General features: G+C 66.0%; 97 protein-coding genes, 1 other RNA gene and 1 pseudogene (1 of these 99 only partly in view). 54 read left to right on the top strand and 45 right to left on the bottom strand.

Annotation, left to right across the window (positions count from 1 at the left end; genetic code table 11):
• From BLW02_RS02280 to BLW02_RS02225, 11 genes are all read left to right on the top strand, one after another.
• Positions 1-583 carry the 3' end of a 4Fe-4S binding protein gene (locus BLW02_RS02280; protein ID WP_092696825.1) on the top strand. Its footprint begins 1,487 nt before the window's first position, so only the last 583 of its 2,070 coding nucleotides appear in the window; its start codon lies off the left edge, out of view; it ends in the stop codon at positions 581-583.
• Positions 580-1,209, top strand: a complete 630-nt coding sequence (locus BLW02_RS02275) for a TorD/DmsD family molecular chaperone (protein WP_092696824.1) — start codon at positions 580-582, stop codon at positions 1,207-1,209. Before BLW02_RS02280 ends, BLW02_RS02275 begins: the two co-directional genes overlap by 4 nt.
• A 148-nt stretch (positions 1,210-1,357) precedes the next feature.
• Positions 1,358-1,567 (top strand): formate dehydrogenase, encoded by a 210-nt coding sequence (locus tag BLW02_RS02270; protein ID WP_092696823.1) that lies wholly within the window; start codon positions 1,358-1,360, stop codon positions 1,565-1,567.
• Between the two features lie 14 nt (positions 1,568-1,581).
• The gene (locus tag BLW02_RS02265; RefSeq protein ID WP_092696822.1) at positions 1,582-4,551 is read left to right on the top strand and encodes a formate dehydrogenase subunit alpha; all 2,970 of its coding nucleotides are present in this window, start codon (positions 1,582-1,584) and stop codon (positions 4,549-4,551) included.
• 29 nt (positions 4,552-4,580) lie between these two features.
• On the top strand, positions 4,581-5,201 hold the full coding sequence (gene fdh3B, locus BLW02_RS02260; RefSeq protein ID WP_086911539.1) for a formate dehydrogenase FDH3 subunit beta: 621 nt from the start codon (positions 4,581-4,583) through the stop codon (positions 5,199-5,201).
• Entirely contained in the window at positions 5,198-5,434 is a 237-nt protein-coding gene (locus BLW02_RS02255; protein WP_092696821.1) for a hypothetical protein, read from the top strand. The genes fdh3B and BLW02_RS02255 overlap by 4 nt, the downstream gene beginning before the upstream one ends.
• Positions 5,435-5,442: 8 nt before the next feature.
• Entirely contained in the window at positions 5,443-6,660 is a 1,218-nt protein-coding gene (locus BLW02_RS02250; protein ID WP_026434670.1) for a formate dehydrogenase subunit gamma, read from the top strand.
• A gap of 2 nt (positions 6,661-6,662) precedes the next feature.
• The gene (locus BLW02_RS02245; protein ID WP_244273595.1) at positions 6,663-7,034 is read left to right on the top strand and encodes a hypothetical protein; all 372 of its coding nucleotides are present in this window, start codon (positions 6,663-6,665) and stop codon (positions 7,032-7,034) included.
• Positions 7,035-7,097: 63 nt separating this feature from the next.
• Entirely contained in the window at positions 7,098-7,958 is an 861-nt protein-coding gene (locus BLW02_RS02240) for a formate dehydrogenase accessory sulfurtransferase FdhD (RefSeq protein ID WP_092696819.1), read from the top strand.
• Between the two features lie 39 nt (positions 7,959-7,997).
• Positions 7,998-10,517 (top strand): ABC transporter permease, encoded by a 2,520-nt coding sequence (locus tag BLW02_RS02235; protein ID WP_092696818.1) that lies wholly within the window; start codon positions 7,998-8,000, stop codon positions 10,515-10,517.
• 664 nt (positions 10,518-11,181) lie between these two features.
• Positions 11,182-11,598 (top strand): group II truncated hemoglobin, encoded by a 417-nt coding sequence (locus tag BLW02_RS02225; protein ID WP_026434666.1) that lies wholly within the window; start codon positions 11,182-11,184, stop codon positions 11,596-11,598.
• Between the two features lie 110 nt (positions 11,599-11,708).
• On the opposite strand, the gene BLW02_RS02220 is transcribed toward BLW02_RS02225, so the two are convergent.
• Together BLW02_RS02220 and BLW02_RS02215 are read right to left on the bottom strand one after the other, a co-directional pair.
• On the bottom strand, positions 11,709-12,689 hold the full coding sequence (locus BLW02_RS02220; RefSeq protein WP_026434665.1) for a Bug family tripartite tricarboxylate transporter substrate binding protein: 981 nt from the start codon (positions 12,687-12,689) through the stop codon (positions 11,709-11,711).
• A gap of 31 nt (positions 12,690-12,720) precedes the next feature.
• Complete coding sequence (locus BLW02_RS02215; protein WP_034711470.1) at positions 12,721-13,377, bottom strand: RraA family protein; 657 nt, start codon at positions 13,375-13,377, stop codon at positions 12,721-12,723.
• A 121-nt stretch (positions 13,378-13,498) separates the two neighbouring features.
• Here BLW02_RS02215 and BLW02_RS02210 point away from each other — a divergent pair, with 121 nt between their 5' ends.
• Positions 13,499-14,404: a LysR family transcriptional regulator gene (locus BLW02_RS02210; RefSeq protein ID WP_026434663.1), complete on the top strand. Its 906-nt coding sequence runs from the start codon at positions 13,499-13,501 to the stop codon at positions 14,402-14,404.
• Positions 14,405-14,670: 266 nt separating this feature from the next.
• Here the strand turns inward: BLW02_RS02210 and ureG are convergent, their stop codons facing one another.
• The 7 genes from ureG to BLW02_RS02175 all read right to left on the bottom strand — a co-directional run bounded on the left by ureG (position 14,671) and on the right by BLW02_RS02175 (position 19,787).
• Positions 14,671-15,345 carry an urease accessory protein UreG gene (gene ureG, locus BLW02_RS02205; RefSeq protein ID WP_092696817.1) on the bottom strand — a complete coding sequence of 225 codons (675 nt, stop codon included), beginning with the start codon at positions 15,343-15,345 and terminating at the stop codon, positions 14,671-14,673.
• Positions 15,342-16,052, bottom strand: coding sequence for an urease accessory protein UreF (locus BLW02_RS02200; RefSeq protein ID WP_092696816.1), 711 nt, complete (start codon positions 16,050-16,052; stop codon positions 15,342-15,344). The genes ureG and BLW02_RS02200 overlap by 4 nt, the downstream gene beginning before the upstream one ends.
• A 17-nt stretch (positions 16,053-16,069) precedes the next feature.
• The gene (gene ureE / locus BLW02_RS02195; RefSeq protein ID WP_092696815.1) at positions 16,070-16,684 is read right to left on the bottom strand and encodes an urease accessory protein UreE; all 615 of its coding nucleotides are present in this window, start codon (positions 16,682-16,684) and stop codon (positions 16,070-16,072) included.
• Positions 16,685-16,694: 10 nt separating this feature from the next.
• Entirely contained in the window at positions 16,695-18,413 is a 1,719-nt protein-coding gene (ureC, locus tag BLW02_RS02190) for an urease subunit alpha (RefSeq protein WP_092696814.1), read from the bottom strand.
• A gap of 92 nt (positions 18,414-18,505) precedes the next feature.
• Positions 18,506-18,811 (bottom strand): urease subunit beta, encoded by a 306-nt coding sequence (locus BLW02_RS02185; protein WP_092696813.1) that lies wholly within the window; start codon positions 18,809-18,811, stop codon positions 18,506-18,508.
• A 22-nt stretch (positions 18,812-18,833) separates the two neighbouring features.
• Complete coding sequence (locus BLW02_RS02180) at positions 18,834-19,448, bottom strand: HupE/UreJ family protein (RefSeq protein ID WP_092696812.1); 615 nt, start codon at positions 19,446-19,448, stop codon at positions 18,834-18,836.
• Between the two features lie 36 nt (positions 19,449-19,484).
• Positions 19,485-19,787, bottom strand: coding sequence for an urease subunit gamma (locus tag BLW02_RS02175; RefSeq protein ID WP_026434656.1), 303 nt, complete (start codon positions 19,785-19,787; stop codon positions 19,485-19,487).
• A gap of 314 nt (positions 19,788-20,101) precedes the next feature.
• On the opposite strand from BLW02_RS02175, the gene BLW02_RS02170 reads away from it, so the two are divergent.
• The 7 genes from BLW02_RS02170 (at position 20,102) to urtE (ending at position 31,606) form a co-directional block, all read left to right on the top strand.
• Positions 20,102-23,695, top strand: coding sequence for a hybrid sensor histidine kinase/response regulator (locus BLW02_RS02170; protein ID WP_092696811.1), 3,594 nt, complete (start codon positions 20,102-20,104; stop codon positions 23,693-23,695).
• Positions 23,696-23,712: 17 nt separating this feature from the next.
• Positions 23,713-24,771: a response regulator gene (locus BLW02_RS02165; RefSeq protein WP_092696991.1), complete on the top strand. Its 1,059-nt coding sequence runs from the start codon at positions 23,713-23,715 to the stop codon at positions 24,769-24,771.
• A gap of 159 nt (positions 24,772-24,930) precedes the next feature.
• Positions 24,931-26,193: an urea ABC transporter substrate-binding protein gene (gene urtA / locus BLW02_RS02160; protein ID WP_092696810.1), complete on the top strand. Its 1,263-nt coding sequence runs from the start codon at positions 24,931-24,933 to the stop codon at positions 26,191-26,193.
• A 155-nt stretch (positions 26,194-26,348) separates the two neighbouring features.
• Positions 26,349-27,929, top strand: coding sequence for an urea ABC transporter permease subunit UrtB (gene urtB, locus BLW02_RS02155; RefSeq protein ID WP_092696809.1), 1,581 nt, complete (start codon positions 26,349-26,351; stop codon positions 27,927-27,929).
• 20 nt (positions 27,930-27,949) lie between these two features.
• Positions 27,950-29,089, top strand: a complete 1,140-nt coding sequence (gene urtC, locus BLW02_RS02150) for an urea ABC transporter permease subunit UrtC (protein WP_092696808.1) — start codon at positions 27,950-27,952, stop codon at positions 29,087-29,089.
• Positions 29,086-29,961, top strand: coding sequence for an urea ABC transporter ATP-binding protein UrtD (gene urtD, locus BLW02_RS02145; protein WP_092696807.1), 876 nt, complete (start codon positions 29,086-29,088; stop codon positions 29,959-29,961). Before urtC ends, urtD begins: the two co-directional genes overlap by 4 nt.
• 952 nt (positions 29,962-30,913) lie before the next feature.
• Complete coding sequence (urtE, locus tag BLW02_RS02140; protein WP_092696806.1) at positions 30,914-31,606, top strand: urea ABC transporter ATP-binding subunit UrtE; 693 nt, start codon at positions 30,914-30,916, stop codon at positions 31,604-31,606.
• Between the two features lie 39 nt (positions 31,607-31,645).
• On the opposite strand, the gene BLW02_RS02135 is transcribed toward urtE, so the two are convergent.
• The 12 genes from BLW02_RS02135 to puuE form a co-directional block, all read right to left on the bottom strand.
• Entirely contained in the window at positions 31,646-32,476 is an 831-nt protein-coding gene (locus BLW02_RS02135; protein ID WP_092696805.1) for an urease accessory protein UreD, read from the bottom strand.
• A gap of 547 nt (positions 32,477-33,023) precedes the next feature.
• Complete coding sequence (gene otnI, locus BLW02_RS02125) at positions 33,024-33,821, bottom strand: 2-oxo-tetronate isomerase (protein WP_092696804.1); 798 nt, start codon at positions 33,819-33,821, stop codon at positions 33,024-33,026.
• A 36-nt stretch (positions 33,822-33,857) separates the two neighbouring features.
• Positions 33,858-34,547 carry a class II aldolase/adducin family protein gene (locus BLW02_RS02120; protein ID WP_092696989.1) on the bottom strand — a complete coding sequence of 230 codons (690 nt, stop codon included), beginning with the start codon at positions 34,545-34,547 and terminating at the stop codon, positions 33,858-33,860.
• A 17-nt stretch (positions 34,548-34,564) separates the two neighbouring features.
• Positions 34,565-35,836 carry a 3-oxo-tetronate kinase gene (gene otnK, locus BLW02_RS02115; RefSeq protein WP_092696803.1) on the bottom strand — a complete coding sequence of 424 codons (1,272 nt, stop codon included), beginning with the start codon at positions 35,834-35,836 and terminating at the stop codon, positions 34,565-34,567.
• Positions 35,833-36,744, bottom strand: coding sequence for an L-threonate dehydrogenase (ltnD, locus tag BLW02_RS02110; protein ID WP_092696802.1), 912 nt, complete (start codon positions 36,742-36,744; stop codon positions 35,833-35,835). Before ltnD ends, otnK begins: the two co-directional genes overlap by 4 nt.
• 36 nt (positions 36,745-36,780) lie before the next feature.
• On the bottom strand, positions 36,781-38,148 hold the full coding sequence (locus tag BLW02_RS02105; protein ID WP_026434643.1) for a GntP family transporter: 1,368 nt from the start codon (positions 38,146-38,148) through the stop codon (positions 36,781-36,783).
• A 127-nt stretch (positions 38,149-38,275) separates the two neighbouring features.
• The gene (locus BLW02_RS02100; RefSeq protein WP_092696801.1) at positions 38,276-39,055 is read right to left on the bottom strand and encodes a FadR/GntR family transcriptional regulator; all 780 of its coding nucleotides are present in this window, start codon (positions 39,053-39,055) and stop codon (positions 38,276-38,278) included.
• A gap of 150 nt (positions 39,056-39,205) precedes the next feature.
• Positions 39,206-40,258: a patatin-like phospholipase family protein gene (locus BLW02_RS02095; RefSeq protein WP_092696800.1), complete on the bottom strand. Its 1,053-nt coding sequence runs from the start codon at positions 40,256-40,258 to the stop codon at positions 39,206-39,208.
• Positions 40,259-40,463: 205 nt separating this feature from the next.
• Entirely contained in the window at positions 40,464-42,770 is a 2,307-nt protein-coding gene (locus BLW02_RS02090) for an NADP-dependent malic enzyme (protein WP_092696799.1), read from the bottom strand.
• Between the two features lie 338 nt (positions 42,771-43,108).
• Complete coding sequence (locus tag BLW02_RS02085) at positions 43,109-44,344, bottom strand: M20 family metallopeptidase (RefSeq protein WP_092696798.1); 1,236 nt, start codon at positions 44,342-44,344, stop codon at positions 43,109-43,111.
• Positions 44,341-46,119, bottom strand: coding sequence for a 2-oxo-4-hydroxy-4-carboxy-5-ureidoimidazoline decarboxylase (uraD, locus tag BLW02_RS02080; RefSeq protein ID WP_092696797.1), 1,779 nt, complete (start codon positions 46,117-46,119; stop codon positions 44,341-44,343). The genes BLW02_RS02085 and uraD overlap by 4 nt, the downstream gene beginning before the upstream one ends.
• 64 nt (positions 46,120-46,183) lie before the next feature.
• Positions 46,184-47,134 (bottom strand): allantoinase PuuE, encoded by a 951-nt coding sequence (puuE, locus tag BLW02_RS02075; protein ID WP_092696796.1) that lies wholly within the window; start codon positions 47,132-47,134, stop codon positions 46,184-46,186.
• A gap of 277 nt (positions 47,135-47,411) precedes the next feature.
• Between puuE and uraH the strand changes: the two genes are divergently transcribed.
• Positions 47,412-47,762, top strand: coding sequence for a hydroxyisourate hydrolase (gene uraH / locus BLW02_RS02070; protein ID WP_092696795.1), 351 nt, complete (start codon positions 47,412-47,414; stop codon positions 47,760-47,762).
• A gap of 89 nt (positions 47,763-47,851) precedes the next feature.
• Here the strand turns inward: uraH and BLW02_RS02065 are convergent, their stop codons facing one another.
• The gene (locus tag BLW02_RS02065; RefSeq protein WP_092696794.1) at positions 47,852-48,322 is read right to left on the bottom strand and encodes a hypothetical protein; all 471 of its coding nucleotides are present in this window, start codon (positions 48,320-48,322) and stop codon (positions 47,852-47,854) included.
• Between the two features lie 140 nt (positions 48,323-48,462).
• Between BLW02_RS02065 and xdhC the strand changes: the two genes are divergently transcribed.
• The gene (gene xdhC / locus BLW02_RS02060) at positions 48,463-49,302 is read left to right on the top strand and encodes a xanthine dehydrogenase accessory protein XdhC (RefSeq protein ID WP_092696793.1); all 840 of its coding nucleotides are present in this window, start codon (positions 48,463-48,465) and stop codon (positions 49,300-49,302) included.
• A gap of 185 nt (positions 49,303-49,487) precedes the next feature.
• Complete coding sequence (locus BLW02_RS02055; RefSeq protein WP_092696792.1) at positions 49,488-50,714, top strand: urate hydroxylase PuuD; 1,227 nt, start codon at positions 49,488-49,490, stop codon at positions 50,712-50,714.
• On the opposite strand, the gene BLW02_RS02050 is transcribed toward BLW02_RS02055, so the two are convergent.
• Positions 50,715-51,347 (bottom strand): TetR family transcriptional regulator, encoded by a 633-nt coding sequence (locus BLW02_RS02050; protein WP_092696791.1) that lies wholly within the window; start codon positions 51,345-51,347, stop codon positions 50,715-50,717.
• Between the two features lie 173 nt (positions 51,348-51,520).
• Between BLW02_RS02050 and BLW02_RS02045 the strand changes: the two genes are divergently transcribed.
• Genes BLW02_RS02045 through BLW02_RS02030 form a run of 4 tightly spaced genes read left to right on the top strand, consistent with a single transcriptional unit; the run spans position 51,521 to position 58,897 of the window.
• Positions 51,521-52,828, top strand: a complete 1,308-nt coding sequence (locus BLW02_RS02045) for an efflux RND transporter periplasmic adaptor subunit (RefSeq protein ID WP_092696790.1) — start codon at positions 51,521-51,523, stop codon at positions 52,826-52,828.
• Positions 52,829-52,840: 12 nt separating this feature from the next.
• Positions 52,841-55,999, top strand: coding sequence for an efflux RND transporter permease subunit (locus BLW02_RS02040; RefSeq protein ID WP_092696789.1), 3,159 nt, complete (start codon positions 52,841-52,843; stop codon positions 55,997-55,999).
• Positions 55,992-57,485 (top strand): efflux transporter outer membrane subunit, encoded by a 1,494-nt coding sequence (locus tag BLW02_RS02035; RefSeq protein ID WP_092696788.1) that lies wholly within the window; start codon positions 55,992-55,994, stop codon positions 57,483-57,485. The genes BLW02_RS02040 and BLW02_RS02035 overlap by 8 nt, the downstream gene beginning before the upstream one ends.
• 59 nt (positions 57,486-57,544) lie before the next feature.
• Complete coding sequence (locus BLW02_RS02030; protein WP_425285635.1) at positions 57,545-58,897, top strand: glycerate kinase type-2 family protein; 1,353 nt, start codon at positions 57,545-57,547, stop codon at positions 58,895-58,897.
• Between the two features lie 136 nt (positions 58,898-59,033).
• On the opposite strand, the gene BLW02_RS02025 is transcribed toward BLW02_RS02030, so the two are convergent.
• Positions 59,034-60,056 carry a porin gene (locus BLW02_RS02025; protein ID WP_092696787.1) on the bottom strand — a complete coding sequence of 341 codons (1,023 nt, stop codon included), beginning with the start codon at positions 60,054-60,056 and terminating at the stop codon, positions 59,034-59,036.
• Positions 60,057-60,311: 255 nt separating this feature from the next.
• On the opposite strand from BLW02_RS02025, the gene BLW02_RS02020 reads away from it, so the two are divergent.
• On the top strand, positions 60,312-60,935 hold the full coding sequence (locus BLW02_RS02020) for a Crp/Fnr family transcriptional regulator (protein WP_092696987.1): 624 nt from the start codon (positions 60,312-60,314) through the stop codon (positions 60,933-60,935).
• A gap of 174 nt (positions 60,936-61,109) precedes the next feature.
• The gene (locus BLW02_RS02015) at positions 61,110-63,218 is read left to right on the top strand and encodes a sensor domain-containing diguanylate cyclase (protein WP_092696786.1); all 2,109 of its coding nucleotides are present in this window, start codon (positions 61,110-61,112) and stop codon (positions 63,216-63,218) included.
• An 833-nt stretch (positions 63,219-64,051) separates the two neighbouring features.
• Here the strand turns inward: BLW02_RS02015 and xdhB are convergent.
• Entirely contained in the window at positions 64,052-66,388 is a 2,337-nt protein-coding gene (xdhB, locus tag BLW02_RS02005) for a xanthine dehydrogenase molybdopterin binding subunit (RefSeq protein ID WP_092696784.1), read from the bottom strand.
• On the bottom strand, positions 66,385-67,563 hold the full coding sequence (locus BLW02_RS02000) for a xanthine dehydrogenase small subunit (protein WP_244273604.1): 1,179 nt from the start codon (positions 67,561-67,563) through the stop codon (positions 66,385-66,387). Before BLW02_RS02000 ends, xdhB begins: the two co-directional genes overlap by 4 nt.
• Positions 67,564-67,611: 48 nt before the next feature.
• On the opposite strand from BLW02_RS02000, the gene BLW02_RS01995 reads away from it, so the two are divergent.
• Positions 67,612-67,687, top strand: a non-coding RNA gene (locus BLW02_RS01995) — sX9 sRNA.
• A gap of 182 nt (positions 67,688-67,869) precedes the next feature.
• On the opposite strand, the pseudogene BLW02_RS20140 reads toward BLW02_RS01995, so the two are convergent.
• Positions 67,870-67,986: pseudogene (locus tag BLW02_RS20140) on the bottom strand (hypothetical protein); the annotation flags it as partial.
• A gap of 244 nt (positions 67,987-68,230) precedes the next feature.
• On the opposite strand from BLW02_RS20140, the gene BLW02_RS01985 reads away from it, so the two are divergent.
• The 6 genes from BLW02_RS01985 to BLW02_RS01960 are packed head-to-tail and all read left to right on the top strand — an operon-like array spanning position 68,231 to position 74,591.
• Complete coding sequence (locus BLW02_RS01985; RefSeq protein WP_092696782.1) at positions 68,231-69,856, top strand: ABC transporter ATP-binding protein; 1,626 nt, start codon at positions 68,231-68,233, stop codon at positions 69,854-69,856.
• Positions 69,843-70,925: an ABC transporter permease gene (locus BLW02_RS01980; RefSeq protein ID WP_092696781.1), complete on the top strand. Its 1,083-nt coding sequence runs from the start codon at positions 69,843-69,845 to the stop codon at positions 70,923-70,925. Before BLW02_RS01985 ends, BLW02_RS01980 begins: the two co-directional genes overlap by 14 nt.
• Positions 70,925-71,845 carry an ABC transporter permease gene (locus BLW02_RS01975; protein WP_092696780.1) on the top strand — a complete coding sequence of 307 codons (921 nt, stop codon included), beginning with the start codon at positions 70,925-70,927 and terminating at the stop codon, positions 71,843-71,845. Before BLW02_RS01980 ends, BLW02_RS01975 begins: the two co-directional genes overlap by 1 nt.
• A 46-nt stretch (positions 71,846-71,891) precedes the next feature.
• Positions 71,892-73,058, top strand: a complete 1,167-nt coding sequence (locus tag BLW02_RS01970) for a BMP family ABC transporter substrate-binding protein (RefSeq protein WP_092696779.1) — start codon at positions 71,892-71,894, stop codon at positions 73,056-73,058.
• A 45-nt stretch (positions 73,059-73,103) separates the two neighbouring features.
• A complete protein-coding gene (locus tag BLW02_RS01965; protein ID WP_092696778.1) occupies positions 73,104-73,493 on the top strand; it encodes a DoxX family protein in 390 nt (129 codons plus the stop codon).
• Between the two features lie 48 nt (positions 73,494-73,541).
• A complete protein-coding gene (locus tag BLW02_RS01960; protein ID WP_092696777.1) occupies positions 73,542-74,591 on the top strand; it encodes an adenosine deaminase in 1,050 nt (349 codons plus the stop codon).
• Positions 74,592-74,635: 44 nt separating this feature from the next.
• Here BLW02_RS01960 and BLW02_RS01955 read toward each other — a convergent pair whose 3' ends face one another.
• On the bottom strand, positions 74,636-75,082 hold the full coding sequence (locus BLW02_RS01955; RefSeq protein ID WP_092696776.1) for an HIT family protein: 447 nt from the start codon (positions 75,080-75,082) through the stop codon (positions 74,636-74,638).
• A gap of 142 nt (positions 75,083-75,224) precedes the next feature.
• On the opposite strand from BLW02_RS01955, the gene BLW02_RS01950 reads away from it, so the two are divergent.
• The 5 genes from BLW02_RS01950 to BLW02_RS01930 all read left to right on the top strand — a co-directional run bounded on the left by BLW02_RS01950 (position 75,225) and on the right by BLW02_RS01930 (position 81,073).
• Complete coding sequence (locus BLW02_RS01950; protein WP_092696775.1) at positions 75,225-76,328, top strand: BMP family ABC transporter substrate-binding protein; 1,104 nt, start codon at positions 75,225-75,227, stop codon at positions 76,326-76,328.
• A 150-nt stretch (positions 76,329-76,478) separates the two neighbouring features.
• Positions 76,479-77,792 carry a guanine deaminase gene (gene guaD / locus BLW02_RS01945; RefSeq protein ID WP_092696774.1) on the top strand — a complete coding sequence of 438 codons (1,314 nt, stop codon included), beginning with the start codon at positions 76,479-76,481 and terminating at the stop codon, positions 77,790-77,792.
• Positions 77,793-77,843: 51 nt separating this feature from the next.
• Entirely contained in the window at positions 77,844-78,416 is a 573-nt protein-coding gene (gene dcd, locus BLW02_RS01940) for a dCTP deaminase (protein ID WP_026434615.1), read from the top strand.
• A 78-nt stretch (positions 78,417-78,494) separates the two neighbouring features.
• Positions 78,495-79,367, top strand: coding sequence for a KPN_02809 family neutral zinc metallopeptidase (gene ypfJ / locus BLW02_RS01935; protein ID WP_092696773.1), 873 nt, complete (start codon positions 78,495-78,497; stop codon positions 79,365-79,367).
• Between the two features lie 221 nt (positions 79,368-79,588).
• Positions 79,589-81,073, top strand: coding sequence for a DEAD/DEAH box helicase (locus BLW02_RS01930; RefSeq protein ID WP_092696772.1), 1,485 nt, complete (start codon positions 79,589-79,591; stop codon positions 81,071-81,073).
• 109 nt (positions 81,074-81,182) lie between these two features.
• On the opposite strand, the gene BLW02_RS01925 is transcribed toward BLW02_RS01930, so the two are convergent.
• The 8 genes from BLW02_RS01925 to BLW02_RS01890 all read right to left on the bottom strand — a co-directional run bounded on the left by BLW02_RS01925 (position 81,183) and on the right by BLW02_RS01890 (position 90,506).
• Positions 81,183-81,839, bottom strand: a complete 657-nt coding sequence (locus BLW02_RS01925) for a nitrous oxide reductase accessory protein NosL (RefSeq protein WP_244273594.1) — start codon at positions 81,837-81,839, stop codon at positions 81,183-81,185.
• A gap of 49 nt (positions 81,840-81,888) precedes the next feature.
• The gene (locus tag BLW02_RS01920) at positions 81,889-82,482 is read right to left on the bottom strand and encodes a nitrous oxide reductase accessory protein NosL (protein WP_092696771.1); all 594 of its coding nucleotides are present in this window, start codon (positions 82,480-82,482) and stop codon (positions 81,889-81,891) included.
• Positions 82,479-83,294, bottom strand: a complete 816-nt coding sequence (locus BLW02_RS01915) for an ABC transporter permease (protein ID WP_092696770.1) — start codon at positions 83,292-83,294, stop codon at positions 82,479-82,481. Before BLW02_RS01915 ends, BLW02_RS01920 begins: the two co-directional genes overlap by 4 nt.
• A 30-nt stretch (positions 83,295-83,324) precedes the next feature.
• The gene (locus BLW02_RS01910; protein WP_092696769.1) at positions 83,325-84,266 is read right to left on the bottom strand and encodes an ABC transporter ATP-binding protein; all 942 of its coding nucleotides are present in this window, start codon (positions 84,264-84,266) and stop codon (positions 83,325-83,327) included.
• Positions 84,241-85,509: a nitrous oxide reductase family maturation protein NosD gene (locus BLW02_RS01905; RefSeq protein WP_092696768.1), complete on the bottom strand. Its 1,269-nt coding sequence runs from the start codon at positions 85,507-85,509 to the stop codon at positions 84,241-84,243. Before BLW02_RS01905 ends, BLW02_RS01910 begins: the two co-directional genes overlap by 26 nt.
• The gene (locus BLW02_RS01900) at positions 85,506-88,127 is read right to left on the bottom strand and encodes a NosR/NirI family protein (RefSeq protein ID WP_092696767.1); all 2,622 of its coding nucleotides are present in this window, start codon (positions 88,125-88,127) and stop codon (positions 85,506-85,508) included. Before BLW02_RS01900 ends, BLW02_RS01905 begins: the two co-directional genes overlap by 4 nt.
• A gap of 118 nt (positions 88,128-88,245) precedes the next feature.
• The gene (gene nosZ / locus BLW02_RS01895) at positions 88,246-90,183 is read right to left on the bottom strand and encodes a TAT-dependent nitrous-oxide reductase (RefSeq protein WP_092696766.1); all 1,938 of its coding nucleotides are present in this window, start codon (positions 90,181-90,183) and stop codon (positions 88,246-88,248) included.
• 11 nt (positions 90,184-90,194) lie between these two features.
• A complete protein-coding gene (locus BLW02_RS01890) occupies positions 90,195-90,506 on the bottom strand; it encodes a DUF2946 family protein (RefSeq protein WP_425285638.1) in 312 nt (103 codons plus the stop codon).
• A 383-nt stretch (positions 90,507-90,889) separates the two neighbouring features.
• Between BLW02_RS01890 and BLW02_RS01885 the strand changes: the two genes are divergently transcribed.
• Both BLW02_RS01885 and BLW02_RS01880 read left to right on the top strand, forming a co-directional pair.
• On the top strand, positions 90,890-91,306 hold the full coding sequence (locus BLW02_RS01885; protein ID WP_092696765.1) for a c-type cytochrome: 417 nt from the start codon (positions 90,890-90,892) through the stop codon (positions 91,304-91,306).
• 12 nt (positions 91,307-91,318) lie between these two features.
• Positions 91,319-92,359 (top strand): FAD:protein FMN transferase, encoded by a 1,041-nt coding sequence (locus BLW02_RS01880; protein ID WP_092696764.1) that lies wholly within the window; start codon positions 91,319-91,321, stop codon positions 92,357-92,359.
• Between the two features lie 11 nt (positions 92,360-92,370).
• Here BLW02_RS01880 and BLW02_RS01875 read toward each other — a convergent pair whose 3' ends face one another.
• Positions 92,371-93,216, bottom strand: a complete 846-nt coding sequence (locus tag BLW02_RS01875; RefSeq protein ID WP_092696763.1) for a symmetrical bis(5'-nucleosyl)-tetraphosphatase — start codon at positions 93,214-93,216, stop codon at positions 92,371-92,373.
• A 24-nt stretch (positions 93,217-93,240) separates the two neighbouring features.
• On the opposite strand from BLW02_RS01875, the gene BLW02_RS01870 reads away from it, so the two are divergent.
• From BLW02_RS01870 to BLW02_RS01855, 4 genes are all read left to right on the top strand, one after another.
• Positions 93,241-94,545 (top strand): hemolysin family protein, encoded by a 1,305-nt coding sequence (locus tag BLW02_RS01870; protein WP_092696762.1) that lies wholly within the window; start codon positions 93,241-93,243, stop codon positions 94,543-94,545.
• Between the two features lie 126 nt (positions 94,546-94,671).
• A complete protein-coding gene (locus tag BLW02_RS01865) occupies positions 94,672-94,959 on the top strand; it encodes an H-NS histone family protein (protein ID WP_026434602.1) in 288 nt (95 codons plus the stop codon).
• Between the two features lie 589 nt (positions 94,960-95,548).
• Positions 95,549-98,485 carry an aconitate hydratase gene (locus tag BLW02_RS01860; RefSeq protein WP_092696761.1) on the top strand — a complete coding sequence of 979 codons (2,937 nt, stop codon included), beginning with the start codon at positions 95,549-95,551 and terminating at the stop codon, positions 98,483-98,485.
• A gap of 63 nt (positions 98,486-98,548) precedes the next feature.
• Positions 98,549-99,757 (top strand): FAD-dependent monooxygenase, encoded by a 1,209-nt coding sequence (locus tag BLW02_RS01855; RefSeq protein WP_092696760.1) that lies wholly within the window; start codon positions 98,549-98,551, stop codon positions 99,755-99,757.
• Between the two features lie 57 nt (positions 99,758-99,814).
• Here the strand turns inward: BLW02_RS01855 and BLW02_RS01850 are convergent, their stop codons facing one another.
• From BLW02_RS01850 to kynB, 4 genes are all read right to left on the bottom strand, one after another.
• On the bottom strand, positions 99,815-101,113 hold the full coding sequence (locus BLW02_RS01850; RefSeq protein ID WP_425285634.1) for an MFS transporter: 1,299 nt from the start codon (positions 101,111-101,113) through the stop codon (positions 99,815-99,817).
• A 165-nt stretch (positions 101,114-101,278) separates the two neighbouring features.
• Positions 101,279-102,175, bottom strand: coding sequence for a tryptophan 2,3-dioxygenase (gene kynA / locus BLW02_RS01845; protein ID WP_092696759.1), 897 nt, complete (start codon positions 102,173-102,175; stop codon positions 101,279-101,281).
• Between the two features lie 14 nt (positions 102,176-102,189).
• A complete protein-coding gene (kynU, locus tag BLW02_RS01840; RefSeq protein ID WP_092696758.1) occupies positions 102,190-103,527 on the bottom strand; it encodes a kynureninase in 1,338 nt (445 codons plus the stop codon).
• 86 nt (positions 103,528-103,613) lie between these two features.
• A complete protein-coding gene (gene kynB, locus BLW02_RS01835) occupies positions 103,614-104,240 on the bottom strand; it encodes an arylformamidase (RefSeq protein ID WP_092696757.1) in 627 nt (208 codons plus the stop codon).
• On the opposite strand from kynB, the gene BLW02_RS19880 reads away from it, so the two are divergent.
• The 5 genes from BLW02_RS19880 to BLW02_RS01815 all read left to right on the top strand — a co-directional run bounded on the left by BLW02_RS19880 (position 104,239) and on the right by BLW02_RS01815 (position 108,167).
• Positions 104,239-104,397 carry a hypothetical protein gene (locus BLW02_RS19880; RefSeq protein WP_159433760.1) on the top strand — a complete coding sequence of 53 codons (159 nt, stop codon included), beginning with the start codon at positions 104,239-104,241 and terminating at the stop codon, positions 104,395-104,397. The two genes, kynB and BLW02_RS19880, sit on opposite strands and share 2 nt — an antisense overlap.
• Positions 104,398-104,434: 37 nt before the next feature.
• Entirely contained in the window at positions 104,435-104,752 is a 318-nt protein-coding gene (locus BLW02_RS01830; RefSeq protein WP_425285633.1) for a FeoA family protein, read from the top strand.
• Positions 104,749-106,620 (top strand): ferrous iron transport protein B, encoded by a 1,872-nt coding sequence (feoB, locus tag BLW02_RS01825; protein ID WP_092696756.1) that lies wholly within the window; start codon positions 104,749-104,751, stop codon positions 106,618-106,620. The genes BLW02_RS01830 and feoB overlap by 4 nt, the downstream gene beginning before the upstream one ends.
• A 2-nt stretch (positions 106,621-106,622) precedes the next feature.
• Positions 106,623-106,859 (top strand): hypothetical protein, encoded by a 237-nt coding sequence (locus BLW02_RS01820; protein ID WP_092696755.1) that lies wholly within the window; start codon positions 106,623-106,625, stop codon positions 106,857-106,859.
• A 189-nt stretch (positions 106,860-107,048) separates the two neighbouring features.
• A complete protein-coding gene (locus BLW02_RS01815) occupies positions 107,049-108,167 on the top strand; it encodes a sensor domain-containing diguanylate cyclase (protein WP_244273593.1) in 1,119 nt (372 codons plus the stop codon).
• Between the two features lie 21 nt (positions 108,168-108,188).
• On the opposite strand, the gene BLW02_RS01810 is transcribed toward BLW02_RS01815, so the two are convergent.
• From BLW02_RS01810 to BLW02_RS01795, 4 genes are all read right to left on the bottom strand, one after another.
• Positions 108,189-108,515 carry a YkgJ family cysteine cluster protein gene (locus tag BLW02_RS01810; protein WP_092696754.1) on the bottom strand — a complete coding sequence of 109 codons (327 nt, stop codon included), beginning with the start codon at positions 108,513-108,515 and terminating at the stop codon, positions 108,189-108,191.
• Positions 108,516-108,528: 13 nt separating this feature from the next.
• The gene (gene argF, locus BLW02_RS01805; protein WP_092696753.1) at positions 108,529-109,449 is read right to left on the bottom strand and encodes an ornithine carbamoyltransferase; all 921 of its coding nucleotides are present in this window, start codon (positions 109,447-109,449) and stop codon (positions 108,529-108,531) included.
• Positions 109,450-109,471: 22 nt separating this feature from the next.
• Positions 109,472-110,668 (bottom strand): aspartate aminotransferase family protein, encoded by a 1,197-nt coding sequence (locus BLW02_RS01800; RefSeq protein WP_092696752.1) that lies wholly within the window; start codon positions 110,666-110,668, stop codon positions 109,472-109,474.
• A gap of 234 nt (positions 110,669-110,902) precedes the next feature.
• A complete protein-coding gene (locus BLW02_RS01795) occupies positions 110,903-111,583 on the bottom strand; it encodes a GntR family transcriptional regulator (protein WP_092696751.1) in 681 nt (226 codons plus the stop codon).
• Between the two features lie 105 nt (positions 111,584-111,688).
• On the opposite strand from BLW02_RS01795, the gene BLW02_RS01790 reads away from it, so the two are divergent.
• The 3 genes from BLW02_RS01790 to BLW02_RS01780 all read left to right on the top strand — a co-directional run bounded on the left by BLW02_RS01790 (position 111,689) and on the right by BLW02_RS01780 (position 114,634).
• Positions 111,689-112,675, top strand: coding sequence for a Bug family tripartite tricarboxylate transporter substrate binding protein (locus BLW02_RS01790; RefSeq protein ID WP_092696750.1), 987 nt, complete (start codon positions 111,689-111,691; stop codon positions 112,673-112,675).
• A gap of 145 nt (positions 112,676-112,820) precedes the next feature.
• The gene (locus BLW02_RS01785) at positions 112,821-114,095 is read left to right on the top strand and encodes a glucarate dehydratase family protein (protein WP_092696749.1); all 1,275 of its coding nucleotides are present in this window, start codon (positions 112,821-112,823) and stop codon (positions 114,093-114,095) included.
• 209 nt (positions 114,096-114,304) lie between these two features.
• Entirely contained in the window at positions 114,305-114,634 is a 330-nt protein-coding gene (locus tag BLW02_RS01780; RefSeq protein ID WP_026434589.1) for a DUF3579 domain-containing protein, read from the top strand.
• Positions 114,635-114,900 lie beyond the last annotated feature (266 nt).

The following is a 114,900-nucleotide window of genomic DNA, read 5'->3' as shown; positions in this document are numbered from 1 at the left end:
CCAGACGCGCCAGAAGATCCCGGCCGTGGCTGCACGTTTTGCGGTGGCGCAGGAAAAGCGCAGCACGCTGGAGATGGCGCTCGACCACCTCATCGAGCAGGCTCCGATGCCCGTGGCAGAGCGCCCAGAGGCCATCGCCTTGCCGGCCGTGGGATCGCTGCTGGGCACCATCGAAGTCAACAAGGGCCGCTGCACCTTGTGCCTGAGCTGCGTGAGCGCCTGCCCGGCGAGTGCGCTGCAGGACAACCCGCAGCTGCCGCAGCTGCGCTTCATTGAAAAGAACTGCGTGCAGTGTGGCCTGTGCGCCACCACCTGCCCCGAAAACGCCATCACCCTGCAGCCGCGCCTGCTGCTCACGCCCGAGCGCGCGCAGCTGCGCGTGCTCAACGAAGCCAAGCCCTGGGCCTGCGTGCGCTGCGGCAAGCCCTTTGGCACCGTCAAGGCCATCGAGGCCATGCTGGGCAAGCTGTCGGGCCACCCCATGTTCCAGGGCGAGGCGCTGGAGCGGCTGAAGATGTGCAGCGACTGCCGCGTGATCGATCTGTATTCCTCCCAAAGCGAAACGAAAGTGACCGATCTGTGAGCGATTCCCTTTCCCTGAACGCGGCCGGCAGCTCGGCGCTGGACGAAGAAACCGCGCGCGCCGAGGTGTATGGGCTGCTGGCGCAGCTCTACTACGCCAGGCCCACGCCGGAAACCCTGGCCGCGCTGCGCGTGGCCGTCACCGAAGCCCCCATGGAGGGCGGCTTTCTGCAGGAGCCCTGGCAGCAGCTGGTGGGTGCCGCGCGGGCCCACAGCGATGCGGACATTGCCGCAGAGTTCGATCGCCTGTTCGGCGGTGTGGGCAAGCCCGAGGTGTTCTTGTATGGTTCGCTCTACCTGAGCGGATTCTTGAACGAAAAGCCGCTGGTGCGCTTGCGCAGCGACCTGGCGGCGCTGGGCCTGGCGCGCACAGAAGCGATGCCGGAAACCGAAGACCATGTGGCCTACCTGTGCGAGGTGATGCGCTACCTGATCGCGGGCGACGACATGGCTGTCTGCAACCTGACGGCGCAACGTGATTTTTTTGCGACACATCTGCAACCCTGGATCCTGCAGTTGTGCGATGCCCTGCAGGGGCAGCCTGCGGCCCGGTTTTATGCCGCACTGGCCCAGTTCACGCGGGCTTTCGTGGCGGTGGAGGCCCAGGGCTTCGATATGCTGGAGTGAGTCTTGGAGTCCGCAGAAACCCTGATGCGGACGCTATAAAAGATGAGCGCATTAGTGGGGGGTGGAAAGCGCGATTGCAGGGTTTTACACACTGACATAGACTCGTATGAATTCCGTTTCATAGCTGCCAGCCATTCTGGAGACAAGCATGCAGAACCGCCAGCCCCATTCCTCACGCCGGAGTTTCTTTTCCGGTGCCGCCACCGTAGGGGCTGCAGCAGCAGCCGTCGTGGCGCTTCCCCAGGTGATTCCCTCTGACGCCACGGTGTCCGAGCCTGCCCGCGTGGCCCCTGAAAAGGGCGGTGGCTACCACCTGTCTGCCCACGTCAAGCAGTACTACAAAACCACCCAACTCTGACAGCGGGGCGCACCATGTTGCTTACCAAGAAGTCTTCCCACGCCGCGCAGGTCGCATCGTCCTCGGCGTCTCCTTTTGTGCACAGCCTGCGCCGTGGCCTGTCGCAGGCGCTGCCCACCATGGACCGCCGCTCGTTCCTGCGCCGCTCCGGTCTGGGGGTGGGCGTCGGCATTGCCGCGTCGCAGCTCACGCTGGTCAAGAAATCCAACGCCGCCGAAGGTGCCAAGGTCGGCATCGGCGACAGCAAGATCGAAGTGCGCCGCACTGTCTGCTCCCACTGTTCGGTGGGCTGTGCGGTCGACGCCGTGGTGGAAAACGGCGTGTGGGTACGCCAGGAGCCGGTGTTCGACTCGCCCATCAACCTGGGTGCGCACTGTGCCAAGGGTGCGGCCCTGCGCGAACACGGCCACGGCGAGTACCGCCTGCGTTACCCCATGAAGCTGGTCAACGGCAAGTACGAGCGCATCAGCTGGGACACGGCCCTGAACGAAATCACCGCCAAGATGCAGGAACTGCGCAAGGCCAGCGGCCCTGACAGCGTGTACTTCATCGGCTCGTCCAAGCACAACAACGAGCAGGCCTATCTGCTGCGCAAGTTCGTGAGCTTCTGGGGCACCAACAATTGCGACCACCAGGCCCGCATTTGCCACTCCACCACCGTGGCGGGCGTGGCCAACACATGGGGCTATGGCGCCATGACCAACTCGTACAACGACATGCAGAACAGCAAGGTCGCTCTGTACATCGGCTCCAACGCCGCCGAAGCCCACCCGGTGAGCATGCTGCACATGCTGCACGCCAAGGAAACCGGCTGCAAGATGATCGTGGTGGACCCGCGCTTCACCCGCACCGCGGCCAAGGCCGACGAGTATGTGCGCATCCGCTCGGGCACCGACATCCCCTTCCTGTTCGGCCTGCTGTACCACATCTTCAAGAACGGCTGGGAAGACAAGAAGTACATCAACGACCGTGTCTACGGCATGGACAAGGTGCGCGAGGATGTGCTGGCCAAGTGGTCGCCCGACAAGGTGGAAGAGGCCTGCGGCGTCAAGGAAGACCAGATGTTCAAGGTCGCCAAGATGCTGCACGACAACAACCCTGGCACCATCGTCTGGTGCATGGGCCAGACACAGCACAGCATCGGCAATGCCATGGTGCGCGCCTCGTGCATCCTGCAGCTGGCACTGGGCAACGTGGGCAAGAGCGGTGGTGGCACCAACATCTTCCGCGGCCACGACAACGTACAGGGCGCCACCGACGTGGGCCCCAACCCCGACTCACTGCCCGGCTACTACGGCCTGGCCGAAGGCTCGTGGAAGCACTTCGCGGCCGTGTGGGGTGTGGATTTCGAATGGATCAAGAAGCAGTACGCCTCGCCCGCGATGATGTCCAAGAACGGCATCACCGTGTCGCGCTGGATCGACGGCGTGCTGGAGAAAAATGAACTGATCGACCAGGACTCCAACCTGCGCGGCGTGTTCTATTGGGGCCATGCTCCCAATTCGCAGACCCGTGGTCTGGAGATGAAGCGGGCCATGGACAAGCTGGATCTGCTGGTGGTGGTGGACCCTTACCCATCGGCCACCGCTGCCATGGCGGCCATGCCCGGCAAAACCGAAGACCTCAACCCCAACCGCGCGGTGTACCTTCTGCCGGCGGCTACGCAGTTCGAGACGAGTGGCTCCTGCACGGCATCCAACCGCTCGTTGCAGTGGCGCGAGAAAGTGATCGAGCCGCTGTGGGAGAGTCGCAGCGACCACATGATCATGCACCAGTTCGCTGAAAAGCTCGGTTTTGCCAACGAGCTGTCCAAGAATTACAAGATGCAGAAGGTCAAGGGCATGGACGAGCCCATGCCCGAGGACATCCTGCGGGAGATCAACCGCAGTGTCTGGACCATTGGCTACACCGGCCAGAGCCCCGAGCGCCTGAAGGCCCACATGAAGAACATGCATGTGTTCGATGTGAAAACCCTCAAGGCCAAGGGCGGCAAGGACAAGGAGACCGGCTACGACTTCACCGGTGACTACTTTGGCTTGCCCTGGCCCTGCTATGGCACGCCCGAACTCAAGCACCCAGGCTCGTCCAATCTGTACGACACCTCCAAGCATGTGATGGATGGTGGCGGCAACTTCCGCGCCAATTTCGGTGTCGAAAAGGACGGCCAGAACCTGTTGGCCGAAGACGGATCGCATTCGCTGGGTGCGGAAATCACCACGGGCTACCCCGAGTTCGACCATGTGCTGCTCAAGAAGCTGGGTTGGTGGGACGACCTGTCTGACGCCGAGAAGGCCAAGGCCGAAGGCAAGAACTGGAAGACCGACCCTACGGGCGCCATCATCCGCGTGGCCATGAAGCATGGTTGCCATCCGTTTGGCAACGCCAAGGCCCGGGCCGTGGTGTGGAATTTCCCCGATGCGATTCCGCAGCACCGCGAGCCCATTTACGGCACGCGTCCCGACCTGGTGGCCAAGTACCCCACGCACGACGACAAGAAGGCTTTCTGGCGTCTGCCCACGCTCTACAAGTCCCTGCAGGACAAGAACGTGGCCGACAAGGTCTACGAGAAATTCCCGCTCATCCTGACTTCCGGCCGCCTGGTCGAATACGAAGGCGGCGGCGAGGAAACCCGCTCCAACCCCTGGTTGGCCGAGTTGCAGCAAGAGGCGTTTGTGGAAATCAACCCCAAGACGGCTGCCGACCGGGGTATCCGCAATGGTGAGCGCGTGTGGCTGAGTTCCCCTACGGGTGCGCGCCTGAATGTGCAGGCGCTGGTCACCGAGCGCGTTGCGCCCGACACGGTCTGGATGCCCTTTCACTTCTCTGGCCGGTGGCAAGGTGTCGACATGCTGGCGCACTACCCGAAGGGGGCCGCACCCGTCGTGCGGGGCGAGGCAGTGAACACGGCCACCACCTATGGCTATGACAGCGTGACCATGATGCAGGAAACCAAGACCACGATCTGCAACGTGGAACGGGCGTGAGCGCGCGGCACTGATCAGGAGACAGAACAATGGCACGAATGAAATTCATCTGCGATGCAGAGCGCTGCATCGAATGCAATGGCTGCGTCACCGCCTGCAAGAACGAGCATGAGGTACCGTGGGGCGTGAACCGCCGTCGCGTGGTCACGCTCAACGACGGCGTCCCCGGCGAAAAATCCATCTCGGTGGCCTGCATGCACTGCAGCGATGCACCCTGCATGGCTGTCTGCCCCGTGAACTGCTTCTACCGCACCGACGAAGGTGTGGTGCTGCACGACAAGGATGTCTGCATCGGTTGCGGTTACTGCAGCTATGCCTGCCCGTTTGGCGCCCCCCAGTTTCCGTCGCAAGGCACGTTCGGCGTGCGCGGCAAGATGGACAAATGCACTTTCTGCGCCGGCGGCCCCGAGGCCAATGGCAGCCAGGCAGAGTTCGAGAAATATGGGCGCAACCGCCTGGCAGAAGGCAAGCTGCCCGCCTGTGCCGAAATGTGCTCGACCAAGGCGCTGCTGGCCGGCGATGGCGATGTGGTGGCGGACATCTTCCGCAACCGCGTGGTGCAGCGCGGCAAGGGGGCCGAAGTGTGGGGCTGGGGCACAGCCTACGGCACGCAAAAGGGTGCACAGCCACCCGCAGGAGCCAAGTCATGAAGCGCATTTCCATCACTATGACGGCGGTGCTGGCCCTTGCCGGCCTGGCCGCCTGCACCGAAAAACCGCAGACCGGTGGCGGCATCAAGAGCGACGCTGTACCGTACGCCGGCACAGGCAGCAACTTCACCCAGCCGGGCTGGAAGGTGGGCGACAAGACCAGCTGGGAGCAGCAGCTGAAGGCGCGCCAGCAGTACGGCCAGAACGAATACACCCGCACCCCATCCAAGTGAGGCCCACCATGAAACACATCATGTGGTCCCTGGCCTTGGCGGCGGGCCTGGCATGGGTGCCTGCCCATGCGCAGGCACCGGCTGCCGCCACGGATGCGTCCGCGGCTCCAGCTGCGGTGGCGCCCGCGCCTGCTGCAGCGCCCGGTGGCATTCAGAGCCAGAACATTTTTGAAATCAAGCCAGACGCCAGCGCCGACCCCCAATACGCCGATCAGACGAACGGCGAGCGCGCCAAGGTACAGCCTGGCAACAACGCCCCCATGTGGCGCCAGGTGGGGCAGGGTGTGACGGGCTACAGCAGCCTGCCCCGGACCCAGGCGCCCGAGGCCGGCAACCTGATCCAGCCGATGGTGGCATACCCCGGGGCCCGGGTGACCAACGCGGGTGAGGGCTGGCGCCAGGTGCGCAACCAGTGGATCATTCCCTACGGTGCTGCCTTGCTGGGTCTGGTGTTGCTGGCCTTGGCGATTTTCTATTTCACCAAGGGCCCCATGGGGCACGAGCACCCCGAATCAGACCGCCGGATCGAGCGTTTCACGCCTTTTGAGCGGGCAGCGCACTGGGCCAATGCCGGTGCCTTCATCGCGCTGGCGATTTCGGGCATCGTCATGGCGTTTGGCAAGTTCTTTCTGCTGCCGGTCATCGGCAGCACGCTGTTTGGCTGGCTGGCCTATGCGCTCAAGAACGTGCACAACTTCATGGGTCCGCTGTTTGCGGTTTCGCTGCTGGTCATCATCCTCACCTTCGTGAAGGACAACATCGCCAACCGCGCTGATTTCATCTGGCTCAGCAAGGGCGGCGGCCTGCTCGGTGGCGGTGACCACCAGGTGCCTTCACACCGCTTCAACGCGGGTGAAAAGGGCTTGTTCTGGTGGGGTATCACCATCCCCGGCATCTTCGTGGTGGCCACGGGGCTGGTGCTGGACAAGCTGATCCCCGGCTTTGGCGACGTGCGCAGTGACATGCAGATCGCCCACATGGTCCATGCCGTGCTGGCGATCTGGATGATGGCCTTGATCTGCGGTCACATCTACATGGGAACCGTCGGCATGCGGGGCGCCTACAAGGCCATGAAAACCGGCTATGTCAGCGAGGGCTGGGCCCGCGAGCACCACGAGCTCTGGGCCGATGATGTCCGTGCCGGCAAGATTCCAGCGCAGCGCAGCGGCGTTGCCGTACCCACCGAAAGTGCCGCCCGTGCGGCGCAGGCAGCGAGGCCTACATGAAAATGAGCATGCACCATTCCCTGCTGGCCTTCCTGGTGGCCGGCGCATCTTCCATGGCACTTGCCAAGCTGCCAGCGCCCACGCCTGAAGCACAGGCCAAGGCCGCCGAGACTGCTGCCAAGGCCGCCTGGAGCGGCAAGGTGGACAGCTACAAGCTCTGCCAGTCGCAGGACAAGGTGGCTGCGCACTACCGGCGCACGGCCAAGGATGCCAAGCCCGCCGTGGCCACCAGCGGGTGCACCGATCCGGGTCCTTTTGCCTACACCCCGCCGGCCGCCAAACCGCTCGAAGCTTCGGGTGCCCATTCGCCACCCGGTACCGCCAGCAGCCCGCCCAGCACGCTCATGCCTGCAGCGTCGGCGCCCAAGCCCTGAGTTCGTGTCGATATTCCCCCAGTCCTGCGACGGACTGGCGAGGAATGCGTGCACGCTGATCGCATGACTGACGTACCCGATCTTGCGGCCCCCGCCTTGCCGCGCCTGACCCAGGCACAAGCCCCCCTGACCCACGCCGTGGAGGTGGTGAACGAGCGCGGTGAACGCGAGCAGGTGCATATTCCCGCCGAACGCCCGTTGACCGTGTATGTGGACAAGCGCGAGCTCGTCACGCTGATGACACTGGGTGCGCTGCCCGAGCTGCTGGTGCTGGGCTACCTGCGCAACCAGCGGCTGGTGCAATCGGTGCACGACATCGAATCCATCACCGTCGACTGGGAGGTCAACGCTGCAGCCGTCAAGACCCGCAGCGGCATCGAGCGCATCGAAGAACGCACGGCGGCCAGGGTGATCACCACCGGCTGTGGGCAGGGCAGCGTGTTCGGTGGGCTGATGGACGAGGTGGACCGTATCGCGCTGCCGGCAGCGCAGCTCACGCAGGCGCAGCTTTACGGCATCGTCAACGCGATTCGCCTCAAGGAAAGCACCTACAAGTCCGCCGGCTCGGTGCATGGCTGCGCGCTGTTTCGCGGCGAGGAACTGCTCACGTTCGTGGAAGACGTGGGCCGGCACAACGCCATCGACACCATCGCCGGCTGGATGTGGATGCAGGCAGGCGACATGGCGGGCGGCGACAAGGTCTTCTACACCACGGGCCGGCTGACCAGCGAGATGGTCATCAAGTCGGCGCAGATGGGCGTGCCCATCGTGGTCTCGCGCAGCGGCATGACGCAGATGGGCCATGCCGTGGCGCAGCAGCTCGGCCTGTGCACCATTGGCCGCGCAACCAACCGGCGCTTCGTCTGCTACAGCGGTGCCGACCGCCTGCTGCTGCAAACCGAACTGGCTGCGGCAAATCCCTAAAGCCGCTTCGGCAGCGCAATTGCGCTAAGGTCCGCTCCCATGAATCTGTCCTTCTTTCGCCTGGGGCTGCGCACCCTGGCACGTGATCTGCGGGCCGGAGAGTTGCGCCTGCTCATGGTGGCCGTCACGCTGGCGGTGGCCGCGCTGACGTCGGTGGGCTTTTTTGCAGACCGGCTGCAGGGGGGGCTGGAGCGCGACGCCCTGCAGTTGCTGGGTGGCGATGCCGTGGTGGCCAGCGACAACCCCACGCCCCCCGCCTTTGCCGAGCGCGCCCGGGCGCTGGGCCTGCAGGCCGTGACGACCATGGGCTTTCCCACCATGGGCCGGGCCAGTGATCTGCAGGGTGGTGCCACCAAGCTGGTGGCCCTCAAGAGCGTGGCGCCGGGCTATCCCTTGCGCGGCAATCTGCAGGTGGCCGACTCGCCCGATGCCCTGGCAGAGGTCACCCGCGATGTTCCTGCGCCGGGCGAGGTCTGGGTCGATGCGCCCTTGCTGGAAGCGCTGAACCTCGCCATGGGCGACATGCTGCTGCTGGGCGATGCACAGCTGCGCATTGCGCGCATCATCGTGGTGGAGCCCGACCGGGGTGCCGGCTTCATGAGCTTTGCGCCGCGCGCCATGATCAACCAGGCCGACGTGCCGGCCACCGGACTGGTGCAGCCGGCCAGCCGCCTGACCTACCGTTTTGCCGTGGCCGGTTCGCCCGCTGCCGTCAAGGCCTTCAGCGAATGGGCTGCCGCCGAGGCAAAGAAACCCGAGGTGCACGGCGTGCGCGTGGAGTCGCTCGAAAGCGGCCGCCCCGAGATGCGCCAGACGCTGGACCGCGCCCAGAAGTTCCTCAACCTGGTGGCCCTGCTGGCGGCCCTGCTGTCGGCCGTGGCCGTGGCGCTGGCGGCCAGGGGCTTTGCGGCCGACCATCTCGATGCCTCGGCCATGCTGCGCGTGCTCGGCCAGAGCCAGCGCGCCATCGCAGGCGCCTACACCACCGAGTTCGCGCTGGTCGGGCTGTTTGCCAGTGCCCTGGGCGTGGCGCTCGGTTACCTGGTGCACAACGTTTTCGTGCTGCTGCTGGCAGGGCTGGTGGAGTCGGCTTTGCCCGCGCCCAGCCTGTGGCCCGTGGCGTTTGGCCTGGGCATGGGCCTGACGCTGCTGCTGGCCTTCGGTCTGCCGCCGGTGCTGCAACTGGCCCAGGTGCCGCCGCTGCGCGTGATCCGGCGCGACATGGGCGGGCTCAAGCCTGTATCGCTGGCGGTGCTGGCGGTGGGCGTGGCAGGTTTTGCGGCATTGCTGCTGGCCGTCAGCAGCGATCTGGTGCTGGGCCTGATTGCCGTGGGCGGCTTTGCCGGCGCCGTGGCGCTGTTTGCGCTGCTGAGCTGGGTGGCGGTGAAGCTGCTGCGCCAAAGCGTCAATGAATCCACCGCGCCGCGCTGGCTGGTGCTGGCGACGCGGCAGATCTCGGCCCGCCCAGGCTATGCAGTGGTGCAGGTCAGCAGCCTGGCCGTGGGGCTGCTGGCGCTGGTGCTGCTGGTGCTGCTGCGCACCGACCTGATTGCCAGCTGGCGCAAGGCCACACCGCCCGATGCGCCCAACCGCTTCGTCATCAACGTCATGCCCGATCAGGCTGAGGCCTTCCAGCAGGTGCTGAAAGACGCGGGTGTGGCCCGCTACGACTGGTACCCGATGATTCGCGGCCGCCTGCTGGCCGTGAACGGCCAGTCCGTGGGCCCCGACAGCTACACCGAAGAGCGCGCCAAGCGCCTGGTGGACCGCGAGTTCAACCTTTCCACCGCGGTTGACCAGCCCGGCCACAACCAGGTGGTGGCCGGCCAATGGACGCCCGGCGAAGAGGGTGCCATCAGCGTGGAAGAGGGCATTGCACAAACCCTGGGCCTGAAGCTGGGCGACCGCCTGCGGTTCGACATGGGCGGTGTGCAGAACGAAGCCCGCATCACCAGCCTGCGCAAGGTGGACTGGGGTTCCATGCGCGCCAATTTCTTCGTGATGTATCCCGTGGCCAGCCTCCAGGATGTGCCGGTGACCTATCTTGCCGCCTACCGCGCGCCCGACAAGGCGGGCTTCGACAACGCTCTGGTGCGGCAGTTTCCCAACATCACCAACGTGGACATGGGCGCCACCATTGCCCAGGTGCAGCGCGTGCTGGAACAGGTGATCCAGGCGGTGGAGTTCCTGTTCGCCTTCACGCTGGCGGCCGGTCTGGTGGTGCTGTTTGCCGCCGTCACGGCCACGCGCGAGGAGCGTGCGCGCGAATTCGCCATCATGCGCGCCGTCGGGGCCCGCGCCGGCCTGCTGCGCCAGGTGCAGCGCGCCGAGCTGATGGGCGTGGGCCTGCTGGCAGGTCTTCTGGCCAGTTGCGTGGCCGTGGCCGTGGGCTGGGCCCTGGCGCGCTATGTGTTCGATTTCGCCTGGACCGCCGCACCCTGGGTGCCACTGGCGGGGGCCTTGGTCGGTGCCGTGCTGGCGCTGGCGGCTGGCTGGTGGGGGCTGCGCGATGTGCTGCTGCGGCCCGTCGTGGATACCTTGCGCCGAGCTGCTGAATGACAGGCCGTGCGCGCAGCGTGTGAGCGGTGTGCCGCGAGTGTCCCGGGTTGGAAGTTCGTTGATGAAATAAAGATGTCGAAATCGCTGTCAGGCAAGGCGCAAACCGCAGCGATAGCTGTAGTTATCGCGAGGATTTGCAACGCAGCATGGCGGCGATTTCGGCATCTTTATGAAACGAATTTCCAACTCGGAACACCGGGTCAGCGGCGTCCGCCGCCATGATGGCCACGGCCCCCGGGAGGCCCACCCCGGCCACCGCCACTCCAATAGCCCAGGCCAAAGTTCCAGAAAACCGGCGGCCCCATGTACGCGGGGCCGTAGTAATGCGGGACTGGGTAGGTGGGTGGGGGCGCATAGAAGGCTTGGCCATAGGCGTCCGTGCCATAGTAGGAATAAGGGTCGGGGGCAGGAGCGTAGACTGCGCAGCCACCCACCGCAGACACTGCCAGCAGTGAAAACGCCAGGCGAGTCGCCGTTCTTTTCAGGTTTTGCCGCATGGTGGGGCCTTTCGGTGGTGTTCAGAATGGTGGTTAGAGCGCAGCTTTGGCTCCACAGTTCTGTGCCGAGGGCCTTGTCGCAGGGGGCGCTGTGTAAAGTCTGGCCCCTTTCTCAGCGACAGCGGAAAACCGCTGAGGTAATTTTTCGTAAGTCCTTTGCCATCCCGATGCCTACCAACGACAAACCACCCGTCAGCACGCCCGCCGACACCCCCTATGCCTGGATTGGCGGGGAAGAGCGCGTCCACGCCCTGGTCGAGCGTTTCTATGACCTCATGGACCTGGAGCCTGCATATGCCGAACTGCGCGCGGCCCACGGCAGTCATCTGGCCAGCGCAAGAGAGAAGCTATTCTGGTTTCTCTGCGGCTGGCTGGGTGGCCCGGACCACTACCAAAGCCGGTTTGGCCATCCGCGCCTGCGCATGCGCCACATGCCGTTTTCCATCGGCATCAAGGAGCGTGACCAGTGGGTCGCTTGCATGGACCAGGCCATGGGAGAAACCGGCGTGCCCGAAGCCCTGCGCGCCCGGCTGCGCGAGAGTTTCATGGGCACGGCCGACTGGATGCGCAACCGGGGCGCCTGAGTCCGCTGGCTTCGCTCTGCGGGTGTGCCGCCGTGCCGGCGGAGTCCCGCCATGTGCCCATTCAACTGCATCTGATTGGTACTGCGCAGCGCGCAACATGACCATGATGTCTATTCGATCGCTGCGCCGGAGTCCTCCACAATTTTCTTGTAGCGTTGGATTTCACTGTGCATGAACTTTCCAAACGCCTGCGGCGATTCAGGGCGCACCACTGCGCCGAAGTCAGAGAGGCGCTGCAGCACATCGGGGCGCCTGAGGATCGCGTTGATTTCGGTGTTGAGCCGCTGCACGATTTCTTCCGGCGTCCCCGCGGGAGCCATGACGCCATACCAGGCAGATGCGTAAAAGCCTCTGACACCCGCCTCGTCAAAGGTCGGGACGTTCTGCAGCGCCGGCAGGCGCTCCGATGCTGCAACAGCCAGGGCACGCAGGTTGCCTCCCTTGATATGTGGCATGGAGCCCGTGTCGATCATCAAATCGAGGTGTTTGGCGATAAGGTCCGAGGCAGCCGGACCCGAACCCTTATAAGGCACGTGGATCAGTTGCAGGCCGGTTGCCTTGACGAACATTGAGCCGGCCAGATGCTGCGATGAACCATTGCCCGCGGAACCATAAGTGATCTTGCCCGGCGATGCCTTGGCCGTGGCGATGATGTCCTGCACATTTTTGAACTGCGATTGCGCCGGCACGACGAGCACATTCGGCACCGTCGCAATGAACGCGACCGCAGAGAAGTCTTTGACTGGATCGAACGGCAGTCGCTTGTACAGACTGGGGTTGACAGCGTTGGTGCTGCTGGTGCCCATCAGCAGGGTGTAGCCATCGGCGTGCTCGCGTGTCACCGCGGCGGTACCAATGTTGCCGCCAGCACCGGGTTTGTTGTCCACTACGACCGGCTGGCCCAGTGACTGACTCAGGTGCTGGCCAATCGTGCGTGCAATCACATCCGTTGCGCCGCCAGGCGACCAGGGCACGACGATGCGGATCGGCCTATCGGGGTACGCTGCCGCAGCACCAAGCGAAAAGCCCGTGCCAGCGAACAAAGTGAGGGCCGCGGCAATGCAGCGGCGTGTCATGCGAAGGGTTTTCATGGTACGTCTCCTTGATGTGTATTGTTTGAACTCAAAGGCCTGCGGGGATGAGCACCTTGTCTAGCCATGACTGCTCGACCTTGCCCGTCGCGATCTCGCGTTTGACGGCTTCCTCGTGTGCAGCGGTCTTGCGTGCGGCCTCAATCAGCGCTGCGGCTTGTGATTGGCTGAAGGAGACGACGCCGTCTTCATCCCCCACGACCAGGTCTCCCGGATGAATGACCTGCCCCCCTACGGTTACCGGCACATTGAGCGCGCCGGGGCCCTGCTTGTAGGGACCACGGTGGCTGACGCCGCGGGCGTAGCAGGGAAAGTCGGCTTCAGCGAAGGCCGCGCTGTCGCGCACGGCGCCATCGATCACAAATCCACTGAAGCCGCGCTGCCGTGCATACAGCAGGATCAGCTCGCCGACCAGGGCGTTGGTGAGGTCCCCCCCGCCATCGACCACCAGCACATGCCCGGGCTGTCCGAGCGTGAGTGCCTTGTAGATCAGCAGGTTGTCGCCGGGGCGGACCTTCACGGTCACCGCCGTGCCGACGAGTTTGCGCTGGCGGTGGATGCGCCGCAGTCCGGTGACTCCACTCAAGCGTGCCAAGTTATCGCTGAGGTGCGAGACCACGATGCCGTGCAGCGCGGAGACGACATCGCTCGGAGCGGGAGTGGGAAAAGGGTTCTGTATTGCGTTCATGTTCAAAGCGGAGCAAACACTGTGAGGCCGATTCTTTCTGTAGATATGAATGAAAAAAAGCGATATTTAATTTATGATTAAAATCGCTTTTAGTTATCAAAAGAGAGGGTTTTCCCACACCATGTTCTCGTTCAAGCAGCTCGAAGCGATTTATTGGATCGATCGCGAAGGCAGTTTCGGCGCCGCCGCTCTACGCTTGCACACCAGCCAGGCTGCGGTCTCCAAGCGGGTCAAGGAACTGGAATCGCTGCTCGGCGACGAGTTGTTTGACCGCAGCCTGCGCCATGCACGGCTGACGGAGAAAGGCCAGCAGGTGCTGTTGACGGCGCAGCGGCTGCTTGCGCAGCGCGATGCAGCGCTAGAGAGCCTGGTCAACCCCGAAGCGATGGTGCGGCGTGTCCGCATCGGCATTACCGAGCTGGTCGCCATGACCTGGCTACCCCGCTTGTTGGGCCGCGTGCGCGCCATGTATCCGCAGGTGACGATCGAGCCGGACGTGGATTCAGCCACCCGGCTGCGCGACAAGCTGCAGGCCGACGCGCTCGATCTGGTGATCGTCCCCGATGCGTTCAGCCATGATCGCCTGGCTTCCAAGCGCTTGCAAAGCGCCAGATTCACCTGGATGTGCAAGCCAGGGTTGGTGCGCAAGCAAGGGCCGCTGAGCGTTCAGGAACTGGCGTCGCACACTTTGTTGATGCAGGGCGACACTTCGGGGCTCGGCGTCATCATGGACCACTGGCTGAACGAAAACCTGGTCGCACGTATCGAGCCCCCCATCATCACCAACAGCCTGCTGCCTCTGATCGGCCTGACCGTCGCGGGCATGGGCGTGAGCTACATGCCACTGGAGTGCTTGCAGCCACTGGTCGATGCGGGAGCTCTGCAAACGGTCGATATCGACGTGCCCAACCCTGAGGTGCCTTACGCCGCTGTCTATAAGCCACAGCGCAAGAGCATCCTGGTTTCCTCCATTTGCCTGTTGGCCCAGGAGTGCGGGAACTTCTCAAGGATGTTCGACGGGATATGAGGAGGCATCTATGCCAAGCCCGTGGGCGAACTGCGCAAAGCGCTAAGGCAATGTTGATCAGTAGCGTCAACCCATCGTACGAACGGTTTTGAAGAAGCCGGTTCTTGAGCTCCAACCGGTCAACGAGCCGCCCGCGCCCCCCGCCGCGCGGGCACCGTGGCGCCCGGTGCCGTCACGCAGGCCTCGCTGGTCGATCCGTTCGCCCGTCTGTCAATCGCTGGGCATGGCGCGGCATCGCGGCCATTTCCGCCTTTTTATGGAGTCTGTTATTGCGCTGCGGGTGCCGGTTTCTGCAGCATGCCCCGTGTTTCGATGAACTTCACCACGTCGGCCACGCCCGCCAGGGTTTTGAGGTTGGTCATCACAAAGGGCTTGAGACCTTGGGCGTTGGTGCGCATGCGCACGGTATCGGCGCGCATCACCTCCAGGTCGGCACCCACATGCGGGGCCAGGTCGGTCTTGTTGATGACGAACAGGTCGCTCTTGGTGATGCCGGGGCCGCCCTTGCGGGGGATTTTCTCGCCAGCGGCCACGTCGATGACGTAGATGGTCAGATCGCTCAGCTCGGGGCTGAAGGTGGCTGCCAGGTTGTCGCCGCCGCTTTCGACGAACACGATATCGGCGTTGGGGAACTCGCCCAGCATGCGGTCGATGGCTTCGAGGTTGATGGAGCAGTCTTCGCGGATGGCAGTATGGGGGCAGCCGCCGGTCTCCACGCCCAGGATGCGCTCGGCGGGCAGGGCGCCGCTCACCGTGAGCAGGCGCTGGTCTTCCTTGGTGTAGATGTCGTTGGTGATGGCGATGAGGTCGTAGTCATCGCGCATGGTCTTGCACAGCATTTCCAGCAGTGTGGTTTTGCCTGAGCCAACGGGGCCGCCAATGCCCACGCGCAGGGGGGGCAGGTTCTTGGTGCGGTTCGGGATGTGGTGCAGGGTGCTCATGATCGGAAGAGGCGGGAGTATTGGGTTTCGTGCTGGGCCGACAGGATGGCCAGCATGGGCGAGAAGGCCTGCCGTTCGCTGTCCATCAGGCCGATCGCATGGTCTGCGGCATCGGGGATGGCGTCAGCCAGCCGGGCCAGGATGCGCTGGCCCGCGCTTTGGCCCAGCTGCATGGATTTGAGTGCGGCCTGCACCATGTTCTCGGCCCAGCCAAAGGCGTAGGCCAGCAGCACTGCGCGCACGGGCGCCTGGGTGGTGGATGCGGCCAGCGCAAAAGCCACGGGGTAAGTGGGTGGAAGTGCCGCCAGGTGGCGCACGGCCGGCATCAGGGCTTCGTCGTCCTGGTGCTGGTTGCGCAGCCAGTCGGCCATCGACCGGCCCATTTGCTCTGTCTGCAAGCGCAGCTCGCTGGTCTCGCGGGTGTGTTGTACCCAGTCGTTGAGCGCTTGCACTTGGGTCATGTCCCCACGGCGCCAGGCGCCTACGGCCTTGGCGATCAGGGCCATGTCGCCGCGCGACTGGGTGATGTGCAACTGGTCGAGCAGCCAGTTGGCCACTGCGGCTTCGGTGGAAAGGTTTGCGTTTTCAATGGCGCTTTCCAGCCCTTCGGAATACGAGAACCCGCCCACGGGCAGCGCGGGGGAGGCGAGCCACATGAGCTGCAGCAGGCTGGCCGCGGGCAGGGGGGCGGTGCGGTCTGTACGCATGCAGGCGCTCCGCTGGCTCAGTGGTTGCAGTGCGGGCCATGCACATGGCCTGGTGCGACCACCGGAATGGCCACAGCGCGGACGCGAGTGGGTGCAGCTGCCGGCCCCTGCCCGTGCGAATGGCCGTGCCCATGGTCATGCCCGTGTTCACTGTGGGCGTGGTGCCCGCCGCCATGCCCCGCCGCATACGCACCGCCTTCGGGCTCAAACGGCAGCTGCTGTTCGTTCACGATCAGATGCATGGCGCGCAGCATCTCGGCCAGCACATGGTCGGGCTCGATCTTGAGGTGGTCGGGCTGCAGTTCGATGGGCACGTGGCGGTTGCCCAGGTGGTAGGCGGCGCGGGTCAGATCGAAAGGGGCGCCATGGTTGGCGCAGTGCGTGATGACCAGCACCGGCTGCGGCGCAGCCAGCACGCGCACCAGCGAGCCGTCTTCGGCCACCAGCACATCGCCGCCGCGCACCACGGTGCCGCGTGGCAAAAAGATGCCCAGTTCTCGGCCTGCCGAATCGGTGGCCGCAAAGCGGCTTTTCTGGCGAATGTCCCAGTCCAGATCGACCGTGGTGGCGCGCTTGAGCAAAACGGGAGCAAGGCCTTGGCCCTGGGGGATGAGTTTGGAGACCTGGATCATGGACGGAGCGTCAGAAAAGGAAATAGCGCTGCGCCATCGGCAACACCGTGGCGGGTTCGCAGGTGAGCAATTGTCCATCTGCGCGCACGGTGTAGGTCTGCGCGTCCACTTCCATCCGGGGCGTGTAGCTGTTGTGCACCATGTGCTGCTTGCGCACGCCGCGGATGTTGCGCACGGCTGATAGTCGCTTGGCCAGGCCAAAGCGCTCGCCAATGCCCGCGTTCAGGCCGGCTTGCGAGACAAAGGTCAGCGAGGTCCTGGCGATGGCACCACCAAAGGCGCCGAACATGGGCCGGTAGTGCACGGGCTGCGGCGTGGGAATGGAAGCGTTTGGGTCGCCCATCGCAGCCATCGCGATCAGGCCGCCTTTCAGTATGAGCGCGGGCTTGACGCCGAAGAACGCGGGCTTCCAGATCACGATGTCGGCCCACTTGCCGACCTCGATGGAGCCCACCTCGTGGCTGATGCCATGGGCAATCGCGGGGTTGATGGTGTATTTGGCCACGTAGCGCTTGATGCGCGTGTTGTCCTTTCGCGCGCTGTCGCCTTGCAGGCTGCCGCGCTGCAGCTTCATCTTGTGCGCGGTCTGCCAGGTGCGCAGGATGACTTCGCCCACACGGCCCATGGCCTGGCTGTCGCTGCTCATCATGCTGATGGCGCCCAGGTCGTGCAGGATGTCCTCGGCTGCAATGGTTTCCTTGCGGATGCGGCTTTCGGCAAAGGCCAGGTCTTCGGCAATGCTGGCGTCGAGGTGGTGGCACACCATGAGCATGTCCACATGCTCGTCCAGCGTGTTCTGGGTGTAGGGCATGGTGGGGTTGGTGGACGATGGCAGAAAGTTCGCCTCGCCCACCACGCGCAGGATGTCGGGCGCGTGCCCGCCGCCCGCACCTTCGGTGTGGAAGGCGCAGATGCCGCGCCCGCCCACGGCGGCGATGGTGTTCTCCACAAAGCCCGATTCGTTGAGCGTGTCGCTGTGGATGGCGACCTGCGTGTCGGTTTCCTCTGCCACATCCAGGCAGTTGCTGATGGCCGATGGGGTGGTGCCCCAGTCTTCGTGCAGCTTGAGGCCAATGGCGCCTGCGTTGATCTGTTCGTGCAGCGCATCGGGCAGGCTGGCGTTGCCCTTGCCGAGGAAGCCCAGGTTCATGGGGAAGGCATCGGCGGCCTGCAGCATGCGCTCCATGTTGAAGGGGCCGGATGTGCAGGTGGTGGCCAGCGTACCCGTGGCAGGGCCGGTGCCGCCGCCCAGCATGGTGGTCACGCCGCTGGCCAGGGCTTCTTCCACCTGCTGGGGGCAGATGAAGTGGATGTGGCTGTCGATGCCGCCCGCGGTGACGAGGTTGCCTTCGCAGCTGATGACCTCGGTGCCGGGGCCGATGATGATGTCCACGCCGGGTTGCGTGTCGGGGTTGCCCGCCTTGCCGATGGCGGCGATGCGGCCCGCGCGCAGGCCGATGTCGGCCTTGAAGATGCCGGTGTGGTCGACAACGAGCGCATTGGTCAGCACGGTATCCACAGCCCCCTGAGCGTTGCTGCGCTGCGATTGCGCCATGCCGTCGCGGATGGTTTTTCCGCCGCCAAACTTCACCTCTTCGCCGTAGCTGCCCGCGCGCAGGGTGTAGTCGGCCTCCACTTCGAGGAGGAGTTCGGTGTCGGCCAGGCGCACGCGGTCGCCCACGGTGGGGCCGAACATCTCGGCGTAGGCGCGTCGTCCAATGGTTGCCATGGGTGGGGTGCTCCGTGAGAACGGTTACTATGTTTTTGATAGCTTCTTGGGCAATGAATACCTGCGCTATCTGCCAATTTGGCTTGAAATTGCTACAGCGCGCCCTGCGTCAGGCCCTGGAAGCCGAACACCCGGCGCTCGCCCGCGTAGTCCACCAGCTCCACGGTGCGCTCCTGGCCGGGCTCAAAGCGCACGGCGGTGCCCGACGCAATGTTCAGCCGCATGCCGCGCGCGGCGGCACGGTCAAAGCCCAGGGCGTTGTTCGTTTCGGCAAAGTGGTAGTGCGAGCCGACCTGGATGGGCCGGTCGCCGGTGTTGCGCACCACCAGCGTCAGGGTGCGGCGGCCGGTGTTGAGCAGGTGTTCGCCGGGTTCGGTGAAAAGTTCGCCGGGGATCATGAAGGCTCCTTCGAGGGAATGCTCAGGCCATTTGCGCCAGCAGCGCGCCACCCAGCATGGCCACGCTGGCACCTGCGGCGCGGGCCAGCCACACATGGCAGTGGCGCAGAGCCCAGCCAGCCGCCAGGCCCGCGCTGTGCAGCAGCACGGTGGCCGTCAGCATGCCTGCCAGGGTCAACCAGGCGCTGTCGCTGCCTGCCAGCTCGTAGCCGTGGGCCACTCCGTGGGAGACGGCGAACACGCCCACACCCAGCGCCGCCACCAGCCCGGGCACACGCAGGCGCGACACGACCAGCAGGCCCGTGACCAGCAGCGACGCCGCAATCATCGGCTCCACCGCTGGCAGCGCCACGCCCTGCAGGCCCAGCACGGCGCCCACCAGCAACATGGCGGCAAAGCCCACGGGGCCCCACAGCAGATCGCGCCCGGCGCTGCGCGCGGCCAGGGCGCTCCACAGGCCCACTGCGACCATGGCGGCCAGGTGGTCCAGCCCGAACAGGGGGTGGGCCAAGCCGCTCAGAAAGCTGTTGTGGATGTGGGATTCAGCACTGGTATGGGCGTTGGCGCTGTTACCGATTGCGCTGGCAGCTATGAAAAGAAGAGCGGCTGTGTGGCGGTGTGAGAGGGCGATGCGCATGGGTGCTCCACGGAGAGAAGAGGGGAATAGAAGGGATCAGACGATCGGCTGGTGCACCGTCACGAGCTTGGTGCCATCGGGGAAGGTGGCCTCCACCTGGATGTCCGGAATCATCTCGGGGATGCCTTCCATCACGTCCGCGCGGGTCAGCACGGTGCGGCCTGCGCTCATGAGCTGCGCCACGGTCTTGCCGTCGCGCGCGCCTTCCATCACGGCGGCGCTGATCAGGGCCACGGCCTCGGGGTAGTTGAGCTTCAGCCCCCGGGCCTTGCGGCGCTCGGCCAGCAGGGCGGCGGTGAAGATCAAGAGCTTGTCTTTTTCTCTGGGAGTGAGTTCCATGGTGTACCGGGTGATCTGGTGGAAGCGAGCCCATCATAGGTAGCAAGCCCCGTGCCCGCCATACGCCAGAGGGCGAAGGTGGGGATGACCTGCATAACTCCCTGCGGTCGGTGATAGCGCGGTCTCGGGCGGTCCACTGTGTTGCTTTTTTGGCCAATAGGCCCGCTATTGGCTGCAAAAAGACGCCTTGTGCCCCATCCCGATCCGCACTACCACCGCCTCGCGAGGGTTATGCAGGTCATCCCTGGGCTGGTCGTGCAGCCGGCCCGTGGCATGGAAACTGCACTTGCAAGGGCTGCCGCTGCCCTTCGCCCATGCCCTCCTCCACCGCCTCCCTTGCCCCGCCCGACGCCACTTCGGCCCCTGCACTGGGGCCGGACGCCGACGCGCAGGCGCCCCAGCAGGTGGTCAAGGTCCGGCGCGACTACAACAGCTGGGTGGCCACCGAGACCATGGAGGACTACGCGCTGCGCTACACGCCCCAGCGCTTTCGCAGGTGGTCCGAATGGCGCGTGGCCAACACGGCGTTCGGCGCCGCGTCGTTTTTGATCCTGGAGGCCGTGGGCGCCACGCTGCTGGTGCAGTACGGTTTCATCAATGCCTTCTGGGCCATCGTGGCCACGGGGCTCATCATCTTCCTGGCGGGCCTGCCCATCAGCATTTACGCCGCGCGCTATGGCGTGGACATGGATCTGCTCACGCGCGGCGCGGGTTTTGGCTACATCGGCTCCACGCTCACCTCGCTCATCTACGCCAGCTTCACCTTCATCTTCTTTGCGCTGGAGGCCGCCGTCATGGCCTACGCGCTGGAACTGGCGCTCGACATCCCGCCCACCTGGGGCTACCTGATCTGCGCCGTGGTGGTGATTCCGCTGGTCACGCACGGGGTATCCGTCATCAGCCGCCTGCAGGTGTGGACGCAGCCGCTGTGGCTGGTGATGCTGGTGGTGCCGTTTGTGTATGTGCTGGTGCGCGATCCTGGTGCATTTGTGGGGGTCGTGCACTACGGTGGGGAGTCAGGGCGCAATGCAAGTTTTCAGCTGCCCGTGTTTGGTGCGGCACTCACCGTCGGTATTGCGCTCATCACCCAGATGGGGGAACAGGCCGACTACCTGCGCTTCATGCCCGCCCGCACCGCCAGCACGCGCGGGCGCTGGTGGCTGGGCGTGCTGGTGGGCGGGCCGGGCTGGGTGGTGCTGGGCGTGCTCAAGATGCTGGGCGGGGCGCTGCTCGCCTACCTGGCACTCACCCACATGGTGCCTGCCGACCGCGCGGTGGACCCCAACCAGATGTACCTGGCCGCGTATGAATATGTGTTCCCCCACTACGGCTGGGCGGTGGCGGCCACGGCCTTGTTTGTGGTGATCTCTCAGCTCAAGATCAACGTGACCAACGCCTACGCGGGCTCGCTGGCTTGGTCCAACTTCTTCTCGCGCCTCACGCACAGCCACCCGGGGCGCGTGGTGTGGGTAGTGTTCAACACGCTGATCGCCTTCATGCTGATGGAGATGAATGTGTTCCGCGCCATGGGCGAGGTGCTGGGGCTGTACTCCAACATCGCCATCGCCTGGATCATGGCCGTGGTGGCCGACCTCGTCATCAACAAGCCGCTGGGCCTGTCGCCCAAGGGCATCGAGTTCAAGCGCGCGCACCTGTACGACATCAACCCGGTGGGCGTGGGCGCGATGGCGCTGGCGTCCCTCCTGTCCATCAGTGCGCACCTGGGCCTGTTCGGCCCGCTGCCACAGGCTTTCTCGGCCGTGATCGCCATGGCCGTGGCGTTTGTGGCCGCGCCGCTCATTGCCTGGACCACACGCGGCCGTTACTACATCGCGCGGCAGAGCGCACCCGTGGCCATGCCCATGGTGGGCCCCGTGCCGGGTACTCGGGCCGCCGACCTGGGGACTTTCCAGCGCCTGACCGTGCAGCGCTGCGTGATCTGCGAGCGCGAGTATGAAGCCCCCGACATGGCCCAGTGCCCCGCCTACCGAGGCGCCATCTGCTCCCTGTGCTGCACGCTCGATGTGCGCTGTGGCGACCTGTGCAAGCCGCATGCGAGCATGGCGGTGCAGTGGTCCGCCGCCCTGCGCTGGGTGTTGCCGCGCGCCATGTGGCGCTACCTGGACACGGGCCTGGGCCACTTCCTGCTGCTGATGCTGGTGATCGCACCGCTGCTGGCGTCGGTGATGGGCATGCTGTACCACCAGGAGCTCAACACCCTCGCACAGGCGGCGACCCATACCGAAGTGCTGGCTGCGCCCGAGGTCGCCTTGCGCTCCGGCCTGCTCAAGGCTTACCTCGCGCTGCTGGTCATCTCGGGCATCGTGGCCTGGTGGCTGGTGCTGGCGCACAAAAGCCGCCAGGTGGCGCAGGAGGAGTCGAATCGCCAGACGGGCCTGCTGGTGCGCGAAATCGAGCTGCACCGCCAGACCGACGAGGCGCTGCAGACCGCGCGCAGCGTGGCCGAGCAGGCGCAGCAGGCCGCGGAGCAGGCCAACCATGCCAAGAGCCGCTATATCAGTGCCATCAGCCACGAGATCCGCACGCCGCTCAACTCCATCCTGGGCTACGCCCAGCTCATGGGTGAGGACGCGGGCGTGCCGCCGCACCGCAAGCAGGCCGTGCATGTGATCCGCCGGGGCGGCGAGCATTTGCTGTCGCTCATCGAAGGCACGCTGGACATTGCGCGCATTGAATCCGGCAAGCTCACGCTGGATGTGGCGCCCATGCGCTTTGCCGACGGCCTGCACGAAATGGCTGCGCTGTTCGAGCTGCAGGCCGCCGCCAAGGGCCTGGCGTTCACGTTCGATGTGCAAGGGGTGATTCCGGAGGTGGTACGCGCCGACGACAAGCGCCTGCGCCAGATCCTCATCAACCTGCTGGGCAACGCGGTCAAGTTCACCGCGCAGGGCACCGTCACGCTGCGCGTGCGCTATGCGCGCGAGATGGCGCGCATCGAGGTGCAGGACACCGGGCCGGGCCTCACGGCCGAAGAGATCGAGCGCATCTTCGAGCCCTTTGCGCGCGGCGGATCGGGCGGCGGCAGCACCGCCGCCGCGCCGGGTGCGGGGCTGGGCCTGACCATTGCCAAGATGCTCACCGCGCTCATGGGCGGCGAGCTGACAGTGAGCAGCACCCCGGGTGTGGGTTCGGTGTTCCACGCCAAGCTGTTCCTGCCCGAGGTGCATGGGGATGCCCTGGGCAAGGCGGCAGCGCCTTCGGCTGTGCAAGCCCATCGTGCCCGCTGGGGTTATGCGGGCGAGCGCCGCCGCATCCTGGTCGTGGACAACGAGGAGCCCGACCGCGAGTTGCTGGTGCAGCTGCTCGAACCCCTGGGCTTCGAACTGCGCCAGGCCGCCAGCGGCCACGATGCATTGGACCTGCTGGCCACCGGCTACCGCCCGCACGCGATCTTCATGGACCTGGCCATGCCGGGCATTGACGGGTGGGAGACCTTGCGGCGGGTGCGGCAGATGCACCTGGCCAATGTGCAATGCGCCATCGTCTCAGCCAATGCCTTTGACAAAGCGCTGGACAACGATGTGGACATACGCCCGGAGGACTTCATCGTCAAGCCCGTGCGCCACACCGAGCTGCTGGACTGGCTGGAGCGCCGCCTGGGGCTGCAGTGGTTGTACGAGGGCGATGCGCTGGCACAGACCACGGCACCGCCGCCACCGTACCCGGCACCCGCCACGGCAGCGCCACTGAGCTACCCCGACGCTACCGCCCTCGCCGCGTTGGCCCAGGCCGTGGCGCTGGGCTACTACCGGGGCATTCTGAACACCCTGGACGAGATCGAGCGCAGCCAGCCCGCGCACCAGGCGTTTGTCCACACCATGCGCCAGATGGCGCGCGAATTCCAGTTCGACGCCATGGGCCAGATCCTGGAGCGGGCCCCCTCGTGACCATGCCTACCACCCCCATGACTGAGACGTCGCCACCTTCCACCTCCGCGCCGGCCGCGCTGGACCGCAGCGACAGCGACGTGGTCCTGATCGTGGACGACGTGCCCGACAATCTGGTCGTGCTGCACGACGCGCTCGATGAATCCGGCTACACCGTGCTGGTGGCCACGCACGGTGAAGCCGCATTGCAGCGCGCTGCGCAGGCCCTGCCGGACATCGTGCTGCTCGACGCCATGATGCCCGGCATGGACGGCTTTGAAGTGGCGCGGCGCCTGAAGGCCTCGCCCGCCACCGCGCATATCCCCATCATCTTCATGACCGGCCTGACCGAGACCGAGCACCTGGTGGCCGCGCTGGAGGCGGGCGGCGTGGACTACGTCACCAAGCCCCTCAAGCCGCGCGAGGTGATGGCCCGCATGGGCGTGCACCTGGGCGCGGCCCGCAAGGCCCGGCAGGACGCCCGCCAGGCGCGCGAGGCGCGCAACGCGCTCGATGCCTTTGGCTACGCCAGCATCACCGTGCGCGCCGCGGACGGGCGCATCGTGTGGCAGACCCCGCTGGCGCGCGAGCTGCTGCAAAGCTACTTTGGCGAGGTAGGCCCCGATGGCGCACCCACCCCGTTTGGCCAATGGGCGCCCGAGCCCGTGCAGGCCTGGCTGCGCCGCCATGTGCTGGCCGACAACGCGGCCGAGCGGCTGGAGGCTTCGCTGGCCGAGCCGCCGCGCCTGGCGGTGGAGCAGGGCGCACGCAGGCTCACCTTCCGGCTGCACCAGCAGGCGGGCGACAGCGCGGGCGGCGGCGACTGGCTCATCGTGATGCGCGAGGTGTCCGACGCCAAGATCATCGAATCCATGAGCCTGTCCTTCAAGCTCACCGCACGCGAGGCCGAGGTGCTGTACTGGGTGCTCAAGGGCAAGATCAACCGCGACATCGGCGACATCCTGGGGGCCAGCCCGGCCACGGTGAAGAAGCACCTGGAGCGCGTGTTCGCCAAGCTCGGCGTGGAAACACGCACGGCCGCAGCCGCCATGGCCATGAACCGCATCCGCCAGTTGCACCCGCAGTTCGAGGGCTGAGCGCGGACGGAACCCGTGCGGTGTACGCCACCCGGCGTATTTCCCAAGCCGGCCGCGCTCTCCAGAATCCATTCCATCGCCCGATCACACATGGCACCCCACCGGGGCCACCGTGTGAAGCGGTTCGATGGATTGCAACCACCCACTGGAGAAGCACACATGCAACGTCGTCATTCCCTCAAGGCCCTCGCGGCCGCCGCTGCGCTCGCTGGCCTGTCTGCACTGCCAGCCCACGCCCAGGACACGATCAAGGTCGGCATCCTGCACAGCCTGTCGGGCACCATGGCCATCTCCGAAACGGTGCTGAAAGACACCGTGCTCATGGCCATCGACGAGATCAACGCCAAGGGTGGCGTGCTGGGCAAGAAGCTGGAACCCGTGGTGGTGGACCCGGCCTCCAACTGGCCCCTGTTCGCCGAAAAGACCAAGCAGCTGCTGGGCCAGGACAAGGTCTCGGTCATCTTCGGCTGCTGGACCTCGGTGTCGCGCAAGTCGGTGCTGCCCGTGGTGGAAGAAATGAACGGCCTGCTGTTCTACCCCGTGCAGTACGAAGGTGAAGAACTGTCCAAGAACGTGTTCTACACCGGCGCCGCGCCCAACCAGCAAGCCATCCCTGCGGTGGACTACCTGATGAGCAAGGACGGCGGCGCTGCCCGCCGCTGGGTGCTGCTGGGCACCGACTATGTGTACCCCCGCACCACCAACAAGATCCTGCGCGCCTACCTCAAGTCCAAGGGCGTGAAGGATGCCGACATCGACGAGAAGTACACGCCGTTTGGTCACAGCGACTACCAGACCATCGTGGCCGACATCAAGAAGTTCAGCCAGGGGGGCAAGACGGCCGTGGTCTCCACCATCAATGGTGACTCCAACGTGCCTTTCTACAAGGAACTGGGCAACGCCGGCCTGAAGGCCAAGGACGTGCCTGTGGTGGCCTTCTCGGTGGGTGAAGAGGAACTGCGCGGCGTGGACACCAAGCCGCTGGTGGGCCACCTGGCCGCCTGGAACTACTTCCAGTCCATCAAGAGCCCTGAGAACACCGCCTTCATCAAGAAGTGGAGCGACTACGCCAAGGCCAAGGGCATTGCCGGCCACAAGGACAAGCCACTCACCAACGACCCGATGGAAGCCACCTACATCGGCGTGAACATGTGGAAGCAGGCCGTGGAAAAGGCCAAGAGCACCGACGTGGACAAGGTGATCGCCGCCATGGCCGGCCAGACCTTCAAGGCACCGTCGGGCATCGTGAGCAAGATGGACGAGAAGAACCACCACCTGCACAAGAGCGTGTTCATCGGCGAGATCAAGGCCGACGGCCAGTTCAACGTGGTGTGGAAGACCCCTGGCCCTGTGAAGGCCAAGCCGTGGAGCCCGTACATCGAAGGCAACGACAAGAAGAAGGACGAGCCGGAGAAGAAGTGATCTCCCCCTGAGCGGCTACGCCGCTTCCCCCTCTCTCACGCTGCGCGTGGGAGGGGGACGCCCCCAGCGCGGCGGGGCGGCCCTTGCGCGGGGGCGCTGGCATGGGCTGTGCTCACCGCAGAGGCTGGTCGTTTATTTCACCCACTGGCCCTTCCATGTTTTTCTCATTTTTTTCCCGTCTGATCGTCTGCGTTCTGTTGTGTGCCACTGTGCAGGCCCACGCACTCACTGCCGAGCAGGCCCTGGCCATGGCCGCAGGCGAAACCGACGACCGCGTGGCCGCTGTGCAGCAGGCCGTGGCGGAGCCCAGCGAGCGCACCGCCGCCTTCCTGCGGGCGCTGGCCGATGATGCAGTGAAGGTCGCCGGGGGGAAGGCCCTGATCGTGCAGGGCGACAAGGGCATCGACCCCGTCACCGGTGCCGAGGTGCCCGTGCCCGCGGACGCCGAGGACATCATCAACAACAACCGCATGCGCGGTGAGATCGACACGGCCCTGGCGGGCCTGGCGCTGTTTGGCAAGGACGAAGCCCAGCGCATGGCCGCAGCCAAGGCGCTGACCAAGGAGCCTGACGCAGGCCGTCTGCCTTTGCTGGACAAAGCCCTGGCGCAGGAAAGCAACGACAAGATCAAGGTCCAGCTGGAGCTCGCCCGCGCCGCCACCTTGCTGGGCAGCGACGATGCCGCGCAGCGCATGGCTGCCGCGCAGGCCCTGTCGGCCAGCGCCACGCCCGACACGCGCCTGCTGCTGAACGAGCGCGTGGCGGTCGAAGAAGACGCCAAGGTCAAGTCAGCCCTGCAGGCCGCGCTGCGCACCCTGGACGAAAAACTGGCTTGGGGCGAACGCCTGGGCGCAGCGTTCTCGGGCATCAGCCTGGGCTCCATCCTGCTGCTCGTCGCCTTGGGCCTGGCCATCACTTACGGCCTCATGGGCGTGATCAACATGGCCCATGGCGAGCTGATGATGATCGGCGCTTACGCCACCTACGTGGTGCAGGGCATCTTCCAGAAGCATTTTCCGGGCGCGTTCGACTGGTACCTGGTCGCCGCGCTGCCGCTGGCGTTTGGCGCATCCGCCGCCGTGGGCGCGGTGCTGGAGCGGGGTGTGCTCCGCTTCCTGTACGGCCGCCCGCTGGAGACGCTGCTGGCTACCTGGGGTATCAGCCTGGTGCTGATGCAGCTGGTGCGCACGATTTTTGGCGCGCAGAACGTGGGCGTGGAAAACCCCGCGTGGATGAGCGGCGGCGTGCAGGTGCTCTCCAACCTCACGCTGCCCTACAACCGGCTGGTCATCATCGGCTTTGCCATCGCAGTGCTGCTGGGCATGGGCTACCTGATCGGCCGCACACGCCTGGGCCTGTTCGTGCGCGGCGTCACGCAAAACCGCCCCATTGCCTCGTGCATGGGCGTGAACACCGCGCGCATCGACACCATGGCCTTTGCGCTGGGCTCGGGCATTGCGGGCCTGGCCGGTTGTGCGCTGAGCCAGGTGGGCAATGTGGGGCCGGACCTGGGCCAGAGCTACATCGTCGATGCCTTCATGGTGGTGGTGCTGGGCGGTGTTGGGCAGCTCGCGGGCACCGTGTATGCCGCGCTGGGTCTGGGCATCCTGAACAAGTTCCTCGAAGGCTGGGCGGGCGCGGTGCTGGCCAAGATTGCGGTGCTGGTGTTCATCATCATCTTCATCCAGAAGCGGCCCCAGGGCATCTTCGCGGTCAAAGGGCGTACGGCCGACTGAAGCACCAGAGAAGACAGATCATGACTACGCCAACCTCTCCCAACCTCCAACTGCCCGCACCCCCGCCGCTGCTCACGCGCGGTGGCTGGTCAGCCTTCATCGTGGCGCTCATCGTGGTGTGCGCCGTCGCACCCGTGCTCAACCTGTGGGTGCCCGCAGGCAGCCTGTTCCACCTGTCGGACTACGCCGTGGCGCTGCTCGGCAAGATCATGTGCTACGCCATCTGCGCGCTGGCCATGGACCTGATCTGGGGCTACACCGGCATCCTGAGCCTGGGCCACGGCCTGTTCTTTGCGCTGGGTGGCTACGTGATGGGCATGTACCTCATGCGCCAGATCGGCCGCGACGGCAACTACCAGAGCGACCTGCCCGACTTCATGGTCTTCCTCGACTGGAAGGAGTTGCCCTGGCACTGGGCGCTGTCCGACAGCTTTGTGGCCACGCTGGTCCTCATCGTGGCCGTGCCGGGCGTGATTGCATTTGTGTTCGGCTACTTTGCCTTCCGCTCGCGCATCAAGGGTGTGTACTTCTCCATCATCACGCAGGCCATGACGTACGCGGCCATGCTGCTGTTCTTTCGCAACGAAACCGGCTTTGGCGGCAACAACGGCTTTACCGACTTCAAGCGCATCCTGGGCATGCCCATCGCCACGCCGACCATGCGCATGCTGCTCTTCGTGCTGACAGGTGTCACGCTGCTGGGTTTCTTTTTGCTGGCGCGCTGGCTGGTGCGCAGCAAGTTCGGCCGCGTGCTGCAGGCGGTGCGCGACGCCGAGAGCCGCGTCATGTTCTCGGGCTATTCGCCGCTGCCCTACAAGCTCACCATCTGGACCATCAGCGCCATGATGTGCGGCGTGGCAGGCGCGCTGTATGTGCCCCAGGTCGGCATCATCAACCCCGGTGAGATGAGCGCCGCCAACTCCATCGAGATAGCGGTGTGGGCAGCCGTGGGCGGCCGCTCCACGCTGATCGGGCCCATCGTGGGGGCCTTCATCGTCAACGGTGCCAAGAGCTGGCTCACGGTGACGGCGCCCGAGTTCTGGCTGTACTTTCTGGGTGCGCTGTTCATTGCCGTGACGCTGTTCCTGCCCGATGGCGTGGTGGGGCTGGTCAAGAAGCTCAAAGCAAAACTGACAACCACGAAGGGAGCTGCGCAATGACGCCCGATCTGATGGAAGAAGGCGCGCGGAGGCTGCAGAAGACGCTGGCGCCCGCTGCGCTGGGCCAGACCGAGTCGGGTGGCCGCGCGGCAGGCTTCTCGCGCGTGGCGGTGCCGGGCGAGGTGGATGTGACCCACGGCCGCATCCTGTACCTGGAAGATGTGCACGTGAGCTTTGACGGCTTCAAGGCCATCAATGGCCTGAGCCTGGACATCGCCCCGGGCGAGCTGCGCTGCATCATCGGCCCCAACGGCGCGGGCAAGACGACGATGATGGACATCATCACCGGCAAGACGCGGCCCGACAAAGGCACGGTGTTCTTCGGCTCCACCATCGACCTGCTGCGCCACAACGAGCCCGAGATCGCCAGCTTAGGGATAGGCCGCAAGTTCCAGAAGCCCACGGTGTTCGAGCAGCTCAGCGTGTTCGAGAACCTGGAACTGGCGCTCAAGACCCACAAGGGCGTGAAGTCCAGCATGTTCTTCCGGCTCGACTCCGCGCAGTCGGACCGCCTGGCCGAGATCCTGCACACCATCCACCTGGCGGGCAGTGTGACGCGCCAGTCCGGCAACCTGAGCCACGGGCAAAAGCAGTGGCTCGAGATTGGCATGCTGCTGATGCAGGACCCGAAGTTGCTGCTGCTGGACGAGCCGGTGGCGGGCATGACGGATGAAGAAACAGCCCGCACGGCAGAGCTTTTTCTGACTTTGAAGGGAAAGCATTCGTTGATGGTGGTGGAGCACGACATGGGCTTTATCCGCACGATTTCGGAGAAGGTGACGGTGTTGTGCGATGGATCAGTGTTGGCGGAGGGAACGCTCGATCAGGTGCAGGCGGATGAGCGGGTGATTGAGGTTTATCTGGGGCGGTGATCGTGTTTTGCCACTTCTTCGTCTCCGCTGGCCTGGCTGTCCTCGATCCGTTCGGGCTGAGCTTGTCGAAGCCTGGGGGCCGTTCTCGATTCGTTCGGGCTGAGCTTGTCGGAGCTGTTGCTTGCTGGCTTGGAGGGCATGCTGGTGTTGAGGGCGGAGGCCGGGAGTCGCCCGGCGTGCGAGTAACTTTCTTTTGCTTCGCCAAAAGAAAGTCACCAAAGAAAAGGCGACCCCCAGTCTGCGACCCCCACGCGGGGCGTGGGGGCAAACCTGCGTCGGTGCGGTTGCGGGGTGCGCCGTGGAACTCGCTTTGCGCTGTGCGCGCCGCTCGGACAGCCACGGCGAGTCAGAGCACGAAGCATGGGCGCTTCGACGTCCATGCCACCCCGCAACCGCCCTGCCGCAGGCGCAGCCAGAGGGGATGGTCAGCCAAACAGCCACACGGGCCATCGCTGCTCTCGGCCTGGCTTTCGCAGCGGAAGGCGCTTGCGCCCGCGAGACGGGGCCGAGCGCAGCGATGGCCCGTGTGGATGTCCGCTCCCCGGGGTCCCTTCTGTGCGTGCCGAGAAGCGCAGGGCTGGGGGCGTGTGCGTGTGCCGCAGGACACACGCACTTCGTGCTCTGACTCACCGCAGTTGTTCGAACGGAGCGCGCAGCGCGCAGTGAGTTCTGCGGTGGCGCCTCCTGACCGAGCATCGCAGGTTGCCCGCAGCGAAGCGAAGGGACACGCACAGCAGGGTCGCCCTTTCTTTGGTGACTTTCTTTCGGCGACGCGAAAGAAAGTTACTCGCCCGCCGGGGCGAATTCCCGGCCTCCGCCCGTCGCACAAGCACCTCGCACAGAGTGGCGAGCGGCCCCCACCCCCCGCATGACCAGCGCAATCGCTCCTAATTTAATGGCTGTCAGCGCTTGCTAATAAATCGCTAGAGCCAAAAACACTCAAAAGACCACCATGCTCACCGTCCAAAACATCAACCAGTACTACGGCGGCTCCCACATCCTGCGCGACGTGAGCCTCACCGCCACCCCCGGCAAGGTCACCGTGCTGCTGGGCCGCAACGGCGTGGGCAAGACCACGCTGCTCAAAAGCCTCATGGGCCTGGTGCCCATTAAGAGCGGCTCCATCCAGTTTGACGGCAAATCCATCGACAAAGCCACGCCCTATGACCGTGCGCGCGCGGGCATTGGCTTTGTGCCCCAAGGCCGTGAGATCTTCGGCCGCCTCACGGTGGAAGAGAACCTCCGCATGGGCCTGGCCTACAAAAGCGGCTCCACGCCCGTGCCTGCGCACCTGTACGAGCTGTTCCCTGTGCTCCAGCAGATGCTGGGGCGCCGGGGCGGCGACCTGTCGGGTGGGCAGCAGCAGCAGCTGGCCATTGCGCGGGCCCTTGCGCCCGGGCCGCGCCTCTTGATCCTGGACGAGCCCACCGAGGGCATCCAGCCCAGCATCATCAAGGACATCGGCCGCGTGATCCGCATGCTGGCCGACACCGGCGAGATGGCCATCCTGCTCTGCGAGCAGTACTACGACTTTGCGCAGGAGCTGGCCGATGACTACTTGGTGATGGAGCGCGGCGAGGTCATTGCGCGTGGCCCCGGCAGCGAGATGGAGGCGAAGGGTATTCGCAAACTCGTGGCGATTTGATCGTGGGCTCCATGGCAGGTCTGCACCAGCGCCTGTTGCCTACATGGACCAGATGCGGGGCGGTGCGGCGTCGAGTTGCCACAGGGCAGCACGCCATGCGGACCGCACCTGCTTGAGCAGTTGCATCGCCGGCTCTACCTGTGGCGCCAGCACGCGGAGCACCACCACCTGCCCGTTGGGGCTGGTGGCGCCTGCGGTGGCCTTGAGTGCATGGGTGTCCATCAGGGCGCGGGCAGCGTCCAGAGCGGCATCGCGCCGGGCCTTGCCCATCGGGGCGCCCGTTGTGAGGAACAGGCTGGCCACGCAGTGGTGTCCTGCCAGACCCAGTGGGCTTTGCAGCAGGCGCCGGTCGGCAGCGTCTATCACGCCGCGCTCCAGCCACAGGCCGGGCACCTCGATGTGCTGCACGAAGCGGCCGGTGTCAAAGGCTTGCCCGGCATGCGGCAGGCCCAGCGCGGTGACATCCCAGCCCATGCATTCGGCACCAGGGGCGATATTGATCGTGAGGTGGTTTTCTGCCTGGCAGGCGTTGTAGCAAAGCGACTCCAGCGGCAGCCATTCCAGGCGGGAGTTTTCTTCGAGTGAGAGGTGTGTGCGCTGCAGGGCACGCTCTCCGGTGGACCGGTAAAAGCGCGTGGCGCCCGGCGTTGTGACCAGCCCGTGGGCGCCGGGTCCCACAGATGCCGTGATGTCCAGAGTGTCCCCCCCCACCAGGCCGCCCGGCGGGTGGACCAGCACGTTGTGGCAAATGCCGTCACCTTCCGGGTACAGGCTTTGCAGGATGCGCAGCGGCCCATCGTGCTCGAAGCGCGCCACGGTGCGCGCGTTCTCCAGGGTGTAGTTCAGCTGCAGGCGGGCGTACCAGGGCATATCGGATGGACAATGTCGCTACTAAATAAATAGCTGATTATGAGCGCTGGACGAGCGCAAAGCACCCTGTAGGCCAGGGATTAGGTGCCCTGCCAGGCCGCCAGAATCCTGTGTGTGGCGCGCTGGATTTCTCCAGCAACGCCGGGCCCACGCATTCGACGGGGCCAGACGCGGTGATCGTGCAACAGGCCTCGGCCAGCAGCGTACCTTCGGCCCCGGCGATCACCGCCCCAAAAGGGTGAGTGCCACGCGCCCGAGCGGTGCATGCCCAGGCGATGGCCTGGCGCAGGAGGCGGGTGCCTGTTTTGCCCAGCGGCACGGGCATGTCGAATGCTGGCGGGTGGGTCGCCATGAAGGTGTGCATGGTTGTCTCCTGCAGTGTGCAGGGTGGGCGCGTGTTGAAAGGACCCGCACACTGCCTGCCACCCGTGCCATTGCCATGCATTTGGCGTGCCAACCACCATGTGTCACACCGCGCAGGAGTGCTGGCCTCCTGACCGTCGGTAAACGTGCCGGGATTTGCACGCTGCAAGACCCCGGGCGCGTTTTACAGCCAGGGCTTGAGCCAGCCCAGGCCGTCCGACGTGGCATGGGGCGCTGCGCCGCGCGCAGGGCGGTACTCGCAGCCGATCCAGCCGCCGTAGCCCAGGCTGTCGAGCAGCTGGAACAGGTAGGTGTAGTTCACCTCGCCCACATCGGGCTCGTGGCGCTCGGGCACGCCCGCGATCTGCAGGTGGCCTACATTGCCGGTGGGCAGGTACTGGCGGATCTTCATGGCCAGGTCGCCTTCCACGATTTGCGCGTGGTACAGGTCCATCTGCACCTTGACGTTGGTCGCACCGATCTCGGCAATCAGCGCGTGGGCCTGGTCCTGGCGGCTCAGGAAGAAGCCGGGCATGTCGCGGCCGTTGATGGGTTCCAGCAGGATCTGGATGCCGTGGGGCGCGGCCTGCTCGGCGGCGTGGCGCACGTTGGCGATGTAGGTGGCACGCACGCTGGCTGCGTCGGCGCCCTGGGGCACCAGCCCGGCCATGACGTGGATGCGCGGGCATTGCAGCGCCTTGGCGTACTCGATGGCCTTGGCCATGCCTTCGCGGAACTCGGCCTCGCGCCCGGGCAGGCAGGCCAGGCCGCGCTCGCCCGCATCCCAGTCGCCGGGCGGGGCGTTGAACAGCACCTGCTGCAGGCCTTTGGCCTGCAGGCGCTTGGCCAGTTCCTGGGCGGGGTAGGCGTAGGGGAAGAGGTATTCCACCGCTTGGAAGCCGTCGTGGGCGGCGGCGGCAAAGCGGTCGAGGAAGTCCACGTCGCTGTAGAGCATGGACAGGTTGGCGGCAAAACGGGGCATGGGTGTCTTTCTGTCTGGGGGGGTGAGGGCTGGGCCTTACCACTGCGCGCCAAAGGCCTGGCGCAGTTCTTCCATCTGGGGCTCGGTCAGCGGCGTGGGGCGGGGCTGGCACAGCAGCCACAGGCGGGCGGTTTCTTCCAGCTCTTCGAGCACGGCCATGGCGGCGGCGGGAGTGTCGTGCCACACATTGGGCCCCAGCCGCGCCAGCATCACGGCGCGCACGGGGTGGCCCTGCGCGGCATGGCGGGCGATGGTCTGCGCCACCAGCGCTGCCGCTGCGGCATCACCGGGGCGGTGGTACGGGATGTGCGGCACGCGGCCTACCTTCATGACGAAATAGGGCGTGATGGGCGGCAGCAATTGCGCATCAGGAGCCAGCTGGCCACCTGCCCCCGTGTCGGCCTGCAGCGAGCAGGCCACCAGGTGCGTGCTGTGGGTGTGGATGACGCAGCGGGCAGGTGCCGCCGTCGATGCCGAGGCCTCGTAGATCTGCCGGTGCAGCGCAATGGTCTTGCTGGCCCGGTCACCCGCCACCTGCTGGCCCTGCGCGTCCAGGCGAGCCAGCCGCTCGGGCTGCAGCGTGCCCAGGCAGGCGTCGGTGGGGGTGATCAGGTAGCCATCGGCCAGGCGCACGCTGATGTTGCCTGCGGTGGCATGCACATAGCCGCGCTCGAACAGGCTGCGGCCCACGCGGCAGATGTCGTCGCGGGCGGTGCTCTCATCCATGAAGGCGGTGGTGGTGCTCATGCCGGCAATTGTGCAAAAGCCTTGGTGAAGAAATCGGTGCTACCAAAATTGCCCGACTTCAGCGTGATGTGCAGCCCGTCCTTGGCATCAGGGGCCACGGCATGGCACCACGGCACGCCGGGGTCGATCTGCGCGCCAATGCGCATCTGCGTGATGCCCAGGGCCTGCACGCAGGCGCCCGAGGTTTCGCCGCCCGCCACGATGAGCTGGCGCACACCGCGCTGCACCAGGCCGCGTGCAATGGCGGCGATGGTTTCCTCCACCATGGCGCCCGCTTTTTCGGAACCCAGCTTGCCCTGGATGGCGCGCACGGCCGAGGGCTCGGCGGTGGAATACACCAGCACCGGCCCCTGGCCGATGTGGCCTTCGGCCCAGGCCAGCGCTTCGGCGGCCACGTCCACGCCTGCGGCAATGCGCAGCGGGTCGATGGCGAGGGCGGGTTGGCCCGCCTTGATGAAATCCATGACCTGCTGGTTGGTGGCCACCGAGCAGCTGCCCGACACGATGGCCTGCAGCCCTTGCGCTGCGGGCAGGCGGGCTGCCTCGTTGCTGGGTGCCACGCCAAAGTTGCCCGGCAGGCCAATGGCCACGCCCGAGCCCGCCGTGACCAGCGGCATGCCCTTGAGCGCCGGGCCCAGGCGCAGCAGGTCGGCATTCGACACCGCATCGACCACGGCCATGCGCACACCCTCGGCCTTCAGTTGATCGATGCGCGCGCGGATGGCGGCCTCGCCCTGTGCGATCACGCTGTGGTCGATCAGGCCCACGCGGCTCTCGGTCTGCGCCTGCAACACGCGCACCAGGTTGGGGTCGGTCATGGGCGTGAGCGGGTGGTTCTGCATGCCGCTCTCGTTCAGCAGCACATCGCCCACAAACAGGTAGCCCTTGAACACCGTGCGCTTGTTGTCGGGGAAGGCGGGCGTGGCGATGGTGAAGTCGGTGCCCAGGGCCTGCATCAGCGCATCGGTCACGGGGCCGATGTTGCCCTCTGCCGTGCTGTCAAACGTGGAGCAATATTTGAAATAAATCTGCTCGGCCCCCTGCGCCTGCAGCCACTGCAGGGCGGCCAGCGACTGGGCGATGGCTTCGTCCTTCGGGATGGTGCGCGACTTGAGCGCCACCACGATGGCATCGGCCTCCGCATCCAACGGAGCCGTGGGCACGCCCATGGCCTGCACCACGCGCATGCCTGCGCGCACCAGGTTGTTGGCCAGGTCGGTCGCGCCGGTGAAGTCGTCGGCAATGCAGCCCAGCAATGCGCGTGTCATGCCTTCTCCTTACCCTCGGGCAGCGTGATGCCGGGGAAGATCTTGATCACGGCGCTGTCGTCTTCCTTGGCGAAGCCTGCGGTCGATGCCTGCATGAACATCTGGTGCGCGGTGGCGGCCAGCGGCAGGGGGAACTTGCTGGCGCGTGCGGTGTCGAGCACCAGGCCCAGGTCCTTCACAAAGATATCGACGGCCGACAGCGGCGAGTAGTCGCCCGCCAGCACATGGGCCATGCGGTTTTCAAACATCCAGCTGTTGCCCGCGCTGTTCGTGATCACTTCATACAAGGCGCTGGCTTCCACGCCCTCGCGCAGGCCCAGGGCCATGGCTTCGGCGGCCACGGCAATGTGCACGCCGGCCAGCAGCTGGTTGATGATCTTGACCTTGCTGCCCGCGCCCGCCTTGTCACCCAGGCGGTACACCTTGCCGGCCATGCCGTCGAGCACGGCGCCCGCAGCGGCATAGGCTTCAGGCTTGGCCGAGGTCATCATGGTCATCTGGCCTGAAGCGGCCTTGGCGGCGCCGCCGGAGATGGGCGCGTCCACATAGTGCAGGCCCAGGGCGTTCAGGCGCGCTTCGAGTGCCACCGACCAGTTGGGGTCGACGGTGGAGCACATCACAAAGGTGCTGCCGGGGCGCATGGTGCTGGCTGCGCCGCCTTGGCCATCGTCGCCAAACAGCACGCTCTCTGTCTGGGCGGCGTTGACCACCACCGACACCACCACGTCGCTCACCGCCGCCAATGCAGCCGTGGTGGCGTGGGCCGTGCCGCCGTCTGCCACAAAGGCCTCGGCCACGCCGGGGCGCACGTCGCACACGTGGATGGTGAAACCGTTGTTGCGCAGGGTCTTGGCAATGCCGGCGCCCATGGCGCCCAGGCCGATGATGCCTACGATGGGTCGGGTCATGTTGTCAGTCCTTCAGTGAATTGGAGAAGAGGGGGCTCAGGCCACCAGGGCCCACAGCAACGCCGTGAGTGCAAAGCCCGCCAGGCCCAGCACGGTGGTCAGCACCGTCCAGGTGCGCAGGCCATCGCCCACGCTCAGGCCCAGGTAGCGCGTCACGATCCAGAAGCCCGAATCGTTGACATGCGACAAGCCCAGGCTGCCAAAGCCAATGGCCACCGTGAGCAACGCCACTTGCAGGGGGGAATAGCCGCCGCCCGCGATCGCGTCGGCCAGCAGGCCGCAGGTGGTGATGATGGCCACGGTGGCCGAGCCCTGGGCGGCGCGCAGCGCCAGTGCGATGAGGAAGGCCAGCAGGATCAGTGGCAGGTGCGTGGCCGTGAGGCTTTGCGACAGCGCCGCGCCAATGCCGCTGGCGGTGAGCACCTTGGCAAACACGCCGCCGGCGCCCGTCACCAGGATCACGGTGGCGGCCGGGGGCAGGGCGGATTCCATAATGGCGTTGGTGCGTTCGCGGTTCCAGCCCTGGCTGCGGCCCAGCAGGAACATGGCCAGGCCCACGGCCACCGTCAGCGCAAAGATGGGCGAGCCGATGAAGCCCAGCACATTGCGCAGGCTGTCGCCCTTGGGCAGCAGCGTGGCGCCGGTGGTGCCGGCCATGATGAGGGCCAGCGGAATCAGGATCAGCGCCAGGATGGTGCCCACGCCCGGGGCGCTGCGGGCTTTGGATGCAGCGGTTTCATCGCTGCTGCCAAAGGCGGCGAACTGCTCGGCCGTGGTGGGCAGCAGGGGGTAGCCCTTGCGGTTGAGCCAGCCTGCCACGTACTGCGACAGCGCCGCCAGCGGAATGCAGATGGACAGGCCAATGATGGTGATCCAGCCGATGTCGCCCTTGACGATGGCCGCACCGCCCACGATGCCGGGGTGCGGCGGCACCACCACGTGTGCGGCCAGCATGATGCCCGCCACGGGCAAGCCGAACTTCACCGGGTTGACGCCTGCGGCCTTGCAAAAGCCATAGACGATGGGCACCAGGATGATGAAGCCCACGTCAAAAAACACGGGAATGGCCAGCACCAGCGCCGCCGCCGTGAGCGCCATGGGCACGCGCGTGGGGCCCAGCAGCTGCGTGAAGCGGTTGGCCAGGCTGGCCGCGCCGCCCGAGACCTCGATCATGCGGCCCAGCATGGAGCCCAGCGCCACCAGGATGGCCACCGAACCCAGCGTGCCGCCCATGCCCGCAATCAGCGTGCTGATGATGTCGCCAATGGGCATGCCGGTGGCAAATGCCACCAGAAAGCTCACCAGCATCATGGCCACGAAGGCGTGGACCTGCCAGCGGATGATGAGCAAAAGAAGCAGGGCAATGCTGCCGGCGCCAATGCCGAGGAGTGCGAGGGTGGACATGCGAGGGTTCTCTGAATGGAAGGGCGAGCGCGACGCGCTGCACCTCTGTTAGTGTGTTTATATGGTTATCATACAAATTTATGGAGGCGCCCTTGTTGCGGGTTAACCCTGATGCGGGGTGGCGTTCTTAAAACAGCAGCGGCGGCGAGGCCTGTACCAGCGGCTGGGCCAGCCGCTCGCCGTCCTGTGCCCAGAAGGCGGGATCGGCCTGCTCGATGCGTGACAGTGCGTTGCGCATGTGCTCGGCAGCGGCATGCCGGGCCGCGGGGGCATCACCCGCTTCTATGGCCTGCACGATGCGCTCATGCTCCTGCGTCACGGCCTGGGCAAAGTCGGCGCGCCGCGCTTCGTTGGCGCGGGTCACGCGCGTGGCGCCCTTGAGGAACTGGGCCAGGTAGTCCAGCGTGCTGATCATGAAGGGATTGCCCGCGGCCCGGGCAATGGCGCGGTGAAACAGCACATCTTCTTCCACGCCATCGCGCCCGGTCTGCACGGCCTGGGCAATCTGCCGCATGGCGTGGCGAATGGCGGCCACGTCGGCGGGATTGCGGCGCAGCGCGGCCAGTTCGGCCACTTCGGATTCGAGGGCCTTGCGCACTTCCACGATCTGCATCACGGCCTCGCGCGATGCCGAGTGCGGCAGGTCAAAATGGAGCGGTTCGATGCCCGGGGCCTGCACATACACGCCACTGCCCTGGCGCGAATCCACCAGTCCCAGCGATTTCAGGCGCGAAACGGCTTCGCGCACCACCGTGCGGCTGACCTGGAATTGCTGGGCCAGCGCAGCCTCGGTGGGCAGCTTCTGCGCCGCCTGGATCCGGCCTGCGCGGATTTCCGCCTCCAGCGCGCTGGCGACCTGATCGGACAGCTTGATGCCGGGTTTGATGGCGGAAAAGAGTGACGACATGGGTAAAGCGGGCTCAGGGATGACGGCGGCAGCGCGGGGGAGGCAAGCCCGGCTGAATGTACCCCAAGCGTCCGCGCGTACACCGGCGCAGCGAAGGGGCCATCGTGGGGGAACAAGGGTGCATGGCCCGGCGTGCAACCCGCCGCCCGGCTACTTTGGCACCGCGCAGGAATCGTCCAGCCGCGCCAGGTCCGCGATTTTTTTCAGGCGGGAACGGCTGTCCAAGCAGGTCTGGTACTGCGCCTCGGCGGTCTTCTGCTGGGCCAGCCGCGCAGCGTTGGCGCGTTCGGCCTGCAGCTGGGCCATGCGTTCGCGGATCTGCGGCATGGCGGCCAGGGCCGACTTTTCGCCTTCCAAGATGGCATTGGCGCGCTGGCTGAAGTCCGTCGAACCGATGTCCAGCACCTGGGGGCGGATGATCACATCGGCACGCGCCAGTTCGGCCTGGCCCAGTTTCTGGCCCATGATGGCAATCGACTGGCCCAGCGTGCCCAGCATGTCGCCGGGCGATTTGCCCCGGGCCTTGCTGGAGATGTCCACGGCGATCACGATGTCCGCGCCCAGCTGGCGCGCCGCATCCACCGGCACGGGGCTCACGACGCCGCCATCCACGAAATGGTATTTGCCGATGGTCACGGGCTGGAACACGCCCGGCACGCTGCTGGAGGCGCGCACGGCCTGGCCCGTGTTGCCGCGCGCGAACACGGTGCGCTCGCCGTCTTCGAGCCTTGTGGCCACGGCCACGAAGGGCTTGGCCATCTGCTCCATGGGCTTGCGGCGCACCTGCTCGTTCACATAGTCTTCGAGCTTCTGGCCCAGCACCAGACCGCCCGAAGACAGCTGCAGGTCGCGGATCCGGGTTTCGTCGAGTGCCACGGCTTTCTCCTGCATCTCGAAGGCATTCATGCCGCTGGCATACAGCGCTCCGACCACGCTGCCCGCGCTGGTGCCGGAGATGACAGCGGGCGCCAGGCCATTGGCCTCCAGCATCTTGATCACGCCAATGTGCGCAAAGCCCTTGGCCGCGCCGCCGCCCAGGGCAATGCCCACACGGATGGGACTGGTGGAGGACGCAAGAGGGGGCTGCGCCGACGTTTCGGGCCGGGTGGGGCTGGTGCCACCACAGGCCGCCAGTGCCAGGGTTGCCAGAACGGTCACTGCACCGCGGGTGGCCAGTGGGTGGAAAAAAGCGGTCAAGCGCATGCCAGGCAATCCTGCAGTCCAACGGGGCGGGCAGTATAGCGGTGGCATTCCCCTGGCACCGTGGGTGGTGTATTCGCTCCTGGAAAAGGAGCTTTTGGCGCTTGACCTGAGTGCACTGGAAGGCTTTTTGGCTGAATTTCACCGGACTGCACGCCCGCGCACCGTTACGCCCTCTGCGGGCCTCGGGCAGCAGAGGGCCTTGCCCTTACCTGGGCCTTGCCGCCGCGCTGGCCACGGCCAGTGCCGTCATGTTGAACACCCGGCGCACGGTGGATGCAGGCGTCAGGATGCAGGCCGTGGCCGCAACGCCCATCAGGATGGGGCCCACGGTCACACCACCGCTGGTGGTGGTTTTCAGCACGTTGTAGAGGATGTTGGCGGCATCCAGGTTGGGGCAGATCAGCAGGTTGGCCGCATCAGTGAGCGTGGAGTCCGCCATGTAGGCGTTGCGGATGTTCGGCTCCAGCGCGGCGTCGCCGTGCAGCTCGCCGTCGCACTCGATCTCGGGGTGGGCCGCCACAAACAGGTCGCGCGCCTCGCGCATCTTGCGGGCCGAGGCGCGTTTGGACGAGCCGTAGCTCGAATGCGACAGGAAGGCCACCTTGGGCGGCAGACCAAAGCGCTGCACCTCCTGCACCGACATCCAGGCGATGTCGGCGAGCTGCTGCGCCGTGGGGTCTTCGTTCACATAGGTGTCGGCGATGAAGAGCGTGCCGCGGTTGGTCATCAGGGCGTTGAGCGCGGCGTAGTCGTTCACACCGGCCTGCCGGCCCAGGATGCTGTGGATGCGCTCCAGGTGTGTCTCGTAGGTGCCGACCAGGCCGCAGATCATGGCGTCGGCGTCGCCCAGCGACACCATCAGCGAAGCAATGATGGTGTTGGAGCGGCGCACGGCGGCCTTGGCCACTTCGGGCGTGGCGCCGTTGCGCTTCATGAGCTGGTGGTAGTGCTCCCAGTACTGGCGGAAGCGCGGGTCGTCCGAGGGGTCGCAGATTTCCACGTCCTTGCCCGGCACCATGCGCAGGCCGGCCTTGGCGATGCGCGCCGCGATCACGGCGGGGCGGCCGATCAGGATGGGCTGGGCGATGTGGTCGTCGATGGCCAGTTGCGCCGCGCGCAGGGCGCGCTCGTCCTCGCCGTCGGCATAGGCCACGCGTTTTTGCCCATCGGGCAGGGCCTTGGCCGCGTTGATCACGGGGCGCATCAGCATGCCGGTCTGGTACACAAAGCGCGACAGCGTTTCCTTGTAGGCCTCCATGTCGGTGATGGGGCGCGTGGCCACACCGGATTCGGCCGCGGCCTTGGCCACGGCGGGTGCGATCTTGAGGATCAGGCGCGAGTCGAACGGCGTGGGGATGAGGTAGTCGGGGCCGAAGGTCAGCTCCTTGCCCGCATAGGCGCTGGCCACTTCCTCGCTGATGTCGGCCTTGGCCAGGTCGGCGATCTGGCGCACGCAGGCCAGCTTCATGGCCTCGGTGATCTTGGTGGCGCCGCAGTCCAGCGCGCCGCGGAAGATGTAGGGGAAACAGAGGACGTTGTTGACCTGGTTCGGGTAGTCCGAGCGGCCCGTGGCGATGATGCAGTCGGGGCGGATGGCCTTGGCCAGCTCGGGGCGGATCTCGGGCTCGGGGTTGGCCAGCGCCAGGATGATGGGCTGGGCCGCCATGGTCTTGACCATCTCGGCCGTGAGCACGCCCGGGGCCGAGCAGCCCAGGAACACGTCGGCGCCGTGGACCGCATCGGCCAGCGTGCGCGCTTCGGTTTTTTGCGCGTAACGGGCCTTGGATTCGTCGTAGCCACCGGGGCGGCCTTCATAGATCACGCCCTTGGAGTCGCACATGAAGATGTTTTCCACCTTCACGCCCAGGCCCACCATCACACCCACGCAGGCAATGGCGGCGGCGCCGGCGCCCGACACCGCGATCCTCACGGCGCCAATGTCCTTGCCCACCAGTTCCAGGCCATTGAGCAGCGCCGCGCTGCTGATAATGGCCGTGCCGTGCTGGTCGTCATGGAACACCGGGATGTTCATGCGCTTGCTCAGCTTCTGCTCGATGTAGAAGCACTCGGGCGCCTTGATGTCTTCGAGGTTGATGCCGCCCAGCGTGGGCTCCAGCGCGGCAATGATGTCGATGAGCTTGTCGGGGTCGCGCTCGGCCAGTTCGATGTCGAACACGTCCACGCCCGCAAACTTCTTGAACAGGCAGCCCTTGCCCTCCATCACCGGCTTGCCGGCCAGCGGGCCGATGTCGCCGAGGCCCAGCACGGCCGTGCCGTTGGTGATCACGCCCACCAGGTTGCCGCGCGAGGTGTAGTCGAAGGCCTTGCTGGGGTCGGCCTGGATATCGAGGCAGGGGTAGGCCACGCCGGGCGAGTAGGCCAGCGACAGGTCGCGCTGGTTGGACAAAGGCTTGGTGGGGGTGACCGAAATCTTGCCCCGCGTGGGGTTGCGGTGGTATTCGCGCGCAGCGTCGCGCAAAGCCTGTTCGGCGGCGGAAATGTTCTGTGTCATGCGGAAATCCTGGAAATCGTCGGCGGAATGCAAAACCAGCGCACTCGGGGGGCACGGGACCCATGTGTCGGTTCGTGCGCAGGCGAAAGGATGCGCCGCCGTGCGCAGATGGGCCGGACCTTCCTTTCCTGCATCTGTCGCCACCCTGCCGAACGCGGGTGCGCGGCGGCCAGGTGGGCGAGCACACAGTCGCGCAGGTGTCGCGACCGGGTCGGTGCAGGGCACTGGAATGTCCCCGGGATGGAGCTGGCTGACAGGATAACCGGGTTACGGTTCTGGCTGAATGAATCCTGACAGCCGAGGATTGCTTTGGGCGTGCGTGAACGCTGCCGCAGCGCTCAGGCGAGCAGGTCGCTCAGCGCCCGGGCAATCACCTGGGTGGCGCGGCGCAGGTCGTCCAGATCCAGCCGCTCGTCGGCCCGCTTGGCATGCGATTCGAGCACGGTGCGCGGGCCGGCGCCATAGATCACGCCCGGAATGCCGCGCTCCCCATACAGGCGCACATCGGTGTACAGCGGCGTGCCCACGGCGGGTACTGGTTCGCCTAGCACGGCCTGGGCGTGCTTTTGGATGGCCTGTACCAATGGGGCATTGCCCGCCAGCGGCGTCATGGCGTTGGCCAGCAGCAGGCGCTTGATGTCCACGCTGATGCCTGCGCGCTCGGCCGCAGCTTGCTCGATCACGCGGCGGATCGTGGCTTCCACCTCCACCGGGTTTTCTTCGGGGATCATGCGGCGGTCGAGCCTGAACGTGACCTTGCCGGGCACCACGTTGGTGTTGGTGCCGCCTTCGATGCGGCCCACGTTGAGGTAAGGGTGCTGGATGCCCGCGACGTTGGAGGTGACCTTCTTGTACGCATCGTTTTGCGCATACAGCGCGTTCAGGATGTGCACCGCGCCCTGCAGGGCGTCCACGCCGGTGTGGGGCACGGCGGCGTGGGCCATCTTGCCGTGCACGGTCACTTCCATCTGCAGGCAGCCGTTGTGGGCGGTCACTACCTCGTAGCTGAAGCCTGCGGCGATCAGCAGGTCGGGCTTGGTGAGGCCATGCTTGAGCAGCCAGCCGGGGCCGAGTTCGCCGCCAAACTCTTCGTCGTAGGTGAAGTGCAGCTCTACTGCGCCTTTCGTGGGCCTGGCCATGGCTTCGAGCGCGCGCACGGCAAAGGTGAAGCTGGCGAAATCGCTTTTGCTCACGGCGGTGGCGCGGCCGTACATTTTGCCGTCCACGATCTCGGCGCCATAGGGGTCGTGCGTCCAGCCTTCGCCGGGGGGCACCACGTCGCCATGGGCATTCAAGGCGATGGTTCTGCCCGAACCGGGTGCGCCGTAGGGCCGGCGCACGATCAGGTTGGTGATGGATTCCATGCCGTAAGCCAGCACATCGGCAGCGGGTACGGCGTGCTTTTCAGCCTCGTAGCCAAAGTCTTTGAGCAGCTCGGCCGTGCGCTCGGCATGCGGCGCGTTGTTGCCCGGCGGGGTGTCGGTGGGCACGCGCACCAGGGCCTGCAAAAAGCGCACTTCTTCGTCAAAGTGCTGGTCGATCCAGGCGTCGAGCGCGGTGTAGTCGATGGTCATGGTTGATATTCCTCGGCCAGCTGGTGCAGCACCTGGGTGAAGGCGTCCACGGCCAGCTGCATGTCGTTGTGGGTGGTGGATTCGAGCGGGTTGTGGCTGATGCCGGAGTTTTGCCCGCGCACGAACAGCATGGCCTGCGGCATGATTTCATGCAGCTTCATGGCGTCATGCCCGGCACCGCTGGGCATGCGAAAGACGGGCAGTCCCAAGGCATCCACGGCGCGTTCCCAGTGGTGCTGCAGGGCAGGGGCGCTGGGCGCTGCGGCGGCGCGCATGGATTCTTCCAGCGTGTAGCGCAGGCCGCGCCGCTGGGCAATGCGCGCCAGCGCATCGAGCACGTCGCGCACCAGGGCGTCACGCTGGGCGTCGGTAGGGGCGCGCAAGTCCAGTGAAAAGCTGCAGCGCCCCGGCACCACGTTGATGGAGCCTCCGGGCACATTCAGCAGGCCGATGGTGCCCACCGCGTCGCCATCCTGCGCGGCGCGCTGCTCCACATACAGCGCCAGTTCGGCCACGGCCACGGCGGCGTCGCGGCGGCTGTCCATGGGGGTGGTGCCAGCGTGGCTGGCGGTGCCGATCATCTCGGCCACAAAGCGCACACCGCCGTTGATGGAGGTGACCACGCCCAGGGGCAGGTCCAGCCCGTTGAGTACCGGGCCCTGCTCGATGTGCACTTCGATGAAGCCCAGGTACTGCGCCGGGTCGCGCTGGAGCTGTGCTATGTCGTCGATGCACAGGCCCGCATGCTGCATGGCCGCGCGCATGGTGATGCCGTCGGCATCCTTCTGGTCCAGCCAGGCGGGGTTGAAGTGCCCGATGAGCGCACCCGAGCCGAGGAAGGTGGCTTTGTAGCGCTGGCCTTCTTCCTCCGCAAACGCCACCACCTCGATGCCAAACGGCAGGCGCTGGCCCGCGCGGTGCAGTTCGCGCACGCAGGCCATGGGCACAAAGATACCCAGGCGCCCGTCGTACTTGCCGCCGTTGCGCACCGTGTCGTAGTGCGATCCGCTCATGAGGTATTTGGCTGCGGGCTGCGCGCCGTGGTAGCGGCCCACCACATTGCCCACGGCATCGGTCTCCACGCTGTCAAAACCGCACGCGCGCATCCATTGGCCGATGCGCTGCGCACAGGCGCGGTGCGCGTCGGTGAGGTAGGTGACGGTGAGCTGGCCCTTTTCGGCAAAGCCGGGGTCGGAGTGTTCGGCCAGTTGCTCTTGCCAGTCCCACACGTCGCCGCCCAGCAGGGGCTCGGCGCCGAACTTGTCGTTCAGGCGGATCTCGGCAATGCGGTGGATGTTGCGCAGGGCCTCGGCCCGCTCGAACTCGGGGTGGTTATCGAGCCGCCGGGCAAAGGTGTCGATGATCTCGCGCTGGGCCAGGCCCGTGCCGCGCGGCCCGCGGACGGCCAGGATGAAGGGGAAGCCGAAGCGCTCGTTGTATGCGGCATTGAGCTGCTGGATGTGCTCCAACTCCTCGGGCGTGCACTGCGTCAGGCCCGCCTTGCTCTGCTCGTGGGTGGATTCTGCCGTGAGGCTTTGGGCCACCATGGCCTTGCCTGCGAGTTCGGGGTGGGCACGGATCAGTTCCAGCTGCACGTCAGCATGGGCGGTGCGCACGGCTTGCGCCATGGCGTGCTTCAGGTGGGCCAGCGAGCGAAAAGGCCGCCGCGCCAGCGCCTGCTCGGCAATCCAGGGCGAGTGTTCGTACAGTCCGTCCAGCCATTGCAGGGCATCAGCCGCGCTGGCGGTGTTGAGTTGTTCCAGAGTCAGGGGCATGGTGTTGGCTTTTACAAAGTGATCTGCTTTCGCTTATGAGGTAAGCGCTGGATGTCAATTGGGCTCATGGCGCAGGCGCTGGGTGGTGCTGCGCCCAGTGGCGCGCAATGTCGATGCGCCGGGCCACCCACACCTTGTCGTGCTGCGCGATGTGGTCCAGAAAACGCTGCAGCGCCGTGATGCGCCCGGGGCGGCCCAGCAGGCGGCAGTGCATGCCGACGCTCATCATCTTGGGGGCGTCGTCGCCGGCCGGGTCGCCCTCGGCATACAGGGCATCGAATGTGTCCCTGAGGTACTGGAAAAACGGGTCGGCGTGCGAGTAGCCCTGGGGCAGGGCAAAGCGCATGTCGTTGCAATCCAGCGTGTAGGGCACGATGAGCTGGGGCACCGCCGTGCCGTCGGTGCGCCGCACCTTCATCCAGAAGGGCAGGTCGTCGCCGTAGTAGTCGCTGTCGTAGGCAAAGCCGCCATGGTCGGCCACCAGGCGGCGGGTGTTGGGGCTGTCGCGGCCGGTGTACCAGCCCAGGGCCCGCTCTCCAGTCAGGCGTTCGATGATTTCCATGGCCTGCTGCATGTGGGCGCGCTCGATTTCCTCGGGCATGTGCTGGTAGTGGATCCACTTGAGGCCATGGCAGGCGATCTCGTGGCCCAGCTCCACGAAAGCGGCCGTGAGCCCGGGGTGGCGCTGCAGCGCCGTCGATACGCCGAACACCGTGAGCGGCAGCTTGCGCTTTTCAAACGCGCGCAGGATGCGCCACACCCCGGCACGCGAACCGTATTCGTAGATGCCTTCCATGCTCATGTGCCGCTCGGGGTAGCTGGCGGGGTTGAACATTTCCGACAAAAACTGCTCGCTGCCCGCATCGCCGTGCAGCACGGCGTTCTCGCCCCCTTCTTCGTAGTTCAGCACAAACTGCACTGCAATGCGGGCGCCGCCGGGCCAACGCGGGTGGGGCGGGTTCTTGCCGTAGCCGATCAGGTCGCGCGGGTAAGGCAGGGTGGAGTCGTAGATCATGGACGGGGGCAAAGGGGTGGGAAATCATGCGTTGCCTGGCAGTATCGCCGCCGAATGGCGGGCGGGATACCCGTGTCCCGAGGCATGCAAATCACCGGCCAGCCGGGCGTCGGGTTGAAGCAGTGGGCTGCGCCGGCAGGCATCCATGCCTTGGCGCTGGGGCTGGTCGGCGAAAATTCCATGGGCCCGATGCGGGGTGGCGCGACCCGCAGTGCCTACACTTTGGGCGCCGGCTGTGGTATCCCGTGCCGGCTTCCCACCTTCAGGAGATTTCCCCATGGGCTTGAGCACCCACGTTCTGGACACCATGCATGGCTGCCCCGCGGCTGGCATGGAGGTGTCGCTGTTTTTCACCCGGGGTGACGAGGCCACGCTGATCCGGCGGCTGGTGCTCAACCACGATGGCCGCACCGATGCGCCGCTGTTGGACAACGCCAGCCTGTGCGCTGGCACCTACCGGCTGCGTTTTGGCGTGGCGGGGTACTTCAAGGCCCGGGGCGTGGTACTGCCCGAACCCAATTTCTTGAACCAGGTGAACCTGGACTTCGGTATCGCCCATGCCGACCAGCATTACCACGTGCCGCTGCTGGTGAGCCCCTGGAGCTATTCGACCTACCGGGGGTCGTGATGAGCGTATGACTGTGCAGTGATATGAGAACTACCCGCCGAAGCTGGCACGCCCCAGGAAAGGCGCGCAGCGCCTCCGGGGGGATGTCCTTAAAGCTGACCTTCGGTCAGGGTATCCAGCTGGAAATGCCCGCTCTTGTCCCACAGCCAGGTGTCGGTATAGGTGACGCGGCCCATGCGGGCGGGTACCGGGAACGGTGCGGCGGCACGCACGGTGCGCTCGATCTCGGCCACCACTTCGGGGGCATGGCGCGGGGCGCGCATCCAGTGCAATTTGGTGATGCGGCCGCTGCGGTCGATGTCCACTTCCAGCACCCCAATGGCGTACAGCAGGGGCGGGAGCTTGCCCTTGAAAACCCGCTGGTTGTTCTGGTTGTAGAGGTGGGTTGCCGCATCGCGGCGATAGGCCCGCGCGGTGCTGGCCGCTGAGGGGCCGGGTGTTACCGATTTGCCCAGTGAATGCGCCGCAGCATCGTCGCTGGGCAAGCGGCTTTCGGGAGGCGGGGGCACGTTGACAGGGGTGGACTTGCAGGCGGCAAGGATGGCGCCAACGGCCGCCATGAGGCTGGCCAGGAGCCAGTGACGACCCGTTCGGGAAGAGCGTTGGAGCGAGGTGGGGGGCATGGTGTTGTCGCTATGCTGGTGGGCACGATGCATGCGCGCTGTGCATGGGAGTGCAATGAACCTGTGGGAAGTTTGCCGTGGCTGATCTGCTGTTGCTGCTGGAGGGCCTGAAGGCTGCACCGGCCTGTTTGGTGACCGTGGAGTCTACACAAGGCTCTACCCCGCGGGAAGTGGGGGCGTGGATGTCGGTTTTTGAAGACAAGCTGGTGGGCTCGGTCGGTGGCGGGCATATCGAGCACCAGGCCATTGCCGAAGCCCGGCGCAGGCTGCGCGGGGGGCTGGGGGCGCCGCAGCTGCGTTACGCACTGGGGCCTGCCCTCGGTCAGTGCTGTGGCGGCGTGATGCACCTGCGATTTGCGTTGGTGGGGGCGCAGGATGGGGCAGGCCTGCAGCAGCGCCTGGCCGGCGTGCGCCACCCGGTGGCCCTGTTTGGCGGCGGGCATGTGGGCCATGCGCTGGCGCGTGTGCTGGCGCCGCTGCCGTTTGCGCTGACCTGGATCGACAGCCGCGATGGTGTCTTTCCTGCCCATCCGCCGGGCGATGTGGTGTGCGAGCATTCCGAGCCGGTGCATCTGGCGGTGCCGCGTCTGGCAGCGGGCAGCCGCGTGCTGGTCATGAGCTTCAGCCATGCCGAAGACCTGGACGTGGTGGCGGCGTGCCTGCAGCGCCAGCGCACCCAGGGTGATCTGCCCTTCATCGGGCTGATCGGCAGCCAGACCAAATGGGCCACGTTTGCGAGCCGGCTGCACGGGCGGGGCTTCACGCCGCAAGAGCTGGCGCAGGTGGCTTGCCCCATCGGGGTGCCGGGCATCGTGGGCAAGGAGCCCGAGGTGATTGCGGTGGCCGTGGCCGCGCAGCTGCTGCAGACCTTGCAGGGGGCGCGAACAGCTTTCAGGCGCCATTGCAGCGGTCGATGAAGCGGGTTTGGGCGCAGCCGGGAAAAATTCCTGCTTACACTTTGTGCCGAACCGCAAGGTGTCTGGGTCGCAGCGGTGCCCCGGCAGATGTCTGCCACGGTGCGCGGCCCCTTTTGTCTGCTCAGAGCGCCCGCAGTGGTGAGCAGGTTTGCAACGCAGCGCGCCGGCGCTGCCAGGGTTGAGACATGGAAAGCTATCTTCTCGACTGGGCCAACCTGTTGCTGCGCTGGGTCCATGTCATTACCGCCATTGCCTGGATCGGTTCGTCGTTCTACTTCGTCTTTCTGGACAGCAGCCTCACGCCGCCCGAGGACGATGGGCTGAAAAAGCAGGGAGTCAGCGGCGAGCTGTGGGCCGTGCACGGTGGCGGCTTCTACCACCCGGTCAAGTTCGCGGTGTCGCCGCCCCGGTTGCCCAGCCACCTGCACTGGTTCTTCTGGGAGAGCTACAGCACCTGGATGAGCGGGTTTGCGCTGTTCACCATGTCCTACCTCTACAGCGCCAGCACCTACCTCATCGACAAGTCGCGCATGGACTGGGCGCCCGCCACGGCCATCGTGGTGGCGCTGGCGTTCTTTGTGGTGTTCTGGCTGCTGTACGACGCCATCTGCCGCATCTTTGGCCAGAAGAAGAACGGCGACGCCATCGTGGGCGCCTTGGTGTTCGTGTTGGTGTGCGTGGCCTCCTGGCTGGCCTGCGACTGGTTTGCCGGGCGTGCCGCCTTTTTGCTGGTGGGCGCCATGCTCGCCACCGCCATGAGTGCCAACGTGTTCTTCTGGATCATCCCCGGCCAGCGCACGGTGGTGGCCCAGATCAAGGCCGGCCAGCCGGTGGACCCCATCCACGGCAAGCGTGGCAAGCAGCGCAGCGTGCACAACACCTACTTCACGCTGCCGGTGCTGTTCGCCATGCTGAGCAACCACTACAGCTTTGCCTGGAGCCATCCGCAGAACTGGCTGGTGCTCATCCTCATGATGTTGGCAGGCGCGGCCATCCGCCAGTTCTTCGTGATGCGCCATGGCTACAAGCTGGGCAAGAGCGGCAATCCGCTGCCGTATGCGCTGGTGGGCGTGGCCGTGATCGTGGGCGCCATCGTGTGGATGCGCCCGGCAGCCGGTGTTGCTCCTGCGGCAGAAGCTTCTGGCGCGGGAGGAATAATCTCTGGAGGCCAAAATGGCTATATATCCGTGCAAACGGTGCTGGAGCAGCGCTGCACCCAGTGCCATGGCGCCCAGGTGCAGATGAAGAACCTGCGCCTGGATTCGCCGGGCAGCGCGAAGCAGCACGCCCAGGCCATTTACCAGCAGGTGGTGGTGCAAAAGCTCATGCCCATGAACAATGCCACGCAGATGACCGACGCTGAACGCGCACTGATCGGGCGCTGGTACGCGGCGGGTGCCCCCGCGCAGTGATCAGGTGGGGGTGCTGGTCTGCAGGCCCAGACCCGTCAGGTAGACGTCCAGCGCAGCCCGGCCGTTGGCCTGCAGGTCAAACGCGGCGGGGTTGAGCAGCCACTGGTGCACCAGCCCCTCGATCAGCACCTGCAGGCCCCGGGCCGCGCAGTCCAGCGGCACCGGCGGGGGCTGGCTGCGGGCGGCGAAGGCCCTTTGCAGCGCGACATGGTTGCGCGCCACGCAGCCGTCGTGCACGCTCAGATGGCGCTCCAGCACGGCACCCATGTCGGCGGTGTATTCAACCTGGTGGGTGGCGATTTGCAGCACGCGCTGTGTCTGCGCGTCGGTGGCGATCAGGTGCAGCGCATCCAGCATGGCGCTGCGGATCTCGGCCACGGGGTGGGGCGATTGCTCCACATAGGCCGCCACCAGGGTCTGCTCCAGCGGCAGGGTCACGCGCTCCATCATGGCGTTGAACAGGTCGGCCTTGTCCTTGAAATGCCAATAGATCGCTCCCCGCGTGGTACCTGCCGCCACCGCAATGTCATTGAGGGAGGTGTGTGAAACGCCACGCGATTGAAACAATTGTTCCGCAGCATCGAGCAGGTTGTTGCGCGTGGTCTGTGCGTCTGCCTTGGTGCGGCGGGCCATGGAATACCTTTCACTGGTAGGGGTGCTTTTGCCACTATACATACATTCTTGAATGTATGTATGTTTTAATGCAGCACTTCGTTACCGTGCTGCGGTCCTGTGCGCTGAACGCCGAGCCACACTAGACTGACTCCATCTGCGGATTCACCGCGCCTTTTTCTCCAAGGAACACCATGTCTGCCTTGCGCCATGTCAAGACTGCCCCCGTTGTTGCCTCTGCTTCGTCCCCTGCGCTGGTGCGCCTGGGCGTTGCGGCGGGTGGCCTGTCCGTTGTATTGCTGTTGGCAGCCTGTGGCAAGTCCGAGGCGCCAGCGGCAGCGGCCGGTGGCGGCATGCCAGCACCCGAAGTGGGTGTGGTCGTGGCAACGCCGGGCAATGTGGGCCTGGTCACCGAACTGCCCGGGCGCCTGGAAGCCTCGCGCGTGGCCCAGGTGCGGGCCCGGGCGGCCGGCATTCTGCAAAAGCGGCTGTTCCGTGAAGGCAGTGACGTGAAGGCCGGTCAGCCACTTTTTGCAATTGACCCCGCCCCCTACGCGGCAGCCCTGCAAAGTGCCGAGGCCACGCTGGCACGGGCCCAGGCCAACCTGACCCAGGCCGCCGCGCTGGCAGAGCGCTACAAGCCGCTGCTGGCCGCCAACGCGGTCAGCCAGCAGGAATACGCCAACGCCGTGGCCGCGCACAAGCAGGCCGAGGCCGATGTCGCCGCCGGCAAGGCCGCGGTGCAGACGGGGCGCATCAACCTGAATTACGCCAGCGTCACGGCGCCGATTTCGGGCCGCATCGGCCGCGCCCTGGTCACCGAAGGCGCGCTGGTGGGGCAAGGCGAGGCCACGCAACTGGCCGTGATCCAGCAGATCGATCCGGTGTATGTCAATTTCACCCAGTCGGCAGGCGAGGTGATGAAGCTGCGCCGCGCCATGGCCGACGGCCAGCTTCAGCGCGCCGGGGGCAGCGATGCGGCCAGCGTGCGCGTGGTGCTGGAAGATGGCAGCGAGTACTCGCGCCCCGGCAAGCTGCTGTTTTCGGACCTGACGGTGGACGCCAGCACGGGCCAGATCACGCTGCGCGCCGAGGTGCCCAACCCCCAGGGCGATTTGCTGCCGGGCCTGTATGTGCGCGTGCGGCTGGAGCAGGCCGAGGTGGCCAACGCCATCACGCTGCCGCAACAGGCCGTGACGCGCACCCAGCAGGGCGACCGCATCACGGTGGTGGGCGCCGACGGCAAGCCCAGCCAGCGCACGGTGAAGGTGGGTGCCGCGCGCAACAACCAGTGGATCGTGCTCGAAGGCCTGAAAGAAGGCGAGCAGGTCATGGTCGATGGCTTCCAGAAGCTGCAGATGATGCCGCCTGGCACGCCGGTGAAGGCGGTGCCGTGGCAGGCCCCTGGCAGCGCCGCTGCTCCGGCGGCTGCGTCAGCGGCTAGCGCCCCCGCTGTGACTGCCAGCGCTCCCGCTGCGGCCGCCAGCGCCGGCCAGAAATAAGGAGCCATCCCCATGGCCAAGTTCTTTATTGACCGTCCCATCTTTGCGTGGGTGATTGCCCTGTTCATCATGGTGCTGGGCGCCGTGTCGATCACCCGGCTGCCGGTGTCGCAGTATCCCTCCGTGGCGCCTCCGAGCATCGTGGTCACCGCCGCCTATCCGGGCGCTTCGGCACAGACGCTGGAAGACAGCGTGTTGGCCGTGATCGAGCGCGAAATGAATGGCGCGCCCGGCCTCGCTTATATGGAAGCGGTGAGCCAGGCCAACGGCACCGGCACCCTGACGCTGAGCTTCGAGCCGGGCACGAATCCCGATCTGGCCCAGGTCGAGGTGCAAAACCGCCTGTCGCGCGCCACGCCGCGGTTGCCTGCCGTGGTGACCCAGCAGGGCGTGCGCGTGGACAAGTCGCGCAGCAACTTCCTTCTGTTCACCATGCTGTCTTCGTCGGACCCCAAGTTCGACGTCAATGCACTGAGTGATTACGCCGCACGCAACGTGGTGCCGGAACTGCAGCGCGTGCCCGGCATCGGCCAGGTGCAGCTGTTCGGTGCCGAGCGCGCCATGCGCGTCTGGGTCGATCCGGCCAAGCTGCAGGGCTACAACCTGTCTGCCGCCGATGTGGCCAGCGCCATCCAGGCGCAGAACGCACAGGTCTCGGCCGGCAGCCTGGGCGAATTGCCCAACCTGAGCGGCCAGAGCATCTCGGCCACCGTGGTGGTGCCGGGGCAGATCAGCTCGACGAAGGAGTTTGGCGACATCGTGCTGCGCGCCAATGCCGACGGTTCCACGGTGCGCCTCAAGGATGTGGCGCGCATCGAGCTCGGTGCCCAGTCGTATGCCACCACCGCGCGCCTGAACGGCAAGCCGGCCACCGGCATGGGACTGCAGCTGTCGCCCTCGGGCAACGCCCTGGCCGCAGCCACGGCCGTCAAGACCCGCATGGCCGAGCTGGAAAAATACTTTCCGCCGGGCGTGAGCTGGACCATCCCCTACGACAGCTCCGACTTCGTCAAGATTTCCATCAAGCAGGTGGCTCAGACCCTGCTGGAAGCCATCGCGCTGGTGTTTCTGGTGATGTTCCTGTTCCTGCAGAACTTCCGCTATACCGTCATCCCGACCATCGTGGTGCCGGTGGCACTGCTGGGCACTTTCGGCGCATTGCTGGCCATGGGTTTTTCGATCAACGTGCTGACCATGTTCGGCATGGTGCTGGTGATCGGCATCGTGGTGGACGACGCCATCGTGGTGGTGGAAAACGTCGAACGCATCATGAACGAGGAAGGCCTGCCGCCGCTGGAGGCCACCCGCAAGGCCATGGGCCAGATCTCGGGCGCCATCATCGGTATCACCGTGGTGCTGATCTCGGTGTTTTTGCCGCTGGCCTTCTTTGCCGGCTCGGTGGGCAACATCTACCGCCAGTTCTCGGCGGTGATGGGCGTGTCCATCGCCTTTTCTGCCTTCATGGCGTTGTCGCTCACGCCCGCGCTGTGCGCCACGCTGCTCAAGCCGGTCGAGGCCGGGCATGGGCACTCGAAGACGGGCTTTTTTGGGTGGTTCAACCGCAGCTTCGCCCGCGGTGCCAAGGGCTATGAAGGCTGGGTGGCCAAGCTGCTGCGCCGTGGCGGCCGCATGATGGTCATCTATGTGGCGTTGATCGCCGCCGTGGGCGTGCTGTACATGCGCCTGCCCACCTCGTTCCTGCCCAACGAAGACCAGGGCAACCTGCTGGTCAACATCCAGCTGCCGCCTGGCGCCACGCTCGAGCGCACCCAGGCCGTGGTGGAAAAGGTCGAGGGCTTCATGCTGCAGCAGCCGGAAGTCAGGAACATCGTCGCCGTGCTGGGCTTCAGCTTCTCCGGCCAGGGGCAGAACGCCGGTCTCTCGTTCGTGACGCTCAAGGACTGGTCTGAGCGCACCGGTGCCGCGCACACGGCCGAAGCCATTGCAGGGCGTGCCATGGGTGCGCTGTCGGGCGTGCGCGATGCGTTCATCTTTGCGCTGAGCCCGCCGCCCATTCCCGAACTGGGCGTGAGTTCAGGCTTCACCTTCCGCCTGCAGGACCGTGGCAGCAACGGCCATGATGCGCTGGTGGCGGCCCGCAACCAGATGCTGGGCATGGCCTCCAAGAGCAAGGTGCTCGCGGGCGTGCGACCCGACGGCCTGGAAGACGCGCCGCAACTGCAGGTGGACATCGACCGTGACAAGGCCAGCGCCCAGGGCGTGGGCTTTGCCGCCATCAACAATGCCATCTCTACCGCTCTGGGCTCGGCCTACATCAACGACTTCCCGAACGCCGGGCGTCTGCAGCGGGTGGTGGTGCAGGCCGAGGCCGAGGCCCGCATGCAGCCCGAGGACATCCTCCAGCTCACGGCACTGAACAGCCAGGGCAAGGCCGTGCCGCTGTCATCGTTTGCCACCACACGCTGGGTCAGCGGTGCCATGCAGACCGTGCGCTACAACGGCTACCCCGCCATGCGCATTGCCGGTGGCGCGGCCCCTGGCTACAGCACCGGCGAGGCCATGGCCGAGATGGAGCGCATGGCCGCACAGCTGCCGGCCGGCTTCGGCTTTGAATGGACGGGGCAGTCGCGCGAAGAAAAGCTCGCCGGCTCGCAGGCCATCGTGCTGTACGGTTTTGCCATCCTGGCGGTGTTCCTGTGCCTGGCGGCGCTGTACGAGAGCTGGTCGATTCCGCTGTCGGTGATTCTGGTGGTTCCGCTGGGGGTGCTGGGCGTGCTGCTGGGCATCAGCCTGCGGGGCATGACCAATGACGTGTACTTCCAGGTGGGGCTGATCACCATCATCGGCCTGTCGGCCAAGAACGCCATTCTGATCATCGAGTTCGCGAAAGACCTGCAGGCGCAGGGCAAGGGCGTCATCGAGTCGGCGCTGGCCGCGGCCCATCTGCGCTTTCGCCCGATCGTCATGACCTCGCTGGCCTTCATCCTGGGTGTGGTGCCACTGGCCATCGCCTCGGGCGCCAGCTCGGCGAGCCAGCGCGCCATTGGCACGGGCGTGATCTCCGGCATGGTGGTGGGCACCTTCCTGGCCGTGTTTTTCGTGCCGATCTTCTTCGTGGTGGTGCGCAGCCTGTTCAAGGGCAGCCAGCGCCAGCGGCAATTTGATGCCCAGCATTCCCACCAGGCTGGCACAGGGGACTCCCATGCTTAATGTTTTCACGCCCCGCCGGACTGCCGGCGCTTGCGCGGCCCGCCTGCCTGCTGCCACGGTGCTTGCCGCCGCGGCACTGCTGGCCGGCTGCTCCATGATGCCCACCTACGAGCGGCCCGCGGCCCCCGTGGCGGCGCAATGGCCCGCCGTGGGCGCCGCACAAGGCACCACGGCCGCCGCAGCCGCCACAGGCACCACCGCGGCGGCCGATCTGCCCTGGCAGGACTTCGTGGGTGACGCGCGCCTGCGCGAGCTGGTGGCGCTGGCGCTGCAAAACAACCGCGACCTGCGCGTGGCGATGCTCTCCATCGAGCAGGCCCGCGCCCAGTACCAGATCCGCCGGGCCGACCAGTTGCCCACCATCAACGCCGCCGCCACGGGCAACCGCCAGCCGGCCACCGATGGCAGCGGCAGGATCAGCAGCACCTACACCGCCGGCCTGGCCATGGCATCCTGGGAAATCGACTTCTTTGGCCGCGTGGCCAGCCTGAAGGAAGCGGCCCTGGCGCAGTTCCTGGCCACGCAGGAGGCGCGCAGTGCGGTGCAGACCAGCCTGGTCGCCTCGGTGGTCAGCACCTGGCTGAGCCTGCAGACCAACGAAGAACTGCTGGCCCTGACGCAGCGCACCCTGGCCACCCGGGACGACTCCTTGCGGCTCAACCGCTTGCGCTTTGACCAGGGCGTGACCTCGGCCCTGGACCTGCGGCAGGCCGAATCCCTGACGGCTGCCGCGCGTTCCACCCTGGCCCAGCAGCAACGCCTGCGCGCGCTCGATGTGAACGCGCTCACGCTGCTGGTGGGGCAGGCCCTGCCCGAGCGGCTGCTGCCCACGCCGCAGGGCGATGAGCGCGCGGTGGCCCTGCGCGACGTGCCCGAAGGCATGCCGTCCGATCTGCTGGAACGCCGCCCCGACATCCGCCAGGCCGAGCAGCAGCTGATCGCGGCCAACGCCAACATCGGTGCGGCGCGGGCCGCGTTCTTTCCGCGCATCGCCCTCACGGCCAGCGCAGGCACCGCCAGTAATGCGCTGTCAGGCCTGTTCAAGAGCGGCTCGTGGGGCTGGACGCTGGCCCCTCAGGCCGTGCTGCCCATTTTTGATGCCGGGCGCAACCAGGCCGGGCTCGACTCGGCCCGTGCCGGGCGCGAGATTGCGGTGGCCCAGTACGACAAGGCCATCCAGAGCGCGTTCCGTGAAGTGGCCGACGCCCTGGCGGGCCGCGCCACCCTGGGCGAGCAGGTGCGGGCCCAGCAGGAGCAGGCCACCGCCGAGGTCGACCGCTTCCGCCTGGCCGATCTGCGCTACCGCAACGGCGTGGCCAGCTATCTTGATGTGCTCGATGCCCAGCGCGCCCTGTTTGCCACGCAGCAGGCGCTGGCACAGACCCAGCTGGCCCAGCGGCAAAACCAGGTGGCGCTGTACAAGGCGCTGGGCGGCGGCTGGCGCGATGCGGTTGCCAGCGCCGCAAGCACGGGCGCGCAAAACTGAGGGGGCTGGCCGGGCCGGGCGTAGGCTGCCGCTTCGCGCAGCGCGCGACTGCGGCGACAATGCCTGCCATGCCAGCACCTTCTGACGTTTCGGGCGCGAGCCTGCCGGACTTTCGTTCCCAGCCGCGCGCATTCTTGCAAGCGCTCTTCCAAACCGCCGTGCGCAGTGCCCAGCCACTGCACGGCATGCGGGCCTGGCTGCCCGCGCCGCCGCGCGGACGCACGCTGGTGCTGGGCGCCGGCAAGGCGGGGGGCTCCATGGCCCAGGCGCTGGAGGCCCTGTGGCCTGCCGACGCACCTCTGTCGGGCCTGGTAGTGACGCGCTACGGCCATCTGCCGCCACGGCCGCAGGGGCTGGCGCAGCGCATCGAGGTGGTCGAGGCCGCGCACCCCGTGCCCGATGCGGCGGGCATGGCGGCGGCAGAGCGCATGCTGGGGCTCACCGCCGGGTTGACGGCCGATGACCTGGTCCTGTGCCTGATTTCGGGTGGCGGCTCCTCCTTGCTCACGCTGCCCGCCGACGGCCTGGCGCTGGAAGACAAACAGCACATCAACCGCGCCCTGCTGGAAAGCGGTGCCAGCATTGGCGAGATGAATTGCGTGCGCAAGCACCTGTCCCGCATCAAGGGCGGCCGCCTGGCCGCGGCCTGCGCGCCGGCGCGGGTGGTCACGCTCACCATCAGCGACGTGCCCGGCGATGACCCCTCCGTCATCGCCAGCGGCCCCACGGTGCCGGACGCCACCACCTGTGCCGACGCCCTGGAGATTCTGGCGCGCTACCGCATCGACGTGCCGCTGCCCGTGCGCCAGGCCCTGCAAAACGGCGTGCTGGAGACACCCAAGCCCGCGGACGGCGTGTTTGCAGGGCATTCCGTGCACCTGGTGGCCACGCCCTGGCAGGCACTGGAGGCGGCGGCAGCGGCAGCGCGCGGTGCGGGCCTGGCGGCCTACATCCTGTCGGACGAGATCGAAGGCGAGTCCCGCGATGTCGGGCGGGTGCATGCGGCACTGGCGCGTGGCGTGGCGCTGCGCGGCCAGCCGTTTGCACGGCCCTGCGTGATCCTGAGCGGAGGCGAAACCACGGTCACGGTGGGCCCGCGCCGCGAGGGTGCAGCCCCCGGTCGCGGCGGGCGTGCCGGCGAGTTTTGCCTGGGGCTGGCGCAGGCGCTGCAGGGCATCGATGGCGTGTGGGCGCTGGCGGCCGACACCGATGGCATCGACGGCATCGAAGACAACGCGGGCGCGCTGGTGACCCCCGACACGCTGGCCCGCGCCGCAGCCGCGCAATTGCGGGTGGCCGACCACCTGGACCGCCACGATGCCTATGGCTACTTCGAGGCGCTGGGCGATCTGGTCATCACCGGCCCCACCCATACCAATGTGAATGACTTCAGGGCGCTCCTGGTTTTATAGCTATTGGCGCTTGATTGACAATCGCTTGAGGCGGTGTTGGCTCAATTCCTTGCGGTGACGGCTGAACCGCCACGGCATGAAAAAAGGCACGGCAGATGGCTCTGCCGTGCCTTGCCTGCGCCCGGGGGCGCGGTCATCAGAAACGGTGGCGGATGCCCAGGCCGAAGCTGTTGCCATTGGTCTGGCTGGTGATCTTGTCGTTCATGTACATGGCATACACATCGGTGCGCTTGGACAGGTTGTAGTCATAGCCCAGCGTGAAGGTCTTGCGGCTCACGTCGGGGGTGGACCACTCGGTCTTGACCCACTCGGCGAGCAGCTTGCCACCGCCCAGGGGCGCAGAGGCGCCCAGCTGGTAGGTCTTGCCCTTGGTGGAGGCGGTGTCGTCGATCTTCTTTTCGCCATAGCTCAGGTAGGGCTTGACCATGCCGAAGTCGTAGGCGCCCAGCAGCATCCAGTATTTCTGGTTATTGGCCAGCAGCGTGTTAACCGGGTTGTTGAGGTCGGCGTTTTCATAGAAACCGGTCAGGGTCAGCGGGCCGCCAAAGTAAAAGAAATTGGCGCCGATGTTGTTCTTTCCGCCTTTGCCCGCCTGTTCGCCAAACTGGTATTGCAGGTTGGCCTTGAAGCCGCCGATGTCGGGCGTGGAATACACGATCTGGTTGCTCCAGCCCGTGTCGGCGGGGGTCATGGAACGCCAGCCGGTGCCGTTGAACAGCGGCACATCCTTGTGCAGGATCAGCGGCGAGAAGACGAACGAATCACCCAGCGGGTTGCCCACCACCGAAGGCAGGAAGTTGGGCGCCATCCAGCGGCCCAGCAGCACCGAGCCGAAGCCGCCCGAGAGGCTGACGTTGGCATCGCGCGAGAAGAACGTGTCGTTCGCGAAACGGCCTTGCGTGCCGGTATCCGCCTGGAAGAACGAGGTCAGGTTGAAATGGGCCTTCAGGCCGCCGCCCAGGTCTTCGGTGCCATTGATGCCAAACCACGAGGTGGTCAGGCCGCCGCTGTCGACCACGGACTTGCTCTTGGCATCGCCCGCCATTTTCATGGAGCCGGCAAACACGTCCACCAGACCAGTGACCTGGACAGAACTTTGGGCATGGGCCCCGGCGGCACACAGCAACGCGGCGCCCAAGGCGATCAGGTTTTTTTGCATTGAAACTCCTGCAGAGATTGAAAGTGCCGGTGTTTCCGGCAGTAGAGGGCATGACACCGTCATGACAGTGCACAGCGGGCTCCATGATCGTGCCCTCAACAATCTGCCGCAAGTTCCATGCCCCAAAGAGGCGCCAGATGTTGTTTTCCGCGCTTTTGACCGGACGCAGAGAGCGGGCACAGCCTCCCAGAAGCCCCGGCTTCCTTTTGATCTTCCTCAAAACGCGCAGTGCTAACGCACGGCAAAGTGGCCCACATGTTGCCATCTACATTCTTCTTACTCCCCGCCCAGATCGAAGTGATTGCTGCCGGCGAAGTGCTTCGCCGGCGCAACGAAACCCTGACTTCGGTGCTGCACCTTGAAAACGGGCGGGTGCTGCGCGGCGTTTATGAAGATGGGCGCATGCGCCACCAGCTGGGTGTGGTGGAAGGGCCCTTCTGGCTGGACGCGGCCTCTGCCTTGCTGGAACGGCCTTTTCCGGTGGACATGGTGGCGGAGACGCGCGTGCAGGTGCGCCGCCTGCCCATCGAAGAGTTCCGGCGCGGGTGCGCATCGCTGCCTGCCGTGGCGCAGGGGCTGCTGCGGGACCTGGCCACCGGGTATCGGGCGCAGTCCGAACTGGCGGTGAGCCGACTGGCCCAGGACGCCGAGGCACGCTGCGCCCAGTGGCTGCTCAACCATGCACAGCCTGACCACAGCGGCGCCATGAGCGTCACGCTGCACCAGCGCAAGCGCCTGATTGCCGCGCAGCTGGGCATTGCGCCCGAAACGTTCTCGCGGGTGCTGCGCCACCTGCGCGAGCACGGGCTGATCGCCGGCACCGGCAACGTGCTCAATCTGCCGCAGCCGCACGCGCTGCAGTCCGTGGCAGGTTGCTGACGGGCTGGCCGGCCCTCGGGCTCAGGGTTTTTCCTTGGGTTGAAGCGAGGGTTCCACCCAAGCGCGGGGGGCGGCGGGCTGCGTATATTGGCCAGAGAACTCTCTGGCAAAGCCTGCTTGTATGTTGCCCCATCACGATCTTTCTGTCCTGGGCCTATCGCCTGCGGGGTGCCCATGACGCCCTTGGAGCGCGCCCAGGCACAAATGGATGCGCCCGGCTGGTTGCTGCCCGGGCCGCTGGTGCTGCGCCTGATGCTGGCAGCCCTGCTGGCCGTGGCCGTGTCGGGGGGGCTGTCGGCATGGCTGGCCTCGCGTGCTTCGGAGCGCGAAGCCGTCCGCCGCCTGGTGGACCAGCAGACGGAAGAAGTCGAGGTGATGGCGCGGCTGCTGGCCAGCAAGATCGAGCAAAGCCAGAAAGTGCTGCGCACCGTGGCCGAGGGCATCACGCCGCAGATGCTCAGTTCGCCGTCATCGCTGCATTGGCTGTTGCAGCAGGGCCTGCCAGCCGTGCAATTCTTCGATTCCATGCAGGTGGCCCGCCAGGACGGTGAGTTGCGTGTCAACCTGCATTCGGGGCGGCTGGAGGATGCGGCCAACCTCGACCCCGCCGAACGCGATGCCCTGCGGCGCACGCTCAGCGATGGCAAACCCCTGGTGTCCGAACTGGTGGGGGCGCGCACCACCGGCGCACGCGTCGTGTTCACCATGCCGCTGCGCCGCGAGGAGGGGCCGGTTCTGGGGGTGGTGGCGGGGGCGCTGAAACTGCATTCGCAAGGGTTGCTGCCTCCTTCCATGACCTCGCCGGCGCGGGACGATTCGCGCCTGATTGTCTTTACCCGCGATGGCACCATCCTCGCGCACCCCGATGCGCAGCGCATTCTGGGGAGCGTGCGCGATGAGCCGGGGCTGGGGCCGGTCTATGCCCAATGGCTGCAGCAGGCGCAGCCTGTGGCAGGGCGGGGCACCACCGTGGTGCAGCCGGCGCACATTGTGAGCATGGCCGGAATGCCTCTGCCGCAGTGGCTGGTGGCGCGCGTGACGGATTCCAGCGCCATGCTGGCACCGCTGGAAGGTGCGCAGCGCAAGGTCTGGTGGCTGGCCGCCGCGGTGATGGGCGCCAGCATGGCCCTGCTGGCGGTGTTCACGCTGTGGATGGCGCAGCCGCTGGCCCGGTTGTGCCAGAGTGCACTGCAGCTGGCACAGGGGGGGCGCACCGACTCCATCGTGTGGCCCCGGGCCACGGGCGAGGTGGGGGTGCTGGTGCAGGTGTTTGAAGGGCAGGTGCAGCACAGCGCGCATGAGCGCGAGCAGCGCGCCCAGCTGGAGGGGCAGTTCCAGGCCATCCTGGACAACGCCTCGGTGGGTATCGTGATCACCCGCCAGGGCCTTCTGGAAGTGGTGGGGCGGCAGGCCTGCCAGATGCTCGGCTATGGCGCCAGGGAGCTGCAGGGCCGCCCGGCGCGCATTCTTTATGCATCGGATGAAGATTACGCCCGGCTAGGCGCAAGGGTGCAGGCCGAATTCGTGGCCCATGGGGCGTTTGACGGGGACGTGTGTTTCATGCACAAGGATGGCAGCCCCGTCTGGGCACGGGTGCAGGGTCGGGGGATACAGGCACACGATATCGAGGGTGGCACCGTCTGGATTCTGGAGGACATGACGGCCGCGCGCGAGGCGCAGCAGCAGCAGGACTGGGGCGCTACCCACGATCCGCTGACGCAACTGTGCAACCGCGAAGCGTTTGTCCAGCGCATGGCCGTGCTGCTGGCCGAACGGTCGTCGCGGGCACATACATCGGCCTTGGCGGCCATGGATGCCGCGGAAACTGAGGGCGATGGCGTGATGCTGTTTCTCGACTTGGACCATTTCACCGTGGTGAACGATGTGGCCGGCCACGATGCGGGCGATGACGTGCTGCGCCATGTGGCACGCCTGCTGGAGTCGCAGGTGCGCCAGATCGGCTGGGCAGCGCGGCTGGGCGGCGACGAGTTTGCCGTGGTGCTGCCCGGTTGCTCCCTGGCGCGGGGGCGGGCGCTGGCCGAGCAGTTGCGCGCCGCGGTGCAGACCTGGGAACCTTCATACCAGGGCCGCAGTTTCACGCTGGGGGTAAGCATTGGCCTGGTGGCGCTGGATGCCAGCTTGCAGGACGTGCCTTCGTTGCTGAATGCGGCAGACATGGCTTGTTATGACGCCAAGCGGGCGGGGCGCAATCGGGTGGAAACGCGGCATGCGAGGGATGCGTCGGTGACTTCGTCGGGGCGGATGGCTTTGGGGCCTGTTTGAGGGGTTTGGGGCTGGATGCGATAGTGGGATATGCGGTGGTTGCTATTGATTTTGTAGTATTTGTTTTCGTGCGCTGACTGAGCCGCATGCCTTTGCTGAGGGCGGAGGCCGGGAGTCGCCCGGCGTGCGAGTAACTTTCTTTTGCTTCGCCAAAAGAAAGTCACCAAAGAAAAGGCGACCCCCAGTCTGCGACCCCTTCGCGGTGCGAAGGGGCAAACCTGCGGCATGTCGGTTGCGGGGTGCGCCGCAGAACTCACTGCGCGCTGGCGCGCTCCGTTCAAACAACTGCGGCGAGTCAGTTCACGAAGCACGCGCGCTGCGACGCGCGTGCCACCCCACAACCGCCCCGCCGCAGGCGCAGCCAGCAGGGGTGGGACAGCCGAACAGCCAAACAGCCGGACATCCATTCGGGCCATCGCTGCGCTAGGCCCAGGTTGCGCAGCGCGTGGCGCTTGCGCCCGCGAGGTGGGGCCGAGCGCAGCGATGGCCCGTGTGGCTGTTTGGCTCCCTTTGCCCCTCTGGATGCGCCGAGGAGCGCAGGGTTTGGCGGATCAGGGCTCGCGATTGTCTGAGCGCAGCGAGTTCGAGCGAGACCCCGCCAAACCCGAGCACCGCAGGTTGCCCCGGCGCGCAGCGGCGGGGACGCAGACAGCGGGGTCGCCCTTTCTTTGGTTCCTTTCTTTCGGCGACGCGAAAGAAAGGGACTCGCATGCCGGGCGACTCCCGGCCTCCGCCCTCAGCAAAGGCATGCGGCCCAATCAGCGCCCACAACCCAACACTACAAAATCAATAGCTACCAGCGCATATCCCACTATCGCCAGCATCCAAAAACATCACTCTCCCAACCGCCCCAACGCCTTGAGCACATTCTCCGCCGTCGCCGGCGCCGTCAACACCACCGGTGCTGCAGCATCCCCTTCGCGCCCCGCCGCCACCGCATTGCGCAGCGCCTCGTACACGCTGATTGCCAGCATCAACGGCGGCTCGCCCACGGCCTTGCTGCCGCCCACGTTGTCCTCGCGGTTGGCCTCGGGCCAAAGCTGAACCTTGAAGTGCGCCGGGATGTCGCCCGTGGCCGGGATCTTGTAGGTGCTGGGCGCGTGGGTGGCCAGGGTGCCCTTGTCGTTCCACACCAGCTGCTCGGTGGTGAGCCAGCCCATGCCTTGCACAAAACCGCCCTCGATCTGGCCCAGGTCGATGGCCGGGTTGATGCTGTGGCCCACGTCGTGCAGGATGTCCACGGCCAGCACGCGGTTCTCGCCGGTGAGGGTGTCAATCACCACTTCGGTGCAGGCCGCGCCGTAGCTGAAATAGTAGAACGGCCGGCCCGTGAGCGTGGCCTTGTCGTAGTGGATCTTGGGCGTGCGGTAAAAGCCGTCGCTCCACAGCTGGATGCGGTTGGCATAGGCCTCCTTGACCACCGTTTCGAAGCTGCGCACGGCCTTGGGCGAGATGACCTGCCCGCCCGCAAACCGGATGGCGCCCGCGCCGCAGCCATCGAGCCCGCAGACGAATGCGGCCAGGTTGTCGCGCACATGGCGCGCCGCGTATTGCGCCGCGCGGCCGTTCAGGTCGGTGCCGCTGCTGGCCGCGGTGGCGCTGGCGTTGGGCACCTTGCCGGTGTCGCTGGCCGTCACCAGCACGCGCGCCAGCGGAACGCCCAGCTCGTCGGCCACGATCTGCGCCACCTTGGTGTGCAGGCCCTGGCCCATCTCGGTGCCGCCGTGGTTCACCTGCACGCTGCCGTCGGTGTACACGTGCACCAGTGCACCCGCCTGGTTGAACAGCGTGGCCGTGAAGCTGATGCCGAACTTGACTGGCGTGATGGCGATGCCGCGCTTGAGCACGGGGCTCTTTGCGTTCCAGGCGGCGATCTCGGCCTGGCGCTGGCGGTAGCCCGAGGTCTGCTCCAGCGTGGGCAGCAGCTCGTGCAGGATGTTGTCCTCCACCGCCATCTGGTAGTGGGTGACGTTGCGTTCCGTGGTGCCGTAGAGGTTGGCCAGGCGCACATCCTGCGCGTCCCGCCCTAGGGCGCGCGCGATGTCGCCCAGGATGGCCTCGATCACGATCACGCCCTGCGGGCCGCCAAAGCCGCGAAACGCCGTGTGGCTTTGCGTGTTCGTCCTGCAGCGGTACGAGGCAATTTCCACGTTTTCGAGAAAATAGGCGTTGTCGGCGTGGAACACCGCCCGGTCGGCCACGGGACCCGACAGGTCGGCGCTGAAGCCGCAGTTGGCCGCCATCTGCAGTTGCAGGCCCGTGATGCGGCCCGTGTCGTCAAAGCCCACGTCATATGCATACGCAAACGGGTGGCGCTTGCCGGTGAGCATGAAGTCCTCGTCCCGGTCCAGGCGCAGCTTGACGGGGCGGCCCAGCTTGTTCGCGGCCACGGCGGCCCACACGGCCAGGTGCCCGGCCTGCGTCTCCTTGCCGCCAAAGCCGCCGCCCATGCGGCGGCATTCCACGCGCACGGCGTGGTTGTCTAGCCCCAAGGCGTGCGCCACCCAGTGCTGCACTTCGCCGGGGTGCTGGGTGCTGGAGTAGATCCACCACTGCTTTTGCTCCAGCGGCAGCGCGTAGGCAATCTGGCCCTCCAGGTAGAAATGCTCCTGGCCGCCCACTTCCAACGCGCCGCTCAGCCGGTGCCGTGATTGCGCCAGGCCCGTGGCCGCGTCGCCCCGGCGCACGAAAACGGGCGGCAGCACATGGCTCTCGGCCTTCAGTGCCTCCTGCACCGTGAGCACGGCGGGCAGGGGCGTGATGTCGGGCTTCACGGCGCGCACCGCGCGGCGCGCCTGCATCACCGAATCGGCCACCACCAGGCCGATGACCTGGCCGACAAACTGCACGGTCTCGATGGCAAACACGGGCTCGTCATGTGCGAACGCGGCCAGGATCTTGTCGCCCGGCACATCGGCCGCCAGCACCACGCCGCGCACACCGGGCAAGGACAGCGCTGCGCTGGCATCCACGCCGTTCAGGCGGCCGTGCGCCACGGTCGAGAGAATGGGCGCGGCGTACAGCGTGCCTTTCACCTCGGGCAGGTCGTCGATGTAGTGGGCGGCCCCGGCCACCTGGGCGCGGGCGCTTTCGTGGATGTGTGACTGGCCCATAGCGGCCCGAATGGGCGAGGGCAGGGCGGTTTCGGCGATGGTGTGGGGGGCGTTCATACGGCAACCTCCAGCGCCAAAGTGTCCAGGCTTGTCGAGGGCTGGCCCTGGCTTTCGAGCCAATAGCGCTGCAGCAGGCTGCCCAGCACCTGGCGGCGGTAGGCGCCGCTGGCGCGCATGTCGGAGATGGGGCTGAACTCGGCCTGCAGCACGGCGGCAGCGCGCTGCACGGTGGCCTCGGTCCAGGGCTGGCCCGCCAGGGCGGCTTCGGTCTGCAGCGCGCGCGCCGGTGTGGCGGCCACGCCGCCCGCGCCGATGCTGGCGCGTTGCACCGTGCCGTTCACGATGTCCAGGTTCAGCACCAGGCAGACGGCGGAGATGTCGTCGTCAAAGCGCTTGGAGATCTTGTACGCCCGCAATTGTTCTTGCGCCGAGGGGCGGGGCACCACGATGCGCACCAGCAGCTCGTCGGCCGCCATCACGTTCTGGCGGTAGCCGGTGTAAAGCTCTTCCAGCGCGAGTGTGCGTTCACCGCGCATGCTGGCCAGCACCACCTGGGCGCGCAGGGCTACCAGGAGCGGCATCGAGTCACCGATGGGCGAGCCGTTGGCCACGTTGCCGCCCAGTGTGCCTGCGTTGCGCACGGGCAGGCCGGCAAAGCGGCTGGCGAAGCGGTGCAGCTGCGGCCACTGCGCGGTAAGGGCGGCGAAGGCGTCGGTCAGCGTGACGGCTGCGCCGATGCGGATGTGGTGCGCGTCCAGCTGCACCGCGCGCAGCTCGGCCACGCGCGTCACGTCCAGAACCTGTGCGTACTGCTGGTGCAGCTTGGTCACCCACAGCCCGACATCGGTGCAGCCGGCCACCACCTGGGCGCCGGGGTGGGCCGCGCGCGCGGCCAGCAGGGCGGGCAGCGTGGTGGGGGAAATATACGAAGAATCTGCCTCTGGCGATGGATGGGTATGCGCCATTAGCTCCAATTCTTGCAGCAGCAGAGCTTCGTTCACGGCCATGGCGGGCAGGGCGGCCATCTGCTGCGCGGCGTCCAGGATGGGGCGGTAGCCGGTGCAGCGGCACAGGTTGCCCGAGAGTTCTTCCTGCGCCAGTTCGCGGGTGATGGGCGCACCGTGGCAGACATGGTTCTGGTACATGCCGAACAGGCTCATGACGAAGCCGGGCGTGCAGAAGCCGCACTGGGAGCCGTGGCACTGCACCATGGCCTCTTGTGCAGGATGCAAACCTACTGCGCGAACGGGGTGCGTCGTTGCGCGGTGCTCGGAATCCTCATGGACCTGCATGTCCATTCCGGTTCCTGCGCTCCGTGCGCCTAGCCCGCCGTCCGCTCGCGACGGTTTGTGGGCCGAGGCTACCGGCTGGATCAGCGGGTCTTCCGCCAGGTCTTCCACCGTCCACAGTGCCATGCCGTTGACGGAATGCGCCAGGCGGATGCAACTGTTCACGGCGCTGTAGTGCACCCGGCCATCGCGGGCCTCGCCCAGCACCACGGTGCAGGCGCCGCAGTCGCCTTCGCCGCAGCCCTCCTTGGTGCCGGTGCAACCCAGATCCTCGCGCAGCACCTGCAGCAGCGTGCGGTCGGGTGGTACATTGCCCAGCGCCACGGGCTGGCCACGGCGCAAGAATTGCAAGGGTCGGGTTGTCATGGGGAAAATGCCACTTCGATTCGAAAGACGACCGTAAAGAGGTTGATGACCGGCAGAGCGCCAGCACGCACCCGGCGCTGGCGCCGGCTCAAGCTTATGCCGCCCAGGCACGCATCGCAATTTCCACACCCGATGCAAGCGGGTATCTGCTTCTAAAAATATAGCTGCTAACTTATGTGGAATAAGAGCAAACCTTGTTTTTAACCCAATTTCCGTTCGTGAAAACTGAGCGACAATCGCCCGCATGAGTTCCACCCCCATTCCCCTCCAGCCGGGCAAACCGGGCGGTTCCGGTGCGGTGCCGCCCCGGCTGCAGCTGGTGGGCATTACCAAGCGCTACCCGGCCGTGGTGGCCAACAGCGGTGTCTCGCTGACGGTGCAGCCCGGCGAGATCCATGCCGTGCTGGGCGAAAACGGCGCGGGCAAGTCCACGCTGATGAAGATCATCTACGGTGCGGTCAAGCCCGATGAAGGCAGCCTGCATTTCAACGGCCAGGCCGTGCAGGTGCGCAACCCGCAAGAGGCCCGCGCGCTGGGCATTGCCATGGTGTTCCAGCATTTCAGCCTGTTCGATACCCTCACGGTGGCCGAGAACGTGTGGTTGGGCCTGGACAAGCGCTACGCCCTGGCCGAAGTGACCGCCCGCATTGCGGCCAAGGCCACCGAATACGGCCTGGGTATCGACCCCCTGCGCCCGGTGCACACGCTGAGCGTGGGCGAGATGCAGCGCGTGGAGATCATCCGTGCGCTGCTCACCAACCCCAAGGTGCTGATCCTGGACGAGCCCACCTCGGTGCTCACGCCCCAGGCGGTCGAGAAGCTGTTCGTGGTGCTGCGCAAGCTCGCCTCCGAGGGCTGCAGCATTCTCTACATCAGCCACAAGCTGCATGAGATCCGTGCGCTGTGCACGGCCTGCACTGTGCTGCGTGGCGGCAAGGTCACCGGCGTCTGCAATCCGGCCGAGGAATCGAATGCCTCGCTCTCGCGCCTGATGATCGGCGCCGAGCCGCCGGCCCTGGAGCACCGAGATGTGCAGGCCGGCGCCACCGTGCTCAGCGTTCAGGGCCTGTCGCTGCCGCGCGCCGACCAGTTCGGCGTGGACCTGGTGGACCTGTCCTTCGAGGTGAAGGCGGGCGAGGTGGTGGGCATCGCCGGTGTCTCGGGCAATGGGCAAAAGGAGCTGCTCTATGCCCTGTCGGGCGAAGACCAGCGCGCCGAGCCGGCCAGCATCCAGGTGGCGGGGCAGAACGCGGGCCGCATGGGCCCCCGCCAGCGCCGGGCGCTGGGCCTGCACTTCGTGCCCGAGGAACGCCTGGGCCGCGGTGCCGTGCCCACCATGAGCCTGGCGCACAACCTGCTGCTCACGCGCACCAACGCGGTCTCGGGCAGCGGCTGGATCCGGATGGGGGCGCTGCAAAAACATGCCCAGGCCCTCATCGAGCGCTTCAACGTGAAGGCGGGTGGTCCCCACTCGGCGGCCCAATCGCTGTCGGGGGGCAACCTGCAAAAGTTCATCGTGGGGCGCGAAATCGATGCCAACCCCGCATTGCTGATCGTCTCGCAACCCACCTGGGGCGTGGACGTGGGCGCGGCCGCGCAGATCCGCGGTGAAATACTGGCGCTGCGCGATGCCGGCTGTGCCGTGCTGGTCGTGAGCGAGGAGCTGGACGAATTGTTTGAAATCTGTGACCGCCTGCATGTGGTGGCCAAGGGGCACCTGTCACCCTCGGTGCCCCGCTCCGAAGCCACCGTGGAGCGCATCGGCGAATGGATGAGCGGCCTGTGGCATGCCGACGTGCAGGCGCATCTGGCCAGCAACCGCGAACAGCTCGCGCAGCGCACCCAGGAGGCGCAGCATGTTCCGTCTTGAACCCCGCCCGCAGGCATCGCGCTGGTGGAGCTACGGCTCGCCGCTGCTGGCCCTGGCCGTCACGGTGCTGATCGGCATTGCGCTGTTCGCCGCGCTGGGCAAGGACCCGGTGCGCGGCCTGCAGGTGTTTTTCTGGGAGCCCATCCGTTCGCAATACGCACTGGGCGAGCTCATGGTCAAGGCCACGCCCCTGCTGCTGATTGCACTGGGGCTGGCCGTGTGCTTTCGCTCCAACGTCTGGAACATCGGCGCCGAGGGGCAGTTCGTCATCGGCGCGGTAGTGGCCGGTGGCGTGGCGCTGCTGGCCGACAAGGCCACAGGCCCCTGGATCGTGCCCGCCATCCTGCTGGCCGGCGTGCTGGGCGGCATGGCCTGGGCGGGACTCACGGCGCTGCTGCGCGACAGGTTCAATGCCAACGAAATTTTGGTCAGCCTGATGCTGGTGTATGTGGCCACGCTGGTGCTGGGCTACCTGGTCTATGGGCCCTGGAAAGACCCCATGGGCTACAACTTTCCGCAGACCAAGACCTTCGAGAAGGTCACGCAGATCCCGCGGCTGATGCAGGGCTCGCGCGTGAACATCGGGTTGCTGCTGGCGCTGGCGGGTGCGGGTGCGTTGTGGGTGTTCCTGTTTCGCACGCGGGCGGGCTTTGCCCAGCAGGTGGGCGGGCTGGCGCCGGCGGCGGCGCGCTATGCCGGGTTTTCGTCGCGCCGCGCGCTGTGGACGGCGCTGCTGGTGTCGGGCGGAGCCGCCGGCCTGGCGGGTGCGCTGGAAGTGGCGGGGCCGATTGGCCAGCTCACCCCCTACGTGCCGGCCGGCTATGGGTTTGCCGCCATCATCGTGGCCTTCGTGGGGCGGCTGCATCCGGTGGGCATGGTGTTTTCGGCCATCCTGATGAGCATGTTCTACATCGGCGGCGAGCTGGCGCAGTCGCGCATGGGCCTGCCCAAGTCGCTCACGGGCGTATTCCAGGGCCTGCTGCTGTTCACGCTGCTGGCCTGCGACACGCTGATTGCCTTCCGTGTGCGCTGGGCCGGCAACCGCAATATTTCCACGGGAGGCCAGTGATGGAAGCCTATGCACTGCTGATTGGTGCCACGCTCAGCGCGGGCACCGTGCTGGCCATTGCAGCCCTGGGCCTGCTCATCAACGAGAAGGCCGGCATCGTCAACCTGGGCGCCGAAGGCCTGATGCTGTGTGCCGCCATCGCGGGGTTTGCCACGGTGGTGCACACCGGCAACACCTGGCTGGGCTTTGCCGCCGGCATGGCGGCGGGGGCCTTGCTGGCCGCCATCTTTGGCGTGCTGGTGATCTGGCTCAACACCAACCAGTACGCCACGGGGCTGGCGCTCAGCCTGTTTGGCGTGGGGTTCTCGGCCTTTGCGGGCATCAGCTACGTGCAGGCCAAGCTGCCCGAGCTGCCCCAGTACGCCATTCCCGTGCTCGGCGATGTGCCGCTGCTCGGGCCCGCGCTGTTCCGGCAGCACCCGCTGGTGTACCTCACCATGCTGCTGGCGGCGGCCCTGGTCTGGTTCCTGTACCGCTCGCGCGCAGGGCTGGTGCTGCGTTCGGTGGGCGAGTCACCCGGGTCGGCCCATGCGCTGGGCTACCCCGTGCGCCGCATCCGGCTGGCGGCGGTGATGGCAGGCGGCGCGCTGTGCGGCCTGGCGGGGGCCTACATTTCCACCGTGTACACGCCGCTGTGGGTGGAGGGCATGGTGGCCGGGCGCGGCTGGATCGCGCTGGCCCTTACCACCTTTGCCACCTGGCGCCCGGCGCGTGTCTTGCTCGGTGCTTACCTGTTTGGTGGCGTGACCATGCTCCAGTTCCATCTGCAGGCCACGGGCGTGCAGGTGGCCAGCCAGTTGCTGAGCATGCTGCCGTATGTGGCCACCATCGTGGTGCTGGCGCTGATTTCACGCAATCCGGCATGGATCCGGGTGAACATGCCGGCATCGCTGGGTAAACCGTTTTATCCTGGCTCCTGAAATTTTGCTTACATTGTTGCCACCCTCTTTTTCATAAGGAAACCACATGACTGATCTGCAGAAACGCTCTTTGCTCAAGGTGGCCGCGCTCTCTGCCGTGGCTGCCGCCGCGCTTGCGGGCTGCGGTAAGAAGGAAGAGTCGGCCCCGGCGCCTGCGCCCGCACCGTCCCCTGCGGCCGAAGCGCCCGCATCCAAGCCCGAGCCTCTGAAGATCGCGTTTGCCTACGTCGGCCCCGTGGGTGATGGCGGCTGGTCTTATGCGCATGACAACGGCCGCAAGGCCCTGGAAAAGGAATTCGGCGACAAGGTCGTGACCAGCTTTGTGGAAAGCGTGCCCGAGTCGGCCGACGCCGAGCGCGTGCTGCGCGATCTGGCAGGCCAGGGCAACAAGCTGATCTTCGGCACCACCTTCGGCTACATGGAGTCCATGCTCAAGGTGGCGGCCGACAACCCGGGCCTGAAGTTCGAGCACGCCACCGGCTACAAGACCGCCGAGAACATGCGCACCTACGACAGCCGCACCTACGAAGGCGCCTACATGGCTGGCGTGATCGCTGGCGCCATGACCAAGACCAACACGCTGGGCGTGGTGGGCTCGGTGCCGATTCCTGAAGTGATCCGCAACATCAACAGCTTCACGCTGGGCGCGCAGTCGGTCAATCCGAAGATCAAGACCAAGGTGGTCTGGGTGAACGAGTGGTTCAGCCCGCCGAAGGAAACCGAAGCCGCCACCAGCCTGATCAACGGCGGCGCCGACGTGCTCTTCCAGAACACCGACTCGCCCGCCGTGCTCAAGACCGCCCAGGAAAAGGGCAAGCGCGCCTTCGGCTGGGACAGCGACATGACCGCCTACGGCCCCAAGGCCCACCTGGCGTCGGCCGTCATCAACTGGGGTCCTTACTACATCAAGGCCACCAAGGATGCGCTGGATGGCACCTGGGCCACGGGCCAGGCCTGGTGGGGCGTGAAGGAAGGCGCGATCGACATCGTTTCCATTGCCGAAGACGTGCCTGGCGACACCAAGGCCAAGGTCGAAGCCGTGAAGGCGGGCCTGAAGGACGGCAGCTTCCAGATCTGGAAGGGCCCCATCGTCGGCCAGGACGGCAAGCCCGTGCTGGAAAAAGACGTGGTGGCCGACGACAAGTTCCTGGGTGGCATCAACTTCTACGTCAAGGGCGTGGAAGGCAAGATCCCCGGTGGCGACAGGAAGTAAACCCCGACCGCTTTGTGATGACTTTGACCTTTGAGCCACTAAAAAATGTCCAATGACCTCGGAAAACTGGTTCTCCGCCTGACCTTGGGGATACTGATGCTGCTGCACGGCATCGCCAAACTCTCGTCGGGCGCCGATCACATCGCCGGCATGGTGGCCAGCCATGGCCTGCCGGGCATGCTGGGCTACCTGGTCTATGTTGGCGAAGTGCTGGCACCTCTGCTGCTCATCGCCGGCCTGTGGACGCGTCCGGCGGCACTGGTGGTGGCCATCAATATGGTCGTGGCCATCGCGCTGGTGCACATGGGGCAGCTGGGGCAGTTGGGCAAGTCCGGCGGCTGGGCCCTTGAACTGCAGGGCTTCTTCTTGTTCACAGCGGTGGCCGTCGCCCTTCTGGGCGCGGGCCGGTTCAGTCTGGGTGGTCGGTTCAACTGATTCGGTGCACCGTTGCGCCACCCCGGGCGCCAATTCTGGAGTCTGCTGATGTTTAAAGTGCCCCCCCTTGCTCCACAGCGCCTGCAAAAACTGCTGCGCGCCATGCCCAAGGCCGAACTGCATATCCACATCGAGGGCTCGCTCGAACCCGAGCTGATCTTTGCCCTGGCGCAGCGCAACGGTGTGCCGCTGCCCTATGCCAGCGTCGAGGCGTTGCGGCAGGCCTATGCCTTCACCAACCTGCAGAGCTTTCTCGACATCTACTACGCGGGGGCCAGCGTGTTGCTGCACGAGCAGGATTTCTACGATATGGCTCGCGCCTATCTTGCGCGAGCTGCTATGGATAACGTAGCGCATGCAGAAATCTTCTTCGACCCGCAGACCCACACGGCACGCGGCGTGGCCATGGAGGCCGTCATCAACGGCCTGCACCGCGCCTGCGAGGATGCGCGCGCCGAGCTGGGCATCAGCGCCACGCTGATCCTGTGCTTCCTGCGCCACCTGAGCGAAGCGTCGGCCTTTGAAACGCTGGAGCAGGCGCAGCCCCTGCTCGGCAAGATCGTCGGCGTGGGGCTGGACAGCAGCGAAGTGGGGCATCCGCCCGAGAAGTTCGCCCGCGTCTTTGCCCGCTGCCGCGAACTGGGCCTGCACCTGGTGGCCCATGCGGGTGAAGAGGGCCCGCCGGCCTATATCTGGAGTGCCCTCGACGTGCTCAAGGTAGAGCGCATCGACCATGGCGTGCAGGCCGTGCACGATGCGGCCCTGATGCAGCGCCTGGCGCAAGACCGCATACCGCTCACGGTGTGTCCGCTGTCGAACCAGAAACTGTGCGTGTTTCCCGATCTGAAAGACCACAACCTGCGCCAGTTGCTGGACGCCGGCCTGTGCGCCACCGTCAACTCCGACGACCCGGCCTACTTTGGCGGCTACATCAACGAGAACTTCACCCAGGTATTTGCCGCAACGGCCATGACCGCGCGCCACGCCTACCAGCTGGCGTTCAACAGCTTCGAAGCCAGCTTTGCCAGCCAGGCTGACAAGCGCGTGTGGGAGCACCGCCTGAAGGAAGCCTTTGAGCGCTTCGTCGAGCACGACTGACCACACAACCGAGGTCGCCGTGCAGCTCCGGCGCGGGTGCCCCCTCAGCAGGCGGCAAGGGCTTCGCGCAGTTTTGCCGCGTGGTCCAACAGCACCTCGGTCGATGGATTTTTGCGCGGCCACGACAGCGCAATGCCATCGTCCGCATGGCGCGGCACCACATGCAGGTGAAAGTGAAACACCGTCTGGTCGCCCTCGCGGCCATTGGCCTGCAGCAGTGTCAGCCCTGGCGGGTGGAAGGCGGCCTGCACGGCATGGGCAACCAGCCGGGCCGTCTGCATCACGGCGGCGGCCTCCTCGGCGGTGATGTCCAGCAAGGTGGCCGCGTGGCGTTTGGTGGCCACCAGCACATGACCGGGATTGACCTGGCCCAGGTCCATGAAGGCGATGGTCAGCGCATCCTCATGCACCCGGGCCGATGGAATCTCGCCGGCCACCAGGCGGCAGAAGATGCATTGGCCGGGAGGGGACGTATCGGCAAACATGGGCATGCGGTAATTCCTTGGCGTGGTGGATGGAAGCTGCCATGGTAGCCCGCACGGGTGCTGCAAGGGCTGCGGTAAAATTCGGCGCAAAGACCGCTGTCCCGGCGGTCTTTTGCTTTTTGTCTCCGGGACCATGTAGAGGAACACCATGTACAAAAACCTCGCTGCCGCGCTCGCGGCCGCCTGTTTTTTCGCCCCCGTTTTTTCCCAGACCCCCACCCCGCCCCAGTCGCCTGCCGCCGCGGTCGTGAAGGCGGGTTTCGTCTATGTCACGCCGGTCACCGATGCAGGCTGGACGCGCCAGCACGACGAAGGCCGCAAGGCCGTCGAGGCCGCGCTGGGCAGCCGGGTCCAGACCACCTTTGTCGACAACGTGCCCGAAGGGGCCGACGCCGAGCGCGTGATCCGCGACCTGGCGGCCACCGGCCACCAGATCATCTTCACGCCCAGCTTTGGCTACATGGAGCCCACGCTCAAGGTGGCGCAGGACTTTCCGAATGTGAAGTTCGAGTCCATCACCGGCTACAAGCAGGCGCCCAACGTGGCCACCGCCAATGCGCGCTACTACGAGGGGCGCTACCTGGCAGGCATTGCGGCAGGCCGCATGAGCAAGACGGGCGTGGCCGGCTATGTGGCGGGCTTTCCCATCCCCGAGGTGCTGCAGGGCATCAATGCGTTCACCCTGGGGCTGCGCTCGGTCAACCCGCAGGCCACCGTCAAGGTGGTGTGGCTCAACGTGTGGTTCGATCCGCCCAGGGAGCGCGATGCCGCCATGGCGCTGTTCAACCAGGACGTGGACGTGATCGCCTTTCACACCGGCTCCACGGCGGTGATGGCGGCCGCGCAGGAGCGCGGCAAGATGGCGGTGGCCTACCACTCGGACATGCGCAAGACCGGGCCGGATGCACAGATCGTGGCCGTCACCCACCAGTGGGGCGCCTACTACACCGGGCGCGTGCGCGCTGTGCAGAACGGCAGCTGGAAAAGCGGCAATGTATGGGGCGGCGTGCGCGAGGGCATGATCCGCGTGGGCGACTTTGGCAGCCGTGTGCCCCCCGCCGTGCAGCAGGAGGTGCTGGCCGCGCAGAAGGCGGTGGGGGCGGGCAGGGTGCACCCCTTCCGCGCGGGCAAGGCCGTGGTGCGCGACAACGAGGGGCATGAGGTCATCCCCGCCGGCACAACGCTTTCGGATGCGCAGATCCTGCAGATGAACTGGCTGGCCGAAGGCGTGCAAGGCAAGCTGCCGCGCTGATACGGCTTCGCAATCCAGGAGATTACGGCGTTGCTTCGCCTTGCCGTGCTGCAGCACTGTCTGTGGCTTCGCGCCTGTCCTCTCATGGATTGCAAACCCGTATGAACCGCGTTGGGCGGGGTGGCGCGGGCTGCCGCTAAGCTAGCGGCCATGCCTGTATTTCGCTCCGCCCTCTTGCGCTTCGCCGACGACGGCACGGCCCTGTACGACGCCGATGGTCTGCTGGCCGTCGGCCCGGACACACAGGGCCGCCAGCGCGTGCTGGCCGCCGGTGCCTGGTCCGATCTGGCGCCCCGCTTTGGCTGTGGGCCGGTCGAGCACCTGCCGGGCCGCATCATTGCCCCCGGGTTTGTGGACATGCACATCCACTTTCCGCAGACCGATGTGATCGGCTCGCCGGCCGATGGGCTGCTGCCCTGGCTGGAGAATTACACCTTCCCGCATGAAAAACGCTTTGCAGCGCCCGAATACAGTGCGCAAGTGGCCCAGTTTTTCGTGGCAGAGCTGCTGCGCAACGGTGTGACCACCGCGCTGGCGTTTGCCACATCGCACCCCGCCTCGGTGGAGGCCTTGTTCCGCGAGGCGCAGCGCCACCAGATGCGCCTGATCACCGGCAAGGTGCTGCAGGACCGCCACTCGCCCGATGGTGTGCGCGACGACACCGCGCAGAGCCTGATCGACACCGAGGCCCTCATCCGGCGCTGGCACGGTGTGGACCGCCTGGGTTATGCCATCACGCCGCGCTTTGCCCCCACCAGCACGCCCGCGCAACTGCGCGGTGCCGGCGAACTGGCCGCCCGCTATCCCGATGTGTGGATCCAGTCGCATGTGGCCGAGAACCTCGACGAGATCCGCTGGGCACGCGAGCTGTTCCCGGCGTCGCGCAGCTATCTTTCGGTGTATGGCGACTTCGGCCTGCTGCGCGAGCGCGCCGTGTATGCCCACTGCATCCACCTGGACGAGCTCGACCGTGCCCTGCTGCGCGACACTGGCGCGGTGGCGGCCGTCAGCCCCACCAGCAACCTCTTTCTGGGCAGCGGTTTTTTCGACTACGCCGAGGCCGACCGCGTGGGTATGCGCTACGGGCTGGCCAGCGACGTGGGCGGCGGCACCAGCTTCAGCCCGTTCCACACCATGCTGGCCGCCTATTGCGTGGGCCGAGCCACTGTGGAAGGGCTGCAGGGCAAGCGCGGCCTGAGCCTGTCGCCCCAGCACCTGTGGTGGCAGCACACGGCCGGCGCCGCCCGGGCGCTGGGCCTGGCGGGCGTGGTGGGCAACCTGCAGCCCGGCTGCGAGGCCGACTTCGTGGTGCTCAACCCCCAGGCCACGCCGCTGCTGGCGCGCCGCACGGCCCAGGCCGGCAGCCTCGACGAGCTGCTGTTCGCCATGATCGTGCTGGGCGATGACCGGCTGGTGGAAAAAACCGTCATTTCTCAAGCAAAATACGGTTCTTGCGCTGGATGATCAAGCGCTGACAGCTATCAAAAACGTAGTAATGGCGAGGAGTCCCGCACCATGAGCATCAAAAGCGACAAATGGATCCGCCGCATGGCGGCCGAACACGGCATGATCGAGCCCTTCGAGCCCGGCCAGGTGCGTGAGGTCGAGGGCCGCAAGATCATCAGCTATGGCACCAGCAGCTATGGCTACGACATCCGCTGCGCCCCCGAATTCAAGGTCTTCACCAACATCCACAGCACAGTGGTGGACCCCAAGCATTTCGACGAGAAAAGCTTCGTCGATTTTCATGGCGACAGCTGCATCATTCCGCCCAACAGCTTTGCCCTGGCGCGCACGGTCGAATACTTTCGCATCCCGCGCAACGTGCTCACCATCTGCCTGGGCAAAAGCACCTACGCGCGCTGCGGCATCATCGTCAACGTCACGCCGTTCGAGCCCGAGTGGGAAGGCTATGTGACGCTGGAGTTCTCCAACACCACGCCGCTGCCCGCGCGCATCTACGCGGGCGAGGGCTGTGCGCAGGTGCTGTTCTTCGAGAGCGACAAGGACGACGTCTGCGAAGTCTCCTACAAGGACCGGGGCGGCAAATACCAGGGCCAGGTGGGCGTGACGCTGCCCAGGGCCTGAAAGCCGGTGTGCCGGCCGGCGCTGCGCGTACCATGTGATGGATAGGCCTCTTGCGCACAGGGGGTACGGAGAACAGCCATGAAATGGGAAGGCAATCGCGAATCCGACAACGTGGAAGACCGCCGCAGCGGTGGCGGCGGGATGCCCGTGTTCGGGGGGCGCGGCATCGGCATTGGCACCATCGTCATCGCCTTGCTGGGGGGCTGGGCACTGGGCATCAACCCGCTCACCATCCTGAGCCTGCTCAGTGGTGGCGGCGTGCCCACGGCGCAGGTGCAGCAGGGCCCCGCCCAGCGCCCGCCCGCCGATGACACCATGGGGCGTTTTGTCTCGACCGTGCTGGCCGACACCGAGGATGTCTGGCAGGCGCTCTTTCGCCAGGGCGGCGGCACCTACCAGGAGCCACGCCTGGTGCTGTTCCGGGGGGCCACGCCCACGGCGTGTGGCACGGGCCAGGCCGCCATGGGGCCTTTTTATTGCCCGGCCGACCAGAAGGTCTACATCGATCTCGGGTTTTACGAAACGCTGAAGAACCGCCTGGGTGCGCCGGGCGATTTCGCCCAGGCCTATGTCATTGCCCATGAGGTGGGCCACCATGTGCAGAACCAACTGGGCATCAGCGCCAAGGTGGACCAGATGCGCGGCCGCGTGAGCCAGGCCGAATACAACGCCCTGTCGGTGCGGCTGGAGTTGCAGGCCGACTGCTTTGCCGGCGTGTGGGCGCACCACGCACAGAATGCCCGCCAGATTCTGGAGCAGGGCGACGTGGAAGAGGCCATGAACGCCGCCGCCAAGATCGGCGACGATGCCCTGCAGCGTTCCAGCGGTGGTGCCGTGGTGCCCGAGAGTTTCACGCACGGCAGCAGCGCCCAGCGCCAGCGCTGGTTCCACAATGGATTGCAGAATGGCAGCGTCAAGGGCTGCGACACGTTTTCCAGCCGCAACCTCTGATCCCCTGGGGCACGGTGTGGGTGCCATGTGGACGCCCGCCGTGCCTGCATGCGGGCGTGAAAATTTTGAGAAATGGGCGGTAACGCTTATGGGTGCAGCGCAGGTAGCTATTGAAAATATAGCTATTGATGGATACCGATGACCACGCGTGGCAGCCGCCGTGCACGGGCAAAGAGCAAAATTACGCCGCTTTGGCCACCGGTGCGACAATAGCGGTCTAAATGACAAGTTCTTTTTCCAATCTATCGCTGGCCGAGCCGCTGGCGCGCGCCGTGGCCGAAATGGGCTACGAGTCCATGACGCCCATCCAGGCGCAGGCCATTCCGGTGGTGCTCACCGGCCAGGACGTGATGGGTGCCGCCCAGACCGGTACCGGCAAGACGGCGGCGTTCTCGCTGCCCCTGCTGCAGCGCCTGCTCAAGCACGAGAGCAGTTCCACCTCTCCCGCCCGCCACCCGGTGCGCGCCCTGGTGCTGCTGCCCACGCGCGAACTGGCCGACCAGGTGGCCCAGCAGATTGCGCTGTATGCCAAATACACCAAGCTGCGCAGCACCGTGGTGTTTGGTGGCATGGACATGAAGCCCCAGACCATCGAGCTGAAAAAGGGCGTCGAGGTGCTGGTGGCCACGCCGGGTCGCCTGCTCGACCACATCGAGGCCAAGAACGCGGTGCTCAACCAGGTCGAGTACGTGGTGCTCGACGAGGCCGACCGCATGCTGGACATCGGCTTCCTGCCCGACCTGCAGCGCATCCTGAGCTACCTGCCCAAGCAGCGCACCACGCTGCTGTTCAGCGCCACCTTCTCGCCCGAGATCAAGCGCCTGGCCGGCAGCTACCTGCAAAACCCCATCACCATCGAGGTGGCCCGCCCCAACGAAACGGCCTCCACGGTGGAGCAGCGCTTTTACAGCGCCACTGACGACGACAAGCGCCGCGCCATCCACCAGGTGCTCAAGACGCGTGGCATCAAGCAGGCGTTCATCTTCGTGAACAGCAAGCTTGGCTGCGCACGCCTGGCCCGCAGCCTGGAGCGCGAAGGCCTCAAGACCGCCGCCCTGCACGGTGACAAGAGCCAGGACGAGCGCCTGAAGGCCCTCGAAGCCTTCAAGAGCGGCGAGGTCGATCTGCTGGTGTGTACCGACGTGGCGGCGCGCGGCCTGGACATCAAGGATGTGCCGGCGGTGTTCAACTTCGATGTGCCGTTCAACGCCGAAGACTATGTGCACCGCATCGGCCGCACGGGCCGTGCGGGCGCATCGGGTCTGGCGGTCACCCTGGTGTCGGGCAGCGATGCCCGCCTGGTGGCCGACATCGAGAAGCTGCTCAAGACCAAGCTCGATATCGAGGCCCTCGAATACGACGAAGACCGGCCCAAGGGCCGCATCAATGATGGCCGCCGCGCCTGGCGTGAAGCGGGCGAAACGGGCGATCCGCGCGACGGGATTCCCCCGCCAACGCTGCGCGAGCGCAGTGAGCGCCGCGGACCTCGTGAGCCGCGTGAAAGCTACCGCGGCTTTCGTCCAGCGGTGGCCCCGCGCGATCCGTTTTTCGAGAAACCGTACGAGGCGAGCAGTGCCACCGCAGCACCCGCCTGGGAGGCCGCAGCCAAATCACCCACACGCAGCAGCGTGTCGGCCAACATCAAGCCCAAGCGCAAGGTGGCGGCGCTGTTCAAAGCCGTTCAGCCGGAAACCTCCGACCAGTAATCCCCTGGCCGGGCCGCGTTGCAGGCGTGGGATGCACCGCGAACCGGCTTGGCCGTTTTGAAGCGAATAGGCCAGTGGCGCTTGCGCAGCAAGCGTTGCACGCTATCAATTACTTTGCCAACGGTGGTGGGTGCGCACTGTGGGCCAGACTGCGCCCGGGTGCCAGCCGCTCCAGCACGGCGCCATCGACATTTCCAAAGGCGATCACACGCCCGCCCCGCTGGCCGGCAAAGCGCCGCGCCGCCTCGGCCGAGGCGAATGCGGACAGGTTGCCCGCGCGCATGGGCCCCCGGGCGGAGGAGCCGTCCACATACATTGCTGTGTTGGCGGCAATCCAGGCGCCCGTCTCCGTGTCGGTGACATAGCGGGCCACCAGGTCCTGCGCCGTGCGCCCCGGGCTGTATTGCCCCACGTTGGCCAGGTACTGGAACAGGCTCAGTGGGGAATCAAAAAAATGCGCATCCCCATTGGCGAAGATGGCCTGGGCCGCCCATTGGGCCGATCGTGCCGGGTACATGCCGCACACCGGGCAGCGTGCATCCGGAGGGATGGCTCGGGGCGCGTCCAGCGGCAGGCCGGAGGTGGGGTCGAAGGGCGTGGGCGGTGCCACCACGCAGACATCGTCGGGCAGCGGCTGTCCGGTTGCAACCGGAGCTGCATCCGGTGGAGAGAGCTTCCAGGCAGCTGCTGCCACCAGTGCGCCCATGCCTGCCAACCCGGCCAACAGGGCCTGGCGGCGTGTGGGAGGCTGTTGCAGCGCGTGCATGGGCCTAGAACCTGTTCAAGATCTTTTCGAAAAGATTTTGAACAGGTTCCTACATGCGGGTGTCGTGCTGCGCACCGCCGCTCAGGTCCACCATGTCGGCCGTGACCTCGGCAAAACGCAGCACCTTGCCACCATATTCGGCCGCGAATTTCTGGGCGTCGGCCTCCAGGGCAAAGCTGCCGATGGTGGGCCCCATCGAGCCATGGCGCTTGCCGCCCACCACGTAAACAGCGGTTTTGGCGTCGATCCAGTGGCCCTGGGGCGCATTCCAGTCGGCCTGGCCCATGTCCTGTACATACACCGCCTGCACGGTACGCACCTGCTCGCCCGCCAGCAAGGTGCTGAAGAGTTCGACGGTGTCGCAGAAGAAAGAGGGTTTTTCCTGTCCCGCAAAGCGCACCTGGGCCTTGGGGCCCGGGTAGTCGGCCAGCAGCATGCCGTCGAGCTCGCAGCTGGTGGACCGATCGATCTCCACCGGAGCCAGGGCCTGTGCGGTGCTGGACGGGTCCTTGCAGCCGGAGAGGGCGCCCAGGCCCAGCGCACCCAGCGATGCCAGGGCGACCCAGCCGAGCAGTTGGCGCCGCACGCCATCGGCGGTGCCGGCACCGGCGTGGCGGCGGCAGGAGCACAGATAAGTGGTCATGGTTTGAATCTCCAGCTTGCCAGGCCCAGTGGCACCACGATCCAGCCGAGCATCACGGTCCCCATGAGCCAGGGCTTGGCCAATGCTTCGGGGACGATGGTGGTCAGGCCGTACAGGGTGCGCACGTCTTCCAGCGAGAACACGTTGAGGATGCGGAACACGTCAGCGGGGTTGAGCAGCAACAGATAGGCCAGGGTCGCGCCGCCATAGGCGCCGCCGGTGGCCACCAGGGCGCCCAGCAGCAGCAGATCGAACACCAGCACAAAGAAGAACCAGGTGGCGATGGCCAGGCCCGAGGCCCGCGTGCGCTCGCGCGCCAGCACCGACAGCAGCACGGCCATGCTCAGGAATGCCAGGCCCAGCAGCACCGAGCTGAGCATGAAGCCGCCATAGTGGAACATGCCCGCCCAGCTGAACTGCCGGTACAGCAGCACGGCCACCAGCCCGAAGCCCGCCAGGGTGGAGAGTGTGAGCGCTGCGGCCAGGCCCAGGTACTTGCCCAGCAGCAGCTCCAGCCGCGTGATGGGCAGCGACAGCAGCAGGTCGAGCGAGCCGCGCTCGCGCTCGCCCACGATGGCGTCAAAGCCCAGCAGCAGCGCAATCAGCGGGATCAGGTAGATCACCAGGCTGACCAGGCTGGCAATGGTGAATTCGATGGAGCGAAAACCCACCGTGCCCTGCTGTGCACCGCCAAAGTAGGCGATGGCCAGCGAGAACACGGTGAACACGAGGGCCACCGCCAGCACCCAGCGGTTGCGCATGCGGTCGCGAAACTCTTTCGCGGCGATGGTGAAGATCTGTGTCAGTTCCATGGGGGAGTCTTGAGTCGGTGCGGTGCCCGGTCAGCCGGAGAAACCGAAGAAAACGTCTTCGAGCGAGGGCTCATGGATGTGCAGGTCCCGCACGCGTGCGCCAAATGGCGCCAGCGCACCCAGCACGGCCATCTTGGCGTCGCGCGGGCAACCCAGGTCCAACCCGACGGGGGAGGGGGTCGTGGTAATGCCGGGCAGTTGCGCCAGGGCCTGGGCCACGGGCGCGCGGTCGGCCTCTGCCAGCGTCAGCGCAAAGGTCAGCGGCATCTGCGTCTGCTCGCGCAGGGCCTGCACGCTGCCCAGCGCCTGCAGCTTGCCCGTGGCCAGAATGGCCAGCCGGTCCACGCGTTCCTGCAGCTCGGCGAGGATGTGCGAGGTGATGATGATGGTCACGCCCTCGGTCTGCAGTTTGCGCAGCGTGGCATAAAAATCGCGGATGGCCTGCGGGTCCAGGCCGTTGGTGGGCTCGTCGAGCAGCAATACGCGCGGGGTGCCGAGCAGTGCCTGGGCAAACCCCAGGCGCTGGCGCATGCCCTTGGAGTATTCGCGCACGGCCCGGTGTGCGGCCTGTGCCAGGCCCACGCGGTCCAGCAGCACCGGGCATTGCTGCAGCGGCGCGCCCTTGAGCCGGGCGAAGAAATGCAGCGTCTCCAGGCCGCTCAGGTTGTCATACAGCACCACGTTTTCCGGCAGGTAACCCAGGTGGCGGCGTGCGGCGCGAAAGCCGCGTCCGTGCACCGAGGCGCCGCTCACGAGGATTTCGCCCCGGGTGGCGGGCACCAGGCCCAGGATCATCTTGAACAGCGTGCTCTTGCCGGCGCCGTTGTGGCCGATCAGGCCAAAAATCTCGCCGCGCTCCACGCGCAGGTCGATGCCGTCCACGGCGTGCAGCGCACCGTAGTGCTTGTGGGCACCGCGCACTTCGATCGCCGGAAGGTCGGAGGGGTCAGCGTTGTGAGGGTTGCGTGTCACGCCAGTGGTTCCGTTGGGGGTGGTTGGGCTGCATGCGGGGTTTGGGGTCCACCACGGTGGGCACGCGCAGCACGGGGAATTGCTGGCCCACCAGGCGCAGGGCCTGCACGGCGGGGCTTGCCAGCAGCAGCTTGATGGTGGGATGGCGCCAGGTCAGGCGGTCCACCATGTCATTGGCTTCGTAGGGCACGTCGCCCACGCCGTTGCCGTCGCGGTCCCAGCCCAGGTAGTTGCTCCAGTAGTTGCCGCGTTGCGTGCCCCAGCGCTCATCGCGGGCACCCACGTAGCGGACCTGCTCGCGATTGCCGACGAAGTCGTTGCCCTCCACCGCATTGCGGGTGGAGCCCGCCGACAGGTGCACGCCCACGGCATTGCCTGTCACCAGGTTGTCCTTGAGCTGGATGTATTCGACGTCGTAGATGAAGAAGCCACGGCCGTTGTCCGCCACGACATTGTTTTCGATCACCGAGTCCTGCATGGTGCGCAGCATGATTCCATGGTCCGAGTTGCCCCAGGCGCGGTTGTTGCGCACCACCTGGTCGCGCACCTCCATCAGCGCCAGGCCGCCCCGGTTCAGGTAGGTATCGTTGTCTTCCCACAGGTTGTAGTAGGAGTTCATGTAGTGCGTGCCGTAGCGGCTGTGGTGCAGCTTGTTGCCCCGGAAGATGGCGTGGTGCGACACATCGATGTAGAGGGCATCGCGCACGAAGCTGATCTGGTTGTTCTCGATGCGTGCGCCCTTGGTGTTGTACAGCTGCACGCCATTGCCGCGCTGCGACGAGTTGACATCGCGCAGCCCCGTGATGGTGTTGGACAGCACCTGCACGTCGTTGGACTTCTCGATCCACAGGCCGAACAGGTTGTAGGTGAGATCGCAGTGGCGCACCACGGCACGGTGCGCGCCGGGATAGATGTAGATGCCGGCGTTCTGGTCCTTGAGGTTGGTGCCCGAGTCGCGCACGATGAGACCCTCGATCACCACGTCGGGGGCGGTGACGCGGATGGTGTCGCCCTGGGCGCCCCCGCTGATGGTGGGCCGGTCCAGGCCGCGCAGGGTCAGGGGTTTGTCGATCCGCAGGTTGGCGCGGTACCGGCCGCGCGCCACCTCGATCACGTCACCCGGCTGTGCCTTGGCCACCGTGGCGGCCAGGTCGTCGCCGGGGCGCACGCTCAGGGTGGCGGCCTGGCAGGCCCCGGCGATGAGCAGTGCCAGGGCCAGGCTTAAATGGGTCAATATCTTCATGCGATGAGCCAGCCCAGGGCCTTGAGCACCAGGAACAGCGCAGCGCCAATCATCAGGTTCTTGAATCCCACGTAGCTCATCATATCCATCACACCGGCGACGCGGTATTGGTCACGCCACCAGGGGCCGTCTTTCACGTAGCGGCGGCCGGACAGGCGGATCAGCACCTCGTAGACGCTCCAGCCAAACCACCAGCCGATGATGGCACCCGAGGACAGATGGCCCAGCGCCCCCTGCACCCAGGCGACGGTGGCGGCAATGGCCAGCGCCAGACCGGCGACCTGCAGCGCGCGCTGGCTGTTCCAGCCCTCGCGGCTCCAGGGCCACAGGTGGTCGCGCAGCTCCAGCCACAGCCAGGCGATCAGGCCCACATCCCGCTTGTGCGCAGGCAGGGTGCGGTCGGTAGGCATGCGCGGATCGACGCCGTCCCTGGCCTTGGGGGATATCTGGTCTTGCACCGTGGCCGGGTGGATCGGGATGAAGTAGCCGTTGGCGCCAATGGGTGTGATCTCCAGGCCGTCTTTTTCGCGGCGCTTGCGCTCCTTGGCCAGGGGCGGGCAACCCTTGGTGTCGGTGTACAAAATCATGCAATCGAGGCAGTGCAGGCACTCGCGGTGGTCGATGCGGCCGTCGGCATCAATGGCCTGTGCGCCGCAGCCCACGGCGCAGGCCTTGCAGCTGTTGCAGTCCTGCTTGCGCTTGAGGCCAAACCAGCGGAAGGTGCTGGGCATGGCCAGCGATGCCCCCAGCGGGCAGATGTATTTGCAGTACGGCCGCTCGATGAAGAGGGACACGCCCAGGATGGCGGCCACGAACAGGCCGTAGGGCCAGGCGCGGTTCATCACGCCGACCAGGAAGGTGGTCTTGAAGGGTTCGACCTCGGACAGTTTTTCGGCCAGGCCCATGGAGAACATGGACACGGTCAGCAGGAAGAAGAAAACGGCGTACTTGATCCACTTCAGGCGGTCATGCCACTTCTGCGGCAGCTGGGTCTGGAAGCGCTTGAGGCCCAGCGCCCGGGCGATCTTGTAGACGGCTTCCTGCAGCGAGCCGAACGGGCACATCCAGCCGCAGAACAGGCCGCGGCCAAACAGGAACGCCGTGACGATGATGAAGATCCAGAACAGGAAGATGAACGGGTCGGACAGGAACAGCGACCAGGTCCACTGGAACAGCAGCGAGTGGAACCAGGTCAACACCTGCGTGATGGAGGGCTGGGCCATGTAGCCAAAGCCCACCCAGAAGATGCTGATGGCCCAGAACGTGTACTTGAAGCCGTTGACCGGCCACTTGTTCTTGTGCGTTGACAGGCGCGTGAGCTTTTCGCGCAATGCATAAACCACCGTGACGGCCACCAGCAGCAGGATGAACAGGGAAATGGGCAGCGCCTGTGACTTCCAGATGCGCACCCAGGGAGCCGCCGGTTCCTCGACCTTGGGGCGACCGCCTTCCAGGCTGCTGGCGGGCAGCCAGTACTTGGACTCGAACACCGCAAAGCTGCGGTGGCCCGTGGCGCGATCCACCCGGTTGCCCAGGAAGGCCAGCTTCCAGGGGTAGGCGGCAGAGAACGAATGCGAGCGGATGATGAAGATGGCCGATTCGGAATAGCGCGGCGCGCCCTCTGCCTCCAGGCCGTAGAGGTTGTACGAGTCCAGGTCACGGAAGGTGAAGGAATCGGCCCCCTGCTTGACCTGCACGCGATCGTAGATGCCGCCGCGCACGAAGCCCGAGCCCTTGAAGGATTCCTGGCCACCCGTCTTGAGGATGAACAGCGCGTTCTCGCCCTCCTTCAGGCGCGAGCGCAGGTTGTCAAAGCCGCGGTCACCCAGCAGGCTGCGGGCCATGTCGGGGTGGTTCAGGTCGCCAAACCACAGTTCGATGAAGGGCTCGGGGCCGCGCGGCAGGCCCACCTGCTCGGGTTTGACGAGCAACTGCTGCACCGCGCCCATTTTCACGAGCTGCGCCCAGTCGTACTTCTGGCCGGTGATGACAAAGTGTGCGGGCTCGCGCACCGTGGGTGCAATGATGCCGGTCTGGCGCGCTACGGCAGAGCCCGCGGCCATGACCACCTGGTTTTGCGCCACCACGGTGACGGTGGCGCCCGAGATGGCGTCCAGGCCGATCACGTTCTCGTCGGGGCGCGAGGGGCCGACCTCGATGGTGTCGATGACCGACTTGCCGATGTACTGGTTGTTGAAGTTGATGAGGGCCGATTCGGGAATGCCCAGCAGCAGGATGGGCTCCGAATGCTTGAGCACTTTCACGCCGACGAAATGGCCCTGGGTGTCCATGCCGATCAGAGTGACCACCGGCTTGCCCGAATACGCGGGGGTGTCGGTGATGTCGGTGGACAGCATCACATAGCCCAGCAGTTTTTTCTGGGCTGAGTCGTTGTCGTAGGCCTCGACGTAGGGCGGCTGGCCCTTGCGGTCGGAAAAATGCGTGGCACCCGGAAAGACCTCGGTACAAGGCAGCAGCGAGCACATGGCGGGCGTGCTCGCCAGGTTGGCAGGCAGCTCCGCCTCGTAGGCGCTGGCATGGGCGCGCGGCGCCAGCAGGGCCAGCGCCATGAACACTGCAAGACAGAAGGCCGCGAACCGTGGACCGAGGGAAGGCATAAATACTATCCAAACAATAGCAGGTACCGATGGTTGTACCTGCGTTACAGGCCTATCTGGTTAAAAACCCCTGGGTGGCGCCCATGCCACGGGCATGGCCACACAGGGGTGTTTTTCCTCAGGCCTCGACGATCATGCGCGTGCGCATCTCCAGGTGCAGCGCATGGCAGAACGTGGAGCAGTAGGCCCAGAACACGCCGGGCTTGTCGGCAATGAAGGTTACCGACTTGGTCTCCAGCGGGTTGATCACGAACTGGATGTTGTACTTGGGCACAGCGAAGCCGTGCGTCAGGTCTTCGATCTTGTCGAGATTGGTCAGGATCAGCGTGACTTCATCGCCCTTCTTCACCGTGAATTCACGCAGGCTGAAGGCAGGCGCCTGGGAGGTGAGCTTCACCGTGACCTTCTTGCCGTTGCGGAAGACGCCCGATTCCTTGGTGTCTTTGACGGCCAGGGGGAACTCGTTCAGGTCATACACCTGCTTGGGCTTGACGATGTCGCGCTTGAAGATGATGAAGTCGTGGGGCTCGCCGCGCACGGGGTGGTCGGCCATCAGCACCATCTTGTCGCCTGAGATGTCGACCAGCTGCTCGTTCTCGGGGTGGAAGGGACCCACCGGCAGGAAACGGTCCTTGGAAAACTTGCAGCCCACGGCGAGGTACTTGCCATCGGCGGCGACGGTCTCGGAGTGCGTGGCGTTGATGTGGCCAGGCTGGTAGTGCACGTCCAGGCGGTCCACCACGTACTTGGCGTTCTTGTCGCCCGCGTGGAACTTGATGGCCGCTTCCACGTTCCACTTGACCACCTGGCTGTCCAGGAACAGCGTGGTGTAGGCATTGCCGCGGCCGTCGAAGGCGGTGTGCAGCGGGCCCAGGCCGATTTCGACCTCGGCGACGATGGCGCCGTCGACTTTTTCCATCTTGCCGTCGAACCAGTCCAGTACCTTCGCCAATTCGATCACGGTGGCCGTGGGCGACAGCTTGCCGGCGCAGATGAAGTACTTCTGATCGGGGCTGGCGTTCACGCCGTGGGGGTTCTTGGGAACGCTCACATAGGCGGTGAGGGCCGTCTTCGGGTCCTTGTTGGCCTCGCGTGTGCCATCCACCACCGGCACCTTGGACGAGCCGACGGTCTTGAACTTGCCGGCCTTCACGGCCTCTTCGATGCGTGCGATGTTGAAGAACAGGCAGGCATCGCGCTCGGCCGACATCATGTCTTCGTAGTGCACGCCGTTTTCGACGTTGTACTGGTTGGTGGCTGCCAGCTTGCCATCATAGGACGTGGCGGTCAGGTCGCAGTTGCCGTCGATCAGCACCTGCCAGCGCATTTCCATGGTCTCGGCATCCACGCAGCTGAACATCGAGCGGTACTTCTCGGGGGCGTTCACATCCTTGCCGTCGTTGGGCAGGGGAATGGCGAATTCAGCGCCGCAGAACACACGCGTGGTGTAGTTGATGGCCGGATCAACCGGGTCGCGCTTGTCGGGGAAGATGCCGTGGAAGCCCTGCACGTTGGGCAGCTCGGTGATCTTGTCGCAGATGAAGTAATCGAGGCGGATGCGCGCGATGCGGCTGTTGATCTTGTCGTTGACCCAGGCGTAGCGGCCGTCGTAGTTGCCGTCCTTGTAGGAACCATGCAGGTGGTGGGTGTCGGCCACCGTGTAGCGCAGGCTGCCATCGGGTTTGGTGCCCATGACGGCCTTGGATTCATTGGTGATGCCCCAGCCCACCAGCGCATCGGGCACGAAGCAGGGGATGCGCAGAAGCTCGCGGCCGGAAGGCAGGCCCAGCACGCGAACGTCGCCGTTGTGGCCACCGCTCCACAGGCCGTAATAGGTATCGAGTTCACCGGGTTTGAGGTGTGTCGCATTCGCTCCACCGGAGTGGGCTGCAGCAGGTGCCGCGACAGGGCCCGACGCTGCTGCTGCGGGCGCATTGGCGGGCTTGTCATTGCAAGCCGCCACGCCGACGGTCAGACCGGCCAGTGCCGCGGTGTTGATGAAACGACGACGGCCCATGCCGACGGTTTCTGGATTCACTTCTCTCTTATTGCTCATGGTTTACCTCTTTAGGATTGGCTCGGAAAAAACGGGGGTGCCCGCGCCGGCGGCGGTGCTGCCGTAGCGGCAGGAGCGCGGGAAAAAGCAGGGAAAGCGGGCTGGGCGACGGCCGCAGGAGTTGCGGGCGGCAGCGCAAGCACGGTGTTGGGAGGTGCACCGCCCACAAGGCACAGGGGGCAGTGCAGTGCGTCAGCAGCGGCTTGCTCGACAGCGCCGTCGTCGGTGTGGATGATGACCTTCGGGGCTCCGGAAGCGGAGCAGACGGTATCCATCAGCCGGGGCTGGACCATGGGCGCTGCAGTGGCCACGCCGAGCGACATCAGAAACCACGCCAAGACCCACCAACGGGATCGGATCAAGGCTGGATGAAAAGTGCACATGGAGGCCGAATATAGATTCATTCAAAATGAATCAAATTGATCTATATCACATGATGACAACCGAAAGAGCAGCTGCTGTCAAGCCTTCGGGTCTATATTACGCATATTGCATGAACCATTGCATCCTTCTTATGATGTCTGCCAGGCACACCGTTTCCGTGGGTGTGAATGAGGATCGGGTGCCTTGGAAAGTGTGAGCGAACCAAGCCGTTGGTCTGCGGGCCAAGGCGGCGCCTTGGTACCTCGGTATACAGGGCGCACCACAGCCCGTGCAGAACCTTCCCGCTTCTTCTTTTATTGACCTTCAGAACAGGAACAACCCCATGCAAAAACTATCTGGCCTGCTCGCCATCGCGGCAATCTCTTTGGCGCTCGGTGCCTGCGGCGACAAGAAATCGACGGAAGCGGCTGCGCCGGCTCCCGCACCCGCCCCGGCTGCTGCTCCTGCGCCGGCTCCCGCCGCAGCGCCCGCACCGGTGGCCGAGAACACGGTCGGCAAGAGCGTGTTTGGAAAAACCTGTGCCTTGTGCCATGCCGCAGGCGTGGCAGGTGCTCCCAAGCCCGGCGACAAGGCCGACTGGGGTCCGCGCATTGCCCAGGGCAAGGACACGCTGTACAAGCACGCGATCGAGGGCTTCACGGGTGCCAAGGGCATGATGCCTGCGCGCGGCGGTGGCTCCACCCTGACCGACGACGAAGTGAAGGCCGCTGTGGACTACATGGCCGATCAGTCCATCTGATCGCGACGCGCCATGACATCCGCTGAATCGACGGTGTTCAGCCCGACCAGGCGCCGGATGGCCATGGCACTGCCCTTGCTGGGGTGTGTGTCGTGGGCTTCGGCGGCCCCGGTTTTCGGGGCGCCGCAACGGGGATCGCGGGCCCTCATGGGCACGCAGGTCGATATCGTGGCCGACGGTGGCGAAGCGCCCGTGCTGCGCCATGCCATCGACCTGGCATATGCCGAAATGGAGCGGCTGCAGGCGCTTTTCAGCCGCTACCGACCTGACAGCGTAGTCAGCCGCATCAGCCGTGCTGCAGGCATCCAGCCCGTCGCGGTTCCGAGCGAAGTGATGGGCGTGCTGAAAACGGCGCAGCAGAAGTTCCGGCTCAGCGGCGGCGCCTTTGACATCACGGTGGGCTCCCTCAAGGGCTGGAACTTTGAAGAAGGCCACCAGACGGTGCCTGCGGCGGGTGTGGTGGCCCGACAACGGCAACTGGTGGACGCGCGCCGCCTGGTGCTGGACGAGTCAGCGGGCACGGCCTATCTGGCCCGGCAAGGCATGGCCCTGGACCTCGGGGGCATTGCCAAGCTGCCCATCCTCGAAGCCGGCATGCGGGTGTTGCGCCAGCAGGGCGTGGGCAATGCGCTCATCAACGGTGGTGGCGATGTCCTGGTGATGGGGCAGCTGCAGGGGCGGCCATGGCGCGTGGGCCTGCGTGATCCGCGCGCACCCGAGCGTCTGCTGGGGGCGCTTTCAGTGCAGGGTCCGGCGGTGGTGGCATCGTCCGGTGACTACGAGCGCTATTTCTTGGCGGCCGGCAAGCGGGTGCACCATATTCTGGATCCCCGCACGGGATACCCTACCGTCGGTGTGCATGGTGTCAGCCTGCTGGCGCGCGATGTGGCGCAAGTCAATGGACTGGGCGCTGCCCTGATGGTGCAGGGCGCGCAGGCCGGGCAGGCACTGGTAGCGCGCCAGCCGGGGGTGGAGGCGCTGATGGTCGCGGGCGATGGCAGCGCGTGGTATTCCGCGGGCATGGCGGCCGCACTGGCGCGTGGAGCTGTCTGAGGGCGATTGCTTCAGGCGCCAGGGGCCTGCGACTGCTCGCAGTGCACCTGCAGCAGTTCGCGCTCGTCCAGGGAGCTGCCAAAGCGCACCGCGCTCAGGCAGCCACCCCACACGCAGCCCGTGTCCAGGCCCAGGCAGTGGGGGCGGTTCAGCCAGCCCAGGGTGGACCAATGTCCGAACGCGACCAGGGTCTGGGCCGTGCCACGACCGGGCACGTCAAACCAGGGCATCAGCCCGGGGGGCGCCGCACTGGCGCTCTCGGTGCTCTCGAAATCCATCACCCCCTGTTCCGAGCAGAACCGCAGTCGTGTGAGTGCATTCACGACCACGCGCAGGCGGTCCGGCCCGGTCAGGGAATCGTCCCAGTGGTCCGGGGTATTGCCGTACATCTGCTGCAGGAATGCGGGCAGATCGGCGCTCCGCAAGACGCGGTGCACTTCGTCGGCCAGATCCAGGGTTTGCGCCGCTGTCCAGGAGGGCAGCACTCCGGCGTGCACCATCAGCAAAGGCTTGCCCCCGTGGTCATGCTGGCGGGCCAGCGGTTGCAGGCGCAGCCATTGCAGCAGCGCATCCCGGTCCGGGGCATCGAGCACGTTGGCCAGTGTGTCACGCCGCGAGGGTTTGCGGGCGCCATGGGCGGTCGCCAGCAGGTGCAGGTCATGGTTGCCCAGCAGGGGGCGCAGGGCATCGCCGTGCATCATGCAGCGGCGCAGCACGGCTGCAGAGTCGGGGCCTCGGTTGACGAGATCGCCCAGCAGGAAGGCGGTGTCGCGGCTCGCCGAAAAATCGATCAGATCCAGCAGGCGCCCCAATGCGCGGTCGCAACCCTGGATATCGCCAATACAGTAAAGTGCCATGGTGTTCTTCTTACCTTTTGATTCATGGATTTTCTGCTGATCGCGCTGCTGACACTGCTCAATGGCGTGTTCGCCATGTCGGAACTGGCCTTGGCGTCCAGTCGCAAATCCCGGCTCGTTGCCATGGCAGAAGGCGGCGACAAGGGTGCGCACGCGGCCCTGACCTTGCTCGACAACCCCACGCAGTTCCTGTCGTCGGTGCAGGTGGGCATTACCTCCATCGGCATGCTCAACGGCATTATTGGCGAGGCCGCTTTCAGCTACGATCTGGGCCTGTGGCTGCAGACGCTGGGGGTGCCGGAAAGCGCTGCCAGCGTGAGCGCCACGGCCATCGTGGTGACGGTGATCACCTTCATCACCATTGTGTTTGGTGAGCTGGTGCCCAAGCGCATTGGCCAGCTTTACCCTGAAACCGTTGCGCGTTTCGTGGCGCGTCCCATGACCTGGGTGGCCCAGGGCGCCAAGCCTTTCGTGCGGCTGCTGTCGCTGTCCACCCAGGGGGTGCTCAAGCTGCTGCGGGTGAACAACGATGCCGGCCGGATGGTGACCGAGGAGGAAATTGCCGCCAGCCTGGAGGAGGGGCGCGATGCGGGGGTGATCGAGCACCACGAGCACCAGATGGTGCAGAACGTGTTCCGTCTCGACGACCGGCCTCTGACCTCGCTGATGGTGCCGCGCACCGATGTGCAATGGCTCGATGCCGGTCTGACAGTGCTCGAAGGCCTGCGCATGGCGGGCACGGGCGGCGAGCATGGCGCCCATTCCTGGTACCCGGTGTGCCGCGCCTCCCTCGACGAGGTGGTGGGCGTGATCAGCGTGGCGCGCATGCTGGAACTGGGCCCCGAGGCGTCCGGAACCGTGGAGTCTTATGCGCAGCCTGCATCCTTCGTGCCCGAGACCCTGAGCGGCATGGAGTTGCTCGAACAGTTCCGCGCCCGGTCGGGCCGCATGGTCTTTGTGGTGGATGAATATGGCGTGGTGCAGGGCATCATGACGCCGCGTGATTTGCTGGAAGCCATTACCGGTGAGCTGCAGCCGGGCGCATCGGCCGATGCCTGGGCAACCCTGCGCGACGATGGTACGTGGCTCCTGGATGGTTTGATGCCCGTGACGGAACTCAAGGCACGGCTCGATATTCGGGATTTGCCGGAAGAAGACCGCGGCCGCTATAACACCCTGGCAGGTCTTTTGATGGCCGAATCAGGCCATTTGCCGGCGGTTGCAGAGCGTATTGCCTGCGCCGGGTGGATATTCGAAATCCTGGACCTGGATGGCAAGCGTATTGATAAGGTGCTCGCGCAACCCGATCAACAGTTGGAACGGAATTGAATATCCAGTGCCGTGCCCGTGTTGGAAAGTACGGGTGAAATCAGCCCCAATGCGAATCGGCGTGCACAAATCCGCGCATTATTCCTATAATGCAGGCTCCTTCGCAATTACCTTTAATCACACACCATGTCCAGCTACAAAGAACTCCTGAAGCAGCGTGAAGACCTTGAGCGCAAGATCAATGAAGCCCGGCGCAACGAGCTGTCTGAAGCTGTTGCGCAGGTTCGCGCCCTGGTTGCGGAGTTTGGCCTGACGGCGCAGGATGTATTTCCCGCTGGCCGGGCACGCAGCGCCAGCGCGGGTTCCAAGGTGGCCCCCAAATACCGCAATCCCGCCACGGGTCAAACCTGGACCGGACGCGGCAAACCACCCAAGTGGATTCAGAACGAGAACCGCGAGCAGTTTGCGATTTAATCCAGGCTGCGTATTCGTCCATAAAAAGTCCGCCGATGCGGGCTTTTTTTATGGGCCATTCGCCGCGCCAGAATGAAGGGGCGCGGCGCCTTCTCCGGGGGCAAGCACAGGGGCGAATTTCCCCTGTATCGGCCGTGTAAATCGTGGCTTCCTGGATGGATTCCACGGCCAGCTCCTGCACGGTGTGGCATCGGTGGGTGCACCCCATACCGCGGGTGTGGGGATGAATCGCCCGCGCCACGGTGTGTTGGAAAGCAATGGGGCATTACCCTCGCCACATATATCGCCGCGAACGGCAGTCTTGGGGTCTGCACAGGCTTGAATGGAATGGGCCTGCAATGGAATGGGCCTGCAATGGATCGGGTTTTCTATTCAGTGCGCGCATTGCCTGTGAAACCAGGTGTTACACCTTGCGCGCAATGGCGGCAATGGGGTATTCATGCAGGATGCCCGATCCGCTCCGGGGCTGAATCGAAGGCAGCCCCCGCATGGGTTGGCCGGTAACGCGCCCGTCTGCATGACCCCAGGCATTGCGCCGCCATACGGCGCTGCCAGAATGGCCTCTTGTTGTCCCTCACAGGAGTTCGCCATGGCATCGTCGTCCAAGCCCGCCCGCCACGCTTTTGCGTCCACGCTGAAGAAGTTCAAGACCGCGTCCGGCAAGTCGGGGCAGTTCTATTCGTTGCCCGCTCTGGCCAAGCAGTTTCCGCAGGTCAGCCGCTTGCCCGTGTCGATCCGCATCGTGCTCGAATCGGTACTGCGCAACTGCGATGGCCGCAAGGTGACCGCCGAGCATGTGCAGCAGCTGGCCCATTGGGTGCCGCAGGCTGCGCGCAAGGACGAAATCCCGTTTGTCGTCTCGCGCGTGGTGCTGCAGGACTTCACCGGCGTGCCGTTGCTGGCCGACCTGGCCGCCATGCGCAGCGTGGCCGCCAAGCTGGGAAAGAATCCCAAGAAGATCGAACCGCTGGTGCCGGTGGACCTGGTGGTGGACCACTCCATCATGGTCGATCACTACGGCAAGAAGAACTCGCTCGACCTGAACATGAAGCTCGAATTCGAGCGCAACCGCGAGCGCTACGAGTTCATGAAATGGGGCATGCAGGCCTTTGACACCTTTGGCGTCGTGCCCCCGGGCTTTGGCATCGTGCACCAGGTCAACCTCGAATACCTGGCGCGCGGCGTGCACAAGCGCAAGGACGGCGTTTTCTACCCCGACACCCTGGTCGGCACCGACAGCCACACCACCATGATCAATGGCATTGGCGTGGTCGGCTGGGGCGTGGGCGGCATCGAGGCCGAGGCCGCCATGCTGGGTCAGCCGGTGTACTTTCTCACGCCCGACGTGGTGGGCATGGAGCTGAGTGGCCAGCTGCGCGAAGGCGTCACCGCCACCGACCTGGTGCTCACCGTCACCGAATTGCTGCGCCAGCACAAGGTGGTGGGCAAGTTTGTCGAATTCTTTGGCGAAGGCACGCGCACCCTGGCGCTGCCCGACCGCGCCACCATCGGCAACATGGCGCCTGAATATGGCGCCACCATGGGCTTCTTCCCGGTGGATGAGCGGACCATTGAATACTTCCGTGGCACCGGCCGCACCAAGGGCGAGATCGAAGCCTTCGAGGCCTACTTCAAGGCCCAGGGCCTGTTTGGTGTGCCGCTGGCGGGCGAGGTGGATTACTCGCAGGTCGTGAAGCTCGACCTCGGCAGCGTCACCCCCAGCCTGGCCGGCCCCAAGCGACCACAGGACCGTATCGAATTGGGTAAGGTGGCGGGCCAGTTTGCCGACCTGTTCAGCAAACCCAATGCAGAAAACGGTTTCAACCAACCGGCCGAGCGCCTGCTGCAGCGTCACCGGGTTGGCTGTGGTGAAGGGGGGCCGGCCGAGGATGCGCCTGCGCCGCAGCTTGGTGCCGCCCGCTCGGTGGTGGAAATGGTGAGCAACCGGCCGACGCTGGCCACCGCGCAAAATGCCAGCCAAGCCAGCACCGTCACCGTGTGCGACCTGCCCAGCGATGGCGACAAGGCCCTCAGGATCGGCAACGGCGACGTGCTGATTGCCGCCATCACCAGCTGCACCAACACCAGCAACCCCAGCGTGCTGCTGGCCGCCGGCCTGCTGGCCAAGAAGGCGGTGGAGGCGGGGCTCAAAGTGCAACCGCACATCAAGACATCGCTGGCACCCGGCTCGCGCATCGTCACCGAATACCTGAGCGAAACCGGGCTGCTGCCGTACCTGGAAAAGCTGGGTTTTGCGCTGGCGGGCTACGGCTGCACCACCTGCATCGGCAATGCCGGCGACCTCACGCCCGAGCTCAACGAGGCCATCACCCGCAACGACCTGGTGTGCGCCGCCGTGCTGTCGGGCAACCGCAACTTCGAGGCACGGATCCATCCCAATCTCAAGGCCAACTTCCTGGCCAGTCCGCCGCTGGTGGTGGCCTACGCCATTGCGGGCACGGTGCTCAAGGACCTGATGACCGAGCCGGTCGGCCAGGGCAAGGGCGGCAAAGACATTTATCTGGGCGACATCTGGCCCAGCAGCGACGAAATCCACCGCCTCATGAAGTTCGCCATGAAGGGCAAGGCCTTCCGCGAGAACTACGCCAAGGTGGCCAGCGACCCGGGCAAGCTGTGGGGCAAGATCAAGGGCGTGACCGGCAACACCTACGTGTGGCCCGCCAGCACCTATATCGCCGAGCCGCCGTTCTTTGCCGACTTTGCTCTGGAATCTGTAGCTGCCAGCGAAAACGGTGAAAGCGCTGCAGGCCAAAAAGGCTTGGAATCCGTACAGGGTGCCCGCATCATGGCGCTGTTTGGCGACTCCATCACCACGGACCACATCTCCCCTGCCGGCTCCATCAAGGAGAGTTCGCCTGCCGGCCAGTGGCTGCTGCAGCATGGCGTGCAAAAAGCCGACTTCAACAGCTACGGCGCGCGCCGCGGCAACCACGACGTGATGATGCGCGGCACCTTTGCCAACGTGCGCATCAAGAACCTGATGATTGCACCCACCGCCGACGGCTCGCGCGAAGAAGGTGGCGTGACGGTGTTCCAGAACGAAGGGCCGCTGCAGGGCCAGAAGATGTTCATTTTCAACGCAGCCATGCAGTACATGGCGCAGAAGACGCCCACGGTGGTGTTTGCCGGCGAGGAATACGGCACCGGCTCCAGCCGCGACTGGGCCGCCAAGGGCACGCAGCTGCTGGGCATCAAGGCGGTGGTGGCGCGCAGCTTCGAGCGCATCCACCGCTCCAACCTGGTGGGCATGGGCGTGCTGCCGCTGCAGTTCAAGGGCGCCGATTCGTGGCAGTCGCTGGGCCTCACGGGCCGCGAGGTGATCGATGTGCTGCCCGATGCCGCACTCACGCCGCAAAGCGATGCCACGCTGGTCATCCACCGCGAGGGCGGGGTGCGCCAGGAAGTGGTGGTCACCCTGCGCATCGACACACCGATCGAAGTGGACTACTACCGCGCGGGCGGCATCCTGCCGTTCGTGCTGCGCCAGCTGCTCACGGGTGCGTGACCGGAACGCGCACGCGCGGGCAACCCCAGGCAGATCGCTGGTTGTGCGCGGCACAATGCGGTCATGAGAAAACAGGTGTTGATCGCGGGAGGCGGCATTGGCGGGCTGGCAGCGGCCCTGGGGGCTTCGCGCGCGGGGTGGGAGGCGCGGCTGTATGAACGTGCTGCCGCATTCAGCGAGGTGGGCGCCGGCGTGCAGCTGGGGCCCAACGTGGTGCGCCGCCTGCAGGCCTGGGGCCTGCAGCGCCCGCTGCAGGAGGTAGCGGCCTTCCCCGGGCGGCTGCAGGTGCGCAGCGCGCTCACGGGCCAGGAACTGGCTGTGCTGCCCCTGGGCAGCACGGCGGTGGAGCGCTACGGCGCTGCCTACGCCACCATCCACCGCGCCGACCTGCATGGCCTGCTGCTGGCGGCCGTCGAAAAATACACCGACACGCAACTTCATCTGGACCAGGCCATCGACCGTTTCACCGATGCCGACGGTGTGGTGACGGTGCGCACCAGCCGGGGCAAGGACGTGGAGGGGGATGCCCTGCTGGGGGCAGACGGCCTGTGGAGCCGCACCCGCACGCAGCTGCTGGGCGAGCAGCGCCCGCGCGTATCGGGCCACCTGGCCTACCGCGCGCTGGTGCCGCAGCACGCGCTGCCCAAGGGGCTGCGCACCCGCCAGGTCACCGCCTGGCTGGGGCCGCGCCTGCATGTGGTGCAGTACCCGGTGCGCCGGGGCGAGTTGCAGAATCTGGTGGTCATCGTGCAGGGCCCCGCGCCGCAGGACCTGGAAAACTGGGACCACTCGGCCAATGGTGCCGATCTCGAAGCCGCCCTGCTGGGCACCTGCACCGCGCTGCAGCAGGCGGTGCGCGGCGTGGTCGATGCCGGCGGTGGCTGGCGCCTGTGGCCGCTGTGCGACCGCCCCCCCGTGCGCGGGCCGGCCGAGATGGCCCGGGGCGTGGTGGCCTTGCTGGGCGATGCCGCCCATCCCATGCGCCCTTACCTGGCGCAGGGCGCCGGCATGGCCATCGAGGATGCGGCGGAGCTGCAGCGCGCGCTGTCCATGCACGACCTGGATGTGCCCCTGCGCCTGACCCGCTATGCGCTCAACCGCTGGCAGCGCAACGCGCGCGTGCAGGCCCGCTCCACGCGCAACGGCCGCATTTTCCACGCCACGGGCCCCGTGCGCTGGGCGCGCGATGTGTCGCTGCGCCTGCTGGGCGAGCGCTTGCTGGACGTGCCCTGGCTTTACCGGGGCGACGGTTCCAGCGCCAGTTCGTTATAGAGATTGCGCTCGCAAAAATAGCTGCTGGCGCTTTACCCATAAGCGCCAACGTGTCGTTCAGGCAGATTCTTTGCCAGGCCCGCCGGCTTGCTGCAGCAGCGGCGATACCGGCAGCCAGCGAAACGCGACCGATCCGAGCGCCAGCAGGGTGGCAATCGTGGCCATCACCGCGCTGTAGGGCTCCCGCCCCTGGCCCTGCGCCCAGTCGGCGACCCAGCCGGTGAGCCACTGCACCAGGCCCACACCCAGGAACATGGCCATGGTGAACACCGACAGTGCGCGCCCGGTCAGATCGGGCGGGTAGGACGAGCGCACATCTGAATACTGCAGCACCGAGTACCCCGACAGCACCGCAATGCACATCACCAGCACCAGGTTCAGCGTGGCGTGGTGCACCAGCCCCAGGCCCAGGTAGAGCGCCGCCACCAGCAGTGAAAAGTTGGCGATCCAGGCACGCCGGCGCGCCGGGCCGGGGTCGAGGCGGCCAAAAAAGGCCGGGGAGAACAGCGAAACCAGCGACATGGCCACGGCCATGTTGCCGCTCTCGACCAGCGTGAACGCATAGCGGTCGATCAGCATCGGCGCTATCCACAGGCCGCGCAGCGCCAGAAACGAGGCGTAGCCCACCATGCCCAGCAGCAGGATGCCCAGCGTGTGCGGCAGCATGAACAGCGCGCCAAAGCGGCGCACGGCCGTGCCCCAGCGCTCGCGCGCGGGCGCCGGGCCGGCCAGGGCCGGCTCGTGCACGCAGCGCCAGATCAGCAGCCAGGCCAGCGCCGACAGCACGGCCAGCAGCATGAAGCCGCTGCGCCAGCCCGAGCGCTGCACCAGCCAGGCCAGCGGTGTGCCGGTGAGCAGCAGGCCCAGCCCGCCCACACCCATGCCCACGCCCGACAGAAAGGCAAAACGCGATGCCGGAAAATGCCGCGCAATGAACACCGTGCAGGCCAGAAAGGCCGGCGCGCAGCCCACGCCAATCAGCAGCTGGCCCCACATCAGCCAGCCATAACCGGGCGCCCAGGCCGACAGGGCAGCCCCGGCAATGGCCAGCGGAAAGGCGCTGAGCACGGTGCGGCGCAGGCCATACAGGTCCATGCCGATGCCCATGAAGAACTGCGTCACGCCAAACGACAGGCCAAACAGTCCCGCAAACGCGCCCAGCGATGCCGGCGAGAGCGCAAAGTCGGCCTGCAGCCCCGTGGCCATGATGGCGGTGACGGTGCGGTAGGCCTGGCTCAGCGCAAAGGCCGAGAGTAGCGCCAGCAGCATGAACCATAGCGTGGCCTGCGCAGGCGCCACGGGCGGGGAGGGTGGCAAGGGTGGCTGGTGGGGCGGGGCGGCGTCGGTATGGGGCACGGGCGATGAAGCGTGAGTGGCGAGGTGCAAGGCGGGTGTTGCCGGGAGCCTGCAGCCTACCAGCTGGGGCGTGCGGGCGCTGTCGCCATCGCTGCGGTGGCACCTCGCATTGGATAGCTGCCAGCGCTTGCTGCACAAGCGCTGGAGCCATTTTTTGCCTGAAATTTACAGATCGGTGCGCAGCTTCCAGATTTCGGGAAACAGCACCACGTCCAGCATCTTGCGCAGGTAACTCACGCCGCCCGTGCCCCCGGTGCCGCGTTTGAAGCCGATGATGCGCTCCACCGTGGTCACATGGCGAAAGCGCCAGAGGCGAAACGCGTCTTCGAGGTCGGTCAACTCCTCCCCCAGCTGGTACAGGTCCCAGTGCTGCGCGGGATGGCGGTACACGGTGAGCCAGGCATGTTCCACCGCATCGCTTTCGGCATAGGGCAGGGTCCAGTCGCGGTCGGTGTGGCTGGCGGGCACGGGCAGGCCGCGCCGGGCCAGCAGGCGCAGGGCTTCGTCGTACAGCGAGGGCGCCTGGTAGGCTGCCTGCACCTGGGCCAGCAGGTCGGGGCGGTGGGCGTGGGGCTGCAGCATGGCGCGGTTCTTGTTTCCCAGGGCGAATTCGATGCAGCGGTACTGGTAGCTCTGGAACCCGCTGGAGCTGCCCAGGTAGGGGCGCATGGCGCTGTATTCGGGCGGCGTCATGGTGGCCAGCACGTCCCAGGCGTGCACCAGCTGCTCCATGATCTTGCTCACGCGCGCCAGCATCTTGAACGCGGGCTGCAGTTCGTCGTGCGCGATATGGCCGATGGCGGCGCGCAGCTCGTGCAGCATGAGCTTCATCCACAGCTCGCTGGTCTGGTGCTGCACGATGAACAGCATCTCGTCGTGCGCGGGCGACAGCGGCTTCTGTGCGCTGAGCACGGCATCGAGCTGCAGGTAGTCGCCATAGCTCATGCTCTGGCTGAAGTCGAGCTGGGCGCGCTCGGCGTGGACGATGGATTCGGGCAGGGCGGATGCCGGGGCGCCGCTGGTGGCGCCGGTGCTGCCGGGTGTTGGCGAAAAGGGGCACATGGCGGGTTTCCTTCTCAGGTCACGGCGTGGGTTTTGTTGAATTCGGGGCGCTGCCATTCGGCGGCCTCCAGCACCTGGCGCAGGTGTTCCACGGCATTCCACACGTCTTCAAAGCCGATGTACAGCGGCGTGAAGCCAAAGCGCAGGATGTCCTTGTGCGCAGTGCCGCCGTCGCCCTTGCCTGCAGCAGGAGCCGCGCCGGACCCGGCGCGGTAGTCGCCAATCACGCCGCGCGCGATCAGCGCCTGAACGATGGCGTAGGCGCCGCTGCCCTGGCCATTGACGCCCGCTCCTTCGTCGCGGGTCAGGCAGACTTGCGAGCCGCGCAGGGCATGTTCGCGCGGCGTGGCCAGCCCGAGGCCGTGGCCTGCGCAGCGCTCTTCCACGAGGCGGATGAACAGGTCGGTGAGCGCCAGCGATTTGCTGCGCAGCGCGGCCATGCCGCCCAGGCTTTGTGCGGCGGTGAACACATCCAGCCCGCATTGCAGGGCCGACAGGCTGATGATGGGCTGCGTACCGCACAGGTAGCGTGTGATGCCGGGCGCGGGCTGGTAGTCGGGGGTGAAGGCAAACGGCGCGGCGTGGCCCCACCAGCCGGACAGCGGTTGCCAGCAACGGCTGGCGTGGCGCGGGTGCGCCCAGACGAACGCGGGCGCGCCGGGGCCACCGTTCAGGTATTTGTAGCCGCAGCCAATCGAGAAATCGGCGCCTGCTCCGTTCAGATCGACGGGTACCGCGCCCGCACTGTGCGCCAGGTCCCACACGCACAGGATGCCCTGGGCATGCGCGGCGGCGGTGATGGCCGCCATGTCGTGCATGGCGCCGGTGCGGTAGTTCACATGCGTGAGCATGAGCACGGCCACCTCGCTGGTGAGGGCGGTAGCCATGTCTTCGGGCTCCACCAGCACGAGTTCGAGGCCGCGCTCCTGGCACAGGCCTTCGGCAATGTAGAGGTCGGTGGGGAAGTTGCTGCGCTCGCTCACGATGCGGCGGCGGGTGGGGCTGTCTTCGCGGGCAATGTTCAGCGCCGCGCTCAGCACCTTGTAGAGGTTGATCGAGGTGCTGTCGGTGCAAACCACTTCATCCGGGCCCGCGCCGATCAGCGGGGCCAGCTGGTTGCCCAGGCGCTGGGGCAGGTCGAACCAGCGCGCGGTGTTCCAGGACTGGATGAGGTCCGTGCCCCATTCGCGCGTGACCACATCGGCCACGCGGGCGGCGGTGGCCTTCGGCGCCACGCCCAGCGAATTGCCGTCGAGGTAGATCACGCCGGGCGGCAGCGTGAAGTGCGCACGCAGGGGGGCGAGCGGGTCTTGCGCATCGAGGGCGCGGCAGGCTTGGTGGGTGAGGGTCATGGCGATCCAGGTCGGTGAATTCTTTTGATAGCCGCTGGCGCTGCTGGGGTAAGCGCTAGAGGCCAACGAGGCTTGAAATCAGTGCATCACAGCGCGCGCAGCACGGCGCGCACGGGCGAGGCATCGGCGCTGGTCAGCTTGAGCGGCAGGGCGATCAGTTCGTAGTCGCCCTCGGGCACGTCGTCGAGCACCAGGTTTTCCAGCACGCGCAGGCCCCGGCGGCGGATGACCTGGTGGCTGTCGAGCGTCTTGCTGTCGGCCGGGTCGATGCTGGCGGTGTCGATGCCGATCAGCAACACGCCCCGGTCGGCCAGGCGCGCGATGGTGTCGGGGGCGTAGGCGGTGAGCTGGCCGTCCCATTGCACGGGGGCCTGGGCGTAAGTGCGCACCAGCACGCGTGGAGGCAAGTTGGCGTCCACCGCGTGGGCAATGTGTTCCCAGGTGATCAGTGCGCCGCAGCCGATGGCGTGGACCACACGGCAGGGGCCCAGAAAAGGCGCCAGCGGCAGTTCACCCACTGCAGCGCCCTGCGCGTCGTAATGCAGTGGCGCATCGGCGTGGGCGCCCACATGGGGCGACATCGTGATGGCACTCACGTTCACCGGGCAGCCGGGTGCGATCGTGGCGCACCACTGTTGCTGGTAGGGCGTGTCACCGGGAAACACCGGCGCGCCGGCGTGGATCGCGGGGGAAATGTCCCAGAGCTTTTGCATGGGCGACAAGGTAGCGCGCTGGCAAATTCGTGGTGTCGCTTTATGGCAACGCCTGGGCAAAAAGCCGACCCGGCAAAGCAGCCCGACTGATTTGCGCCGCATCAAGAGAGCGCTGGTTGACCCGGTGCTGCTGTCATTTTTACGTCGCAAGCGCTAGAATGAGAATTGTTTTCATTTGAAATCTGGTGAAGCCATTGACCGATCTGTCCCGCAGCGATGCATCCGTTCCGTCCCGTGAACATTCTCTGGGCTTGGCCGATCTGCCGCTGTGGGTGGACGCCTGGGTGAGTGCGTTGCACATGGATGCCGCGCCGCAGGATGGTGATGTGCTGCTGCGGCTGCTCGAAATCGGTTTCTTGCCGGGCGAACCCGTGCGCGTGGTGGCGCGGGCCTTTCCGGCAGGCGATCCGCTGGCCGTGCGCGTGGGGCGCACCACCTTTGCCCTGCGCCGGCGCGAGGCGGCGCTGGTACGCGTCAGCACCACGGCGCCCGTCGGTGAGGTGGCGGCATGAATGCGCAGGCCACCCCCCTGAGCCTGGCGCTGCTGGGCCACCCCAACAGCGGCAAGACGGCGCTGTTCAACCTGCTCACCGGCAGCCGCCAGAAGGTCGCCAACTATGCGGGTGTGACGGTCGAGCGCAAGGAGGGTCAGCTCGTCACCCCCTCGGGCCAGCGCGTGCGCGTGCTCGATCTGCCTGGCGCCTACAGCCTCAATGCACTGAGCGCGGACGAAGCCGTCACGCGCGACGTGGTCACCGGCCAGCGCGCCGGCGAGGCCGCGCCCGGCCTGCTGGTGTGCGTGGTCGATGCCACCAACCTGCGGCTGGGCCTGCGCATGGTGCTGGAGACGCAGGCCATGGGCATCCCCATGGTGCTGGCGCTCAACATGAGCGATGCCGCCCGCCGCGCGGGCATCACCATCGACCGTGCCGTGCTGGAGCACGAACTGGGCATGCCCGTGGTGGAAACCGTGGGCATCCGCAAGGGCGGCGCGGCCGAGCTGCTGCAGTGGCTCGATGGCTGGCGCGCCCAGGGCGCGGTGCAGGCCCGGCCCTGGCAGCCCCAGGGCGTGGAGCAGGTACTGCGCACGCAGCAGGAGGCGCGCCGCATCCTGGGCCTGGCGGTGCGCGAGCCCGAGGGCCTGGCGCAGGTGGACGACACCCTGGACCGCGTGGTGCTGCATCCGCTGTGGGGCACGCTGCTGCTGGCCTGCACCATGTTCCTGATGTTCCAGGCGGTGTTCAGCTGGGCGGCTGCGCCCATGGACGCCATCACCGGCACGGTCGAGGCGCTGGGCCACTGGCTGCAGGCGCGCCTGCCCGAGGGCGTGCTGCGCAGCCTGCTGGTCGATGGCATCGTGGCGGGGGTGGGCGGCGTGCTGGTGTTCCTGCCGCAGATCCTGATCCTGTTCTTCTTCATCCTGGCGCTGGAAGACTCCGGCTACCTGCCGCGCGCGGCCTTTCTGCTCGACCGGCTCATGGGCACGGTGGGGCTGTCGGGGCGCTCGTTCATCCCGCTGCTGTCGAGCTTTGCCTGCGCCATCCCCGGCATCATGGCCACGCGCACCATCACGCACTGGCGCGAGCGGCTGGTCACCATCATGATCGCGCCGCTCATGACCTGCTCGGCACGCCTGCCGGTGTATGCCTTGCTGATCGCCGCCTTCATCCCCGAGCGCACCGTGGCGGGCTGGTTCAACCTGCAGGGGCTGGTGATGTTCGCGCTCTACCTGGGCGGCATCCTCGGCGCCATGGCCGTGGCCGCCGTGCTCAAGCTCTGGCGCGGCAAGGTGCGGCCCACCCCGCTGCTGATGGAGCTGCCGCCGTACCGCGTGCCCAGCGCGCGCAACCTGGTGCTGGGGTTGTATGAGCGTGCCACCATTTTCCTCAAACGCGTGGGCGGCATCATCCTGGCGCTCACGGTGCTGCTGTGGTTCCTGTCCACCTTCCCCGCGCCCCCAGAGGGCGCCACGGGGCCTGCCATCGAGTACAGCCTGGCCGGGCAGCTGGGCCGGGCGCTGGAACATGTGTTTGCGCCGCTGGGCTTCAACTGGCAGATCTCCATTGCCCTGGTGCCCGGCATGGCCGCCCGCGAGGTGGTGGTGGGCGCGCTGGGCACCGTGTATGCGCTGTCCGCCTCGGGTGACGATGTGGCGGCGCAACTGGGACCGCTGATTGCGCAGCAATGGTCGCTGGCCACGGCGCTTTCACTGCTGGTATGGTTCGTGTTTGCGCCGCAGTGCCTCTCCACCCTGGCCACGGTGCGGCGCGAGACGGATTCCTGGGGCCTGGCGCTGCTGATGGCCACCTACCTGTTTGCGCTGGCCTATGCGGCCAGCTGGATGACCTACCGGCTGGCGCTGGCGTGGGGAGGGGGTTGAGCATGTGGCAAGACATTGCGGTGGGCGCCATCGTGGCGCTGGCCGGGGGCTATGCGGCCTGGTACTGGATGCCCGCTACGCTGCGCAGGCGTCTGGACGCTTTGCGGCCCGGCCTGGGCAAGGCGCCGTCCTGCGGAGCCTGCAGCGATTGCGGGGGCTGCGCCACACCCGCGCGCTCCAACGATGCGCAGGCACCGGAACCGGAGCGCCAGGCGGTGTGGATGCATCCCAAACGGTGACGGGGGCGGGGCGGACCGATGGGCCGCGCCTGGCGGTTTTGTTACAGTGGGAAACATTTCCTGCCCGTGATCGTGATGCGATGACAGATGGTGCGGTTCTTCCTGCATCCGTTCTCGGGAGTTTTTTCCGCTGCCGTCGCCCACTTCATGATCGCCGTCCCTGCCGCGCCCACCCACTGGGTGGTTCGAATGAACCACCGCAATCGCAGCGCGTCCTGGCTGATCTTTGCGGTCGTCCTTGCCGCCCATTTTCTGGAGCATGGGCATGGCGCCTGGACATGGTGGCTCATGGTGCTGCAGTTTCTGGTCTATCCGCATGTGGTGTATCTGCGGGCCCGCCATGCCGAGGATCCGCTGGCGGCGGAAATCCAGAACCTGTTGCTCGACAATTTCTGTTTTGGCCTCTGGGCCGCAGCGCTCGGGTTTCCGCTCTGGATCGCCTACACCCTGGTCATTTGCGGCGGCATCAACCTGACCGCGTTCCGTGCGCTCAAGGGTCTGCTGCAGGCCCTGGTTGCCGTGGCGGCGGGCGCGGCGCTGATGGTGGCCGTGGCCGGGTGGCGCTTTACCCCCGATACCTCGCTGCGCGTCAGCGCCATGAGCATGCTGTGCCTGTCGATCTACCTGGTCTTGTTTGCCCGCGACGCCCATACCCGCACCGTCGCGCTCAGCGCCACGCGGGCCCGGCTGCGCAAAAGCGAAGCCGCGCTGCAAAGCCAGTTGCAGGCCGTTGAGTCCTTGCAGGAGCAGCTCACCGAGCAGGCCCATCGCGATCCCCTGACCGGCCTGCACAACCGCCGCTACCTGAACACGGCCCTGCCGCGCGAAATCGACGCTTGCGCGCGCGAAGGTGCCACGCTGGCCCTGTTGCTCCTCGATCTCGATCACTTCAAGCAGATCAACGACCGCCATGGCCATGCTGCCGGGGATGATGTGCTGTGCCAGGTCGCGGCCCTGCTGCTGCAGTCCATGCGACCGAGCGACAGCTGTTGCCGCTATGGCGGGGAAGAGTTCTTGCTGCTGCTGCCCGGCATGGGCCTGCAAACCGCCGTGGAGCGCGCACAGGCCCTGCGCCAGCAGGTGGCCGAGCGGCGTTGGCTGGCCGATGGCCAATCGATGCAGGTCACGCTGTCGATCGGGGTGGCTTGCGCGCAAGACGCAGGCCTGAAGCCGGCGGCGCTGATCGACCTGGCCGATCAGGCGCTCTACCGGGCCAAGGCCGAGGGGCGCAACCGGGTGTGCGCAGCGCCTGCGGTACCGCAGGCACTGGTCGATGGTGTTGCCATGCCCGTGCATCCAGCCGCGTAGCGCCGGGAGCTCGCCGGGCCGTCAGGTCCAAGTTGCTTCGGCGGGATAGGGCGGCAGCCCCTGGCGCATGCGTGCCCGGTCACAGGCTTCGCTGCCCGCCGCAAATTCGCGGCAAGGCGATGGGCGCCATTCGTAGATGCCGCAGGCCGCCCGCGTGCCCACCTGGCCCGTGAGTGCTGCGCAGCGTGGCGGGCTGTGGTCGGTGCCGCGCATGCGGCGGGTTGCGCCCGTTACCTGCACTGCCAGACCATCGGGAACGTCGCCGCCCAACTCCTGCGTTTCATGCACCGAAAAATCCACGCGAAAGCTCGCGCAGCAGGCACCGCAGGTGAGGCAGGGGTGGGTCATGCAGCCCTCATCCTCATGCAATGCGGCCGAGCAGAAGGTACTCCATGAGTGCCTTCTGCACGTGCATCCTGTTTTCTGCCTCGTCCCAGACGACGGATTGCGGCCCGTCGATGACCTCGGCCTGCACCTCTTCGCCGCGGTGCGCGGGCAGGCAGTGCATGAACAGGGCGTCGGGCCTGGCGGCCGCCATCATCTCGGCATCCACGCACCAGTCGGCAAAGGCTTTTTTGCGTTCTTCGTTCTCGGCTTCGTAGCCCATGCTGGTCCACACGTCGGTGGTGACCAGATCGGCGCCCCGGCAGGCTTCGAGCGGGTTGCTGAAAAACTGATAGCTGCTGGCGCTTATTCCACCTGCACCAGCGGCCAATTTCTCATCAACCTCGTAGCCACGGGGGGTGCTCACATGCACCTTGAAGCCCAGCAGCGCGGCGGCCTGCAGCCAGGTGTTGGCCATGTTGTTGCCGTCGCCCACCCAGGCCACGGTCTTGCCCTGGATGGAGCCGCGGTGCTCGATGAAGGTGAAGATGTCCGCCAGGATCTGGCAGGGGTGGTACTCGTTGGTCAGGCCGTTGATGACGGGTACACGCGAGTCGGCCGCAAAGCGCTCGATCTTTGTCTGCTCGAAGGTGCGGATCATCACCAGGTCCACCATGCGGCTGATGACCTTGGCACTGTCTTCGATCGGCTCGGCGCGGCCGAGCTGGCTGTCGCCCGTGGTCAGGTGCACCACGGAGCCTCCCAGCTGGTACATGCCGGCCTCGAAGCTCACGCGCGTGCGCGTGCTGGCCTTCTCGAAGATCATGGCCAGCGTGCGGTCGGCCAGCGGGTGGTGCTTTTCGTAGGCCTTGAACTTCTTCTTGATGAGCGCGGCGCGCTCGAACAGGTAGGTGTATTCGTCGGCGCTGAGGTCGTTGAACTGCAGGTAATGTTTCATGGCGCTCTCGTTGCGGGCTGGCTCATTGCGCCAGCAGGGCTTTGACCAGGGGGGTGAGCTTGGCGACGATCTCGTCTGCCTCGGCGATGGTGAGAATCAGTGGCGGCACCAGGCGGATCACGCTGTCGGCCGTGACGCTGATCAGCAGGCCGGCATCGGCCGCCTGGCCTACCAGAACGCCGCAGGGTTGGGCCAGTTCCACGCCCAGCATCAGGCCCTGGCCGCGCACTTCTTTCACGCCGGGCAGGCTGCCCAGCGCGTGCTGCAGCGCAGTCTTGAGGTGCAGGCCCACCGTGGTGGCGTTGTGCAGCAGGCCGTCTTCTTCCATGATGCGGATGGTTTCATTGCCCGCACGCATGGCCAGCGGGTTGCCGCCAAACGTGGTGCCGTGGTTGCCGGGCTGCAGCACGTTGGCGGCCTTGGGGCCTGCCACCACGGCGCCAATCGGCACGCCCGAGCCCAGGCCCTTGGCCAGCGGCATCACATCGGGCACGATGCCGGCCCACTGGTGAGCAAACCACTTGCCGGTGCGGCCCATGCCGCACTGCACCTCATCGATCATCATCAGCCAGTCGCGCTCGTCGCACAGCTTGCGCAATTGCTGCAGGTATTCAATGCGCATGGGGTTGATGCCGCCTTCGCCCTGGATGGTCTCGAAGAACACGGCCACCACGTTGGGGTTGCCTTCGGTGGCCTTCTTGATGGCGTCGATGTCGTTCACGGGCACGCGCACAAAGCCTTCGACCAGCGGGCCAAAGCCGCTGTAGATCTTGGGATTGCCGGTGGCCGACATGGTGGCGATCGAGCGGCCGTGGAAGGCCTTTTCATACACCACGATCTCGGGCTTGGCGATGCCTTTGTCCACGCCGTATTTGCGCGCAATCTTGATGGCGGCCTCGTTGGCCTCCAGTCCCGAGTTGCAGAAGAACACGTTGGCCATGCCCGAGCGCTCCACCAGCCTGGCGGCCAGCTGCTCCTGGCCGGGCACATGGTAGTAGTTGGACGAGTGGATGATCTTGCCGATCTGGTCCTGCAGCGCGGGCACCAGCTTGGCGTGGTTGTGGCCCAGCGTGTTCACCGCGATGCCGCCGAGGGCATCGAGGTACTCCTTGCCGTTCACGTCCCACACGCGGCAGCCTTGCCCGTGCGATAGCGCAATCGGCACGCGGCCATAGGTGTTCATCACGTGGGGCGAGGCGGCCTCAATGAAAGCGGTCATGCGGTGGACTCCAGGCGACAGGGTGAAGGGGCGGCCGTGGTGGCCGCACCCGAAAAAGCGAAGCACGATTCTAGGGCGAGCGCTGGCGCCAGGAGATGACGATTGCGCATCACTGTGATCACGTGGACGTTGAGCAGTGTTTACGACGGCCGCCACGACACGCAGCAGCAACCCTACCTATCTGCAGCACCTGGAGCGGCTGTGCAGGCTGTCATACCCGCTTACCTCCGGTCGTTACGCGGTCACATAGTCCGGGTGCCGGGCCCGGATGTCCGCAATGCGGCCCAAGGTGCCCGAGAGGTGCGTGCGCAGCGCTGACTGGGCAGCGCCGGGGTCTTGCGCGGCCAGAGCGGCCACTATGGCGCGGTGCTCGCGTACCACCCGCTCGGCCTTGCCGGGTGAAGGCAGGTCCAGGCGGCGCAGCCGGTCGAGGTGGCCGCTGCGCCGACGCACCAACTCGTACAGGTCGGGCACACCGGCGGCTTCGTACATCATGCGGTGGAAAGCCTGGTCGGAGGCGATGAACTCCTCGGTGTCGGCGATGGCCAGCGCGGCCTGCAGGTCCACCTGGGCCGTCAGTTTGGCACGCAGCACTGCATCGTCGACCAGCGCCAGGGTGCGTGCCACTTCCAGCTCGATGGCGCAGCGCAAAAAGTGCGCCTGCGTGGCTGAGACTATGTCGATACGGCTCACCAGCGTGGCGTGCTGCGGGAAGATGTCCACCAGGCCCTCCTGGCTCAGCTGCAGCAGGGCGTCACGAACGGGAGTCTGGCTCAGATCGAACCGTTCGGCCAGCTCGGCGCGCGACAGCGGCGTTCCCGGCGCAAGCTCCAGCGAGAGTATGGACTCGCGCAGCCATTCGAAGACTTGCGGGGCGGCCTGGCGGGTGCGGTCGAGCTTGTGGGGTGTTTTCATCAGTGGGCCTGCGGTCACTGGATTCTATGGTTTGATTTAATTGACGCACTAATACATTAGTGCTTTAATGTACCAATATCAATCATCTGAAAATGGAGACAACCCATGCGCTGTTCGAATCGCCGCCTTGCCCTGCTCGCTGCCTGCTGCGCCGTCAGCCTGAGTTCCATCAGCGCCCACGCGGCCGACTGGCCTACCGCTAAACCCATCACCTGGGTGGTGCCCTTCGCCGCTGGCGGCTCCACCGATGTGGTGGCCCGCGCCGTGGGTCAAGAACTGTCGCAGGCGCTGAGACAGTCGGTGGTGGTGGACAACCGCCCCGGCGCAGGCGGCGTGATCGGTGTGCAGGCCGTGGCTCGCGCACCGGCCGACGGTTACACCCTCGTCGGCGGCACCATCAGCACCCATGCCATCAACGCCGGGCTTTACAAAAAACTACCCTATGACCCGGTTAAGGACTTCGAGCCCATCACCTTGATCGCCTACGTTCCCAACGTGCTGATGGTGAACAGTGCTTTGGGTGTGAACTCGGTGCAGGAACTGGTCGCGTGGATCAAGAAGAACCCCGAAAAAGCCTCCTACGCCTCGTCCGGTGCCGGCACGTCCACCCACCTGACCGGCGCGCAGATGTCCGAGCTGATCAAGGTGCCGATGCAGCACATCGCTTACAAGGGCAGCCCGCAGGCTTTGCAGGACGTGGCCGGCGGCAATGTGCCCTTCCTATTCGACCAGCTCACCGCCGGCATGCCGCTGGTGAAGGCCGGCAAACTGAAGTTCCTGGCTGTCACCACCAAGACCCGCTCGCCGCTGGCACCCGACGTGCCCACTACCGCCGAAGCTGGATTCCCCGGCCTGGATCTGGTGTCTTGGCAGGCGGTGTACGCCCCCAGGGGTACGCCCAAGGAATTCGTGAACCGGCTCAACACCGAAATCGTCAAGGCGCTGAACACCCCTGAGTTGAGGAACAAGCTGGAGCTCCAGTTCGGCATGCAGGTGGTGGGCAGCACTCCCGCCGAGCTGGCGGCCATTACGCAGAAGGACGTCGCCCGCCTGGGCGAATTGGTCAAAAAGACCGGCGCAACTGCAGATTAATGGGTCACCCCAAGCTGCGTGGACTGCGTTCCGCTACGCCAATCCTCTCAAGAGGGAGCACCTGGCCGGTTCCATGGGTGCCTGGCGTGGCTCGTTCCACGGCCTTCTGATCGAAACATACCGACTACTTGAAAGAACACTCGTCATGGCACGCGACATCACCATCACCCACGTCCGGGTCACGCCCATCGCGTTCCGCGACGGCCCGCTGCTCAACGCCGCCGGCATTCATGAACCCTGGGCGCTGCGCTCCATCGTCGAGATCGAAACCAGTGACGGCCGGGTCGGCATTTCCGAGACCTATGGCGACGAGCCCATGCTCAAGATCCTGGAGCAGGCCAGGCCGCTGTTGATCGGCCTGTCGCCTTTCGCGCTCAACGTGATGGAAGAACGCGTGCGCGCCACCATCACGGCCGTGTCCGGCGCGGTGGAGTTCGAGCTGGCACCCGGCTCCCACGCCATCAAGAACGTGCCCAAGGTGATTAGTGCGCTGGAGACCGGCATGCTCGACCTGCAGGGCCAGATCACTGGTGCGCCGATGGTGGACCTGTTGGGTGGCAAGGTGCGCGACGCCGTTCCCTACAGTGCCTACCTGTTCTTCAAATACGCCGAGCACATCGACAAGCCCTACGCACCCGACGTCTGGGGCGAGGGCGTCAGCCCCGCGCAGATTGTGGCGCAAGCGCAGCGCATGATCGACCTCTACGGCTTCCAGAGCATCAAGCTCAAGGGAGGTGTGTTCGAGCCTGCCCATGAGGTAGCCTGCATGCAGGCACTGGCCAAGGCCTTCCCCGGCCTGCCGCTGCGGCTGGATCCCAACGCCAACTGGTCGCTGACTGCCAGCATCGCTGCCGCACCCGCGCTGGACGAGATCCTGGAGTACTACGAAGACCCCACGCCAGGTCTGGCCGGTATGGCCGAGCTGGCCAAACACACCGAGCTGCCGCTGGCCACCAACATGGTCATCACCACAATGGAGGACTTCCGCAAGGGCTGCGAGATGGGCTCCATCCAAGTGCTGCTGTCCGACCATCATTACTGGGGTGGTCTGCGCATCACCCAGACACTCGCGCGCATGTGCCGGCTGTGGGGCTTTGGCATGTCGATGCATTCCAACTCGCACCTGGGCATCAGCCTGATGGCCATGACCCATGTGGCCGCCAGCGTGCCCAACCTGACTTACGCCTGCGATACCCACTATCCCTGGCAGGAAGAGGAAGTGGTGAAGGGCGGCCGCATCCGCTTTGACAAGGGTTCGGTAGCGGTGCCCACCACCCCCGGCCTGGGCGTGGAACTGGACTACGACGTACTGGCTACCTTGCACGAGCAGTACAAAACTTGCGGTGTGCGCAATCGCGACGATCTGACGCAGATGCGCAAGTACGACCCGTCGTTCACCGGCAAAACGCCGCGGTTCTGAGCGCCGGCGCCCCGGGCGCACCCGGGTGAATGCTGGGGTCGGTTGTGTGGGGGAGTGATGGCCGTGGCGGCTATCCGGGTAATCAAACGCCGCACCCATGCATCGGCGGGACAGGATGCAGGTCAGCTCTTATATAAGAGTTAGAATCCAAGGCACGGCGCAGCAAGCAGTGATCCTGCGGTAATCGCCTTCTACCACTCAGACCCCCGATGGTTTCCCCCTCCTCCAAAGAAGTCTTCATCCAGGGCATCACCCACGAAGGAAAAACCTTTCGTCCCAGCGACTGGGCCGAGCGGCTGGCCGGGGTGATGAGCGGCTTTCGCCCGGGCGGAGCCAAGCCCGGCAGCCATCTGAGCTACTCGCCCTGGTGCATTCCCACCACGCTCAACGGGGTGAAATGCGTGGTGGTGAACAGTGACCTGCGCGACCACGAGCCCATGGCCTGGGATTTCGTCATCAATTTCGCGCGCGACAACAACCTGCAGGTGGCCGAGGCCTGCCTGCTGCCCGACCCGCCTGCGGCGCCCCTGCAGCGCTGACCGCAGCCCGCTGCTGGCGGGGCCGCTTGGGCTTGGCCCACTCATCTTTTGAAGTGTCGGGGACAGAGCGGCTTCGGCTGGAGCCGACCCCGGTCTGTCCCCGATTCAGCAGGGTGCCCGCAAAGGCGCGCTGCGCGCGCTTGGGCTTTGCCCAACAAAAAACCGCCCGAAGGCCAATGCCAGTCAGTTAAGCTTGGCTTGATCTGATTGGCAGTAAAAAGGGAACGTGTTTCACGTTCCCTTTTTATTTTGTCGATCCTGCTGCA

This window comes from Acidovorax soli (assembly GCF_900107605.1).
Classification (GTDB): domain Bacteria; phylum Pseudomonadota; class Gammaproteobacteria; order Burkholderiales; family Burkholderiaceae_C; genus Acidovorax; species Acidovorax soli.
This window is presented reverse-complemented; position numbering and strand designations above follow the sequence as displayed.

Bases quoted from the DNA above. Each gene is read 5' to 3' on its own strand.
- BLW02_RS02270 (WP_092696823.1), top strand. From the start codon at position 1,358: ATGCAGAACCGCCAGCCCCATTCCTCACGCCGGAGTTTCTTTTCCGGT.
- BLW02_RS02265 (WP_092696822.1), top strand. From the start codon at position 1,582: ATGTTGCTTACCAAGAAGTCTTCCCACGCCGCGCAGGTCGCATCGTCC.
- fdh3B (WP_086911539.1), top strand. From the start codon at position 4,581: ATGGCACGAATGAAATTCATCTGCGATGCAGAGCGCTGCATCGAATGC.
- BLW02_RS02255 (WP_092696821.1), top strand. From the start codon at position 5,198: ATGAAGCGCATTTCCATCACTATGACGGCGGTGCTGGCCCTTGCCGGC.
- BLW02_RS02250 (WP_026434670.1), top strand. From the start codon at position 5,443: ATGAAACACATCATGTGGTCCCTGGCCTTGGCGGCGGGCCTGGCATGG.
- BLW02_RS02245 (WP_244273595.1), top strand. From the start codon at position 6,663: ATGAGCATGCACCATTCCCTGCTGGCCTTCCTGGTGGCCGGCGCATCT.
- BLW02_RS02240 (WP_092696819.1), top strand. From the start codon at position 7,098: ATGACTGACGTACCCGATCTTGCGGCCCCCGCCTTGCCGCGCCTGACC.
- BLW02_RS02235 (WP_092696818.1), top strand. From the start codon at position 7,998: ATGAATCTGTCCTTCTTTCGCCTGGGGCTGCGCACCCTGGCACGTGAT.
- BLW02_RS02225 (WP_026434666.1), top strand. From the start codon at position 11,182: ATGCCTACCAACGACAAACCACCCGTCAGCACGCCCGCCGACACCCCC.
- BLW02_RS02220 (WP_026434665.1), bottom strand. From the start codon at position 12,689: ATGAAAACCCTTCGCATGACACGCCGCTGCATTGCCGCGGCCCTCACT.
- BLW02_RS02215 (WP_034711470.1), bottom strand. From the start codon at position 13,377: ATGAACGCAATACAGAACCCTTTTCCCACTCCCGCTCCGAGCGATGTC.
- BLW02_RS02210 (WP_026434663.1), top strand. From the start codon at position 13,499: ATGTTCTCGTTCAAGCAGCTCGAAGCGATTTATTGGATCGATCGCGAA.
- ureG (WP_092696817.1), bottom strand. From the start codon at position 15,345: ATGAGCACCCTGCACCACATCCCGAACCGCACCAAGAACCTGCCCCCC.
- BLW02_RS02200 (WP_092696816.1), bottom strand. From the start codon at position 16,052: ATGCGTACAGACCGCACCGCCCCCCTGCCCGCGGCCAGCCTGCTGCAG.
- ureE (WP_092696815.1), bottom strand. From the start codon at position 16,684: ATGATCCAGGTCTCCAAACTCATCCCCCAGGGCCAAGGCCTTGCTCCC.
- ureC (WP_092696814.1), bottom strand. From the start codon at position 18,413: ATGGCAACCATTGGACGACGCGCCTACGCCGAGATGTTCGGCCCCACC.
- BLW02_RS02185 (WP_092696813.1), bottom strand. From the start codon at position 18,811: ATGATCCCCGGCGAACTTTTCACCGAACCCGGCGAACACCTGCTCAAC.
- BLW02_RS02180 (WP_092696812.1), bottom strand. From the start codon at position 19,448: ATGCGCATCGCCCTCTCACACCGCCACACAGCCGCTCTTCTTTTCATA.
- BLW02_RS02175 (WP_026434656.1), bottom strand. From the start codon at position 19,787: ATGGAACTCACTCCCAGAGAAAAAGACAAGCTCTTGATCTTCACCGCC.
- BLW02_RS02170 (WP_092696811.1), top strand. From the start codon at position 20,102: ATGCCCTCCTCCACCGCCTCCCTTGCCCCGCCCGACGCCACTTCGGCC.
- BLW02_RS02165 (WP_092696991.1), top strand. From the start codon at position 23,713: ATGACTGAGACGTCGCCACCTTCCACCTCCGCGCCGGCCGCGCTGGAC.
- urtA (WP_092696810.1), top strand. From the start codon at position 24,931: ATGCAACGTCGTCATTCCCTCAAGGCCCTCGCGGCCGCCGCTGCGCTC.
- urtB (WP_092696809.1), top strand. From the start codon at position 26,349: ATGTTTTTCTCATTTTTTTCCCGTCTGATCGTCTGCGTTCTGTTGTGT.
- urtC (WP_092696808.1), top strand. From the start codon at position 27,950: ATGACTACGCCAACCTCTCCCAACCTCCAACTGCCCGCACCCCCGCCG.
- urtD (WP_092696807.1), top strand. From the start codon at position 29,086: ATGACGCCCGATCTGATGGAAGAAGGCGCGCGGAGGCTGCAGAAGACG.
- urtE (WP_092696806.1), top strand. From the start codon at position 30,914: ATGCTCACCGTCCAAAACATCAACCAGTACTACGGCGGCTCCCACATC.
- BLW02_RS02135 (WP_092696805.1), bottom strand. From the start codon at position 32,476: ATGCCCTGGTACGCCCGCCTGCAGCTGAACTACACCCTGGAGAACGCG.
- otnI (WP_092696804.1), bottom strand. From the start codon at position 33,821: ATGCCCCGTTTTGCCGCCAACCTGTCCATGCTCTACAGCGACGTGGAC.
- BLW02_RS02120 (WP_092696989.1), bottom strand. From the start codon at position 34,547: ATGGATGAGAGCACCGCCCGCGACGACATCTGCCGCGTGGGCCGCAGC.
- otnK (WP_092696803.1), bottom strand. From the start codon at position 35,836: ATGACACGCGCATTGCTGGGCTGCATTGCCGACGACTTCACCGGCGCG.
- ltnD (WP_092696802.1), bottom strand. From the start codon at position 36,744: ATGACCCGACCCATCGTAGGCATCATCGGCCTGGGCGCCATGGGCGCC.
- BLW02_RS02105 (WP_026434643.1), bottom strand. From the start codon at position 38,148: ATGTCCACCCTCGCACTCCTCGGCATTGGCGCCGGCAGCATTGCCCTG.
- BLW02_RS02100 (WP_092696801.1), bottom strand. From the start codon at position 39,055: ATGTCGTCACTCTTTTCCGCCATCAAACCCGGCATCAAGCTGTCCGAT.
- BLW02_RS02095 (WP_092696800.1), bottom strand. From the start codon at position 40,258: ATGCGCTTGACCGCTTTTTTCCACCCACTGGCCACCCGCGGTGCAGTG.
- BLW02_RS02090 (WP_092696799.1), bottom strand. From the start codon at position 42,770: ATGACACAGAACATTTCCGCCGCCGAACAGGCTTTGCGCGACGCTGCG.
- BLW02_RS02085 (WP_092696798.1), bottom strand. From the start codon at position 44,344: ATGACCATCGACTACACCGCGCTCGACGCCTGGATCGACCAGCACTTT.
- uraD (WP_092696797.1), bottom strand. From the start codon at position 46,119: ATGCCCCTGACTCTGGAACAACTCAACACCGCCAGCGCGGCTGATGCC.
- puuE (WP_092696796.1), bottom strand. From the start codon at position 47,134: ATGATCTACGACTCCACCCTGCCTTACCCGCGCGACCTGATCGGCTAC.
- uraH (WP_092696795.1), top strand. From the start codon at position 47,412: ATGGGCTTGAGCACCCACGTTCTGGACACCATGCATGGCTGCCCCGCG.
- BLW02_RS02065 (WP_092696794.1), bottom strand. From the start codon at position 48,322: ATGGCGGCCGTTGGCGCCATCCTTGCCGCCTGCAAGTCCACCCCTGTC.
- BLW02_RS02055 (WP_092696792.1), top strand. From the start codon at position 49,488: ATGGAAAGCTATCTTCTCGACTGGGCCAACCTGTTGCTGCGCTGGGTC.
- BLW02_RS02050 (WP_092696791.1), bottom strand. From the start codon at position 51,347: ATGGCCCGCCGCACCAAGGCAGACGCACAGACCACGCGCAACAACCTG.
- BLW02_RS02045 (WP_092696790.1), top strand. From the start codon at position 51,521: ATGTCTGCCTTGCGCCATGTCAAGACTGCCCCCGTTGTTGCCTCTGCT.
- BLW02_RS02040 (WP_092696789.1), top strand. From the start codon at position 52,841: ATGGCCAAGTTCTTTATTGACCGTCCCATCTTTGCGTGGGTGATTGCC.
- BLW02_RS02035 (WP_092696788.1), top strand. From the start codon at position 55,992: ATGCTTAATGTTTTCACGCCCCGCCGGACTGCCGGCGCTTGCGCGGCC.
- BLW02_RS02030 (WP_425285635.1), top strand. From the start codon at position 57,545: ATGCCTGCCATGCCAGCACCTTCTGACGTTTCGGGCGCGAGCCTGCCG.
- BLW02_RS02025 (WP_092696787.1), bottom strand. From the start codon at position 60,056: ATGCAAAAAAACCTGATCGCCTTGGGCGCCGCGTTGCTGTGTGCCGCC.
- BLW02_RS02020 (WP_092696987.1), top strand. From the start codon at position 60,312: ATGTTGCCATCTACATTCTTCTTACTCCCCGCCCAGATCGAAGTGATT.
- BLW02_RS02015 (WP_092696786.1), top strand. From the start codon at position 61,110: ATGACGCCCTTGGAGCGCGCCCAGGCACAAATGGATGCGCCCGGCTGG.
- xdhB (WP_092696784.1), bottom strand. From the start codon at position 66,388: ATGAACGCCCCCCACACCATCGCCGAAACCGCCCTGCCCTCGCCCATT.
- BLW02_RS01985 (WP_092696782.1), top strand. From the start codon at position 68,231: ATGAGTTCCACCCCCATTCCCCTCCAGCCGGGCAAACCGGGCGGTTCC.
- BLW02_RS01980 (WP_092696781.1), top strand. From the start codon at position 69,843: ATGTTCCGTCTTGAACCCCGCCCGCAGGCATCGCGCTGGTGGAGCTAC.
- BLW02_RS01975 (WP_092696780.1), top strand. From the start codon at position 70,925: ATGGAAGCCTATGCACTGCTGATTGGTGCCACGCTCAGCGCGGGCACC.
- BLW02_RS01970 (WP_092696779.1), top strand. From the start codon at position 71,892: ATGACTGATCTGCAGAAACGCTCTTTGCTCAAGGTGGCCGCGCTCTCT.
- BLW02_RS01965 (WP_092696778.1), top strand. From the start codon at position 73,104: ATGTCCAATGACCTCGGAAAACTGGTTCTCCGCCTGACCTTGGGGATA.
- BLW02_RS01960 (WP_092696777.1), top strand. From the start codon at position 73,542: ATGTTTAAAGTGCCCCCCCTTGCTCCACAGCGCCTGCAAAAACTGCTG.
- BLW02_RS01955 (WP_092696776.1), bottom strand. From the start codon at position 75,082: ATGCCCATGTTTGCCGATACGTCCCCTCCCGGCCAATGCATCTTCTGC.
- BLW02_RS01950 (WP_092696775.1), top strand. From the start codon at position 75,225: ATGTACAAAAACCTCGCTGCCGCGCTCGCGGCCGCCTGTTTTTTCGCC.
- guaD (WP_092696774.1), top strand. From the start codon at position 76,479: ATGCCTGTATTTCGCTCCGCCCTCTTGCGCTTCGCCGACGACGGCACG.
- dcd (WP_026434615.1), top strand. From the start codon at position 77,844: ATGAGCATCAAAAGCGACAAATGGATCCGCCGCATGGCGGCCGAACAC.
- ypfJ (WP_092696773.1), top strand. From the start codon at position 78,495: ATGAAATGGGAAGGCAATCGCGAATCCGACAACGTGGAAGACCGCCGC.
- BLW02_RS01930 (WP_092696772.1), top strand. From the start codon at position 79,589: ATGACAAGTTCTTTTTCCAATCTATCGCTGGCCGAGCCGCTGGCGCGC.
- BLW02_RS01925 (WP_244273594.1), bottom strand. From the start codon at position 81,839: ATGCACGCGCTGCAACAGCCTCCCACACGCCGCCAGGCCCTGTTGGCC.
- BLW02_RS01920 (WP_092696771.1), bottom strand. From the start codon at position 82,482: ATGACCACTTATCTGTGCTCCTGCCGCCGCCACGCCGGTGCCGGCACC.
- BLW02_RS01915 (WP_092696770.1), bottom strand. From the start codon at position 83,294: ATGGAACTGACACAGATCTTCACCATCGCCGCGAAAGAGTTTCGCGAC.
- BLW02_RS01905 (WP_092696768.1), bottom strand. From the start codon at position 85,509: ATGAAGATATTGACCCATTTAAGCCTGGCCCTGGCACTGCTCATCGCC.
- BLW02_RS01900 (WP_092696767.1), bottom strand. From the start codon at position 88,127: ATGCCTTCCCTCGGTCCACGGTTCGCGGCCTTCTGTCTTGCAGTGTTC.
- nosZ (WP_092696766.1), bottom strand. From the start codon at position 90,183: ATGAGCAATAAGAGAGAAGTGAATCCAGAAACCGTCGGCATGGGCCGT.
- BLW02_RS01890 (WP_425285638.1), bottom strand. From the start codon at position 90,506: ATGTCGCTCGGCGTGGCCACTGCAGCGCCCATGGTCCAGCCCCGGCTG.
- BLW02_RS01885 (WP_092696765.1), top strand. From the start codon at position 90,890: ATGCAAAAACTATCTGGCCTGCTCGCCATCGCGGCAATCTCTTTGGCG.
- BLW02_RS01880 (WP_092696764.1), top strand. From the start codon at position 91,319: ATGACATCCGCTGAATCGACGGTGTTCAGCCCGACCAGGCGCCGGATG.
- BLW02_RS01875 (WP_092696763.1), bottom strand. From the start codon at position 93,216: ATGGCACTTTACTGTATTGGCGATATCCAGGGTTGCGACCGCGCATTG.
- BLW02_RS01870 (WP_092696762.1), top strand. From the start codon at position 93,241: ATGGATTTTCTGCTGATCGCGCTGCTGACACTGCTCAATGGCGTGTTC.
- BLW02_RS01865 (WP_026434602.1), top strand. From the start codon at position 94,672: ATGTCCAGCTACAAAGAACTCCTGAAGCAGCGTGAAGACCTTGAGCGC.
- BLW02_RS01860 (WP_092696761.1), top strand. From the start codon at position 95,549: ATGGCATCGTCGTCCAAGCCCGCCCGCCACGCTTTTGCGTCCACGCTG.
- BLW02_RS01855 (WP_092696760.1), top strand. From the start codon at position 98,549: ATGAGAAAACAGGTGTTGATCGCGGGAGGCGGCATTGGCGGGCTGGCA.
- kynA (WP_092696759.1), bottom strand. From the start codon at position 102,175: ATGTGCCCCTTTTCGCCAACACCCGGCAGCACCGGCGCCACCAGCGGC.
- kynU (WP_092696758.1), bottom strand. From the start codon at position 103,527: ATGACCCTCACCCACCAAGCCTGCCGCGCCCTCGATGCGCAAGACCCG.
- BLW02_RS19880 (WP_159433760.1), top strand. From the start codon at position 104,239: ATGGGCGACAAGGTAGCGCGCTGGCAAATTCGTGGTGTCGCTTTATGG.
- kynB (WP_092696757.1), bottom strand. From the start codon at position 104,240: ATGCAAAAGCTCTGGGACATTTCCCCCGCGATCCACGCCGGCGCGCCG.
- feoB (WP_092696756.1), top strand. From the start codon at position 104,749: ATGAATGCGCAGGCCACCCCCCTGAGCCTGGCGCTGCTGGGCCACCCC.
- BLW02_RS01820 (WP_092696755.1), top strand. From the start codon at position 106,623: ATGTGGCAAGACATTGCGGTGGGCGCCATCGTGGCGCTGGCCGGGGGC.
- BLW02_RS01815 (WP_244273593.1), top strand. From the start codon at position 107,049: ATGAACCACCGCAATCGCAGCGCGTCCTGGCTGATCTTTGCGGTCGTC.
- BLW02_RS01810 (WP_092696754.1), bottom strand. From the start codon at position 108,515: ATGACCCACCCCTGCCTCACCTGCGGTGCCTGCTGCGCGAGCTTTCGC.
- argF (WP_092696753.1), bottom strand. From the start codon at position 109,449: ATGAAACATTACCTGCAGTTCAACGACCTCAGCGCCGACGAATACACC.
- BLW02_RS01800 (WP_092696752.1), bottom strand. From the start codon at position 110,668: ATGACCGCTTTCATTGAGGCCGCCTCGCCCCACGTGATGAACACCTAT.
- BLW02_RS01795 (WP_092696751.1), bottom strand. From the start codon at position 111,583: ATGAAAACACCCCACAAGCTCGACCGCACCCGCCAGGCCGCCCCGCAA.
- BLW02_RS01790 (WP_092696750.1), top strand. From the start codon at position 111,689: ATGCGCTGTTCGAATCGCCGCCTTGCCCTGCTCGCTGCCTGCTGCGCC.
- BLW02_RS01785 (WP_092696749.1), top strand. From the start codon at position 112,821: ATGGCACGCGACATCACCATCACCCACGTCCGGGTCACGCCCATCGCG.
- BLW02_RS01780 (WP_026434589.1), top strand. From the start codon at position 114,305: ATGGTTTCCCCCTCCTCCAAAGAAGTCTTCATCCAGGGCATCACCCAC.